Annotated in this window: 107 protein-coding genes, 1 tRNA gene and 8 pseudogenes (1 of these 116 running past the window's edge); 76 read left to right on the plus strand and 40 right to left on the minus strand. The window is 70.0% G+C overall.

All coding sequences use genetic code 11. From position 1 onward, the window contains the following. Positions 1 to 87: 87 nt before the first annotated feature. Positions 88 to 444 carry a helix-turn-helix domain-containing protein gene (locus AB0N14_RS19770; RefSeq protein WP_366026979.1) on the minus strand — a complete coding sequence of 119 codons (357 nt, stop codon included), beginning with the start codon at positions 442 to 444 and terminating at the stop codon, positions 88 to 90. Positions 445 to 568: 124 nt separating this feature from the next. On the opposite strand from AB0N14_RS19770, the pseudogene AB0N14_RS19775 reads away from it, so the two are divergent. Continuing rightward, positions 569 to 1,163, plus strand: a pseudogene (locus AB0N14_RS19775) (IS5 family transposase); the annotation flags it as partial. Between the two features lie 42 nt (positions 1,164 to 1,205). Here the strand turns inward: AB0N14_RS19775 and istB are convergent. Next, complete coding sequence (gene istB / locus AB0N14_RS19780; RefSeq protein ID WP_366026980.1) at positions 1,206 to 1,979, minus strand: IS21-like element helper ATPase IstB; 774 nt, start codon at positions 1,977 to 1,979, stop codon at positions 1,206 to 1,208. Further along, entirely contained in the window at positions 1,976 to 3,391 is a 1,416-nt protein-coding gene (gene istA, locus AB0N14_RS19785; RefSeq protein WP_366026981.1) for an IS21 family transposase, read from the minus strand. The genes istB and istA overlap by 4 nt, the downstream gene beginning before the upstream one ends. A gap of 152 nt (positions 3,392 to 3,543) precedes the next feature. Here istA and AB0N14_RS19790 point away from each other — a divergent pair. From AB0N14_RS19790 to AB0N14_RS19800, 3 pseudogenes are all read left to right on the plus strand, one after another. Further along, positions 3,544 to 3,753 (plus strand): annotated as a pseudogene (locus tag AB0N14_RS19790) (transposase); the annotation flags it as partial. Positions 3,754 to 3,832: 79 nt separating this feature from the next. Further along, positions 3,833 to 4,224: pseudogene (locus AB0N14_RS19795) on the plus strand (DUF6584 family protein); the annotation flags it as partial. Between the two features lie 185 nt (positions 4,225 to 4,409). Then, positions 4,410 to 5,160 (plus strand): annotated as a pseudogene (locus tag AB0N14_RS19800) (transposase); the annotation flags it as partial. Positions 5,161 to 5,205: 45 nt separating this feature from the next. Here the strand turns inward: AB0N14_RS19800 and AB0N14_RS19805 are convergent. Both AB0N14_RS19805 and AB0N14_RS19810 read right to left on the minus strand, forming a co-directional pair. Next, positions 5,206 to 5,958 (minus strand): FkbM family methyltransferase, encoded by a 753-nt coding sequence (locus AB0N14_RS19805; protein WP_366027118.1) that lies wholly within the window; start codon positions 5,956 to 5,958, stop codon positions 5,206 to 5,208. Between the two features lie 392 nt (positions 5,959 to 6,350). Beyond that, positions 6,351 to 7,736, minus strand: coding sequence for an oligosaccharide flippase family protein (locus AB0N14_RS19810; RefSeq protein WP_366026982.1), 1,386 nt, complete (start codon positions 7,734 to 7,736; stop codon positions 6,351 to 6,353). A gap of 330 nt (positions 7,737 to 8,066) precedes the next feature. Here AB0N14_RS19810 and AB0N14_RS19815 point away from each other — a divergent pair, with 330 nt between their 5' ends. Further along, complete coding sequence (locus AB0N14_RS19815) at positions 8,067 to 8,984, plus strand: glycosyltransferase (protein WP_366026983.1); 918 nt, start codon at positions 8,067 to 8,069, stop codon at positions 8,982 to 8,984. A 137-nt stretch (positions 8,985 to 9,121) separates the two neighbouring features. On the opposite strand, the gene AB0N14_RS19820 is transcribed toward AB0N14_RS19815, so the two are convergent. Beyond that, positions 9,122 to 9,787: a sugar transferase gene (locus AB0N14_RS19820; protein WP_366026984.1), complete on the minus strand. Its 666-nt coding sequence runs from the start codon at positions 9,785 to 9,787 to the stop codon at positions 9,122 to 9,124. A gap of 75 nt (positions 9,788 to 9,862) precedes the next feature. Between AB0N14_RS19820 and AB0N14_RS19825 the strand changes: the two genes are divergently transcribed. Together AB0N14_RS19825 and AB0N14_RS19830 are read left to right on the plus strand one after the other, a co-directional pair. Continuing rightward, the gene (locus tag AB0N14_RS19825) at positions 9,863 to 10,861 is read left to right on the plus strand and encodes a UDP-glucuronic acid decarboxylase family protein (RefSeq protein ID WP_366026985.1); all 999 of its coding nucleotides are present in this window, start codon (positions 9,863 to 9,865) and stop codon (positions 10,859 to 10,861) included. 585 nt (positions 10,862 to 11,446) lie between these two features. Beyond that, a complete protein-coding gene (locus AB0N14_RS19830; protein ID WP_366026986.1) occupies positions 11,447 to 12,388 on the plus strand; it encodes a hypothetical protein in 942 nt (313 codons plus the stop codon). A 254-nt stretch (positions 12,389 to 12,642) separates the two neighbouring features. Here AB0N14_RS19830 and AB0N14_RS19835 read toward each other — a convergent pair whose 3' ends face one another. Next, positions 12,643 to 14,418, minus strand: a complete 1,776-nt coding sequence (locus tag AB0N14_RS19835; protein WP_366026987.1) for a DUF4012 domain-containing protein — start codon at positions 14,416 to 14,418, stop codon at positions 12,643 to 12,645. Positions 14,419 to 14,666: 248 nt separating this feature from the next. Here AB0N14_RS19835 and AB0N14_RS19840 point away from each other — a divergent pair, with 248 nt between their 5' ends. The 5 genes from AB0N14_RS19840 (at position 14,667) to AB0N14_RS19860 (ending at position 19,523) form a co-directional block, all read left to right on the plus strand. Continuing rightward, positions 14,667 to 14,930: a hypothetical protein gene (locus AB0N14_RS19840; protein ID WP_366026988.1), complete on the plus strand. Its 264-nt coding sequence runs from the start codon at positions 14,667 to 14,669 to the stop codon at positions 14,928 to 14,930. A gap of 426 nt (positions 14,931 to 15,356) precedes the next feature. Continuing rightward, positions 15,357 to 17,204, plus strand: a complete 1,848-nt coding sequence (gene dnaK / locus AB0N14_RS19845; RefSeq protein WP_366026989.1) for a molecular chaperone DnaK — start codon at positions 15,357 to 15,359, stop codon at positions 17,202 to 17,204. After that, a complete protein-coding gene (grpE, locus tag AB0N14_RS19850) occupies positions 17,201 to 17,860 on the plus strand; it encodes a nucleotide exchange factor GrpE (RefSeq protein ID WP_366026990.1) in 660 nt (219 codons plus the stop codon). Before dnaK ends, grpE begins: the two co-directional genes overlap by 4 nt. A 39-nt stretch (positions 17,861 to 17,899) precedes the next feature. Next, entirely contained in the window at positions 17,900 to 19,066 is a 1,167-nt protein-coding gene (dnaJ, locus tag AB0N14_RS19855; RefSeq protein WP_366026991.1) for a molecular chaperone DnaJ, read from the plus strand. A 4-nt stretch (positions 19,067 to 19,070) separates the two neighbouring features. Further along, positions 19,071 to 19,523 (plus strand): helix-turn-helix domain-containing protein, encoded by a 453-nt coding sequence (locus tag AB0N14_RS19860; RefSeq protein ID WP_366026992.1) that lies wholly within the window; start codon positions 19,071 to 19,073, stop codon positions 19,521 to 19,523. A 67-nt stretch (positions 19,524 to 19,590) separates the two neighbouring features. On the opposite strand, the gene AB0N14_RS19865 is transcribed toward AB0N14_RS19860, so the two are convergent. Next, complete coding sequence (locus AB0N14_RS19865; RefSeq protein ID WP_366026993.1) at positions 19,591 to 20,691, minus strand: hypothetical protein; 1,101 nt, start codon at positions 20,689 to 20,691, stop codon at positions 19,591 to 19,593. Positions 20,692 to 20,938: 247 nt separating this feature from the next. Here AB0N14_RS19865 and AB0N14_RS19870 point away from each other — a divergent pair, with 247 nt between their 5' ends. The 3 genes from AB0N14_RS19870 to AB0N14_RS19880 all read left to right on the plus strand — a co-directional run bounded on the left by AB0N14_RS19870 (position 20,939) and on the right by AB0N14_RS19880 (position 24,108). After that, complete coding sequence (locus AB0N14_RS19870) at positions 20,939 to 21,205, plus strand: hypothetical protein (protein ID WP_366026994.1); 267 nt, start codon at positions 20,939 to 20,941, stop codon at positions 21,203 to 21,205. A 394-nt stretch (positions 21,206 to 21,599) separates the two neighbouring features. Then, a complete protein-coding gene (locus tag AB0N14_RS19875; RefSeq protein ID WP_366026995.1) occupies positions 21,600 to 22,706 on the plus strand; it encodes a substrate-binding domain-containing protein in 1,107 nt (368 codons plus the stop codon). A 364-nt stretch (positions 22,707 to 23,070) separates the two neighbouring features. Next, positions 23,071 to 24,108, plus strand: coding sequence for a helix-turn-helix transcriptional regulator (locus AB0N14_RS19880; protein ID WP_366026996.1), 1,038 nt, complete (start codon positions 23,071 to 23,073; stop codon positions 24,106 to 24,108). Between the two features lie 12 nt (positions 24,109 to 24,120). On the opposite strand, the gene AB0N14_RS19885 is transcribed toward AB0N14_RS19880, so the two are convergent. Continuing rightward, positions 24,121 to 25,104, minus strand: a complete 984-nt coding sequence (locus AB0N14_RS19885) for a helix-turn-helix transcriptional regulator (RefSeq protein ID WP_366026997.1) — start codon at positions 25,102 to 25,104, stop codon at positions 24,121 to 24,123. A 182-nt stretch (positions 25,105 to 25,286) separates the two neighbouring features. Between AB0N14_RS19885 and AB0N14_RS19890 the strand changes: the two genes are divergently transcribed. From AB0N14_RS19890 to AB0N14_RS19900, 3 genes are all read left to right on the plus strand, one after another. After that, positions 25,287 to 25,445: a hypothetical protein gene (locus AB0N14_RS19890; protein WP_200422237.1), complete on the plus strand. Its 159-nt coding sequence runs from the start codon at positions 25,287 to 25,289 to the stop codon at positions 25,443 to 25,445. Further along, a complete protein-coding gene (locus AB0N14_RS19895; protein WP_366026998.1) occupies positions 25,442 to 25,777 on the plus strand; it encodes a hypothetical protein in 336 nt (111 codons plus the stop codon). The genes AB0N14_RS19890 and AB0N14_RS19895 overlap by 4 nt, the downstream gene beginning before the upstream one ends. A gap of 71 nt (positions 25,778 to 25,848) precedes the next feature. Beyond that, complete coding sequence (locus AB0N14_RS19900; RefSeq protein WP_366027126.1) at positions 25,849 to 26,016, plus strand: hypothetical protein; 168 nt, start codon at positions 25,849 to 25,851, stop codon at positions 26,014 to 26,016. Here the strand turns inward: AB0N14_RS19900 and AB0N14_RS19905 are convergent. Next, positions 25,938 to 26,353: pseudogene (locus AB0N14_RS19905) on the minus strand (TIGR03618 family F420-dependent PPOX class oxidoreductase). The gene AB0N14_RS19900 and the pseudogene AB0N14_RS19905 overlap by 79 nt on opposite strands. 132 nt (positions 26,354 to 26,485) lie before the next feature. On the opposite strand from AB0N14_RS19905, the gene clpB reads away from it, so the two are divergent. Both clpB and AB0N14_RS19915 read left to right on the plus strand, forming a co-directional pair. Next, positions 26,486 to 29,083, plus strand: coding sequence for an ATP-dependent chaperone ClpB (gene clpB, locus AB0N14_RS19910; RefSeq protein ID WP_366026999.1), 2,598 nt, complete (start codon positions 26,486 to 26,488; stop codon positions 29,081 to 29,083). 148 nt (positions 29,084 to 29,231) lie between these two features. Further along, positions 29,232 to 29,756 (plus strand): YbjN domain-containing protein, encoded by a 525-nt coding sequence (locus AB0N14_RS19915; RefSeq protein ID WP_366027000.1) that lies wholly within the window; start codon positions 29,232 to 29,234, stop codon positions 29,754 to 29,756. Positions 29,757 to 29,781: 25 nt separating this feature from the next. On the opposite strand, the gene AB0N14_RS19920 is transcribed toward AB0N14_RS19915, so the two are convergent. The 4 genes and pseudogenes from AB0N14_RS19920 to AB0N14_RS19935 form a co-directional block, all read right to left on the minus strand. Beyond that, positions 29,782 to 30,867: a mannosyltransferase family protein gene (locus tag AB0N14_RS19920; RefSeq protein ID WP_366027119.1), complete on the minus strand. Its 1,086-nt coding sequence runs from the start codon at positions 30,865 to 30,867 to the stop codon at positions 29,782 to 29,784. 239 nt (positions 30,868 to 31,106) lie between these two features. Next, positions 31,107 to 31,256: pseudogene (locus AB0N14_RS19925) on the minus strand (short-chain dehydrogenase); the annotation flags it as partial. 224 nt (positions 31,257 to 31,480) lie between these two features. Next, a complete protein-coding gene (locus tag AB0N14_RS19930; protein WP_366027001.1) occupies positions 31,481 to 32,674 on the minus strand; it encodes a pyridoxal phosphate-dependent aminotransferase in 1,194 nt (397 codons plus the stop codon). A gap of 276 nt (positions 32,675 to 32,950) precedes the next feature. After that, the gene (locus tag AB0N14_RS19935) at positions 32,951 to 33,151 is read right to left on the minus strand and encodes a hypothetical protein (RefSeq protein WP_366027002.1); all 201 of its coding nucleotides are present in this window, start codon (positions 33,149 to 33,151) and stop codon (positions 32,951 to 32,953) included. A gap of 507 nt (positions 33,152 to 33,658) precedes the next feature. Between AB0N14_RS19935 and AB0N14_RS19940 the strand changes: the two genes are divergently transcribed. The 13 genes and pseudogenes from AB0N14_RS19940 to AB0N14_RS20000 all read left to right on the plus strand — a co-directional run bounded on the left by AB0N14_RS19940 (position 33,659) and on the right by AB0N14_RS20000 (position 47,456). Beyond that, on the plus strand, positions 33,659 to 34,216 hold the full coding sequence (locus AB0N14_RS19940; protein WP_366027003.1) for a DUF2617 family protein: 558 nt from the start codon (positions 33,659 to 33,661) through the stop codon (positions 34,214 to 34,216). A 196-nt stretch (positions 34,217 to 34,412) separates the two neighbouring features. Beyond that, positions 34,413 to 36,044 carry a polyamine aminopropyltransferase gene (locus tag AB0N14_RS19945; protein ID WP_366027004.1) on the plus strand — a complete coding sequence of 544 codons (1,632 nt, stop codon included), beginning with the start codon at positions 34,413 to 34,415 and terminating at the stop codon, positions 36,042 to 36,044. Positions 36,045 to 36,122: 78 nt separating this feature from the next. Continuing rightward, the gene (locus AB0N14_RS19950) at positions 36,123 to 36,950 is read left to right on the plus strand and encodes an SRPBCC family protein (RefSeq protein WP_366027005.1); all 828 of its coding nucleotides are present in this window, start codon (positions 36,123 to 36,125) and stop codon (positions 36,948 to 36,950) included. A gap of 58 nt (positions 36,951 to 37,008) precedes the next feature. Continuing rightward, complete coding sequence (locus AB0N14_RS19955) at positions 37,009 to 37,797, plus strand: aldose 1-epimerase (RefSeq protein WP_366027006.1); 789 nt, start codon at positions 37,009 to 37,011, stop codon at positions 37,795 to 37,797. A 34-nt stretch (positions 37,798 to 37,831) separates the two neighbouring features. After that, positions 37,832 to 38,380, plus strand: coding sequence for an orotate phosphoribosyltransferase (gene pyrE / locus AB0N14_RS19960; RefSeq protein WP_366027008.1), 549 nt, complete (start codon positions 37,832 to 37,834; stop codon positions 38,378 to 38,380). Positions 38,381 to 38,521: 141 nt separating this feature from the next. After that, positions 38,522 to 39,544: a class II fructose-bisphosphate aldolase gene (fbaA, locus tag AB0N14_RS19965; RefSeq protein ID WP_366027009.1), complete on the plus strand. Its 1,023-nt coding sequence runs from the start codon at positions 38,522 to 38,524 to the stop codon at positions 39,542 to 39,544. Positions 39,545 to 39,850: 306 nt separating this feature from the next. After that, complete coding sequence (locus tag AB0N14_RS19970) at positions 39,851 to 41,356, plus strand: MFS transporter (protein WP_366027010.1); 1,506 nt, start codon at positions 39,851 to 39,853, stop codon at positions 41,354 to 41,356. 55 nt (positions 41,357 to 41,411) lie between these two features. Further along, a complete protein-coding gene (locus tag AB0N14_RS19975) occupies positions 41,412 to 41,825 on the plus strand; it encodes a DUF3151 domain-containing protein (RefSeq protein ID WP_366027011.1) in 414 nt (137 codons plus the stop codon). Positions 41,826 to 41,980: 155 nt separating this feature from the next. Then, positions 41,981 to 42,853 carry a tryptophan 2,3-dioxygenase family protein gene (locus AB0N14_RS19980; protein WP_366027012.1) on the plus strand — a complete coding sequence of 291 codons (873 nt, stop codon included), beginning with the start codon at positions 41,981 to 41,983 and terminating at the stop codon, positions 42,851 to 42,853. Then, positions 42,846 to 44,087, plus strand: a complete 1,242-nt coding sequence (gene kynU, locus AB0N14_RS19985) for a kynureninase (protein WP_366027013.1) — start codon at positions 42,846 to 42,848, stop codon at positions 44,085 to 44,087. The genes AB0N14_RS19980 and kynU overlap by 8 nt, the downstream gene beginning before the upstream one ends. A gap of 229 nt (positions 44,088 to 44,316) precedes the next feature. Further along, positions 44,317 to 45,249 (plus strand): alpha/beta hydrolase, encoded by a 933-nt coding sequence (locus tag AB0N14_RS19990; RefSeq protein ID WP_366027014.1) that lies wholly within the window; start codon positions 44,317 to 44,319, stop codon positions 45,247 to 45,249. Positions 45,250 to 45,827: 578 nt separating this feature from the next. Beyond that, a pseudogene (locus AB0N14_RS19995) lies at positions 45,828 to 46,175 on the plus strand (response regulator transcription factor); the annotation flags it as partial. Positions 46,176 to 46,235: 60 nt separating this feature from the next. Next, the gene (locus AB0N14_RS20000) at positions 46,236 to 47,456 is read left to right on the plus strand and encodes a cytochrome P450 (protein ID WP_366027015.1); all 1,221 of its coding nucleotides are present in this window, start codon (positions 46,236 to 46,238) and stop codon (positions 47,454 to 47,456) included. Positions 47,457 to 47,530: 74 nt separating this feature from the next. Here the strand turns inward: AB0N14_RS20000 and AB0N14_RS20005 are convergent, their stop codons facing one another. Continuing rightward, complete coding sequence (locus AB0N14_RS20005; protein ID WP_366027016.1) at positions 47,531 to 48,412, minus strand: diacylglycerol kinase family protein; 882 nt, start codon at positions 48,410 to 48,412, stop codon at positions 47,531 to 47,533. Positions 48,413 to 48,607: 195 nt separating this feature from the next. Here AB0N14_RS20005 and AB0N14_RS20010 point away from each other — a divergent pair, with 195 nt between their 5' ends. Beyond that, positions 48,608 to 49,891 (plus strand): adenylosuccinate synthase, encoded by a 1,284-nt coding sequence (locus AB0N14_RS20010; protein ID WP_366027017.1) that lies wholly within the window; start codon positions 48,608 to 48,610, stop codon positions 49,889 to 49,891. A gap of 147 nt (positions 49,892 to 50,038) precedes the next feature. Continuing rightward, positions 50,039 to 51,856: a 5'-nucleotidase C-terminal domain-containing protein gene (locus AB0N14_RS20015; RefSeq protein ID WP_366027018.1), complete on the plus strand. Its 1,818-nt coding sequence runs from the start codon at positions 50,039 to 50,041 to the stop codon at positions 51,854 to 51,856. Here the strand turns inward: AB0N14_RS20015 and AB0N14_RS20020 are convergent. From AB0N14_RS20020 to AB0N14_RS20050, 7 genes and pseudogenes are all read right to left on the minus strand, one after another. Beyond that, positions 51,853 to 52,221: pseudogene (locus AB0N14_RS20020) on the minus strand (NAD-dependent epimerase/dehydratase family protein); the annotation flags it as partial. The gene AB0N14_RS20015 and the pseudogene AB0N14_RS20020 overlap by 4 nt on opposite strands. Continuing rightward, complete coding sequence (locus tag AB0N14_RS20025) at positions 52,176 to 52,568, minus strand: hypothetical protein (RefSeq protein ID WP_366027019.1); 393 nt, start codon at positions 52,566 to 52,568, stop codon at positions 52,176 to 52,178. The gene AB0N14_RS20025 and the pseudogene AB0N14_RS20020, both read right to left, overlap by 46 nt. Positions 52,569 to 52,682: 114 nt before the next feature. Continuing rightward, positions 52,683 to 52,991 (minus strand): peptidase inhibitor family I36 protein, encoded by a 309-nt coding sequence (locus AB0N14_RS20030; RefSeq protein WP_366027020.1) that lies wholly within the window; start codon positions 52,989 to 52,991, stop codon positions 52,683 to 52,685. Next, a complete protein-coding gene (locus AB0N14_RS20035) occupies positions 52,916 to 53,371 on the minus strand; it encodes a hypothetical protein (protein ID WP_366027021.1) in 456 nt (151 codons plus the stop codon). The genes AB0N14_RS20030 and AB0N14_RS20035 overlap by 76 nt, the downstream gene beginning before the upstream one ends. A gap of 77 nt (positions 53,372 to 53,448) precedes the next feature. Further along, positions 53,449 to 53,808, minus strand: a complete 360-nt coding sequence (locus AB0N14_RS20040) for a hypothetical protein (RefSeq protein ID WP_366027022.1) — start codon at positions 53,806 to 53,808, stop codon at positions 53,449 to 53,451. Between the two features lie 68 nt (positions 53,809 to 53,876). Further along, positions 53,877 to 54,080, minus strand: coding sequence for a DUF397 domain-containing protein (locus AB0N14_RS20045; RefSeq protein WP_366027023.1), 204 nt, complete (start codon positions 54,078 to 54,080; stop codon positions 53,877 to 53,879). Next, positions 54,077 to 54,913 carry a helix-turn-helix transcriptional regulator gene (locus AB0N14_RS20050; RefSeq protein ID WP_366027024.1) on the minus strand — a complete coding sequence of 279 codons (837 nt, stop codon included), beginning with the start codon at positions 54,911 to 54,913 and terminating at the stop codon, positions 54,077 to 54,079. Before AB0N14_RS20050 ends, AB0N14_RS20045 begins: the two co-directional genes overlap by 4 nt. A 125-nt stretch (positions 54,914 to 55,038) precedes the next feature. On the opposite strand from AB0N14_RS20050, the gene AB0N14_RS20055 reads away from it, so the two are divergent. From AB0N14_RS20055 to AB0N14_RS20070, 4 genes are all read left to right on the plus strand, one after another. Continuing rightward, a complete protein-coding gene (locus AB0N14_RS20055) occupies positions 55,039 to 55,434 on the plus strand; it encodes a hypothetical protein (RefSeq protein WP_366027025.1) in 396 nt (131 codons plus the stop codon). Positions 55,435 to 55,604: 170 nt separating this feature from the next. Further along, positions 55,605 to 56,414, plus strand: a complete 810-nt coding sequence (locus tag AB0N14_RS20060; protein ID WP_366027026.1) for a hypothetical protein — start codon at positions 55,605 to 55,607, stop codon at positions 56,412 to 56,414. A 113-nt stretch (positions 56,415 to 56,527) separates the two neighbouring features. Next, positions 56,528 to 56,791 (plus strand): hypothetical protein, encoded by a 264-nt coding sequence (locus AB0N14_RS20065; RefSeq protein ID WP_366027027.1) that lies wholly within the window; start codon positions 56,528 to 56,530, stop codon positions 56,789 to 56,791. Beyond that, positions 56,788 to 57,201, plus strand: coding sequence for a hypothetical protein (locus AB0N14_RS20070; RefSeq protein ID WP_366027028.1), 414 nt, complete (start codon positions 56,788 to 56,790; stop codon positions 57,199 to 57,201). The genes AB0N14_RS20065 and AB0N14_RS20070 overlap by 4 nt, the downstream gene beginning before the upstream one ends. A 46-nt stretch (positions 57,202 to 57,247) precedes the next feature. Here the strand turns inward: AB0N14_RS20070 and AB0N14_RS20075 are convergent, their stop codons facing one another. Continuing rightward, entirely contained in the window at positions 57,248 to 57,898 is a 651-nt protein-coding gene (locus tag AB0N14_RS20075) for a hypothetical protein (RefSeq protein WP_366027029.1), read from the minus strand. A 149-nt stretch (positions 57,899 to 58,047) separates the two neighbouring features. Beyond that, positions 58,048 to 58,455: a glycosyltransferase gene (locus AB0N14_RS20080; protein WP_366027030.1), complete on the minus strand. Its 408-nt coding sequence runs from the start codon at positions 58,453 to 58,455 to the stop codon at positions 58,048 to 58,050. 207 nt (positions 58,456 to 58,662) lie between these two features. Between AB0N14_RS20080 and AB0N14_RS20085 the strand changes: the two genes are divergently transcribed. From AB0N14_RS20085 to AB0N14_RS20095, 3 genes are all read left to right on the plus strand, one after another. After that, the gene (locus tag AB0N14_RS20085; protein WP_366027031.1) at positions 58,663 to 59,424 is read left to right on the plus strand and encodes a MerR family transcriptional regulator; all 762 of its coding nucleotides are present in this window, start codon (positions 58,663 to 58,665) and stop codon (positions 59,422 to 59,424) included. 136 nt (positions 59,425 to 59,560) lie between these two features. Further along, positions 59,561 to 59,923 (plus strand): hypothetical protein, encoded by a 363-nt coding sequence (locus tag AB0N14_RS20090; RefSeq protein WP_366027032.1) that lies wholly within the window; start codon positions 59,561 to 59,563, stop codon positions 59,921 to 59,923. A 105-nt stretch (positions 59,924 to 60,028) separates the two neighbouring features. After that, entirely contained in the window at positions 60,029 to 60,871 is an 843-nt protein-coding gene (locus tag AB0N14_RS20095; RefSeq protein WP_366027033.1) for an IS5 family transposase, read from the plus strand. A gap of 45 nt (positions 60,872 to 60,916) precedes the next feature. On the opposite strand, the gene AB0N14_RS20100 is transcribed toward AB0N14_RS20095, so the two are convergent. Together AB0N14_RS20100 and AB0N14_RS20105 are read right to left on the minus strand one after the other, a co-directional pair. Further along, positions 60,917 to 61,621: a GntR family transcriptional regulator gene (locus tag AB0N14_RS20100; protein WP_366027034.1), complete on the minus strand. Its 705-nt coding sequence runs from the start codon at positions 61,619 to 61,621 to the stop codon at positions 60,917 to 60,919. 105 nt (positions 61,622 to 61,726) lie between these two features. Further along, positions 61,727 to 63,082, minus strand: coding sequence for an aspartate aminotransferase family protein (locus AB0N14_RS20105; protein WP_366027035.1), 1,356 nt, complete (start codon positions 63,080 to 63,082; stop codon positions 61,727 to 61,729). A gap of 198 nt (positions 63,083 to 63,280) precedes the next feature. On the opposite strand from AB0N14_RS20105, the gene AB0N14_RS20110 reads away from it, so the two are divergent. Then, positions 63,281 to 65,215, plus strand: coding sequence for a protein kinase (locus tag AB0N14_RS20110; RefSeq protein ID WP_366027036.1), 1,935 nt, complete (start codon positions 63,281 to 63,283; stop codon positions 65,213 to 65,215). A gap of 20 nt (positions 65,216 to 65,235) precedes the next feature. Here the strand turns inward: AB0N14_RS20110 and AB0N14_RS20115 are convergent, their stop codons facing one another. After that, entirely contained in the window at positions 65,236 to 66,000 is a 765-nt protein-coding gene (locus AB0N14_RS20115) for an SLATT domain-containing protein (RefSeq protein WP_366027037.1), read from the minus strand. Positions 66,001 to 66,394: 394 nt separating this feature from the next. On the opposite strand from AB0N14_RS20115, the gene AB0N14_RS20120 reads away from it, so the two are divergent. The 3 genes from AB0N14_RS20120 (at position 66,395) to AB0N14_RS20130 (ending at position 68,124) form a co-directional block, all read left to right on the plus strand. Beyond that, positions 66,395 to 66,733, plus strand: coding sequence for a YbaB/EbfC family nucleoid-associated protein (locus AB0N14_RS20120; protein ID WP_103837908.1), 339 nt, complete (start codon positions 66,395 to 66,397; stop codon positions 66,731 to 66,733). Between the two features lie 139 nt (positions 66,734 to 66,872). Next, the gene (recR, locus tag AB0N14_RS20125) at positions 66,873 to 67,472 is read left to right on the plus strand and encodes a recombination mediator RecR (RefSeq protein WP_103837909.1); all 600 of its coding nucleotides are present in this window, start codon (positions 66,873 to 66,875) and stop codon (positions 67,470 to 67,472) included. Further along, the gene (locus tag AB0N14_RS20130) at positions 67,465 to 68,124 is read left to right on the plus strand and encodes a DUF5063 domain-containing protein (protein WP_366027038.1); all 660 of its coding nucleotides are present in this window, start codon (positions 67,465 to 67,467) and stop codon (positions 68,122 to 68,124) included. Before recR ends, AB0N14_RS20130 begins: the two co-directional genes overlap by 8 nt. 25 nt (positions 68,125 to 68,149) lie before the next feature. Here the strand turns inward: AB0N14_RS20130 and AB0N14_RS20135 are convergent, their stop codons facing one another. After that, complete coding sequence (locus AB0N14_RS20135) at positions 68,150 to 68,884, minus strand: sulfite exporter TauE/SafE family protein (RefSeq protein ID WP_366027039.1); 735 nt, start codon at positions 68,882 to 68,884, stop codon at positions 68,150 to 68,152. Positions 68,885 to 69,221: 337 nt separating this feature from the next. Between AB0N14_RS20135 and AB0N14_RS20140 the strand changes: the two genes are divergently transcribed. From AB0N14_RS20140 to AB0N14_RS20155, 4 genes are all read left to right on the plus strand, one after another. After that, positions 69,222 to 70,514, plus strand: coding sequence for an aspartate kinase (locus AB0N14_RS20140; protein WP_366027040.1), 1,293 nt, complete (start codon positions 69,222 to 69,224; stop codon positions 70,512 to 70,514). Next, a complete protein-coding gene (locus AB0N14_RS20145; RefSeq protein ID WP_366027041.1) occupies positions 70,511 to 71,590 on the plus strand; it encodes an aspartate-semialdehyde dehydrogenase in 1,080 nt (359 codons plus the stop codon). The genes AB0N14_RS20140 and AB0N14_RS20145 overlap by 4 nt, the downstream gene beginning before the upstream one ends. 392 nt (positions 71,591 to 71,982) lie before the next feature. Next, positions 71,983 to 72,651, plus strand: coding sequence for a SigE family RNA polymerase sigma factor (locus AB0N14_RS20150; RefSeq protein ID WP_366027042.1), 669 nt, complete (start codon positions 71,983 to 71,985; stop codon positions 72,649 to 72,651). Next, the gene (locus tag AB0N14_RS20155; RefSeq protein ID WP_366027043.1) at positions 72,648 to 74,009 is read left to right on the plus strand and encodes a hypothetical protein; all 1,362 of its coding nucleotides are present in this window, start codon (positions 72,648 to 72,650) and stop codon (positions 74,007 to 74,009) included. The genes AB0N14_RS20150 and AB0N14_RS20155 overlap by 4 nt, the downstream gene beginning before the upstream one ends. Before the next feature lie 59 nt (positions 74,010 to 74,068). Here the strand turns inward: AB0N14_RS20155 and AB0N14_RS20160 are convergent, their stop codons facing one another. The 3 genes from AB0N14_RS20160 to AB0N14_RS20170 all read right to left on the minus strand — a co-directional run bounded on the left by AB0N14_RS20160 (position 74,069) and on the right by AB0N14_RS20170 (position 78,944). Further along, on the minus strand, positions 74,069 to 74,971 hold the full coding sequence (locus AB0N14_RS20160) for an SURF1 family protein (protein WP_366027044.1): 903 nt from the start codon (positions 74,969 to 74,971) through the stop codon (positions 74,069 to 74,071). Positions 74,972 to 75,019: 48 nt separating this feature from the next. Then, positions 75,020 to 76,870 (minus strand): prolyl oligopeptidase family serine peptidase, encoded by a 1,851-nt coding sequence (locus tag AB0N14_RS20165; RefSeq protein ID WP_366027045.1) that lies wholly within the window; start codon positions 76,868 to 76,870, stop codon positions 75,020 to 75,022. Positions 76,871 to 77,000: 130 nt separating this feature from the next. Further along, positions 77,001 to 78,944 carry an NAD-binding protein gene (locus AB0N14_RS20170; protein WP_366027120.1) on the minus strand — a complete coding sequence of 648 codons (1,944 nt, stop codon included), beginning with the start codon at positions 78,942 to 78,944 and terminating at the stop codon, positions 77,001 to 77,003. A 255-nt stretch (positions 78,945 to 79,199) separates the two neighbouring features. Here AB0N14_RS20170 and AB0N14_RS20175 point away from each other — a divergent pair, with 255 nt between their 5' ends. Beyond that, positions 79,200 to 80,147, plus strand: coding sequence for an MIP/aquaporin family protein (locus AB0N14_RS20175; protein ID WP_366027046.1), 948 nt, complete (start codon positions 79,200 to 79,202; stop codon positions 80,145 to 80,147). A gap of 132 nt (positions 80,148 to 80,279) precedes the next feature. Here the strand turns inward: AB0N14_RS20175 and AB0N14_RS20180 are convergent, their stop codons facing one another. Beyond that, on the minus strand, positions 80,280 to 82,427 hold the full coding sequence (locus AB0N14_RS20180; protein ID WP_366027121.1) for a SpoIIE family protein phosphatase: 2,148 nt from the start codon (positions 82,425 to 82,427) through the stop codon (positions 80,280 to 80,282). Positions 82,428 to 82,833: 406 nt separating this feature from the next. Between AB0N14_RS20180 and AB0N14_RS20185 the strand changes: the two genes are divergently transcribed. Then, positions 82,834 to 83,421, plus strand: coding sequence for an RNA polymerase sigma factor (locus tag AB0N14_RS20185; RefSeq protein ID WP_366027047.1), 588 nt, complete (start codon positions 82,834 to 82,836; stop codon positions 83,419 to 83,421). After that, the gene (locus AB0N14_RS20190) at positions 83,411 to 84,319 is read left to right on the plus strand and encodes a zf-HC2 domain-containing protein (protein ID WP_366027048.1); all 909 of its coding nucleotides are present in this window, start codon (positions 83,411 to 83,413) and stop codon (positions 84,317 to 84,319) included. Before AB0N14_RS20185 ends, AB0N14_RS20190 begins: the two co-directional genes overlap by 11 nt. A 244-nt stretch (positions 84,320 to 84,563) precedes the next feature. Here the strand turns inward: AB0N14_RS20190 and AB0N14_RS20195 are convergent, their stop codons facing one another. Continuing rightward, the gene (locus tag AB0N14_RS20195) at positions 84,564 to 85,403 is read right to left on the minus strand and encodes an EamA family transporter (RefSeq protein WP_366027049.1); all 840 of its coding nucleotides are present in this window, start codon (positions 85,401 to 85,403) and stop codon (positions 84,564 to 84,566) included. A gap of 364 nt (positions 85,404 to 85,767) precedes the next feature. On the opposite strand from AB0N14_RS20195, the gene AB0N14_RS20200 reads away from it, so the two are divergent. From AB0N14_RS20200 to AB0N14_RS20225, 6 genes are all read left to right on the plus strand, one after another. Then, positions 85,768 to 86,061 (plus strand): hypothetical protein, encoded by a 294-nt coding sequence (locus AB0N14_RS20200; protein ID WP_366027050.1) that lies wholly within the window; start codon positions 85,768 to 85,770, stop codon positions 86,059 to 86,061. Between the two features lie 559 nt (positions 86,062 to 86,620). Beyond that, complete coding sequence (locus AB0N14_RS20205) at positions 86,621 to 87,316, plus strand: hypothetical protein (protein WP_366027051.1); 696 nt, start codon at positions 86,621 to 86,623, stop codon at positions 87,314 to 87,316. Beyond that, positions 87,286 to 88,719, plus strand: a complete 1,434-nt coding sequence (locus AB0N14_RS20210) for a hypothetical protein (RefSeq protein ID WP_366027053.1) — start codon at positions 87,286 to 87,288, stop codon at positions 88,717 to 88,719. Before AB0N14_RS20205 ends, AB0N14_RS20210 begins: the two co-directional genes overlap by 31 nt. Beyond that, positions 88,716 to 89,732, plus strand: coding sequence for a VCBS repeat-containing protein (locus AB0N14_RS20215; RefSeq protein ID WP_366027122.1), 1,017 nt, complete (start codon positions 88,716 to 88,718; stop codon positions 89,730 to 89,732). Before AB0N14_RS20210 ends, AB0N14_RS20215 begins: the two co-directional genes overlap by 4 nt. An 874-nt stretch (positions 89,733 to 90,606) precedes the next feature. Continuing rightward, a complete protein-coding gene (locus tag AB0N14_RS20220) occupies positions 90,607 to 91,566 on the plus strand; it encodes a hypothetical protein (RefSeq protein ID WP_366027054.1) in 960 nt (319 codons plus the stop codon). Between the two features lie 112 nt (positions 91,567 to 91,678). Further along, entirely contained in the window at positions 91,679 to 92,380 is a 702-nt protein-coding gene (locus AB0N14_RS20225) for a class F sortase (RefSeq protein ID WP_366027055.1), read from the plus strand. Between the two features lie 585 nt (positions 92,381 to 92,965). On the opposite strand, the gene AB0N14_RS20230 is transcribed toward AB0N14_RS20225, so the two are convergent. Continuing rightward, entirely contained in the window at positions 92,966 to 93,898 is a 933-nt protein-coding gene (locus AB0N14_RS20230; RefSeq protein ID WP_366027056.1) for a hypothetical protein, read from the minus strand. A 770-nt stretch (positions 93,899 to 94,668) separates the two neighbouring features. On the opposite strand from AB0N14_RS20230, the gene AB0N14_RS20235 reads away from it, so the two are divergent. Next, positions 94,669 to 95,478, plus strand: coding sequence for an IS5 family transposase (locus AB0N14_RS20235; RefSeq protein ID WP_366027057.1), 810 nt, complete (start codon positions 94,669 to 94,671; stop codon positions 95,476 to 95,478). Here the strand turns inward: AB0N14_RS20235 and AB0N14_RS20240 are convergent. Further along, positions 95,417 to 95,926: a hypothetical protein gene (locus tag AB0N14_RS20240; RefSeq protein WP_366027123.1), complete on the minus strand. Its 510-nt coding sequence runs from the start codon at positions 95,924 to 95,926 to the stop codon at positions 95,417 to 95,419. The genes AB0N14_RS20235 and AB0N14_RS20240 overlap by 62 nt on opposite strands. A 273-nt stretch (positions 95,927 to 96,199) precedes the next feature. Between AB0N14_RS20240 and AB0N14_RS20245 the strand changes: the two genes are divergently transcribed. The 3 genes from AB0N14_RS20245 (at position 96,200) to AB0N14_RS20255 (ending at position 99,493) form a co-directional block, all read left to right on the plus strand. Further along, positions 96,200 to 96,952: a site-specific integrase gene (locus AB0N14_RS20245; RefSeq protein ID WP_366027058.1), complete on the plus strand. Its 753-nt coding sequence runs from the start codon at positions 96,200 to 96,202 to the stop codon at positions 96,950 to 96,952. A 550-nt stretch (positions 96,953 to 97,502) separates the two neighbouring features. Next, positions 97,503 to 98,807 carry an ATP-binding protein gene (locus AB0N14_RS20250; RefSeq protein ID WP_366027059.1) on the plus strand — a complete coding sequence of 435 codons (1,305 nt, stop codon included), beginning with the start codon at positions 97,503 to 97,505 and terminating at the stop codon, positions 98,805 to 98,807. 32 nt (positions 98,808 to 98,839) lie between these two features. Beyond that, a complete protein-coding gene (locus tag AB0N14_RS20255) occupies positions 98,840 to 99,493 on the plus strand; it encodes an RloB family protein (RefSeq protein ID WP_366027060.1) in 654 nt (217 codons plus the stop codon). Here the strand turns inward: AB0N14_RS20255 and AB0N14_RS20260 are convergent, their stop codons facing one another. Further along, complete coding sequence (locus AB0N14_RS20260) at positions 99,494 to 100,741, minus strand: XRE family transcriptional regulator (protein WP_366027061.1); 1,248 nt, start codon at positions 100,739 to 100,741, stop codon at positions 99,494 to 99,496. Positions 100,742 to 100,899: 158 nt separating this feature from the next. Further along, entirely contained in the window at positions 100,900 to 101,235 is a 336-nt protein-coding gene (locus AB0N14_RS20265; protein WP_260845392.1) for a winged helix-turn-helix domain-containing protein, read from the minus strand. Between the two features lie 415 nt (positions 101,236 to 101,650). Between AB0N14_RS20265 and AB0N14_RS20270 the strand changes: the two genes are divergently transcribed. From AB0N14_RS20270 to AB0N14_RS20330, 13 genes are all read left to right on the plus strand, one after another. Further along, on the plus strand, positions 101,651 to 101,824 hold the full coding sequence (locus tag AB0N14_RS20270) for a hypothetical protein (protein ID WP_366027062.1): 174 nt from the start codon (positions 101,651 to 101,653) through the stop codon (positions 101,822 to 101,824). Positions 101,825 to 101,983: 159 nt separating this feature from the next. After that, on the plus strand, positions 101,984 to 102,277 hold the full coding sequence (locus AB0N14_RS20275) for a hypothetical protein (protein ID WP_366027063.1): 294 nt from the start codon (positions 101,984 to 101,986) through the stop codon (positions 102,275 to 102,277). Continuing rightward, on the plus strand, positions 102,274 to 103,275 hold the full coding sequence (locus tag AB0N14_RS20280; protein WP_366027064.1) for a DUF2637 domain-containing protein: 1,002 nt from the start codon (positions 102,274 to 102,276) through the stop codon (positions 103,273 to 103,275). The genes AB0N14_RS20275 and AB0N14_RS20280 overlap by 4 nt, the downstream gene beginning before the upstream one ends. Next, positions 103,275 to 103,655, plus strand: coding sequence for an RRQRL motif-containing zinc-binding protein (locus AB0N14_RS20285; RefSeq protein ID WP_366027065.1), 381 nt, complete (start codon positions 103,275 to 103,277; stop codon positions 103,653 to 103,655). The genes AB0N14_RS20280 and AB0N14_RS20285 overlap by 1 nt, the downstream gene beginning before the upstream one ends. 90 nt (positions 103,656 to 103,745) lie before the next feature. Then, positions 103,746 to 105,971, plus strand: a complete 2,226-nt coding sequence (locus AB0N14_RS20290; protein ID WP_366027066.1) for a cell division protein FtsK — start codon at positions 103,746 to 103,748, stop codon at positions 105,969 to 105,971. A gap of 141 nt (positions 105,972 to 106,112) precedes the next feature. Beyond that, positions 106,113 to 106,370: a hypothetical protein gene (locus tag AB0N14_RS20295; protein ID WP_366027067.1), complete on the plus strand. Its 258-nt coding sequence runs from the start codon at positions 106,113 to 106,115 to the stop codon at positions 106,368 to 106,370. Between the two features lie 14 nt (positions 106,371 to 106,384). Further along, complete coding sequence (locus tag AB0N14_RS20300) at positions 106,385 to 106,576, plus strand: hypothetical protein (RefSeq protein ID WP_366027068.1); 192 nt, start codon at positions 106,385 to 106,387, stop codon at positions 106,574 to 106,576. A 15-nt stretch (positions 106,577 to 106,591) separates the two neighbouring features. Next, positions 106,592 to 107,056: a hypothetical protein gene (locus tag AB0N14_RS20305; protein ID WP_366027069.1), complete on the plus strand. Its 465-nt coding sequence runs from the start codon at positions 106,592 to 106,594 to the stop codon at positions 107,054 to 107,056. Positions 107,057 to 107,216: 160 nt separating this feature from the next. Then, positions 107,217 to 108,107, plus strand: coding sequence for a bifunctional DNA primase/polymerase (locus AB0N14_RS20310; protein WP_366027070.1), 891 nt, complete (start codon positions 107,217 to 107,219; stop codon positions 108,105 to 108,107). Further along, positions 108,104 to 108,460, plus strand: a complete 357-nt coding sequence (locus tag AB0N14_RS20315) for a hypothetical protein (protein ID WP_366027071.1) — start codon at positions 108,104 to 108,106, stop codon at positions 108,458 to 108,460. Before AB0N14_RS20310 ends, AB0N14_RS20315 begins: the two co-directional genes overlap by 4 nt. Next, positions 108,457 to 109,623, plus strand: coding sequence for a DUF3631 domain-containing protein (locus AB0N14_RS20320; RefSeq protein ID WP_366027072.1), 1,167 nt, complete (start codon positions 108,457 to 108,459; stop codon positions 109,621 to 109,623). The genes AB0N14_RS20315 and AB0N14_RS20320 overlap by 4 nt, the downstream gene beginning before the upstream one ends. Before the next feature lie 226 nt (positions 109,624 to 109,849). Continuing rightward, positions 109,850 to 110,059 (plus strand): helix-turn-helix domain-containing protein, encoded by a 210-nt coding sequence (locus tag AB0N14_RS20325; RefSeq protein WP_366027073.1) that lies wholly within the window; start codon positions 109,850 to 109,852, stop codon positions 110,057 to 110,059. Between the two features lie 73 nt (positions 110,060 to 110,132). Further along, positions 110,133 to 111,335 (plus strand): site-specific integrase, encoded by a 1,203-nt coding sequence (locus tag AB0N14_RS20330; protein ID WP_366027074.1) that lies wholly within the window; start codon positions 110,133 to 110,135, stop codon positions 111,333 to 111,335. Between the two features lie 83 nt (positions 111,336 to 111,418). On the opposite strand, the gene AB0N14_RS20335 is transcribed toward AB0N14_RS20330, so the two are convergent. From AB0N14_RS20335 to AB0N14_RS20345, 3 genes are all read right to left on the minus strand, one after another. After that, positions 111,419 to 111,492: transfer RNA gene (locus AB0N14_RS20335), tRNA-Pro, on the minus strand. A gap of 32 nt (positions 111,493 to 111,524) precedes the next feature. After that, on the minus strand, positions 111,525 to 112,301 hold the full coding sequence (locus AB0N14_RS20340; protein WP_366027075.1) for a Pr6Pr family membrane protein: 777 nt from the start codon (positions 112,299 to 112,301) through the stop codon (positions 111,525 to 111,527). Between the two features lie 67 nt (positions 112,302 to 112,368). After that, positions 112,369 to 113,009 carry the 3' portion of a metallophosphoesterase gene (locus AB0N14_RS20345; protein ID WP_366027076.1) on the minus strand. 301 nt of this gene lie beyond the right edge of the window, so 641 of the gene's 942 nt are visible here — the last part of the coding sequence; its start codon lies beyond the right edge, outside the window; the stop codon is at positions 112,369 to 112,371.

Raw genomic sequence — 113,009 nt, forward strand, 5'->3', positions numbered from 1 at the left:
GCCTGGATGGAACCAGAAGCCACGGGCCCGGCATTCTCGAACGGCTCGCCTCTGTGCCCGATCTGGCGAACCGTCCTTACCCACGGATTAGGAGATGTGGAACTTCCGCCCGATCAGCGTGCGTACTCGGGCGGCGGTCCACACCTGGTCGTCCGCCCAGCCGTGCGCGGCAGGCCCCTCGTCCAGCCACATCGCGAGCTTGGCCTGCAGGTGAGGGCCGAGCCGGCAGTCGTAGCCGGAGGGGCCTCTGGAACGCAGCGCCTCGCGTCCGCCCGTCCTCCAGGCACGGCGCCACTGGTAGACCGACTTCTCACTCACCCGTAACTCCCGGGCGATGCACGGGACTTCCGCGCACTCCTCGAAGAGGTCAACGGCCCGCATCCGTACCTCTTCCCGACGCCTGCGCTGCTCGGCGGTCAGCCCGCCCCCATCCGGATACCGCATGCCTCCGGCGTACCAGCCCGGACGGACCGCGTCACCGGTCCCGACACAGATCCAGACCCCGAAACGCCGAAATCAGTAAGACGTCGTCTCATTTCGAGTTCTGGGTAATCTGCACCGTGTTGTGATGGACGAGCGCATGGTGCCGGACGGGTTGTGGGAGCTGTTCCAGCGGGTGGTCCCACCCGCTCCATCACGGCCGCAGGGCGGTGGCCGGCGCCGGTACGGGGATCGCGAGGTGCTGGCCGCAATTATCTTCGTGGCCACGACGGGCTGCACCTGGCGGCAGCTGCCGCCGGTCTTCGGTCCCTCGGGGCCGACCGCGCACCGGCGCTTCACCGAGTGGACCGCCGCCCGGGTCTGGGCGAAGCTACACCGCCTCATCCTCGACGAGCTGGGCTCGCGCGGAGAGCTGGACTGGTCGCGCTGCGCCATCGACTCGGTGAACATGCGGGCCTTGAAAGGGGGACCTGACAGGTCCGAATCCTGTCGACCGGGGCAAGAAGGGTTCGAAAATCCACTTGATCACCGAGCGGACCGGTTTACCCCTCTCGGTCGGGATCTCTGGAGCGAACCTGCACGACAGTCAGGCATTCGAGCCGCTCGTGCGCGGCATCCCGCCGATCCGCTCTCGCCGCGGCCCGCGCAGACGACGGCCCGCGAAGCTGCACGCGGACAAGGGTTACGACTACGACCACCTGTGTCGGCGTACGATCTGTAGTGCAGAGGTATGTACGGGCTGATGTACAGAGTTTGAGATCGTGTCAGCTGACGGCGGTGATGCCGCCTTCGATGGCGGTGAGGCGGTTCTTCAGTCGGTAGCTGGCGCCGTTGATGGCGAGGATTTCGCAGTGGTGGAGGAGGCGGTCGATGATGGCGGTGGCCAGGACGTCGTCACGGAAGACCTGGCCCCACTCGCTGAAACTCTTGTTCGAGGTCAGCAAGGTGGAGCCTTTTTCGTAGCGCTTGGAGAGCATCTGGAAGACGAGGTTCGCCTCGTTGCGTTCCAGGGGCAGGTAGCCGACCTCGTCCACCACGAGCACGTTCGGCCGCAGGTAGGTGCGGAGTTTGCTGGCCAGGCGGCCGATGGAGTCGGCGGCTTTGAGTTGGCGGACCATGTCGTCGAGGGTCGTGAAGTAGATCGTGTAGCCGGCCCGGCAGGCGGCGACCGCCAGGGCGACCGTGAGGTGTGTTTTTCCTACTCCGGGCGGGCCCAGCAGGGCAACGTTGGCCTTGGCCTCGACGAACGCGAGGGTGGCCAGGTCCTTGACTTTCCTGGGGTCGAGGTCGGGCTGGTAGGAGAAGTCGTACTCCTCGATCGTCTTGTAGTGCGGCAGCCGGGACAGTCGCAGGGCATGGCGGAAGCGGCGCTCTTCACGGACGGCGAGTTCTTCTTCCAGGACCAGATCGAGGAAGTCCAGGTAGGCCATCTGGCCGGCGTCGGCCCGGTGGACGTGCTCGGCCAGCGACTGGGTCAGGTGGGGCAGGCCGAGTTTGGTGGCGGTGGCGCGGATCCGGGCGGTGACCAGCTCGCTCAACGCATGTCCTTGGGGTCGGTGGAGGCGGCGGTGAAGGGGCGGGTGCCGGTGATCTGGTCGTAGAGCGCCAGCGGCCGGGTGCCGACGTGGACGTGCGCGGCCCGGGCCCGGGTCAGCAGGGAGACAAGCCCGCCGGGCTCGGTGCCGGTGCGGGCCGGCCTGGTCGCGGGGGTGCCGGGATCGGTGGTGGTGGCGCGGGTGTGTCCGTCGGGCAGGCCCTGCCAGTGGGACTGGTCGACGATGCGGGCGCCGCGTCCGACCGCGCGGGGGTGGACGGCCAACAGCGTGATGCCCTGGGCGTCGGGCACGGTGGAGTGCAGTGCGACGGTGGCGGCCGAGGCCCTGACCTCGACCAGCTGGCGGTGGCGAACCTTGACTGCGGGCACCGAATAGAGGTTGGCGTCGAAGGCGACCAGGCAGTCCTTGGCCACGTGCCGCAGAAACCTGTCGGCGACGATGTAGGGGCGGGCGGGCACCGGCCGCAGCGCGGCGTGGTCCCGCCTGGCCCGCACGCCGATCACTTCGCCGTGGGTGCGGTGGGTGCGGGCCCGGCGCTGGGGGACCCAGGCCATGAACGCCCCGTCCAGGTCGTCCAGGCCGGAGAAGGCCCGGCCGGCCAGCACGTGATCACGGACGATGGTCACCTGGCGTTCGACCCGGCCCTTGCCGGTGGGCCGGTAGGTGGCCAGCACGTCGATGTCGAAGTCGTAGTGCCCGGCGAACGCGACGGCCTCCGGATGCAGGGGGACCGCTTCACCAGGGGCGACATGGCGGCGGACCACGGTCTTGGTCCGGTCGTAGACGATCACGCCGGGCACCCCGCCGTAATGCGCGAACGCCCGGCGGTGGCATTCCCAGAACGCCGCCAGGTTCTGGCTGGTGGTGAAGCAGCAGAACGGATCCCGGGAGTAGGACAGGACCATATGGAAGGAGTAGACCTTCGGGATCCCGACATGGGCCAGGATGCCGCCCTCGTCACCCCAGTCGACCTGGGCCTGGGCGCCGGGCACCACCTCGAAGCGGCGGTGCAGCTTCGCCAGCTCCCGCGGGGTGTATCCCAGTTCCTCCGCGATCCTGGGGCGGGCTTGCTGCACGTACATCTTGACGCGCTGGTAGTGGTGCGGGAAGTCGTACTGCTCGACGAGACGCTCATGGATCACCGCGGCCTTCAGCAGCACCTCGGCTCGCAGCCAGGCGTCGATCACATGCGCCCACGGCTTGATCACCTGGTTGCCCAGATCCGACCGCGGCGCCGGAGCCGGAGGCTCAGGAGGCCCGTCGCTCTCCAGGTACTTCTTGACCGTGCGCCAGTTCAGGCCGGTCTCCCGGGCGATCTCCGAGATGCTCGCGCCCGCCTCATGCAGAGCCCGGAAACGCCGCAGTTCCAGCCACCGCTCCGGTTCCAGCAACATGCCCCGAGCCTCCCGCATCGCCGCACAACGTCAGCGACAGACTCCTCTCACCGCACCGGCCCCCAGCCCGACACGCCAGACCACCTCTGCACATCAACCCGTACGCACCTCTGCACCAGAGCCCGTACGCCGACAACCTGCGCCGATGGCTGCGCAAGCGAGCCATCCGGCACCGCATCGCCCGCAAGGGCGTCGAGTCCTCCACCCGGCTGGGTCGGCACCGCTGGACGATCGAGCGCACGATGTCCTGGCTGGCCGGCTGCCGCCGTTCGCACCGCCGCTACGAACGCAAGGCCGAGCACTTCCTGGCCTTCACCGCCATCGCCTGCAGCCTCATCTGCTACCGCAGACTCACCAAATGAGACGACGTCTAAGAGCGAGCGAGTGCTGAGCGACGAAACCAGGTCGACGTGGGTCAGTGCGGTACCCGATCACTCGTTCATGCCGCTGAAAGAGACCTTTGCCCGAGTCGATGCAGACCTGTCCGCCGGCCGGGTTCCCGTCGCGCGCCATCGCCTGCGCGGTCTCATCTCGCCCTTCCCGCACGACCTGACGCTCCACCGTCGTCTGGCCGAGGTGTACCGGCTCTACGGCGACGCCGCCGAGGCTGGACGCTGGATGTACCTCGAAGAGGACCCCGGAACGCCGACGAGACCGCTGCCTTCGAGGCGCGGTACGGGTCTCCCGGGTGGCGGATGAAGGCCCTCGCTTGGCAGGGCCCCGAGGCGAAGGCCGCCACCGCTTTCGTGGAAGGGCAACTGGTCGCGGTGCGAACCGCCCGCGCCGAGGAGTTGGGGCACCCCGTCGACTGGGACGACCCCGCCTCCTACCGGGACCAGAGGCCATTCACCCAGATCGCGAAGAACACAAGGGCCGCCACCAGGCAGCCGACGCCGCCAGCAGCCCTCTTCGACTGACTCAGGTCACCGGGGCTCGTGAGGAGAGCCGCTCAAGGTTCGGTGAGACCGTCCGGAACTGCCGTGAACGGGACACCGGTGACGACTAAAAAGATCTCGCGGTGTCTCGAGTGATCACGGCTTCGGAGCTGTCCTGGATAGCCCCCTTCACCGGGCTGAGCCCTCGCCTGTTCGGCAAGCTGGTGACCGAACTGCGGCGCGAGAGTGTTGATGCGGTCCGGAGGGGCCGGCCGTGGAGCCTCTCATTGGAGGATCGGGTTCTGCTGGTCGCAGCGTACTGGCACACACGAACTTGACGATGTGCCAGCCAACCCCGATCTTCCGGGTGCCCAAGTCGGCAGCGGACCGCACTATCGACCACCTCGGGCCGATGCTCGCGCTCCAACCCCGCAAGCGGTTCGCCAAAGACACCGTGCTCATAGTGGACGGCACCCTGGTCCCTACCCGGGACCAGGCGGTGGCGGAGCAGTCCAAGAACTACCGATACTCGACCAACCACCAGGTCGTCATCGATGCCGACACCCTGGTCGTCGTGGTCGGCCAGCCCTTGCCCGGCAACCGCAACGACTGCAAGGCATGGGAGGAATCCGACGTCAAAGCAGCCGTCGGCAGAACACTGACGATCGCCGACGGCGGCTATCTCGGCACCGGGCTCGTCATGCTCCACCGCCGACGCAAGGGCGAAGACCTTCCGGACTGGAAGGGAAGCACACAACAAGTCCCACAAGCAGGTCCGCGCCCGCGTTGAGCACGTCTTCGCGCACATGAAGACCTGGAAGATCCTTCGCGACTGCCGCATCAAAGGTGACGGTAGTCCACCACGCCATGCTGGGCATCGCCCGGATGCACAACGGCCAACGACTCCCGTTGCAGCTCGGAGATCATTGCGGGACAGCTCTAGGTCAGCTTTTCCGCGTCGATACGGGAGAAGACGAGATCACACTCGTCGGTGACGGGCTTCCGCCAGCGAATGGGCACCGTGGGACGGGCCAGGGCCGACGGATAGCTGTGGGGGTTGTAGTCGTTGTGGATGCGGTAGATGTGGAAGCCGTGCCGCACAAGTGGAGAGATGACGTCCTCCACCGAGTCGCCCTGCCTGGCCAGCCGTTCCGGGCTTACCTCGATGACCAGTTCTGCGTCGGCCGAGAGACGGTCGAGCGCGGGGGTGAGCCCGCGGATGACTGCTGCCTCGGCTCCTTCTACATCGATCTTGATGAGGCGCGATCGACGTAGCTCGCCCTCGGTAAGGATCTCCGGCAGGGTCTGCGCGGTCATCTCGAAGGCCAACTCCGTGGTCGTGCCCGGGCGAACTGCGGTCGTCGCTCCGAGGTTCGTGGGATCCGCCACGTAGAAGGCCAGGCGTTCGGCGCCGTCGGACACGGCGGTGTTCGCACTGCGGACGTTGTCGCAGTTGTTGGCCTTCAGGTTTCCTTTCAGGACCTCGTGGAAACGAGGAGATGCCTCGATGGAAACGACCTGGCCGCGGGGGCCGACCTGGTGAGAGGCGAGCACGCTGAAGTAGCCGATGTTGGCGCCGACGTCCACAAAAGTGTCTCCGGGCCTCAGCCGTCCCTGCATCCAGTGCGTCAGGTGCGGTTCCCAGACGCCGAACAGGTAGAGGTAGCGCTGAATCAGATCGTGGGTGTCCACGGTGAATACCGCGCCGAACCTGGTCCGGGTGGTGCCGGTGATCGGACGGAGCCTGAAGTCTCTGTTGAGCAGCCTCACCATCGTTGTGCTCAGCCACTGCGGGGTAAGGCGGTGTTGTCTGGCCGCACTATGTCCGTACCGCACGTACGAGTGCAAGAGGCGGCGTCCTTGAGGCGGAATAGGGGGAATCACGCGCGCGGGCTCCTGGAATAGGAATGGTAGGGGGCCTGGAGGGGAGGGAGGTCGGAAGGTTTGCATAAGAGATGGCATCGTCGGTTCAACTATTTTTGTGGCCTGTCGTGACGCTTTCCACCGTGAAACACCCGTAGGTCGCTGCCGGGTAAGCTTGGAGCAAGGGTTGGTGCTTCAATGGCCTTCCAGGCGGCAATGCCTCAGGCTCTGCGGAAGACCCTTCGGAAACACGGAACATTCACGCAGACCGCGTGCGCAACCACGGATGCGATCACCGGGCCGATCGGGCCGAACGTCCAAGCCAGGGGAACCGAAAGCCCAATACTGATCACCGCCATGAGCACACACCGCGCTGCCAGGAACCGCAGGTCCACCGGATGGGTCAACCACATCCCCACCGGGCTGACAACGGATTGCACCAGGAGCAGTGCGGCAAACGCCGTCATGAGACCGGTACTCGCGGTCGCATGTGCATGGGTCATCCAGCTCGTGACCGAAGGGCCGGCGGTCACCAGGCCCACGCCGAGTAGCAGAGCACCTGCGCCGAACCAGAGGGAGATCCTCGCCAGTTCCGTTCGTGGTACCCGCGCGCTGTCGCGCCGCTGCCGTACGAACAGGTTCCACAACGGCACCACTGCGGCGTTGACAAGAGTCGAGGCGGGTGCGTACAGCTGGGCCCCAGCGGAGTAGACGGCGACGGCCGTCGGGTTGGTGGCATGGCTGAGGACGAGTCGGTCCGTGCCGTAGGTGACGGCCGCGGCCACGTTGATCACTGTCATAGGGCCGGCCAGATGGACGATGCGTGTGACGGGCCGCCCTTGCCGGAGGCTGGTCACGACAATGCGCAACATTGGCATTCTCAGCGTTCGCCCGGCGATGAGCAGGCCGGCAAGGCCTGCGGCGCACTGCCCGAACAGCGCTGCCGAGACGAAGCAGAAGACAGGGGCACCGAGAGCGGCCAGGGGCAGGAAGAGGCACAGCGCCAGGACGTTGCCGCCCGCCTGCAGGAGCACGGTCACGTGTGCGCGGCGGATGGCGAGGAGGGCAACACTGCCGAGAGAGAGCGGCATGCTGCAGCCGATGAACACGGCTGCTATGGCAACGCACGCCTCGGCACCAGGGGTCGAGGCGGTGCCCAGCAAAACTGTGTGCGCGCCGGTGCCGACCAGCGCCAGACCACCGCTGGTGATAAGCATGCCCGCGCAGGTCAGAACCCGCGCACCCGAGGCGATGGTGCATTCGATGCGCTCGCAGTCGCCCCGTCTTCCCCTACCACCTTCGACCGCATCGACGAGCGCTGCTCCGACGCCCAGGTCACCGATGGGAAGAAGCGTGGGCAAGGTCACGATGAGGGCGAAGAGCGCGAAGTCGGAAACCCCTAGTGCACCCACGACGATATGGCCCGAGTAGAGGGCGGCGAAGCCCGAGACGGGCAATGCAACGGCCTTGGCGAGCACAGAGGGAAGGGACGCCCGCAGCAGCAGAGACGCCTCGAGATCGTCCTCCTTGCCGTGAGGTGCCGATGTGTCGGGAGGTACCGACTGCCGAGCCAATGACACCAATGAGGTTCCCTTTCCTTCACTCACCGCAGTTCACAATGCCGCCCCAATGGCGGATTCAGGCCGACGCCTCCTCAGCTGGGATCGATATTATCCGCGGCAGTGGACCAAGTGCGGTAGCGGCGCAGAACAAGCACCGTTTGAACGGGCCTATTGGCCACGGTCGTGATATTTCCATAGAAGGTTATTTTGGGTCAAGCTCGAAAAGTTGAGCGCGGCGGCGTGTCGAATGCCGTTCCCGGCGTAATGGTCAGATCATTTCTGTATGCGAACACAGAGAAGTGGCAATCGATGCCGGATTGTCGCCGTCGAACCGAATTCGCGAGTGCTGTTGCGGATGTGCTCTGGAGCTGTTCTATGCACAGTGTCCTGATCGCGGTACCGACTGTGGGGACGCGCCCATTGTCGTCGCTGCTGGCCGAGCTGTCCCGACAGGCAGCCGAGGTGCGTCCTCGATATGCGGCCGAAGTCGTACTCCTGGACAACTCGGCCGACGGCATCGTACGCCTGGACAACTCGTCCGACGGCTTTGTCCCTGGAAGAGAGGCCGCCGCTACCCATGGCGCCCATTACCGACGAGTGTCCCGTCGCGGATACTCCCAGGTTCGCAACGCTGCCTTGGACATGGCCTATGAGTATGACGTCCTCATCTTCATCGACGACGACGAAGTTCCTCTCGCCGGTTGGATGCAGGCCCATCTTCAAGGGGCCGAACGTTACGGTGCCGACGTGGTCTATGGACCCATCCGTGCCGTTGTTCCGCCGGGCTCTCCACGCTGGCTCGCCGACGGCGCCACGCTGCGCCCCGCAAAGATCCCGCCCGACGGACCCATGCGTCGGGCGGTACCCGTGACGGCCAATACTCTGCTGCGTATGGCCACGGTGAAGAAAATGGGGCTCCGCTTCGAGGAGGACTTCGATCTCTTCGGTGGAGAGGACATCGTGTTCTTCTCCAGAATGGCCGCTGCCGGGGCGAGTATCGTGGCGATCGGTGCGGCCCGCGTCATCGAGTTTCAGGACCCGGACCGACTCACGCTGAGGGGTCTGATGAGGCGAGAGTACCGTTTTGGGGTCGCTACCGTCTCGGTAGAGAGGGCACTTGGGAGAAAGTGGGGGTATCTCATCGTACGACGGTCGGCGAAGATGGCGCGGGGTATCGCTCGTATCATCAGCGGCGTAACAGCGTTCAGTCCTTCGACAGTGGCCCTGGGAGTCAAGGACGTGGCATTCGCGTGGGGATGGTGCACCACGTTGCTGTACTCCTCCCTCCCCTAGTCGGTCCCACGACCGCGATTATGGGTACAACGCCTGCATGATGGGCGGCGCGCCCTTTGCCGGAAGTGCGGCATCCTTGCCCGCATAGGCTTGGTTTATGGGATTCAACACCTGAGTTCAATAGAAATCGCAGCAGCTCAGTGCGCGCCCCTGCCCGTCAGCACCGCTGACACCGTGCGGGCGAGGATCGCCAGGTCCAGGCGCAGAGAACAATGCCGCACGTAATGGAGGTCCAAGCGGACCATGTCCTCCCAGGTCAGATCGGAGCGCCCACTTACCTGCCACAGACCGGTGAGGCCCGGCAATACTGACAGCCGGTTGCGGGCCGGGCCGGTGTAGTCGGAGTCGGCGAGCGGCAGCGGGCGTGGCCCGACCAAGGACATGTCGCCTCGGAACACGTTGACGAGCTGGGGAAGTTCATCGAGCGACATACGACGGAGCAGGCGGCCAACCGGAGTGACCCGCGGATCGTCGCGGAGCTTGAAGAGGTGGCCGTTCGCTTCGTTGCGGGCCGTGAGCGCGGCTCGTTCCGCATCTGCTCCGGCACGCATGGTCCGGAACTTCAGCATCTCGAAAGGGCGCCCGTCGCGTCCCGCCCGTACTTGGCGAAAGAGTACACCTCCGGGCGAAGTGGCGGCCACCATAAGGCAGATAACCAACGTCAGTGGGGCTGTCAGCAGCATCAGAATCAGGCTGCCGACCACGTCGACGACTCGCTTGGTCAGCATCGCAGGCGCATCCGTTCGCGGGAAAGTGACAACACTCGATAGCGAAAGGTTCTTTTTGTGCCAGGACTCTCTCATGATGCTGAATGTGGATCTGCGCGCCACGCGCGGCCGAAGAAACAAGGTGCTCCAAGAGGTCGAAAGGTGGTTGGTATGCGTGTCCTTGTAACAGGTGGTGCAGGGTTCATCGGCTCCCATTTGTGCGGGCGGCTGCTGGAGATCGGTTGCGACCACGTACTCTGCGTCGACAATTTCCTTACCGGAAGTCCGGAGAACGTCGCGCATCTGACAGGGCATCCGAGGTTCCAGCTGGTCTCCGCAGACGTGGTGCACGGCATCGCGGTTGAGAGCACCGTCGACGCGGTGTTGCACTTCGCCTCACCAGCATCTCCGGCCGACTATCTGCGGCACCCGCTGGCAACGTTGCGCGTCGGAGCCGAAGGGACTCGCCACGCCCTCGACCTGGCGGTGGCACAAGGTGCCCGTTTCGTACTGGCGTCCACCTCCGAGACGTACGGCGACCCAAAGGTCCATCCGCAGACGGAGTCGTACTGGGGCAACGTAAATCCGGTGGGGCCACGGAGCTGTTACGACGAGGCTAAGCGGTACGCGGAGGCTCTGACCATGGCGTACCGGCGTTCGCGGGGTGCGGACGCTGGAATCGTGCGGATCTTCAACACCTTCGGCCCACGAATGCGCCCGGGTGATGGCCGAGTCATTCCCACCCTGATCCGACAGGCGCTGGAGGGCGCTCCTATGACAGTTACCGGAGATGGCTCACAGACCCGGTCGCTGTGCTATGTCGATGACTTGGTCGACGGCGTGCTGCGGATGCTCGGTGCGTCCATTGGCGGTCCGGTTAACCTCGGCAATCCCCATGAGGTGACCATGCTGGAACTCGCTCACTGGATCCGACGGCTCACCGGATCGCGCTCCGAGATTGTCCTGGTTCCGCTGCCCGCGGACGACCCCAAACGGCGTCGTCCCGACATCGCGCTGGCGCGGGTCGAGTTGGGCTGGCAGCCGCAGACTCCGGTAGAGGACGGCCTGCTGCGGACGATCGAGTGGTTCACCAACCGGACTAACGGGCCGAGCATGTTGGCTGAAGTGCCCGCCCCTGCCTCTCGTGCGTCAGAGCTGGCGGTTCAGTAGGCGATAGCCAACGCCAAACACTGTACTGGGCACCTGGGGCGTAGACAGACGGCCGGACCTGGCTGATCCTCTTGGGACTGGCAGTGCACGCAGGTGCACCGGCTGGTGGAGAGGCCCGGTGGGGAACGCGAGCTGGCTGTGACCGGAAAGCCGCGTTCATCAGAGAGCCGACCGATGCTGTGGCGTCTGCCTCGGTACTCCAACACATCTCCGACTGCCTGGACACGGTTGATCGACTGACGGCAGACCGGCTCCGGGCGGGTCGTTCCTCACCTTCCCGGATCCGCTCTGGTATCCGCGTCGCTGGAAAGTTTCGCTTGGTGTCGATCGAGGCGCCTAACGGGAACGTCGTGAGGATCCTGGAGCAATTCGAGGGCGTCCCACTGCAGGAGCTCATGCCGGCCTGTCGGCGGACGCAGAGATGGACTCAAGGGTTCGGCTACGCGAGGACGAAAGAGAAGCATGACAACGGCTGCAGATTCCCGAATCACAGTGGCGATGGCGTTCGTACGTATGGCGCGGGCCGAGAGTATGCAGTGCAGGGGGCGGGTGGGAGAGGAACCGGCGCTGTCGTATTACCGCTGTATGGTGTCGGCGTACGGCTCGGTGCGACGCTGGAACCCCGAGGCTGAGCTCGCGTTGGTGACGGCGGAGTCGTTGCCCGAGCCGTATGCGGGGCAGTTGACGCGGATCGGCGTCGAGACGGTGATCGCACCGTTCGCGCACCGCCCACCGCAAGGCTTCGGCAATGGCTGGGCCAGTTCGCTGTATCACCTGGACGCCATGGAGGCCCTCCGGACGCGAGGCGGTACGCAGGTGTTCATCGAGCCGGACCTGCTCTGTGTGCGGCCGCTGGACGCGATGCTCGCCACGGTCGGCGACCGGGTGGGGGCGCACTTCGAGCGGGCCGTCATGCGACCGGACGGCCAGGGCTGGGACCGTTACCGGCGCCTCTGCCGGGAGATGTACGCCGAACTAGGCGAGCCCACGGCCGAGCACCAGCCGTACCTGGGTGCGTGCTACGTCGTACCAGATCGCTGGAGTCCTGTGCTCCTGCAGCGGATCGACCGTGCGTGGAGATTGTCCATGGACCGGTTCCGCCGGGGTGAGGCGGGATTCTCCACGGACGAGCAGTTCATGAACTATGCGCTGCAGGGGGTGCCGGTGGTGGAGATGAGCGGCCACACCCGGGTGGTCTCCACGGTCCCCTGGCAGCGCTGTCCGGAGCGACAGGAGATCCTTCCGGAGCTGACTCTCTGGAATCTCATGTTCGAGAAGGACCGGGGATTCCAGCGGATGTACCGGTACGCGACGGACCCTGCGTCGTGGTTCTGGACTGCGCCCCCAGAGGAGTTCCGCGAGCGCGCCGCGGCGATCATGTCAGTCAGGCGGCCACACATCGGGAGTGCCCTTGCCGCGGCTGCGGCACCGTTCCTCCGCGACATCATGGACGAACGTCTCCGGTCGCGGCTCCGAGCGGGCTGCGGGAGGCTGCTGCAACTCAAAGCGATGGTCGGACCGCAGTGAGGCACCTCCCACCGTGGTCCTTTCACTCCGCCCGCCCGCCCGCCCGGACCGTGGCCGGAGCGCTCATGCCCATCGCGGTCAACGGCCGTCGGAGGCTTCGGCGCGGGGGCCGAAACCCGCGGTGAGACGTCTGGTCCCGGCCCTCTGGCTCTGCTGCTCGTTGGAAGGAGCTGAGCGGACCCTGCGGTCGGATGGTACGCGCGGTGACGGCCCTTCGGCGGCGGACAACCGCTCGGGTGCGGCGGTTGCCCGGCTCAGTAGCTGCACGGCCCCGCAGGCTTCACCACGGCCCGCAGCGGCGTCACCAGGGCCTGGCGCAGAATCGTCGGCGCGCGGTCGGCCTCGGGCTCTCGCAGGTGCAGTACCAGGGTGCGGCTGGACTGCCTGGGCAGTTCCAGGTCGAGGGTGTACACCGGGTGGCCGCGTTCGACGCCGGGGATCAGTTCGACCGGGTGGCCGTCCAGAGTCGCCCGTGTCAGGTGCGCTCCCTTGCCGGCGTAGTAGGACACCATCAGCCGGTTGTCTCCGGGGCGGGTGCGGTAGGGCGGAGCGTCCACCCGTTGGGTGACGTAATAAGGGAGGCCCGAGGCCGGCGCCCTGTTGGTGAGCGTCACCGTCACGGTGACCGATCGGCCGGTGTTCGTACAGGCGCCCGGTGCCCAGACCAGGCTCCGGTCGAGGTAGTAGTCCAGCTTGGTGCCGGCCGCGTTGTTGACGACGAGCCCTGCGAAGGGGCCGGGCCCCTCGGGGAGTGCGCCTCCGAACGGCCGTGACTCCAGCTGGCGCTGTTCGTCCGGGTGCGCGCTCCACACCTGCAGACGGCCTTCCCGCTGCACGTCGTGAACGGCACGGAGAAGGGCGGGGAGCAGATGCGGGTCGTCCGCCGCCTTCATCAGCTGTTCTGCGGCGGCGCGGGCGGCCTCGACGAAGAACGCCTTACGACTGGTGACGTCGTCGTACTTCGCGTAGCTGGTCCGCTCGGTGAGGTCCACCGCGTTGTCGGCGGTGATCGCAGTGCCGTCGGACATGCGGGCGGGCCCGGTGGCGCGGAGGAGAAGGCCCAGCGTCGCGGGGTCGATGGCGAACGCGCCGTCCAGGCGCCGGCCGGTGTGCTTGTGCCAGACCGCGGTCCAGATGCGGGCAGCGTACGGGAAGTGCGGGCTCAGGTTGGAGTTCTCCCAGACACTGGCCGGTTCGTTGTTCCCGTACTGGTCCGAGAACTCGGCTCCGAGGTTCACGTCGGCGGGGATGCCGTCCAGCTCACGGTCGTTGCCGAAGTGCTCGAAGGACAGGAGGCCCCGGTCTGCCTTCAGCACGGCGAAGGCTCCCGGGAGGCCGCCGGTGCCGCGTGCCTCGGCCGTGTTCTGGAAGGAGAGGAAGTAGTGCCGCGGTCCGTGCGCCCCGAGCATCGACGGCACCACCCGAGCCGCGACGGCGACATCGCGCATCTGCGGGACGAGACGGTCGAGCTGCTGCGCCAGCTGCTCGCGGGCCCGGTCTGCCGCCGGCAGCCAGGTGGAGTGGGGAAGGCGGCGGGCGTCGTCCCGCACCTTGGCCGCGACGTGCGCGGCTTGCTCGACCGCGGGCGCCTGGCTCTCCAGTTCCGTGAGAGCACGCGGGATGCCGCCCGCGTGAGCGCCCGCCGTGAGCCGGGGGACGGCCCGCACCAGCGGCGGAAGCACGTCCCCGGCCAGGTTGTCCGCGGCCTGCGCGGTGCCGCGCACGTTCTGGAGGGGGCCGCCGAGGAAGGGCAGCTGGGCGGCGGTGTACCAGGCCGGTCCCGTCGTGAGGTGGTGTGCGCGCGAGGCGTGTGCGGCTGCGGAACGCAGCAGCCGTTCCTGCGGAGATTCCGCCGAGGGACCTGCGGCGATGGCCGCGGTGGAGTGGGGCCCTGCCTCGGCGGTCGCGACCGATGCACGGAGTGCGTTCAGATCGTGTTGGACGGCGAGCAGCTCCGAGCGGGCGAGCCAGCCGGTGACACCGATCCAGGCGACCGCCGCCGTGGGAACAGCGGCGGCGATCAGCAGCACGTTCCTGATGAGAGGACCATGGACGCGCCGGCGTACCCGACGGGCGTCCCGGGTACGCCCGGGACGCCCGCGAAGTGCCATACGTACCTTGGGCTTGGGCACCGTCATGAGCTACGGCGACGGCGCGCCACCAGCATGGTTCCTGCGCCTGCTGCGACCAGCCCGGCTGCCACACCGCCCAGGGCCAGCTTCCTGTGGTCGTTACCGGTGTTCGCGAGGCGCTCCGACTTGCTCCCGTGGTGGCCTCGGTGCTCGTGGCGCTCCTGACCCCCCTTGCCATCGTCGTCCTGGTAGTCGTGGTCCCGGTACCCGTGGTCGTCGTGATCATGGTGCCCGCGGTGGTCGTGATGCGGCTTGTGCGGCTTCGGCGGGTACGGCGGGTACGGCGTCTTCGTCGGATGGGGCGGGTACGGCGTCCTGGTGGGATGCGGCGGGTGCGGGTGGTCCTGGGCGTGGGCGACCCCGAAGCCTGCCAGCGGTGCTGCGACGAGCGCAGCAACCGTGGCGGCTGAGGCCAGAACAGTTCGCCATCTCGGCGATGCGGCCATTTTCTCCACTCTTCTCGTCTCCTCGACTTGAGTCGGGTCAGGCGCGGTGTGGGCAGTGCTCGTGATCTAGATAAAGCAACGAATGGGAAATAAAGGGTGCAAATCGCCCCGTAGTGGGATACAAGTCACCGGATGGTGTAGTGCCAGTCCTATGCGGCACCCGTGTGACTCCGGCGGCGATCGGCCGGGGCGGCGGCGTGCGGCAATAGCTCCGCGCGGCGGCGTAGGCGGTGAAGCCGCACGTCAACGCCTTGATCGGCGGTGGGTCGGCAGGCCGTTGAGCTGGAGCGAAGAAGAGACTTGAGTCTGGTCGACTCAGCTCTGTTGACTCCGGCTGACCCGTCGTGCATCCTTGAGCCTGTTCCACTCAAGTCAGCTGGAGGATTCACCATGGCACGTGCGGTCGGCATCGACCTGGGCACGACTAACTCCGTTGTCAGCGTTCTGGAGGGCGGCGAGCCCACCGTCATCACCAACGCCGAGGGTGCCAGGACCACGCCGTCCGTCGTCGCCTTCGCCAAGAACGGCGAGGTGCTGGTCGGCGAGGTCGCCAAGCGCCAGGCGGTCACGAACGTGGACCGGACCATCCGCTCGGTGAAGCGCCACATGGGCACCGACTGGAAGATCTCGCTGGACGGCAAGGACTTCAACCCGCAGCAGATCTCCGCGTTCATCCTGCAGAAGCTGAAGCGGGACGCCGAGGCGTACCTGGGCGAGAAGGTGACCGACGCGGTCATCACCGTCCCGGCGTACTTCAACGACTCCGAGCGGCAGGCCACCAAGGAGGCCGGTGAGATCGCCGGTCTGAACGTGCTCCGTATCGTCAACGAGCCGACCGCCGCCGCCCTGGCCTACGGCCTCGACAAGGACGACCAGACGATCCTCGTCTTCGACCTCGGTGGCGGCACCTTCGACGTGTCCCTCCTGGAGATCGGCGACGGCGTCGTCGAGGTGAAGGCCACCAACGGTGACAACCACCTCGGTGGTGACGACTGGGACCAGCGCATCGTCGACTACCTGGTCAAGCAGTTCCAGTCCGGTCACGGCGTGGACCTGTCCAAGGACAAGATGGCTCTGCAGCGTCTGCGTGAGGCTGCCGAGAAGGCGAAGATCGAGCTGTCCTCCTCCACCGAGACCTCGATCAACCTGCCCTACATCACCGCCTCGGCCGAGGGCCCGCTGCACCTCGACGAGAAGCTGACCCGCGCCCAGTTCCAGCAGCTGACCGCGGACCTGCTGGAGCGGTGCAAGACGCCGTTCCACAACGTGATCAAGGACGCCGGCATCTCCATCAACGAGATCGACCACGTCGTCCTCGTCGGTGGCTCCACCCGTATGCCCGCCGTCGCCGAGCTCGTCAAGGAGCTGACCGGCGGCAAGGAGGCCAACAAGGGTGTGAACCCGGACGAGGTCGTCGCCATCGGCGCCTCGCTCCAGGCCGGTGTCCTCAAGGGCGAGGTCAAGGACGTCCTGCTCCTCGACGTCACCCCGCTGTCCCTCGGTATCGAGACCAAGGGCGGCATCATGACCAAGCTGATCGAGCGCAACACCACGATCCCGACCAAGCGGTCCGAGATCTTCACCACGGCCGAGGACAACCAGCCGTCCGTGCAGATCCAGGTCTACCAGGGCGAGCGCGAGATCGCGGCGTACAACAAGAAGCTCGGCATGTTCGAGCTGACCGGTCTGCCGCCGGCGCCGCGCGGCGTCCCGCAGATCGAGGTGTCCTTCGACATCGACGCCAACGGCATCATGCACGTCACGGCGAAGGACCTCGGCACCGGCAAGGAGCAGAAGATGACCGTCACCGGCGGTTCCTCGCTCCCGAAGGAAGAGGTCGACCGCATGCGCGAGGAGGCCGAGCGCTACGCGGAGGAGGACCACAAGCGCCGCGAGGCCGCCGAGGCCCGCAACCAGGGCGAGCAGCTCGTCTACCAGACCGAGAAGTTCCTCAAGGACAACGAGGACAAGGTCCCGGGCGAGATCAAGACCGAGGTCGAGGCCGCCGTCGCCGAGCTGAAGGAGAAGCTCAAGGGCGAGGACACGGCCGAGATCCGCTCCGCCACCGAGAAGGTCGCGGCCGTCTCGCAGAAGCTCGGCCAGGCCATGTACGCCGACGCCCAGGCCGCGCAGGCCGCCGCCGGCGGTGCCTCGGCCGGTGCCGGTGAGGCCAAGGCCGAGGACGACGTGGTGGACGCCGAGATCGTCGACGACGAGCGGAAGGACGGTGCCGCGTGACGGAGGAGACCCCGGGCTTCGAGGAGAAGCCCGACGTCCCCTCCGGCGCCACCCCTGATGACGCCGAGCCGCAGGCCGCCTCCCCCTCTTCGGAGGAGGCGGCGGCCCCGGCGGGGGACGCAAGCGACAACAACGCCGGTCTGGTGGCCCAGCTGGACCAGGCGCGCAAGGCGCTCGGCGAGCGCACGGCGGACCTTCAGCGCCTCCAGGCCGAGTTCCAGAACTACCGCCGCCGCGTCGAGCGCGACCGGATCGCGGTCAAGGAGATCGCCATCGCGAACCTCCTGACCGAGCTCCTACCCGTGCTCGACGACATCGGCCGCGCGCGGGAACACGGCGAACTGGTGGGCGGTTTCAAGTCCGTCGCCGAGTCGCTGGAGACCGTCGCGGCGAAGATGGGTCTGCAGCAGTTCGGCAAGGAGGGCGAGCCCTTCGACCCGACCATCCACGAGGCCCTGATGCACAGCTACGCGCCGGACGTCACCGAGACGACGTGCGTGGCGATTCTGCAACCCGGGTATCGCTTCGGCGAGCGCACCATCCGCCCCGCGCGGGTGGCCGTCGCCGAGCCGCAGCCGGGAGCGCAGACGGTCAAGGCCGAGGAGACCGGCGAGGCGGGGGACGACAAGGAGAACGGTGGCCCGGACGAGGGCTGACGTACACCACGAACGCGTAGGGAAGGAGGGACGTCGGGGATGAGCACCAAGGACTTCATCGAGAAGGACTACTACAAGGTCCTCGGCGTCCCCAAGGACGCCACCGAGGCCGAGATCAAGAAGGCGTACCGGAAGCTCGCCCGCGAGTTCCACCCGGACGCCAACAAGGGCAACGCCAAGGCGGAGGAACGTTTCAAGGAGATCTCCGAGGCGAACGACGTCCTCGGCGACCCCAAGAAGCGCAAGGAGTACGACGAGGCCCGCGCCCTGTTCGGCACCGGCGGCTTCCGTCCCGGCCCCGGGGCGGGCGGCTCGTTCAACTTCGACCTGGGCGACCTCTTCGGCGGCCAGGGTGGCGCCGGGGGCGGCTTCGGCGGCGGTCTCGGTGACGTCTTCGGGGGCCTGTTCAACCGTGGCGGCGGCGCGGGCACGCGCACGCAGCCCAGGCGCGGCCAGGACATCGAGTCCGAGGTCACGCTGAGCTTCATGGAGGCGGTGGACGGGGCGACCGTGCCGCTGCGCATGTCCTCGCAGTCACCGTGCAAGGCCTGTTCGGGCACCGGCGACAAGAACGGCACGCCGCGCGTGTGCCCGACCTGTGTCGGCACCGGGCAGGTGGCGCGCGGCTCGGGCGGCGGCTTCTCGCTGACCGACCCGTGCCCGGACTGCAAGGGCCGCGGGCTGATCGCGGAGCACCCGTGCGAGGTCTGCAAGGGCAGCGGCCGGGCCAAGTCGTCCCGGACGATGCAGGTGCGCATCCCGGCGGGCGTGTCCGACGGGCAGCGCATCCGGCTGCGCGGCAAGGGCGCGCCCGGCGAGCGGGGCGGCCCGGCCGGCGACCTGTACGTGGTCGTGCACGTCAATCCGCATCCCGTCTTCGGCCGCAAGGGCGACAACCTCACGGTCACCGTTCCGGTGACGTTCGCGGAGGCGGCGCTCGGCGCCGACGTCCGGGTGCCCACCCTCGGCGGGCCCCCGGTGACGCTGAAGCTGCCCCCCGGCACGCCGAACGGGCGTACGATGCGCGCCCGTGGAAAGGGCGCGGTCCGCAAGGACGGCACCTGCGGCGACCTGTTGGTCACCGTGGAGGTGAGTGTCCCGAAGGACGTGTCGGGGAAGGCTCGTGACGCGCTGGAGGCGTATCGCGAGGCAACCGCGAACGAGGACCCGCGGGCGGAGCTGTTCCAGGCCGCGAAGGGAGCATGACCAGATGGACGGCCGTCGACGCAACCCGTATGAGCTGACCGAGGACACCCCGGTCTACGTCATCTCGGTGGCGGCCCAGCTCTCCGGACTGCACCCGCAGACGCTGCGCCAGTACGACCGCCTGGGGCTCGTGTCCCCGGACCGCACCGCGGGGCGGGGCCGGCGCTACTCGGCCCGTGACATCGAGCTGCTCCGCCAGGTGCAGCAGTTGTCGCAGGACGAGGGCATCAACCTGGCCGGCATCAAGCGCATCATCGAACTGGAGAACCAGGTCGCCGCGCTCCAGTCCCGCGTCGCGGAGCTTCAGGACGCCCTCGACGGCGCCGCGGCGGCGATGCGCCAACGGGAGGCGGCCGTCCACGCGTCCTACCGCCGTGACCTGGTGCCGTATCAGGAGGTCCAGCAGACCAGCGCGCTGGTGGTGTGGCGGCCGAAGCGGCAGCAGGCGTCCGACTGAGGCGTGTTCGCGTGGGAAAGGGGCCCGGAGGATCCTCCGGGCCCCTTTCCCACGCTCGGGATGCTGCTCAGGGTGCCAGGACCGCCCAGTCCCCGCCGGCCGCCGACTCGGAGCCGTCGGCGGACAGGGCGGTCACCCAGTAGAAGTGCGTGGTGCCCTTGGCGGCACCGGTGTCCACGTAGGAGGTCGCCGTTGTGGTGGCCGCCAGCTTCTCGTACGCCTCGGCGTCAGGGTTCCAGCGGTAGACCTGGTAGCCGGTGGCGTCGGCCACGCTGTTCCAGCTCAGGTCGACGTTCCCGGTCGCGTCGGGGGTCGCCGTCAGCGAGACCGGCGAGTCCTCGGGCGTCGGCACGCTCGGCGTCATGTCGAGCTCGGTCGTGCTCACGATCTGGCCCGAACCACTCCACTCGTACGGGGAGTTCCAGGACTTGTCGTAGGCGTCGACGAGGAAGCAGCGCTCCACGCCGTCCGGGAGGGTGGTGTACGTGTACGAGGTGACGTCGGGCGCCAGCCACACCTCCTGGTGCGCGGAGCAGACGCTGTCCTCCCCGTCGCGCAGGACCTCGCCCGCGTAGACGAGGTACCGGAACAGGTCGGGCGCCGGGTTCGCGTCCCAGTGCAGCTCGAAGCCGTACTCGGTCGGGGTGGCGGTGAGCCCGGTGACGGCGGGCGGCGGTGTCTCGTCCCGGCGTCGGCCGCTGACGGCGGCGGACCGGGCGGACTCGTTGCCCGCCGCGTCGACGGCGGTCACGCGGTAGTGGTAGGCGACGCCCGTCTCGCCCGAGGCGTCCCGGTACGGGGGCTGGTCTGTGCTGCCGACCCTGCTGTACGTGCCATCCGCGCTCGCCGCCCGGTACACCCGGTACGAGGCCGCTTCGGCGAATCCACTCCAGCCGAGGCCCGGTCGGCCCGTCTCGGAGGAGTCGGTGACGGCGAGGCCCTGGGCCACGGAAGGCGCCGTCCGGTCGATCGTGGTGACGGCCTGGTCGGCGGTGCCCGTCGACTCGTTGCCGGCCTTGTCGTAGGCGCGGACCTGGTAGTAGTAGGTCGCGCCGGTGACCGGGAAGGTCGAGTCGGTGGAGGACGTGGAGGTGGTCGTGGCGAGCGGGGTGCTGCCGAAGGAGGCGCCCTTGAGGCGGCGGTAGACGCGGTAGCCCGCGAGGTCCATCTCTTGGGTCTTCGCCCAGGTGACTTTCGCCTTGCCGGTGGCGGGGGTCGTAGGAGACGGAAGTACGGGTCGGGGTCAGGGGTTTGACCTTGTCGACCGTGGCGGAGGTGCGGGGCGTTTAGGAGAACGCGACGTTCGCCGTCCCGGTCCAGTTGACGTAGTCGACGCGCAGGGTGTGCTTGCCGGACGGGATGGGGTCCAGCGGACGGAGAAGTTGTCCCTGGGCAGGCTCGAAGCGGGGGCGCCCGTGCCCCAGTTCTCGTTGACCGTGCTGTCGCAGTCGGTCTTCCTCGGGGTGCCCGAGAAGCCGGTGTTCGCGAAGAACTGCCGCTTGAACACCGGTGAGGTGCAGGTGGTCGCCGCGGAGGCGGGTGTGGTGACGGTGAGCAGGCCGCCCGCGGTGGCGAGCACGACGGCGGTGGCCGCCGCGGCGGTCGTGCGTCGTCCGGCTTGGTTCATTCGGTCCTCTGATCGGACCGGGACGCGGCGAGGCGTTCGTGATCACGACCCGTGAGGCGAGGGAGAGGTTGTACAGGAACTTCGCTTCTCGCTGACTCTTCGGGGAGCGGGGGCGGCGAAACCTGCCTGTCGGCACGTGATGCGGATCACGTTTTCCCGGTATTTGACCAAGGAGACGTCGGTACCCAGTAGTTGACTGTACGTCAGGCGTCGATCGCTCCAGGTGACGGGGTCGGCTGACGTCGGGCCGAGGCGCCGAAACAGTCCCCACACCACGCTCTCTTGGTTTTCACTTGACTCGCACAGTGATCCTGTTGCCATCTCGTTAACCGGTAGTTCTTGACGCTGCCCACCGTCCCCGCGTTGGCTTTCAGCCACCTGGGTCTCAACGCTGCTCCCTCGCCCGGAAGGCACCTGATGTGAACGTTCGTACCCCCCGTAGGACCGCTGTGCGTCGTACCGCCATGGCCCTGGCCGCCTCGGCGTCGGCCGTCTCGCTCGCCGCCTGCGGCGTCATCGACGGAGTCGGCGGCAGCAGCAGCTCCGCCACCCCGAAGAAGGGCAACGACATCACGGTCGGTCTCCTTCTGCCCGAGAAGGAGAACCCGCGGTACGACAGGTTCGACTACCCCATCATCAAGAAGCAGGTCGCCTCCCTCACCGACAACAAGGGCAAGGTCCTGTACGCGAACGCCGACGCCGACGCGGCCACGCAGAGCAAGCAGCTCGACCAGATGATCGCCGACAAGGTGGACGTGGTGCTGGTGGACGCGGTCGACGCCAAGGCCATCGCGCCGGGCGTGCAGAAGGCCAAGGACGCGGGCATCCCGGTCATCGCCTACGACCGGCTCGCCCAGGGCCCCATCGACGCGTACATCTCCTTCGACAACGAGCTGGTCGGCCAGGTGCAGGGCCGCGCCCTCACGGACGCACTCGGCGCCAAGGGCTCGAGCAGCAAGATCGTCATGATGAACGGCTCGCCCACCGACCCGAACGCGGCGCAGTTCAAGGAGGGCGCGCTCAGCGAGCTCCAGGGCAAGGTCAACATCGTCAAGTCCTTCGACACCAAGGACTGGAAGCCGGAGAACGCCAAGGCGAACATGGCGGAGGCGATCCGGGCCGTCGGGCTGAGCAACATCGCCGCGGTCTACTCCGCGAACGACGGCATGGCCGGCGCCGTCATCGACGCGCTGAAGGAGGCGGGCGTCAGCAAGCTCCCGCCGGTGACCGGGCAGGACGCGGCGCTGGACGCGGTGCAGCGGATCGTCTCCGGTGAGCAGTACATGAGCGTGTACAAGTCGTACCCGGACGAGGCGAACAACGCCGCGGAGATGGCCGTGGCCAAGGTCCAGGGCCGCTCGATCGAGTTCGACGCACTGACCCGTGACCATGTCGACAGCCCGACGGAGAAGAACATCCCGTCGATGCTCGTGCCGGTCGTCGCCCTCACGAAGGAAAACATCAAGGACACGGTGATCCAGGACGGCATCTACACAGTCAAGGACATCTGCACCGCGAAGTACAAGGCGGACTGCTCCACGCTCGGCCTGCACTAGCGCGCCTTCGGGGTACCCGGCGGCCCGCGTGCCGGCCCGGACCCCGACCGTGCTCCCTGCGACCCGCGTCCCTCGAAGGGGCGCGGGTCGCGGCCTGTCCGGATCGAGGAGTTCCACCAACGGCCCCGTCAGCTTGGTGCAGCGGAAGTTCCGGAGGCGGGGCGAAACCAACATGTTCCGGGGCAAGAGCGGGCGTTGGGGCGGGGGAGCCGTGTTGCGGTGGCGGGCGGGTCCGCGCATAGTTGCGCTGCGAAGGCGTGCGGGGCGCGGCGCGGACGGCGCGCGTCCGGGTGCGTGAGGGAGTCGCCGGCGGGCCGCGTCGCGCGGGACGCGGGAGCCAGGAGTCGTAAGCCAGGGGTGGAAGATGGCCGGGCACGGGACGGACGCGCATCCGCACGGCGCTGACCGGCTCTGCGAGGCCGGGACCCGCGTGTACTCCCGGGCCGTGCGTCGCGGCCGGGTGCCCCGCTCCGACGCCGCGAAGGTGCCGTGCCTGCTGGAGTTGGCGCTGCTGCACCCGGACCCCGACGACATGGACTGGCTGGTGCCCACCGCCCCGCAGGAGGTCATGACCCGGCTGCTGCGCGGTGTGCACGAGGAGGTCTCCGCGAGTCGGGCGCGGGTCGGCACTGCGGTGGCCGCCGTCGAGTGGTACGCCGGGCTGGGCGGCCGTGAGCAGGGCTCCCAGGAGGGCGTGGCGATCCGAGTGCTGGACGGGCTGACGCGGATCCGCGCCGCCATGGACGAGGCGACGGAACAGTGCACGACCGAGCTGCTGACCGTGCAGCCGGGCGGTATCCGCCGCGAGGACGAACTGGCCGAGGGCCTGCCGCGGGCGCTGGAGATGCGCCGCCGGGGCGTGCGCATGCGCGACCTGTACACGCATGTCGCCCGGCACGGCCAGGGCCTGCACACCTACATGGAGCTGATGGGCGACGCGGCCGAGGCGCGCACCCTGGACGAGGTGCCCGAGCGGCTGATCGTCTTCGACCGCACCGTCGCCTTCATCCCCGCGAACGCGGACCGCACGATCGCGCTGGAGCTGCGCCATCCGGCCATCATCGAGTACCTGGTGACCGTCTTCGAACGCCTGTGGCGTCTGGCGATCCCGCTCACCTCGCCGCTGCCCGAGACGGGCATCGACGGCATCACCCACCGGGAGCGCTCCATCGCGGCGCTGCTCGCCGAGGGCCACCAGGACGCGGTGGTCGCCGAACGGCTGGGCATCAGCGTCCGCACCTGCCGCGCGCACATCGCCCGGCTGTCCGAGACCCTGGGCGCGGCGAGCCGCACGCAGCTCGGGGTGAGGATCGCCCAGGCGGGCCTGGACGGTCCGCCGCACGCGCCCGAGTTGCTGCCGGTCACCGCTCCGGGCGCTCCGAAATCCCCGACCGAGCTGTAGAACCCTCGCGCTTCAGTGGTCCTCCTCCAGGATGCCCGACCGGGCGATGAGGTAGCCGAGTTGGGCGCGGCTGCCGCTGCCCAGGGCCTGGGCCAGCTTGGCGATGTGGGCCCGGCAGGTGCGGACGTTCATCCCCAGCCGGCGGGCGATGGCCTCGTCGACGTGACCCTCCACCAGGAGCTTGGCGATGGAGTGCTGGACGCCGGTGATGCCGTCGCGGGCGGGTTCGTAGGGCACTTCCTCACGCAGGGGGGTGGCGCGGCGCCAGAGGTGCTCGAAGACCTTGATCAGATACTTGACGAGGCCGGGATGGCGGAGTTCCAGGGCCACTTGCTGGTCGTCGTGCGCCGGGACGAAGGCGACGGTCTCGTCGCAGATGATGAGCCGCCCTATGAGTTCCTCCAGCGTGCGGATCTCGACCTTGCCGCGTGACATGACCTCCACGTACGCCATGGTTCCCAGGCTGTGGCGCACGGTGTGCTGGTAGAGCGTGCGCATGCTCACGCCGCGTTCCATCAGTGGCCGGTCCCGCTCGAGGGCCTGCCTCAGGATGTGCTCGCTGCGCCCGCCGCCCGGCTGGACCGTCAGGACCTCGTGACGGCATTCGGCGGTGGCGAGATTGAGCGCCGCGTTGATCCGGTCGGAGCCCTCGAGCACGGTGATGGCATGGGTGGGGGCCGGGGCCAGGGCGCTGAGCGCCATGAACGGCTCGAAGGATTCGGTCAGTTCGATGGAGATCCGCCGGCGATCCAGGATCTCCCGCTCCAGCGGATGCAGCCGTTGGGCGAGCGCGACGGAGGGTGGAACCGGCCGCAACCAGTTCTCGTCGTCAGGATCCGGGTGCAACAACGCGAACTCGAGGAGGCAGGGAGCGTCCTTGATCTCCGACCGGGCGATACGGCCGGTGCTCAACGCGCTTGCGTAAAGCTGTGTCCCCTCCTCACAGAGATCGGTAATCGCGTGTGGATGTGTCCCTTTCGGATAGCTATTAGGCAAATCTCCACCCCCCAGGGTCCTGAACGTGCAGGAACATGATGCATCGACCCTGTGGCATTGACGTGCCTGAATGAGCCATCGTCTTGGTGGCACGGGGGAAGGAAACTCGTTGAGTGAGGACGAAGCCGACTATGTACAAGAGAATGCTTCGATCGGCGCTTGCCGTTGCCTTCTCTGCGGCCGTGGTCTTCGGTGCCGGGGCGGGGACGGCGCAGGCGGTCGGCGTCGCCAAGCTGGACACCGGCTGGGGTGCCAGCGAGCCGACGGGGATCGTCGCGACGCCGGCGGACACGGGTTGGGGGGCGAGCGCGCCTCTCGCCGCGCCGGAGACGACCTCATGACCACCCCGCCCGACGACCGGTCCTTCCGTCGGGAAATGGCCACCGCCTACCGTTCGGGCTGGCACTTCATCGACCTGGCCACCGCCATCCCCCACAGCGGTGACTCGTTGATGGTGACCGTGTTCGGGGAGCCCGTCGTCGTCACCCGTGACGAGGACGAGGACGTGCGGGCGTACCGGCTGCTGCGGCGGCCTCGGGGAGCGCCGCAGCCCGTGCGCTGCGCCATCCGGTACGGAATGATCTTTGTGAACCTGGACCAGCGTGACCACCGGCTGTCCGAGGCGGACAGCCCGGTAGTGAGGACCATCTCAGCCACCCCCCGCAGTGCCTGACGCGATTCCCCCGTCGTAACAAATCGCTCAGGTGCTTCCCCCCGCAGCGGCGTCACCGTGACCTGAACACGGTGACGCCGCTGCAGTTTTTGGCGGACATCTCCGGACATCACCCGGATCCGACGGTGGCCGAAATCAGTGGTGTCGGCGGGCTCGGCGGTCAGCCGCGTCCCAGTGCCCGGGAGAGCGCGATCTCGATCACCATCCGTGACGGGTTCGGCGCCGGCACCCTGCCGTAGCGCTCGGCATAGCGCCGCTCCGCCTCCGCGACCCGCCCGGGATCGGCCGAGACGTGCGCGCGCCCCTCCAGCGCGTGGCCCACCGTCGCCCGTCCACCTGGCAGACCGCGACCGGCGCCCCCTCCGGCCCCGCCGCCGTCACATGTCCCGCCTTCGCGCTCGCCTTGTTCGTGATCACCCGGGCCAGCCGTGCCTCGGGGTCGTACGTCACTCCGACCGGGACGACGTGCGGGCTGCCGTCCGGGCGCAGGGTCGTCAGTGTGCACAGGTGTCTTTCGCGCCAGAAGCTGAGGTACTCGGCATCGGGTGCGCCGGGGTCTTGGGAGTACGTGGCCATGAAACCGGAACCTAGCCGTTCCCTCTCCCGCGCGCCGCCTTGAGTGAAATAGACTCAACTTTGTGTACGTTGACGTAGTCACGTGGAAGGCAACAGCTGAGCGCGGCTGACCCGCAGGAGGAGAACGCGAACGTGGACGCCGAGCTGACCAACAGGAGCCGGGACGCGATCAACGCGGCCACCCAACGGGCCGTGTCGGAGGGCCACCCGGACCTCACCCCCGCCCACCTGCTCCTCGCGCTGCTCGAGGGGCAGGACAACGAGAACATCATCGACCTGCTCGTCGCCGTGGACGCCGACCAGGCCTCCGTGCGCTCCGGTGCCGAGCGCCTGCTCGCCGGGCTGCCCCGCGTGACCGGGTCGACCGTCGCGCCGCCCCAGCCCAACCGCGACATGCTCGCCGTGATCGCGGACGCGGACAAGCGGGCCAAGGACCTCGGCGACGAGTACCTGTCCACCGAGCACCTGCTCATCGGCATCGCCGCGAAGGGCGGCGCCGCCGGGGACGTCCTGTCCCGGCAGGGAGCGGACGCCAAGAAGCTGCTGGACGCGTTCCAGAAGACCAGGGGAGGACGCCGGGTGACGACCCCGGACCCGGAGGGCCAGTACAAGGCCCTCGAGAAGTTCGGCACCGACTTCACCGCCGCCGCGCGCGACGGCAAGCTGGACCCGGTCATCGGCCGGGACCAGGAGATCCGCCGCGTCGTGCAGGTGCTGTCCCGCCGTACGAAGAACAACCCGGTCCTCATCGGGGAGCCCGGCGTCGGCAAGACCGCCGTCGTCGAGGGGCTCGCCCAGCGGATCGTGAAGGGCGACGTGCCCGAGTCGCTCAGGAACAAGCGCCTCGTCGCGCTCGACCTGGGCGCCATGGTCGCGGGCGCGAAGTACCGCGGTGAGTTCGAGGAGCGGCTGAAGGCCGTGCTCTCCGAGATCAAGGACAGCGACGGCCAGATCATCACCTTCATCGACGAGCTGCACACCGTCGTGGGCGCGGGCGCCGGCGGCGACTCCTCGATGGACGCCGGCAACATGCTCAAGCCGATGCTGGCCCGCGGCGAGCTGCGCATGATCGGCGCGACCACGCTCGACGAGTACCGTGAGCGCATCGAGAAGGACGCCGCGCTGGAGCGCCGCTTCCAGCAGGTGTTCGTGGGCGAGCCGACCGTCGAGGACACCATCGCGATCCTGCGCGGCCTCAAGGGCCGCTACGAGGCCCACCACAAGGTACAGATCGCGGACAGCGCCCTGGTGGCCGCCGCCGCGCTGTCCGACCGCTACATCACCTCCCGCTTCCTGCCCGACAAGGCGATCGACCTGGTCGACGAGGCGGCCTCCCGGCTGCGCATGGAGATCGACTCGTCCCCGGTCGAGATCGACGAGCTGCAGCGTGCCGTGGACCGGCTGCGCATGGAGGAGCTGGCCCTCGACAAGGAGACCGACGCGGCCTCCCGCGAGCGCCTGGAGAAGCTGCGCCGCGACCTGGCCGACAAGGAGGAGGAGCTGCGGGGCCTGACCGCCCGCTGGGAGAAGGAGAAGCAGTCCCTCAACCGCGTCGGTGAGCTGAAGGAGAGGCTCGACGACCTGCGCGGCCAGGCCGAGCGCGCCCAGCGCGACGGCGACTTCGACACCGCGTCCAAGCTGCTGTACGGCGAGATCCCGGCCGTGGAGAAGGAGCTGGAGGCCGCCTCCGAGGCCGAGGAGGAGGCGTCCAAGGGCACGATGGTGAAGGACGAGGTCGGCTCCGACGACATCGCGGACGTCGTCGCCTCCTGGACCGGCATCCCCGCCGGGCGCCTCCTGGAGGGCGAGACGCAGAAGCTGCTGCGCATGGAGGAGGAGATCGGCAAGCGGCTCATCGGCCAGAGCGAGGCCGTGCGGGCCGTCTCCGACGCCGTCCGCCGTAGCCGCGCGGGCATCTCCGACCCCGACCGGCCGACCGGCTCGTTCCTCTTCCTGGGCCCTACGGGCGTCGGCAAGACGGAACTGGCCAAGGCGCTCGCGGACTTCCTCTTCGACGACGAGCGGGCCATGGTCCGCATCGACATGTCGGAGTACGGCGAGAAGCACAGCGTCGCCCGCCTGGTCGGCGCCCCGCCCGGGTACGTCGGCTACGAGGAGGGCGGCCAGCTGACGGAGGCGGTGCGCCGCCGCCCGTACAGCGTCATCCTGCTCGACGAGGTGGAGAAGGCGCACCCCGAGGTCTTCGACATCCTGCTCCAGGTGCTGGACGACGGCCGGCTGACCGACGGTCAGGGACGTACGGTCGACTTCCGCAACACCATCCTGGTGCTGACCTCGAACCTGGGCAGCCAGTTCCTGGTCGACCCGCTCACCACTGAGGCGGAGAAGAAGGAGCAGGTCCTCGAGGTGGTCAGGTCCTCCTTCAAGCCGGAGTTCCTCAACCGGCTCGACGACCTGGTGGTCTTCTCGGCGCTGACCAAGCCCGAGCTGGAGCGGATCGCACAGCTCCAGATCGAGCGCCTGGCCAAGCGGCTGCACGAGCGGCGCCTGAGCCTGGAGATCACCCCCGAGGCCCTGGCCTGGCTCGCCGAGGAGGGCCTGGACCCGGCCTACGGCGCCCGCCCGCTGCGCCGCCTGGTCCAGACGGCCATCGGCGACCGCCTCGCCAAGGAGATCCTGGCGGGCGAGGTCAAGGAGGGCGACACGGTCCGGGTGGACCGGTTCGGCGAGGGCCTGCTGGTGGGGCCGGCGACGGGCAAGACGCTGTAAGGGGCCGCACGGCTCCCGGGTACCCGGGAGTACGCCCGCCCGCGTGACCGGTTCGTGTCAGCCATCGGCTGACACGAACCGTCGGGGGTTGCCACCCCCCTCCCCGCATGAGGGAGGATGGCGGAATCCGTACGAAGGGAAGAACACGGTGAGCATCGACCCGTCCTCGATTCCGAATTTCGGGGGCCAGCCCGAGCCGCAGCCGCCGGCGGGCCCCGTGGTTCCGGATCAGGACCTCGTGAAGCAGCTCCTGGACCAGATGGAGCTCAAGCACCTCGTCGACGAAGAGGGTGACCTCGTCGCGCCGTGGGAGCAGTTCCGTACGTACTTCATGTTCCGCGGCGAGGGCGATCAGCAGGTCTTCTCGGTGCGGACGTTCTACGACCGGCCCCACAAGATCGACGAGAAGCCCCAGCTGCTGGAGTCCATCGACGACTGGAACCGGCGCACGCTGTGGCCCAAGGTCTACAGCCACACCCACGACGACGGCACCGTCCGCCTCATCGGCGAGGCGCAGATGCTGATCGGCACGGGCGTGAGCCTGGAGCACTTCGTCTCCTCGACCGTGAGCTGGGTGCGGGCCGCCATCGAGTTCGACCGGTGGCTCGTGGAGCAGCTCGGCCTCGCGGAAGAGGTCGACGACGCGGAGAAGCCCGAGGACGACGAGGAGTAGCCCCCTCCAGTGCCCTGTGGGGGCACTAGAGGGGATATCGAGCCAGCACCACCAGATAGGCCCCATAGACGAACGAGAGCCCGGCCAGCGCACCCACCACCACGGCGGCGTGCCACGGCCGGGCTCGCGCTGTTCGCACCAGCGCCCGCGCCACCACGATCAGCAGCGGGAACGCCGGCAGCAGAAAACGCGGCTTGGACTCGAAGAACCCGGAGCCGCCGAGCGCGATCAGCAGCAGCACGCCGCTGTGGACGACGAGCGGCAGCGGGGCCCGGTCCACGACCAGCAGGGCGAACAGCACGGTGCTCACGCCGACGATCATCAGCGCCATCGGGAACAGCAGCCGGGTGCCGTGCAGCAGCATGTGCTCGGTGAAGCTCAGGGCGCCCCGCCCGAAGTCGAAGCGCGAGCCCCACAGCCGTTGCACGGTGAAGTAGCCGCCGAGCGGGTCGCCCCGGCGGTGACCCACCCACACGACGTAGCCGCTCCAGCCGAGCGGTGCGAGCGCCGCCCCCGTCCACAGCCTGTGGGAAACTCCGCGCCCACGCTGCCGCCACACCTCCAGGCCGGCCGCCGCGAGGACCGCCGCGGCCACCGCGACGCCGTTCGGCCGGGCGAGGCCCGCGAGCGCCGCCAGGGTGCCCGCCCACACCCAGCGGCGGGTCAGGACGGCGTACAGCGACCAGGCGGCGAACGCGGTCATGACGGGTTCCGTGTAGGCCATCGACAGCACGACGGAGTGCGGCAGCAGACCCCACAGCAGGACCAGGACGACGGCCACCGCGGGGCCGTACAGCCGCAGCCCGATCCGGTGGATGCCGCATGCGGCGACCGCGGCAGCCGTCCACGACACCAGCAGGCCCGCCGCGCCGCCGCCGAGCGGGGTGATCGTGGTGACGGCGTGGACCGTGCCCGGGTACAGCGGGAAGAACGCCAGGTCGCTGTGGACGCCGGTGCGGGTGTGCTGGGTGAACCCGTAGCCGTGGGCGGCGATCCGCAGGTACCAGACGGAGTCCCAGGAGCGCCCGAGCAGGAGCAGTGGGTTCTTGCCCGCCGCCCGGGCGGCGACGGCGAGCACGAGCACGCCGGACAGCCGGGCGGCGAGGAACAGCCCGAGGGCGGTAAGGGCCGTGGCGGCCGGCCGCCGCCCGCCGCCGGCCGGACGGACAGGGTCGCGGTGGCCCGGGCGCTCGGCGGCCGAGGCCGGGACGGTACTGGCGTGGGTCACATCGGAACCATGCGTCGATCATGTCCGATTTGCGACCTTGCGCGTCCGCGCGCCGACGAATTCCCACGCCTGACACGCCGCCTGGTGGACGGGAGACGGGAGGGGACGGGGTCTCTGAGGGTGATGCCATCGGCGATGTTATCCGCGCTGAGTGCGGGGCCGGGCGGAGTGCCGCCGCGTGTGTCCCAGAACGGCGTGTCGACCTCGCCGGGGGCGATCAGGCTCACGCCGACACCCGATTCGGTGACGAGCATGCGGGTGTTCTCGGCGAGGACGTGCATAAGGGACATCCCGAGAAACTGGGCCGGAAAACCCTGCTTCTCCAGCCGCCGCACACCGGCGCCGGTGTCGTCGAGTGCGCCGCGGAACTGGCCTCGGGGCGCTGGTCCCCCTGATGGAAACTCCACGAGCACCTGGTTCGCGACGCCCGGGGGTGGACGTGAGGGGGCGGTGGGAGAGCAGGGGCAGATGAAGGAGGAGCCGATCTCGACGGTGGTCAGCGCGCGAATGCCTTGCGGAGACGTTCCGTCGCGTCCGCCAGCACCTCGACGCGTTTGCAGAACGCGAACCGGACGTAGGGCGCCCCCGCCTCCTTGTGGTCGTAGAAGACCGCGTTGGGGATGGCGACGACACCCGCCCGCTCGGGGAGGGCGCGGCAGAAGGCGAAGCCGTCCCTCTCGCCGAGGGGGCGGATGTCGGTGGTGACGAAGTATGTGCCCGCCGGGCGGAAGACCGTGAAGCCGGCGTCGGTGAGACCGGCGCTGAGCAGGCCCCGCTTGGCGCGCAGATCGTCGCGGAAGGCCGTGAAGTAGGCGTCGGGCAGGCGCAGGGCCTCGGCGACGGCGTACTGGAACGGCCCGGACGCCACGTACGTCAGGAACTGCTTGGCCGACCGCACCGCCGCCACCAGTCCCGGCGCCGCCGTCACCCAGCCGACCTTCCACCCCGTGAACGAGAACGTCTTCCCGGCCGACCCGATGGTCACCGTCCGCTCGCGCATCCCCGGGAACGTCGCCAGCGGTACGTGCTCCGCCTCGTCGAACACCAGGTGCTCGTACACCTCGTCGGTGATCACCAGCAGATCCCGCTCGACGGCCAGCTCGGCGATCGCCCGCAGCTCCTCGCGGGTGAGCACGGTCCCGGTCGGGTTGTGCGGGGTGTTGATCAGCAGCAGCCGGGTCCGGTCGGTGACGGCGTCGCGCAGCTCGTCCAGGTCCAGCCGGAAGCTGCCCCCCGACGGGCACAGGGTGACCGGTACGCGCCGGCCGCCCGCCATCGTGATGCCGGCGGCGTACGAGTCGTAGTACGGCTCCAGGGCGACCACCTCGTCGCCCGGTTCCAGCAGCGCCAGCAGCGCGGCCGCGATCGCCTCGGTCGCGCCGGCGGTGACCAGGACCTCCGTGTCGGGGTCGTACGCGAGCCCGTAGCGCCGCTCCTGGTGGGCGGCGATCGCGGCACGCAGCTCGGGGACGCCGGGCCCCGGCGGGTACTGGTTGCCGCGCCCGTCGCGCAGCGCCCGTACGGCGGCCTCGCGGACCTCCTCGGGGCCGTCGGTGTCCGGGAAGCCCTGGCCGAGGTTGATGGACCCGGTGCTCACGGCGAGAGCCGACATCTCGGCGAAGATCGTCGTCCCGAACTCGGCGAGGCGGCGGTTGAGGAAGGGGCGCGCGCTGGAGTTCATGGCCGCCATCCTGCGCCCAAGCTCTGGACTTCCTCAACTCTGCTTTGGCCGGTTACCACGGCGGGCATCCCCCGACCACTTGGAAGACAGAGGCGCCCACGGGGGGTCGCTTCGGGGGATTCGAAAGGGGGACGGCGCCATGGTCACCGGCATATTTCTGGCGATCGTCTGCGTCGTTGTGGTGGCGCTGCTCGTGTCGGCACAACGTCGTTCGAAGAAGGGGGCGGTGCGGTCGGGGGGCCGCTCCGGGGCGCGGACACGGACGGGCCGGGGGCACGACGGCAGCTACGGAGGCAGCGGGGACACCGGGGCCAGCTGGTGGGTGGCCGGGGCCGACGGCGGCTCGTCGAGCGGCCACCACTCCGGCGGCCACCACTCGGGCGGGCACCACTCGTGCGGCGGCGGCCACTCCAGCGGGGGCCACTCCTGCGGCGGCCACTCGTCGTGCGGATCGTCGTGCGGCGGGGGCGGATGCGGCGGAGGCAACTGACACGGGGCAGTCGAGCTCCGGACGCATCCGGGCCGCGCGCACCGGGTGACCGTCGGGATCCCTCCCGGCGGTCATCCGGTCCATGCGCCCGCACGTCACCATGGAACCGACGATCCCCTCTCCCGAGGGAGCGCGAGGGCGCATGTTGACGGCGCTGTGCCGTGGGACGTGCGCTCATTGCCGCGTCGTGGAGGGGCGCACGGCTCCCATTGCAACACTCCAGGCGCACGCGGTAGTTGAACAGTTGAGCTGGGGAGCCCCCGTGGGATGGAAACCCTACGAACTTGGGTAAAAACGCTTTGCCGGAACCACAGTTCATGATTCCCTCTCAACACACCAACGCAGCCCGCGGACGCCCTTCGGACACCTGTCCGGCAGGAGTCCCTCCCCACCGGGCCGACCGGAAGCATTACCCGACTGGCTGAGCCGGCCTTGTCCCCGGCGCCACGACCGGGGTGCTCCGGATCCCCACTTCTCACTTTGCGTGCTAGCGGAGCCGATCCATGCTCACGACCCTGAACACCTCCTACACCGACACGCGCGCGGCCGATCTGGCCTGGACCCTGGGCCGCGAGCCGCTGCCCGCGCTCGCCACCCTCGACCTCGAACTCTCCGGCGCGCGACTGCAGTTGCGACTCCTCGGCGCGTCCCACCAGGTGCTCCTGGAGGAGGAGCGTGGCCTCTGCTCGGAGACGGTGGCGTGCATCGCGGGCTCCAGCACCCCGCTGCCACTGGGCGTCGCCAAGCGGGTCGGCGACTGGGAGTACGAGTTCGCGGCCCGCGTCGAGGTGCTGTCCCCCGGCTCCTTCGCCGGCCGCGCCCAGGAGCTGCTGGCCCTGGTCTCCGACCACCCCAACGGCCTGGCCGGCGTCTTCCCCGGCAGCCCGCACGCGTTCACCGCGATGCTGGCCCAGCGCCACGAGGGCCAGGTCCACTGGCGCACCTGGCACGCCTACCCGCAGGACGGCCAGTTGGTGGCGACCCGGACCCGGGTCGGGGTGAGGCAGCGGGCGAAACGACGGGACGACACCAGGGAGAAGTCGGTCCTGTCGGGCAGGTGAGGACGATCGACGCCCATTCGGCCGTGGCTGTGCACCGTCATCCCGGCCGGCATGTGCGGACGAGCCCGTTCGGGCCCGACCGACGCTCCGGGGGCGGCAGCCCCCGCTCGGCCGCACCACCCCCCGGTGTCGAACGACCCGGCGCCACACGTGTGGGTGACAAGGCTGAGCGCAAGTGTGACGTAGCGTTCCGGACGTGATCGAACCGCACGCGCCCGCACCACCCGGCGCTGCCGCCTCCTGGGGCGGCGGCCGGAACCAGGCGCGGCTGCCCGTGGGCCCGGGCACCGGGCGGTTCCTGGTCCTCGCCGGGGTGTTCGTCTGCGCGGCCTGTGGGCTCGTGTACGAACTCGAACTCGTCGCGCTGGCCTCGTACTTGATCGGTGATTCGGTCACACAGGCCTCGGTCGTGCTGTCGGTGATGGTGTTCGCGATGGGCGTCGGCTCGCTCGCCGCCAAGCGGCTCCGCTGCCGCGCCGCGGCCGGGTTCGGCGCGGTGGAGGCGGCGCTCGCACTCGTCGGCGGCCTGAGCGCGATGGCCCTGTACGCGGCCTTCGCCTGGACCGGCGACTGGGGCGGCGTCTGGTCCGGCGGCCCGCGCTGCCTGCTGGTCGCGTTCTCCCTGGCGATCGGGCTGCTCACAGGCGTCGAGGTGCCGCTGCTGATGGAGTTGATCCAGCGCATCCGCCGCCAGGACGCGGGTGGCGCGGTCGCGGACCTGTTCGCGGCCGACTACGTGGGCGCGCTCGTCGGCGGTCTCGCTTTTCCCTTCGTGCTGCTGCCGCAGCTCGGCCAGCTGACGGGCGCCCTGGTCACCGGCGCGGTCAACGCGGTCGCGGGCGGCGCCCTGGTGCTCGGGCTGTTCCGGCGCGACCTGTCCCGGCGCGGGCGCCGGCTGCTGCTGGTCGCCAACCTCCTCGTCCTGGGCGTGCTCGCCGCGGCGGCCGTGCTCGTCGACGACTTCGAACGCGCCGCGCGCCAGGCGGTGTACGGCGGTCACGTGCGGGTCGCGCTGCGCACCGGCGGCCAGGAGGTGGTGCTGACCGGTGGCACCCCCGGCCGTCCACTCGACCTGTTCCTCGACGGCCGGCTCCGTGTCGACGGCCGCGACGAACTCATCTACCACCAGGCGCTGGTGCACCCCGCGATGAGCGGCGGCCCGCACGCGCGCGTGCTCGTCCTCGGCGGCGGCGACGGACTCGCGGCGCGCGAGGTGCTGCGGCACCCGGGGGTGCGGTGGGTCGACGTGATCGACCCGGACCCGGCGCTGTTCCGGCTCGCCCGCCAGGACGCTGCCCTGTCCGCGCTGAACGGCCACGCCTTCGCGGACCCGCGCGTCCGCGTCCATGCGGAGGACACGTTCCGCTGGCTGAGGCGGCCCCGGGGGGCGTACGACGTGGTGATCGCCGACCTTCCCGGCCCCGGCGGCACGGCGAGCACGAAGCTGTACTCGCAGGAGTTCTACGGCCTGACCCGGCGCGTGCTCGCGGCGGGCGGGCGTCTGGTGGTGCACGCGGGGCCGGTGACCGCCGGGCCGCGCGCGTTCTGGACGGTGGAGGCGACGGTACGGGCGGTGGGGCTCGGGACCACCCCGTACCGCGTCGACGGCCGCGCCCTGGACCGTACGGCCGGGGCGGCCGGGGCGCCGCACGACTGGGGGTTCGTGCTCGCCGCCCGCACCCGGCCCACGCTGACCCTGGACCCGCGCACGCCGTGCCTGCGCACGCTGACCCGGGCGGCCCTGCGGGCGGACGCGCGGGCGGCGGCGCGCACCCGGGTGCCGGGGCTGCTCCCGTCGACGCTGGTGCATCCGAGGTACCAGGAATGAGCCTCCCGGCCCCCACGGACGTGCGAATCCCGTCTTGCACGGGTGAGGTTCGGGCGCTGCTGGGTAGGCTCGTCAGACATGGAGCATGAGGTGTTCGTTCCGGTCCCCGCCGAGCGGCTGAGCGAGGCGCTGGCCGACCCGGCCCGGGTGGCCCGCGCGATTCCCGGGCTCCAGCAGGACGCGGGCACCGAGCCGGTCGCCGGCCGCCTGAGGGTGCGCGCCGGCGGCCACACGATCACATACCGCGGCACCCTGCGGATCGAGGGGCGGGACGACGGCTCGTACGCGGTGGAGGGTGAGGCCACCGAGGCCCGCGGCACGGGCACGGCGAAACTGTCCCTGTCCCTGCGTCTGACCCCGGCGGAGGACGGCACCACGGTCACGTTCACGGGAACGGCCACGGCCGACGGCCGGATCGCGGACCTGCCGGCGGAGACGGTGGCGTCGGCGGCGACGCGGCTGCTGGGACGGTTCGCGGAGAAGCTGGGGGAGGTGGCGGAGGAAGCCCCTCGGGAGGTGACCGAACCGCCGTCACAGGAGCCGGGTCCCGAGGAGGAACCCCCCTCGGCCGGCGACACCGAGGTCCCCGCGTCGTCCCTCGAGCCCCTAGCCGAGGAGGACGAACCCGGCCTCGCGTCCGATGCCTTCGACGAGGAGGACGAACCCGGCCTCGCGCCCGACACCTTCGACGAGGAACCGCCCGCCGAGGCGGCGCACGCCCGTCGCACGATGATCGGGCGCAGCGCCGAGGAGGTCGACCACGCGCCCCCGCGCGGCCGGTACGCGCCCGTCCCGCCGCCGGAAGCCGCGGCAGCCGCCGCCACCCTCCGCTGGGCGGCCCCGGCGGCGGCCCTGCTCGTGGCATCGGCGATCGTGGCGGGCCGGATGCTGCGACGGCGGCGCTGACGTACGCCGCACCGGCGTCACCACCCGCCCCCTTGATCCGCCCAGTAGGGTCGGGCTCGTGAGCAACGACGAGATCACGTTGGCCGCGGGAGACGCGGAAGTCGTGCTGGCGCCGGGGAACGGCGGGCGCGTGAGGAGTCTGCGTATCGGCGGGACCGAACTGCTGCGGCAGGGGGAACGGTTCGGCTGCTTCCCCATGGCCCCCTGGTGCGGTCGTGTCCGGGACGGCAGGTTCCGCAACGGCGGCACCGTCCAGCAGATGCCTCTCAACGCACCGCCGCACGCCATCCACGGCACGGTCCGCGACGGCGTCTGGCGCGTCGCCCGCGCCGAGCCCACCGAGGCCGTCCTCACCTACGACCTGGTCGCCCCCTGGCCCTACGCCGGCCGCGTCACGCAGCTGGCCGCGCTCACCGAGGACGCCCTCACGCTGACCATGTCCGTGGAGACGTACGACGACTCCTTCCCGGCCCAGATCGGCTGGCACCCCTGGTTCCACCGCAGCCTCGGCGGCGAGGACGTCCGCATCGACTTCGACCCCGCCTGGCAGGAGGAGCGCGGCGACGACCACCTGCCCACCGGCAACCGCGTCGACCCCAAGCCCGGCCCCTGGGACGACTGCTTCGGCATGCCCGGCGGCGTGGACGTCACCCTCACCTGGCCCGGGCAGCTGGAGCTGAAGGTCGCCAGCCGCGAGGAGTGGGTCGTGGTCTACGACGAGCAGCCCGAGGCGGTGTGCGTGGAACCGCAGACCGGCCCCCCGGACGGCCTCAACACCCTTCCGCGCCTGGTCACCCCCATCGAGCCGCTGGAGGCCACGACCACGTGGACCTGGCGACGGCTCTGAGAGCCCTGAACAGCGGGGCTCTAAGCTGGCTGCCATGAGTGACGTTCGCGGCGAGCTGCTGCAGCAGATCAAGGACAAGGCCGTGGTGCACGGCAAGGTGACCCTGTCGTCGGGCAAGGAAGCCGACTACTACATCGACCTCCGCCGCATCACGCTTGACGGCGTCGCCGCCCCGCTGGTGGGTCAGGTCATGCTCGACCTGACCGCCGACCTGGACTACGAGGCGGTCGGCGGCCTGACCCTGGGCGCCGACCCGGTGGCGACCGCGATGCTGCACGCCTCCGCCGCCCGGGGGAAGACGCTCGACGCGTTCGTCGTCCGCAAGGCGGGCAAGGCGCACGGCCTGCAGCGCCGTATCGAGGGCGCGGAGGTCGCGGGCCGCCGTGTGCTGGCCGTCGAGGACACCTCCACCACCGGCGGCTCGGTGCTGACCGCCGTGGAGGCGCTGCGGGAGGCCGGCGCCGAGGTCGTCGCGGTCGCGACGATGGTGGACCGGGCGACGGGCGCGGCCGAGGCGATCGCGGACAAGGCCGGGTTGCCCTACCTGTTCGCCTACTCGAAGGACGACCTGGGTCTGGACTGAAGACACGGGGTCATCCACAGGCTGGACGGGGTGTCCGAAGCATCCGGTCACGTCTGGAAAGATGGGGCCGACGATGACGTCACTCCCTAGGTCAGGGCCGTAAGCACGCAGAACGCAACCCGCACAACAAGGAGCGGACAGATGCCCATCGCAACCCCCGAGGTCTACAACGAGATGCTCGACCGGGCGAAGGCAGGCAAGTTCGCCTACCCGGCCATCAATGTGACCTCCTCCCAGACCCTGCACGCGGCCCTGCGCGGCTTCGCGGAGGCGGAGAGCGACGGCATCGTCCAGATCTCGACGGGTGGCGCCGAGTTCCTGGGCGGCCAGTACAGCAAGGACATGGTCACCGGTGCGGTGGCCCTGGCCGAGTTCGCCCACATCGTCGCCGAGAAGTACCCGGTCAACATCGCGCTGCACACGGACCACTGCCCGAAGGACAAGCTCGACGGGTACGTACGTCCGCTGCTCGCGATCTCCGAGGAGCGCGTGAAGGCCGGCCAGAACCCGCTGTTCCAGTCGCACATGTGGGACGGCTCCGCCGAGACCCTGGCCGACAACCTGGCGATCGCCCAGGAACTGCTCGCCCGCGCCGCCGCCGCGAAGATCATCCTCGAGGTGGAGATCACCCCGACGGGCGGCGAGGAGGACGGCGTCACCCACGAGATCAACGACAAGCTGTACACGACGGTCGACGACGCGATCCGCACCGCCGAGGCCCTCGGCCTGGGCGAGAAGGGCCGCTACCTGCTGGCCGCGTCCTTCGGCAACGTGCACGGCGTGTACAAGCCGGGCAATGTCGTGCTCCGCCCCGAGCTGCTGAAGGAGCTGAACGAGGGCGTGGCCGAGCGGTTCGGCAAGGAGTCGCCGTTCGACTTCGTCTTCCACGGCGGCTCCGGCTCCACGGAGCAGGAGATCGCGACGGCGCTGGAGAACGGCGTGGTCAAGATGAACATCGACACGGACACGCAGTACGCCTTCACGCGCCCGGTCGCCGACCACATGTTCAAGAACTACGACGGCGTCCTGAAGGTCGACGGCGAGGTCGGCTCCAAGAAGACCTACGACCCGCGTACCTGGGGCAAACTGGCGGAGACGTCGATGTCGAAGCGAGTGCTGGAGGCCTGCCAAAACCTCCGCTCGACGGGCACGAAGATCAAGTAACAGCGATTGGCGGCGTGCGCGTCGCTGCGCCCACCCGTGCCTCCCCCAGTGCCTTAACGGCCTGGGGGTACCCCCAGGGGCGGCACGGGCGCGGCGCGCGGCACCCCGCCACCGCCCGTGCCTTAACGGCCTGGGGGTACCCCCAGGGGCGGCACGGGCGCGGCGCGCGGCACCCCGCCACCGCCGGGTCGCGGATGCCCCTCCGGGCACCCGCGCCTCCGGGTTCTGCCCAGCCAACCCCTGGGCGCCCCGCCTCCGGGCGCCGCAAACCTGGCCCAAGCGCTCCCGACGCGGGATGATCCCAGCATGGCGGTCACCGCACAGCCGACCCCCGCTGTCAGGATCGGCACCCCGCAGGGGAAATGGATCCTGCTGACAACGGTGCTCGGCTCCAGCATGGCCCTGCTGGACTCCACCGTCGTCAACGTCGCCCTCCCCCGCATCGGCCACGCCCTCGACGCGAGCCTCGCCGCCCTCCAGTGGACCGTCAACGCGTACATGCTCACGCTCGCCGGTCTCATCCTCCTCGGCGGCGCCCTCGGAGACCGCTACGGCCGCCGCAGGATCTTCGTCATCGGCGTCCTGTGGTTCGCCACCGCCTCCCTCCTCTGCGGCCTCGCCCCCACCTCCGAGATCCTCATCGTCGCCCGCGCCCTCCAGGGGGTCGGCGGCGCCCTCCTGACCCCCGGGTCGCTCGCCCTCATCCAGGCCACCTTCCACCCCGACGACCGCGGCAGGGCGGTCGGCCTGTGGTCCGGCTTCGGCGGCATCGGCGCCGCCGTCGGCCCGTTCCTCGGCGGCTGGCTGGTGACCGGCCCGGGCTGGCGCTGGGTCTTCCTCCTGAACGTCCCCCTGGCCCTCCTCTGCGCCCCCATCGCCGTACGCCACGTCCCGGAGTCCTCCGCCGGCGGCACCCACAGCCGCCGCTTCGACGCCCTCGGCGCCACCCTCGGCGCCCTCTCCCTCGCCCTGGTGACGTACGCCCTCATCGAGGCCCACGGCGGCTCGCTCCCGGTGGCCCTCACCGCGGTCGCGGGCCTCGCCGCAGGCGTCGCCTTCATCCACGTCGAACGGCACCGCCCCGACCCGATGATGCCGCTCGACATCTTCGCCTCCCGCCAGTTCACGGCGGTCAACCTGGTGACCCTCTGCGTCTACGCGGCCTTCGGCGGCTTCTTCTTCCTCACCGCGCTCCAGCTCCAGGTCGTCTCCGGCTACTCGCCCCTGCGGGCCGGGGTCGCCCTGCTGCCCACCACCGTCCTGATGCTCCTGTTCTCCTCCCGCTCCGGCGCCCTCGCCGAACGCATCGGCCCCCGCATCCCGCTCACCGTCGGCCCCCTGCTCTGCGCGGCCGGCATGCTGCTGATGCTGCGCGTCGGCAAGGGCGCCGCGTACGCCGCCGACGTCCTGCCCGCCGTGCTGGTCATGGGCGCGGGCATGGTCACCCTGGTCGCCCCGCTGACCGCCACCGTCCTCGCCTCGGTGGACACCGACCGGGCCGGCCTGGCCAGCGGCATCAACAACGCGGCGGCCCGCGCGGCCGGTCTGATCGCCGTGGCCGCGCTGCCCCTGCTCACCGGGATGGGCCCGGAGGCGTACCGCGTGCCGGACGCGTTCGAGGCCGCCTTCCGCCGGGCGATGCCGCTGTGCGCGGGCGTCCTGGTGGCGGGCGCGGCGCTCGCCTTCGCGACCGTACGCCGCCCGGCCCCGGAGTGCCGCCACCCCGAGTGCCGAATGCACTGCTCCGTGACCGCCCCACCGCTCGAGCCGCCGCGCGGTTCGGCGGATTCCGGGGCCGGTCCGGCCTCCTGAGCAGGTACCGAGGGCGCGCGACCTGCGGGCACGGCCCATGGCGCACACTGATCCCATGACCCTTCACGAGAACCTTCTCGGGGGCCCGCCCCCGACGCACCTCCCCGACGACCCGGAGCCGCGCGAGCTCCTCGCCGGCGGTACGGCGCCCGCCGAGGTCGCCGCCCGGTACCCCGCCTCCTCGCTCGCCTGGGCGCAGCTCGCCGACGACGCGTTCGAGCGGGGCGCGGTCGTCGAGTCGTACGCCTACGCCCGTACGGGCTACCACCGCGGCCTGGACGCCCTGCGCCGCAACGGCTGGAAGGGCCACGGACCCGTCCCCTGGGAGCACGAGCCCAACCGCGGGTTCCTGCGCGCCCTGCACGCCCTCGCACGGGCCGCGCACGGCATCGGCGAGCAGGAGGAGTACGAGCGCTGCTCGCAGTTCCTGAAGGACTCCTCCCCGACGGCGGCCCAGACCCTGGGCTAGGGCTAGGCCCTACGCCCCACGTGGCAGGCCCGCCTGTGACCAGGCGGGCCTTGCGGTGTCCGGGGGCATTGCGCAGGATGCCTGTGGGGACCGGGGCCCCCGTGCCGGCATCGGCAGGGGCGGACCGCTACCCGGAGTACATACAGGAGACAGCGATGTCCCAAAAGGCTCACCAGACTCCTCACTCCCCCGAGGCTCCTGAGCCCGAGACCCCGCATCTCGCCCCCAAGATCGATTGGAGCCGGGGCACGACTCCGTACGAGGACTACGTCCGGGCGGACGTGCTCACCCACCTCCAGCACACCCTCTCCGACGACCCCGGAGAGATGGTCTTCCTGGTCACGACCCAGGTGATGGAGCTGTGGTTCACCGTCATCGTCCACGAGTGGGAGACCGCGGCGCGCGCCCTGCGCGAGGACCGGGTGCCGGTGGCGATCGACGCGCTGAAGAGGTCCGTACGGGAGCTCCAGGCGCTGAACGCGTCCTGGCGGCCCCTGGCGCAGCTGACGCCCGCCCAGTTCAACTCCTACCGCTCCGCCCTCGGCGAGGGCTCCGGCTTCCAGTCGGCGATGTACCGCCGCATGGAGTTCCTGCTCGGCGACAAGTCCGCGTCCATGCTGGTCCCGCACCGCGGCGCCCCCCGCGTCCACGCCGAACTGGAGAAGGCGCTGCACGAGCCGTGCCTGTACGACGAGGTGCTGCGGCTCCTCGCCCGGCGCGGGCACGCCGTCCCGGACGCGGTGCTGCGGCGCGACGTCTCGCAGCGCTACGAGCCGTCGGAGGAGGTCGAGTCCGTCTGGGCGGCCGTCTACTCGGGGGACCCGGACGACGAACTCGCCCGGCTGGGCGAGGTGCTCACCGATGTCGCGGAACTGGTGTGGCGCTGGCGCAACGACCATCTCCTCGCCACCCGGCGCGCGATGGGCGCCAAGCCCGGCACGGGCGGCTCCGCCGGGGTGGCCTGGCTGGAGAAGCGGGCCCAGAAGAACGTGTTCCCCGAGCTGTGGACGGCGCGGTCCCATGTCTGAACCGTCGGAACTCGCCGTCAAGGCGGAGAAGCTGGACGCGGCCGACGAACTCGCCGCCAAGCGCTCGGAGTTCGTCCTCGACGACGTTGTCTATCTGGACGGCAACTCGCTGGGCGCGCTGCCCGCCGCCGTACCGGGCCGGATGGAGGACGTCGTCCGCAGGCAGTGGGGATCGCTGCGGATCCGGTCCTGGGACGAGAGCGGCTGGTGGACGGCGCCGGAGCGGATCGGAGACCGGATCGCCCCGCTGGTCGGCGCCGCGCCCGGGCAGATCGTGGTGGGCGACTCGACCAGTGTCAACGTCTTCAAGGCGCTGGTGGCGGCGGTGCGGATGGCCCGGGAGACGGACGCCGGCCGGGACGAGATCGTGGTCGACGCGACGACGTTCCCGACGGACGGGTACATCGCGGGATCGGCGGCGCGGATGACGGGCTGCACGCTGCGCCCGGTGACCCCGGCGGAGGTCCCCGGCGCGCTGTCCGGCCGTACGGCGGCCGTGCTGCTGAACCACGTCGACTACCGCACCGGCCGGCTGCACGACCTGCCCGCACTGACGGCCGCCGTGCACGCGGCGGGGGCGGTGGCGGTGTGGGACCTGTGCCACAGCGCGGGCGCGCTGCCCGTGGGCCTGGACGAACACGGGGTCGCCCTGGCGGTCGGCTGCACCTACAAGTACCTGAACGGGGGCCCCGGCTCACCGGCGTACCTGTATGTGCGGCGGGAGCTGCAGGACCGCTTCGACTCACCGCTGCCGGGCTGGAACTCGCACGCGGAACCCTTCGGCATGCGGAGCGACTACGAAGCGGCCCCCGGTGCCGTGCGCGGTCGCGTCGGCACCCCGGACATCCTGTCGATGCTCGCCCTGGAGGCGGCGCTGGAGGTGTGGGACGGCGTCTCGATCGACGCGGTCCGCGCCAAGTCGCTGGCCCTCACGGACTTCTTCCTCGAGTGCGTGACGGCCTACGTCCCGCCCGGCGCGGTCGAGTCCCTGACCCCCGTCGCGCACGAGGAGCGGGGCAGCCAGATCGCGCTGCGCTGTTCTCCCAAGCTCTCGGCTTCGCTCGAGCAGGGAGGTGCCCCCGTCGCGGGGGACGTGATGAAACGGCTGATCGCCGCCGGGGTGGTCGGTGACTTCCGGCCGCCGGACGTGCTGCGGTTCGGGTTCACGCCGCTGTACGTGGGGTTCGGGGACGTGGAGCGGGCGGCCCGGGTGCTGGCGGAGGTGGTGGCCTGACGGGCGGTTCACGGGGGGCGGGGCGGCCCGCCCCCACCCGGCCGCGAACCCCGTGGCCGGGGACCTTCCCCCACCCCCCACCGGGACGGCTCGGCAGAACCATTTGCTCCTCACCCAGAGTGACAACCCCGTGCTGACGCACGTCACCCGCCTGATACCGTCCCCGCCAGCGGCCGGTACTCTCCGGCCGCCGCGCACGAATCCCGTTCTGCCGCTGAGAGGTTGGAGCATGCCGGACGACGCCGCCCACCGCGATGCCGCCGAAGAGGCGTCCGCCTTCTCGCACCCGCCGGTGGACCCCGACTCCACCGCCGTCTACGGCGACCACCCCGACCAGGTGATCGACTTCTACACCCCGCGGCAGACCGAGCCGGCCGGGGCGGCGGGCGCCCCGGGACTCGCCCCCCTGGTCGTGCTCCTGCACGGCGGCGCGTGGCGTGCGCCGTACGACCGCCGGCACATCTCGCCGTTCGCGGACTTCCTGGCCCGCCGGGGCTTCGCCGTGGCGAGCGTCGAGTACCGCCGGGGCGCCCTCATCCCGTCCCAGGCCGACGGCTCCGCGGACGCGGAGTCCGGTGCGGGCGGCGGTACGGGGCCGGTGGCGGGCCGCTGGCCGGACACGTTCGACGACGTGGCGGCCGCGTTCGACGCGCTTCCCGGGCTGGTGCGCGAGGCGCTGCCGCAGGCCGATCCGCGCCGCACGGTGATCTCCGGGCACTCCGCGGGCGGCCACCTGGCGCTGTGGGCCGCGGCCAGGCACGTCCTGCCGCCGGACTGCCCGTGGCGCACGGACCGCCCCGCGCCGCTGCGCGGTGTCGTGGCGCTCGCCCCGATCGCGGACTTCCACGTCGCCGACAAGCTGGAGGTGTGCGGCGGCGCTGCGGTCCAGCTCCTCGGCGGCAGGGACCGGTTCGAGGAGCGCAGACCGTACGCGGATCCGGCGTTGCTGCTGCCCACCGGTATCGCCACGACGCTGGTCCAGGGCCGGACGGACGTCGTGGTCCCGCAGGCGGTCGCCGAGGCGTACGCGGAAGCGGCGGCGAAGGCCGGCGAGGTGGTCGGCCTCACGCTCCTGGAGGGCGTCGGCCACTTCCCCCTGATCGACCCGGCGGCGGACGCGTGCGCGGTGGTGGCCGAGGAGATCGCACAGCTGGCGTGGTAGCCGGGGCACCGCTCCTGGGTGGACCCGGTCATACCCGTGATACCTGAGAGCTACCTCCCAAGTGAGCTCCGCGGCATGACGCCGACGACGGGTGACGCTCCGTAACTTCCTTTCCGTGACTGCCCGATGAGCGGGGCAGCGGAAGGGGAGGACGTCACGGGTTCTCGGGGGAGGCGCCCGGCCGCGGTCGCGCACGCGGACGGACGGGACGGGAACGGGGGAGGCGACGAACGGCGGCGTCTTCGCCGGCGGCGCCTCGGCCGCGTCCGACGCCCCCCGCTTCGCCGTCCTCGTCCCGGTCGCCGTCGTCGTCCCCCTGCCCGGCCGCCGGGCGGCCCCGGATCCCGGCCCCGCCGCCGGCGGCGCTCGCCCCGCTCTCGGCGGCCACGCTCACCGGGGCGTACGAGGCGAACCGCGCGGATGCCGCCGAGGCGTCCCGCATGGCGGCCCACGGCGACCGGAGCCTGGCGGCGGTGGAGCGGACCCTGGCCTCCCCCGCCCGCGATCTGCTGGCCTTCGACGGCCGGGGCACGGGCCGGGTGACCGAGGTCTTCGGCGACCTGGCCACGGCGCGGCACAAGGACGCCTCCGCCGATCAGCTCGCCGAGGCGGAAGGGGTGGTGGCGGCGGGCGACGCCCTTCTCGCGCCCGGCATCACCCGGCGCCTGCTCGCCGAGTTCTCCCGGATGCACAGCAAGCCCCGGGCCCCGCTGAAGGAGCGCGTCGGCGACCTCACCGAGCGGGAGACGGAGGTCCTCGCCCTCATCGCCCAGGGCCTGTCGAACGCGGAGATCGCCGCGCCCCTCGTGGTCGCCGAGCAGACCGTGAAGACCCATGTGGGCCGCATCCTGGTGAAGCTGGGCCTGCGCGACCGCACCCAGGCGGCGGTGTTCGCGTACGAGGCGAGGCTGGTGACCCCGGGGTGAGCCGCCCTTCGGTGTGAGACCCCCCTGGTCAGCGGGCGTCCGCTCGGTTAGCGTCCGGGCATGGCAGCTCCTTCCGATCTCGCGTTCGACCCCTGGGACCCGGCGTTCGTGGCCGACCCGTACCCCGCCTACGCGGAGCTGCGTGCGCGGGACCGGGTGCACTGGTTCGAGCCCACCGGGCAGTGGCTGGTGCCGCACCACGCGGACGTGTCGGCGTTGCTGCGGGACAGGCGGCTGGGCCGGACGTACCAGCACCGGTTCGCGCACGAGGAATTCGGCCGGACCGCGCCGCCGCCCGAGCACGAGCCGTTCCACACGCTCAACGACCACGGCATGCTCGACCTGGAGCCGCCGGACCACACCCGCATCCGGCGCCTGGTGTCGAAGGCGTTCACGCCGCGGACCGTGGAGCAGCTGAAGCCGTATGTGCGGGACCTCGCCGGCGAGCTGGTGGCGCGGCTGGTGGAGGCGGGCGGCGGCGATCTGCTGACGGACGTCGCCGAGCCGCTACCGGTCGCGGTGATCGCCGAGATGCTGGGCATCCCTGAGGCGGACCGCGGACAGCTGCGCCCCTGGTCGGCGGACATCTGCGGGATGTACGAGCTCAACCCGTCCGAGGAGACGGCACGCAAGGCGGTGCGGGCGTCGGTCGAGTTCTCGGAGTACCTCCGGCAGCTGATCGCCGAGCGCCGCAAGGAGCCGGGGGAGGACCTGATCTCGGGGCTGATCGCCGCGTACGACGAGGGCGACCGGCTCACCGAGCAGGAGATGATCTCGACCTGTGTGCTGCTGCTGAACGCCGGACACGAGGCCACGGTCAACGCGACCGTGAACGGCTGGTGGGCGCTGTTCCGCCACCCGGAGCAGCTGGCGGCCCTGCGCGCGGACCACACACTCGTGCCCTCGGCGGTGGAGGAGCTGATGCGCTACGACACCCCGCTGCAGCTCTTCGAGCGCTGGGTGCTGGACGAGATCGAGATCGACGGCACGGTGATCCCGCGGGGCGCCGAGATCGCCATGCTGTTCGGCTCCGCCAACCATGACCCGGCCGTCTTCGACGCCCCCGAGAGGCTCGACCTGACCCGCGAGGACAACCCGCACATCTCCTTCAGCGCGGGCATCCACTACTGCATCGGCGCGCCCTTGGCCCGTATCGAGCTGGCGGCGTCCATGACGGCGCTGCTGCAGAAGGCCCCGACGCTGCGCCTCGCGGCGGAGCCGGAGCGGAAGCCGAACTTCGTGATCCGCGGCCTGCAGGGTCTGAGGGTGGAGGTCGACTGACCGAGGGTCTGAGGGTGGAGGTCGACTGACCGAGGGTCTGAGGGTGGAGGTCGGCTGACCGCCCCCTCAGGCCGTCAGGGCTCACCCCGAAGCTCCCCCGCCCATGCCGGCAACGTGAGCCCCCACGCGCCCTGCCGCACCACCCACGTCCGCGTCCGCACCGGCCCCGACACCACCGCATCGGCGCGATACCGGAAATCGGCCCCCGACACCGTCACCCGGCGCCCCACCGCCAGCAGCGGCGACGCCTCCGCGCCCACCGAGACCGGCCGTACCTCCACCTCGGCCACCCCCGGATCCCCCGGCGTCACCGACACACCCTCCACCGGCTGGTCCAGGTCCACCAGCGTCTCGCCGTCGACCTCCACCCGCAGCCGGGACGGCCCGGGCGCCGCCGGCCGCGGCGACGGCACCCGCGTCGGACGCGCCGCGAGCGTCCGTACCAGCGACTGACACGTCCGCAGCCACGGACGGCCCGAGCCCGGCGGGGAGGCCGGCACCGGATCGGCCCCCGCCCCCTCACGCGCCGGAACCGGAGGAATCCGCAGATCCCCGAGCACCACCCCGTCACTGTCGTCCACCAGCAGGTCCAGCCGCCGCTCCACGCCCTCCAGGACGGCCCGGGCCGCCGCCACCGCCCCCGCCGGCACCCCCAGCGACCGCGCCAGCGACTGCGCGGCGCCCACCGGCACCAGCGACAGGGCCGTCGTGTCCAGCTCGCGGCGCCGGTGCAGGAGCGTCACCGCCCGCAGCAGTGCCCGGTCGTCGCCCACCACCACCGGCCGCCGCGACCCCCGGCGGTCCAGCGCCCGGGCGAATTCCTCCGGCCCCTCCGGGAGACACACCTTGGTGGCCGCACCCGCGCTGAGCACGTCTTTCGCGATCCGTACCGACTCACCGTCGCTGTGACGGGCGACCGGGTCGATGACCACAAGGAGCAGGTCGGAAGTCGCCACCTCTGTCCTGCCTCGCTTCCTCGGGTAGCATCTCTGTGCAAGAGCCCCTTGCGCTATTGCGTCAGGGGCTTCGTCTATTCCGGGGCATCCGGTCCGACGGTTTGCGGCCAACGACGGTCGCGGTGCATGCGGCGGTGGACCCTCCGCGTACGCCCCCGACCCTGGACATGCCCCGCCCGGAAGGGGTGTACGCGCGTGCCCGCACTTGTGCTGCTCGGTGCTCAGTGGGGTGACGAAGGCAAGGGAAAGGCCACCGACCTGCTCGGTGGCTCGGTGGACTATGTCGTGCGCTACCAGGGCGGCAACAACGCCGGCCATACGGTGGTCGTAGGTGACCAGAAGTATGCGCTCCACCTCCTCCCCTCCGGAATCCTGTCGCCCGGATGTACGCCCGTCATCGGCAACGGCGTCGTCGTCGACCCGTCGGTCCTGCTCTCCGAGCTGAGCGGTCTGAACGAGCGCGGTGTCGACACCTCCAAGCTGCTGATCAGCGGCAACGCCCACGTCATCACGCCGTACAACGTCACCGTCGACAAGGTGACGGAACGCTTCCTCGGAAAGCGCAAGATCGGCACGACCGGCCGCGGCATCGGCCCGACCTACGCCGACAAGATCAACCGCGTCGGCATCCGGGTCCAGGACCTGTACGACGAGTCGATCCTGACCCAGAAGGTCGAGGCGGCCCTCGACGTCAAGAACCAGATCCTCACCAAGCTGTACAACCGGCGCGCGATCGCCGTCGGCCAGGTGGTCGAGGAGCTGCTGGGCTACGCCGAGAAGCTCGAACCGTACGTCGCCGACACGGTCCTGATCCTCAACCAGGCCCTGGAGGAGAACAAGGTCGTCCTGTTCGAGGGCGGCCAGGGCACGCTCCTGGACATCGACCACGGCACGTATCCGTTCGTGACGTCGTCGAACCCGACCGCGGGCGGTGCCTGCACCGGTGCCGGTGTCGGCCCGACGAAGATCGGCCGCGTCATCGGCATCCTCAAGGCCTACACGACCCGTGTCGGCTCGGGTCCGTTCCCGACCGAGCTGTTCGACGAGGACGGCGAGGCGCTGCGCCGCATCGGCGGTGAGCGGGGCGTGACGACGGGCCGCGACCGCCGCTGCGGCTGGTTCGACGCGGTGATCGCCCGCTACGCGACCCGGGTCAACGGCCTGACCGACTTCTTCCTCACCAAGCTCGACGTGCTCACCGGCTGGGAGCAGATCCCGGTCTGCGTCGCGTACGAGATCGACGGCAAGCGGGTCGAGGAGCTCCCGTACTCCCAGACGGACTTCCACCACGCGAAGCCGGTCTACGAGATGCTGCCCGGCTGGCAGGAGGACATCACGAAGGCCAAGACCTTCGCGGACCTCCCGAAGAACGCCCAGAACTACGTCAAGGCGCTGGAGGAGATGTCCGGCGCCCCGATCTCTGCGATCGGCGTGGGCCCGGGCCGTGACGAGACCATCGAGATCAACTCGTTCCTGTAAGTCCCTTACGTCCCCGTCCAGTTGGGCCGGTCATGGACATCCTTGACCGGCCCATGGGCTGCTCCTGGTTCCGCGCGGAAGGAGGGACCGGAACTATCTACGCGGGTAGTGCCGTCCCTCTCCGCTCTCCATTCCCAGGAGCCTTGTATGCCCGTCAGTCCCATGAACCGACGCGAGTTCATGCAGAAGTCGGCCGTCACCTCGGCGGCGGTCGCCGTCGCGGGAGCGGTCGGCAGCGGTACGGCCGAGGCTGCCGACCAGGAGCCCGAGAAGACGCCGCGCACCTGGTCCTTCTCCGTCCTCGGCACCACCGACCTGCACAGCCACGTCTTCGACTGGGACTATTACAAGGACGCCGCCTACAGCGACAAGGCCGGCAACTCCGTCGGTGTCGCGCGTGTCGCCACGCTCATCAAGCAGCAGCGCGAGGCGAAGGGCGAGGACCGGGTGCTGCTCGTGGACGCCGGCGACATCATCCAGGGCACCTCGCTGGCCTACTACTTCGCCCGCGTCGACCCGATCACCGGCACCGACGGCACGAAGGGTCCCAAGCACCCCATGGCCGTCGCCATGAACCACATGCGCTACGACGCCGCCGCGCTCGGCAACCACGAGTTCAACTACGGCATCGACGTCCTGCGGAAGTTCGAGAGCCAGTGCCACTTCCCGCTGCTCGGCGCCAACGCCCTCGATGCCAAGACCCTGCGGCCCGCCTTCCGCCCGTACACCGTGAAGTGCGTCCGGGTCCCCGGCGCACCCGACATCAAGGTCGGCATCCTCGGGCTCACCAACCCCGGGATCGCGCTGTGGGACAAGGACAACGTCAGCGGGAAGATGGTGTTCCCGGGGCTCGTCGAGCAGGCGAAGAAGTACGTGCCGCGGCTGCGGGCGCTGGGCTGTGACGTGGTGTTCCTGACGGACCACTCGGGCCTGGACGGCTCGTCCTCGTACGGCGACGAACTCCCGTACGTGGAGAACGCGTCGAACCTGGTCGCCGAGCAGGTCCCGGGCATCGACGCGATCCTGGTCGGCCACACCCACGTCGAGGTCCCCTCCTACACAGTGAAGAACGAGGAGACCGGCGAGGAGGTCCTGCTCTCCGAGCCGTACTGCTGGGGCTACCGCCTGAGCGTCTTCGACTTCGAGCTCGAACTCCACCACGGCCGGTGGAAGGTGACGAGCAAGACGGCCCGGACCCTCAACCCCAACACGGTGGACGAGGACCCGGAGATCAAGCGGCTCCTGGAGGCCGACCACGAGCTGGTGGTGAAGTACGTCAACACCCCCGTCGGCACCTGCACGGCGGACCTGTTGGCGGCGGAGTCCTGCTGGAAGGACGTCCCCATCATGGACTTCATCCACCAGGTGCAGATGGCGACGGTCGCCTCCGGGCTGTCCTCCGCCGACGCCGCGCTCCCGCTGATCTCGGTCGCCGCGCCCTTCAGCCGGACCGCGGACATCCCCGCGGGGAACGTGACGATCAAGGACATCGCCGGGCTCTACATCTACGACAACACCCTCTACGGCAAGAAGCTGACCGGTGCCCAGCTCAAGGACTACCTGGAGTACGCGGCGAAGTACTACCACCAGGTCCCGTCCGGCACGAAGGTCGACACCGCGACCCTCACCAACGCCGACAACTTCTGGGACTACATGTACGACACCGCCGCCGGGGTCGACTACGAGATCGACATCGCGCAGCCCGAGGGCTCGCGCATCAAGAACCTCTCCTACAGGGGCGCGCCGGTCGCCGACGACCAGGTCTTCGTCGTCGCCGTCAACAACTACCGCGCCAACGGCGGCTCCGGCTACCCGCACATCGCCTCCGCCGGCATCGCCTACAGCTCCACCAACGAGATCCGCCAGCTGATGATCGACTACGTGACGTCCAAGGGCACCCTCGACCCGGCGGACTTCGCGGTCACCAACTGGCGGCTGACGCAGGACGGCACGCCGGTGTTCTAGGCCGTGCCGAGCAAGGTGCCGGTCCGCTCCGCGAGGAACTCCTCCCAGGTCCGGGTGCCCTTGTCGGCGCCCTCGAGGGTCAGGTCGGCCCCGGACCGGTAGGCACGGCCGGCCTTGCCGGGCATGCGGACCGGGAGCATCGGGCGGTGCTTGCCGCGTGCCGTGAGGTAGCTGCGCAGCAGGTCCGCGAGGTCGTACACCGCCGGTCCGGCCAGGTCGGGGACCAGGCCGGCCGGTTCGCCGAGCGTCAGCTCCACGAGCCGGGCGGCCACCTCGCGCGCGTCGACCGGCTGCAGCCGCATCCCGCCCGGCACCGGGATCACCGGCAGCTTGGCCGTCTTCTCGGCCATGAGCAGCGCCAGGTCGTCAGGTCCGGGGCGGTCAGCGCCATGGTCCTGGTGGCGAGGTGCTCGCGCAGGAGACGCGCCGCGCGCACCACGACGCGGACGGCGAGGCACCGCGGCGGCGGCAGCGGACCGGGTGCCTCGCGGGCCACCTGCAGCAGACGTTGCAGCTCGGCCAGCGTGGCGTCCCGGATCAGGACCCGATGGCCGGCCCAGTTCCGGTAGAGGTAGGAGCGGTTGCAGCGGGCCAGGCGGGCGATGTGCGTCACGCCGATGCGCCGGGGGCCGTACTGGGCCAGCGCGTCCAGGGTCGCGCGGTACACCGTGCCCGTCCCGGGCTGCCGGACGGAGGAGGTCGATCGGCTCACGTCCGGCAGCACGGCAAGGGCGGGGGTGGTACCTGGCTGGAAAAGCGCGACAGATCTGGAGAAAGTGATGCGGGTTTTCCGGCTATTGAGTGAAGGGGGCGGGCGTCCCTCCGCTCAGCACCCGGTCGTCCAGGTGTGTGAGGCGCCCTGGTCGTTCGCGGCGGCGTTGTAGCCGACCTCCTGGCCCGGGGCCAGGCAGATCGTCACGTGGCCCAGCAGTTCCCGGGCGGAGTAGACCTTGACGTGGTCCTTGACGCCCGGGCCGGAGATGCCGTGGTTCGCCCACGAGGAGTCGTGCCAGGCCATGTCCTGCTCCCACCAGTGGTCGTCACCGCTGTGCTCGATCTTCAGGCCCTGGAAGTTCGCTTCCGTCCACACGCAGAAGTTGCCGCTGCCGCAGGGCACGGCCTGCGCGGACGCCACTCGGCGATCTCGGCGCTGTGCCGGGAACGGACCTCGGCCAGGGAACGGTGGGTCTGCTCGGCCTCGGGCTGAAGGTTGTTCACGATCACCGACGTGCGGAACCACCGGCGCTGGTCGCCGTAGAGCCGCTGCTGGGCCGCCGCGAGGCAGCCGTCGGTATGGGCGCGGACCACGTAGCCCGTGGGCAGGCGGAGCGACAGTTCCGCCTCGCCCGAACCGAACAGGGTGTCGGAGAGGCGCCGTTGCTCGACGGACGAGGGCGTCGGCTGCCCCGGACGGGGCGGGCTCAGGCCCTGGCGGGCGAGACAGTCGTCGGTGAGCTTCTGGGTGGCGGCCTTGATGACGTCGTCGGGGGAGGGGCTGGGTGGTGCGTTCCTCATCGCTGTACAGGCGGTGAGGAGTAGTCCGGGGGCGAGAAGTGCGGCAACAGCCTTCGTGGGCGGACGCATCTGGAGCATCAGCCCGGCCGGCACCCCATCGTGCTGTCACTGACCCCGTCGAACTTCGTCGCCCACTCCCAGTTGTTGGAGTAGTCGTCGGGGTGGATCGCGCGGTACAGGCAGCCGCCGGGCTGGTAGCTGATCGCGTACACGGTCACGGAGGCATGCGAGTCGAAGGAGGACGCGTGCCGCTTCACCCGGGAGTCCGCCTCCCGGTACCCCGGCGGCGCGTAGTCCCAGGCGCCGCCGGACCCCATCTGGTTCGGGTCCGGCCAGAAGTACACATGCCCGGGAGGCACGGCGACAGCGTGCGCGGGCGGCGCGGCGGCCGGTCCGAGGGCCGCCAACAGGGCAGAGGCGATGAGGAGGTGACGCATGGCCCGGGCATGCCCTCGGGCCACCGCCCGTATGCGGCACGTGTGTCCGGTTCACCCCTTCCGGGGGATCAAGGGGTACGGGCGCCCTTGAGGAACGCGCCCCATGCGCCGGGGGAGGCCGTGAGGATGGGGCCGGTGGGGTTCTTGGAGTCGCGGATATGGATGGCGGCCATGTCCCCGTCGGGTGCCTCGTAGGCGACTTCGACGCAGTTGCCGCCGCCGCCGTCGCTGTAGCTGGACTTGAACCACCGAAGGGTGCCGCTGCCGGTCATCGTTCTTCTCCTGCCAACCTCTCGATGAAGTCCAGCGAGTCGTCGGGACTCAGGGCCTGTGCGCGGATCTTCGCATAGCGGTGCGCCAGTTGGGACACTTCCGGGGGATCGCTGATCAGAATGCCCTGGTCCTCGATCTCCATGTAGACGACGTGCTCGTGCTCCTTGGTCTCCACGAGCTTCATCGCGCCACGGTCGCCCGCGTGCGTGCCGCGCAGTCCGCGGTCCATCGGGAGCACCTGCACGCAGACATTGTCCCTCCGGGCGTCCCCGGCGAGCGAACGCAATTGCCCGCGCAGCACCTCCCAAGAGCCGAACGGCCGCTTCAGTACGCCCTCTTCAAGGATCAGCTCGACCATGGGGGCCGGGTCCCGCTCGAAGAGCGCCCGGCGGGCCAGGCGCGCCTCGACTAGTTCCTCCCGCTTCTGCTCGGCGACCGGAGGATAACTACCACCGATCAGCGCCCGCGCGTACTCCTCCGTCTGGAACAGGCCGTCCACGACCAGCGTCTCGTACGAGCAGATCGTGACCGCCCCGGCCTCCAACTCGGAGAAGCCCCGGAAGCGTGCCGGGTACTTCTCCAGCAGCATCCACCTGCGTGCCTTCTCGAAGACGCCCAACCCTCCGCCGAGCGCCTCCTCCAACTTGGCGAGCATCTTGTCGCTCGCAGGCTGCGCACACGTCTCCATCGCGCTGACCGCCGACCCGGTGTACCCGATCTTCTTCCCCAACTCCTCCTGCGACAGCTGCTGCTGCTCGCGCAGCGCCTTCGCCAGGGCGGCGACCAGGTGCGCCGTCCCGCTCGCCTCCACCTTGTTCACAGCCCGTGCCATTGCGGTCACCCCCGAACTCAACCGAACTCAACCGGTCGCAAGTCGCTCGTGCCGGTTTCCGACCGTTGCTACTGGTCGACACAGAGTTATGGAAGACGCTAGCCCCGCCTGCCGAAACTGGCCGCATGAATACGCAAAGCGACCTGGACTGGATCCCCTCCACGGGCATCCAACTCCGCAAGGCCGGCGTCCGGTTCGACGCCCTCCGGCTCGACGGCGACCGGGGCCGCGCCCTCGCCGACCGTCTCGCCCGGATGACCGGCGGAGCCCCAGGACCCGTCATCGAGGAGGACAACGGAAGACGTGCCGTCTACTTCCTCGTCCCGGTCGGCAGCACGTCCCACCGCTCCTGGCCCGACGGAGTCACACGCCTCACCGCCGGCCCGAACCGCATCTCGTACATCCCGATCCCGGCCCTTGACGGCCTGACCTGGCCCCTGAGCTGGCGCTACCGGCCGACGGGATCCGGCGACCTCGTCCACACGCTGCTCCTGCGAACCGCCCTTCACTCCCCGGAGTGAAATACGCGAACAGCCGCCCCGGAAAAGCCAGTTCCAGCTTGCATTCGTTGCTCTGCGTGCCCATAGAGTCGCGCCAACAGGCCAAGCAAGAAGAACGCCCCCGCGGTGCGCCAACACCCGGGGGCTCGACACCAGGAGCGGCAGCTCCACCAGGAAGGCTGGCGCTCCCAATGCGCATTCATCGTACGACGCCCACGCGCGCCTTTTCCGTCTTCTCCAACGCTCTTCTCCGCGACCGGAGCATCTCCTGGTGCGCGGTAGGCGTACTGACGTACCTATTGAGCCTGCCGAACGACGCCCGCGTCACCATCCGCACGCTTGCCGAGCAGCGGAAGGAGGGGCGGGCGCGGATCGCCGCCGCCCTGCATGAGCTGGAGGAATCCCGGTATCTGCGGCGGGTGGTGCACAAGAGTCGTGCGACGGGCCAACTCTTCACCGTCTACGAGGTGTTCGACACTCCGTACGAGGACGAGCCACCCTCGGGTGAATCGGAGGAATCCCAGAACCTGGCCTCCGGTGAGTCGGACATCATGGAATCGGACGCGCTCCCTTCGGGAGAAAAGACCAGGGAAGAAGAACCTCCCGCCCCGCCGCCGCCCCCGCCCGCCGCTCCGAGCGAGCGCACCGCGCTCGCCGCCAAGCTGCTCGGCTCGCTCGGCCGCACACACCCCCGGCTGACGCTCGGCGCCGCAGACGCGCTGCGGCTCGCGCCGCTGGTGGAGGAGTGGTGGGACGCGGGGGCGACCAGCGCCCAGGTGCGGGCGGCCCTGACGGACGGGCTGCCACCCCGCGTGTACTCGCCGCGCGCCCTCATCGAGAACCGACTGCGGCGCAAGCGCCCGATGCCGCCGACGCCCGGACCTGTCACGACCGTTGAGGTCGAGTTGCGCACACCCGGCGCGTCCGCCTACCGGGAGGCCGCCCGGCGAGGCGGCGCGCTGGCATGGGCGCTGCTGCGGGCCCGGGCCGCACCCGCGTAGGCGCACAGACTCCCGGCCGCACGCCCGTGCCGCCGGGTCCACCAACAGAAAGGGATGCGATGACCGCATTGCTTGAACGTACCGAGGCGGTATACCGACGGTATACTGCCGTCATGGCTGACACCACCGTCAAGGTCGACCCTGCTGTCCGTGACCGGCTCATGGTGCTCGCCCGCGAGCGCGGGATGACCATGCGCGACCTGATCGCCGAGTTGGCGGGGGCCACGCCCACGAAGGAAGAACTGCGGAAGCGGTACGAGGAGACCAAGGCGTACTGCGAGACGCACTTCGGTGTGACGCTCACGGACGAGGACCACGACAGGATGGAGAAGGTCTGGCAGGACCTTGAGGCCGGCCGGCCCGTGGACAGCCTGTGAGCGGGACGAGGGCGGGGTCGACGGGGGTCGTGTTCGACGAGTCGGCCCTGCTGGCGCTGGGGTCGGGGAACTCGCTCGCCTCGCAGTTCGTCGCGAACACCGAACACGGACCCACCCGGCACGTGTTCATACCGGCGCTCTGCTTGGCCGCCGCCGATGGGATGCGCAAGGGACTGGCCGAGCACATCGGGGCGCTGCCCGCCGTCGAGATCGTCGAGCTGGACTTCGCGGCGGCCTCCACCGTGGGCGCGCTGCTGCGCGACGGGGTGGAGTGGCGGCTGGGCCACGCGGTTCACCTGTCCCGCCCGACGCCGGACTGGCCGGACGGACGTCACGTCCTGACCGTCGAACCCGGTCTGTACGCGGACATGCCCCTTGTCCGGACCATCCGGCTGCCGCGTCAGCGGTGACCATCGGCCGGGTAGGGGGCGCCCACCGGGAGCCCTCTCCCCGGCCTCAGCTGAAGACGATCATCGACCCCTGCGCCAGGCTCCGCGTGGCCGCCGCGTGCAGGCCCAGCCACACATGGCGTTCGCGGGCGAACGGGCTCGGGTCGTACGGGGCCGGAAGCGCGGGTTCCTCCAGGGACGTGGGGGCCAGCGGCGGGTCCGGGGCGGCCGGGGGGTTCGCCGGGTCGATGCCGATGGACGGGGCCACGAACTCCAGCTCCCGCAGCAGCGCCTGCGCCGAGCCCAACGGGCCGCCGCCCGCCAGGAGTTCGTCGTTCGACAGGGGCTGCGGGAAGTCCACCGGGACGTAGGCGCCGGCGTGGTCGTAGTGCCACACCAGATGCGACTGCTGGGCCGTCGACTCGAACATCTCCAGGAGCTGCTCGTAGTCGCCGCCCAGCTCGTCCACCGGTGTCACGGCGAGGCCGCAAACCTGGAGCAGATAGGCACGGCGCAGGAAGTGCAGCGCGTCGTAGTCGAATCCCGCGACCGGGGCCACCTCGCCGGTCAGGCCCGGCATGTACTGGTACACCGGCACCGGCGGCAGTCCGGCCTCCCCCAGCACCGTGTCGTAGAGGGCGAGTTCCTCGGCGAACGGGTTGTCGGGGGTGTGGCACAACACGTCGACGAGCGGGACCAGCCACAGGTCACAGGCCAACAGTAAGCTCCTCGGGTTATCGGTGTGGTGCAGGAAGCGTAATGGGCGTACGGGCGGCCGGTCGCGCTCAGTCGTGCAAGCCGTGCAGGTCCCATACCCACACCCCGCCCACCCACTTACCGGTCCGCCCCACCAGCTTGTCCACGGTCTCACGCAACGGGTCCTGGGACTCCTGCGGTGGCAGCACCAGCACCCCCGCCTTCCAGTCCGCGAAGTCGGCGCGGGCCTGCGCCCGCCAGTTGTCCCCGACGGTCGGCCTCACGCCGGTGAAGCTGATGGCCGGAGGTGGCGAGGACACCCAGGCGCAGGGCGTGGCCCTTGGCGCGGTTGCGGTCGCCGATGACGAGCCGCACCCGCTCCTCGCCGGCGCCGGCGGTGGTGACGACGTCCCGGGTGCCGTCGGTGGACCCGTCGTCGACCACGACGACCTCCCACGACCCCAAGCGGCCCTCGTCGTCGCGCAGATACGCGGTGATCGCCTCGAGCGTGGGCCCCAGCCGCTCCTCCTCGTTGTAGGCGGGGACGACGACGGACAGGTCGGTGCAGATGGCCGGCATGTCCTCTAAGAGCGCCCGGCAGTAGGCGTTTTGTGGGGGACCTGCCGGTGATCGTCTGATGTGTGTGAGCGGCCGGTTCGCCGACAGGTTCGGTTACTGAGGCGTCACGGATCGGGGCATGTCTGTGCAGCTTGCGCTTTCCGTTGCGTCAACTCCTACGGTCGCTCCTGTGGCCGGACAGCCGGCCCGGCGAGGAAAGGTGCGGCCATGGCCTGGTCGATTGCGGATGTGGCCCGGATGTCCGGGGTGACGTCCCGGACCCTGCGTCACTACGACGAGATCGGATTGCTTGTTCCCGCGTACATCGGCAGCAACGGCCACCGCTACTACGAACAGGCCGGACTGCTGCGACTGCAGCAGATCCTGCTGATGCGGGAACTGGGCCTGGGGCTGCGCGAGATCGCGGCGGTCCTGGAGCGCCAGGTCGACCAGGTGGCCGCGCTGCGCGAGCACCAGCGCAGGCTGCTGGCCGAGCGGAACCGCCTCGACGTGCTCGCCCGCACGGTCGCCCGCACCATCGCCGAACTTGAGCAGGACGAGGAGACACCCGACATGGGAAAGATCAGCAGGCCGGAGAACCTGTTCACTGGCTTCGACACCGCCCGCTACGAGTCGCCCGCCCGCACGCAGTGGCCCGACCAGGCGCAGCAGTCGTCGCAGTTCGCGGCCACGCTCAGCGAGGCGGAGATGGAGCGGCTGCAGGGTGAGGCGACCGCGGCCATGGTCCGCATGGCCGAGTTCATGCAGGCCGCCACGCCGGTGACCGACCCCGCCGTGCAGGCCGAGGTCGACTCCCATTACCAAGGCATCGACCGGATGTGGACCCCGGACGCGGCCGCGTTCAAGGCCCTGGGGCAGAACTACGTCGACGACGCGCAGTGGCGCGCGACCTACGACCAGGTCGCCGCCGGGCTGGCCGAGTACCAGCGGGACGCCATGGTCGCCTACGCCGACGCCCGGCTGAGCTGACCTGTCACCGGTTGCTGGGGCTGCAGACCCGGCAACCTGGCGCACCTTCCACCCCGCTCCCCACGTTCACCCGCTCCCATCTCCTGGCGGCGCCTCCCGTACGGTGCGGCACCGCCCTGCCCCTGGAGTACCCGCTGTGATCCCCGCCCACTGGCCCCGCCACCACCGCCGTGAGGACAACGAACTCCTCGGCTACCTGCGCCCCGTTGAAGACGTCCTGGGCCAGTTTGTCCCGGTCACCCTCTTCGGCCACCCGCTGAGCGGACCGGGCGGCGAGGACCATGCCCGCCAGTGCCTGGACCGCGCAGGACTGGACTACCTGGCCCAGGACTGGCTGCTGTCTCTGCCCGGCCGCCCGGATCTCATCGCCGTTCAGATCGTCGAGGCCGCCCCGCAGCAGCTTCGGGTCAAGAACATCGACTACGGCTACCCGGACGCGGACATCGGCCACATCTTCGTCCTCGACGTCCCCACCACCGGACAGCTCCACCCGCGCTGATCCCGTGCCCTGCAGCCCCGGCTGCGACAGCGGATCCCATCGGACGGTCGACAGAGCAAGCCCAGTGGCGCCACTACGACCGTGGACACCTCTCCCGGAGATCGCGTGCCCGTCCTGCCGTCTAGCTTGCTCGAACCCCTGTGGGACCAGTTCGCGGCCCTGCTGCCCGAGCACTTCGACACCCACCCGCTGGGCTGTCACAACCCGCGCATCCCCGACCGGATCGTCTTCGAGCACGTGATTGCCGCCCTGGTGCACGGCTCCGGTTACGAACGGATCGCCAGCCCCGGCTGTTCGGATCGCACCATCCGGCGCCGCGTCAACTACTGGTCCCAGCTGGGCATTGCCCAGAAGATCCACGCGCTCGCCCTGGAAGCGCACGACCGCATGATCGGCCTGGAACTGGGCGAGCTGTCCGTGGACGGCTGCATTACCAAGGCCCCCTGCGGCGGGGAGGCCGCCGGGCGCTCGCCGGTGGACCGGGGCAAGCAGGGCCTGAAGCGCTCGGTGGCCACCGACGCGCGCGGCGTCCCGCTCGGCATCGTGGCGGCCGGTGCCAACCGCCACGACTCTCCGCTGCTGGCGCCCACCCTGCAAGCCGCAAAAGAGCAGGTCGGCGAGCTACCCGAGCAGGTCAACGTGAATCTGGACCGCGGCTACGACAGCGACAAGACCCGCGCCGCCCTGGCGGAGCTCGGCTTCACCGGCGAGATTGCCCGCAAGGGCCTTCCCGCCCCGATCCAGGCCGGCAAGCGCTGGGTGGTTGAACGCGGTCACGCATGGATGAACGGCTTTGGCAAGCTGCGGCGCTGCACCGAGAAGCGCAGCCGCGTCGTGGACTTCTACCTCTACCTGTCCGCCGCGATCGTCACCCTGCGTATGCTGATCCGCCGCGCAACCCCGCTCTACCGCTGGGACGGCCGCCCCACGACCAAGCGCCTCAAGTGACGTCTACTGCCGGGCGCTCTAAGACGTCCGCGGCCTGCGCCGTGCTCAACCAGTGGCCGGCCGCTCGAGCAGTTCGAGGGAGTGCGCGTTGTACGCGGCGACCACGGCGTGCGCGGCGGCCGGGTCGCGGCGGGCGAGGGCGTCGACGAGTTCCGTGTGCCCGGACCACAGCCGGCCCTTCAGATCGGTGACCCGGCGCAGGTGCTGCACCACGCACACCCAGGACTGCACGCGCAACCGGTGCAGGAAGTCGGCGAGGTAGGGGTTGGCGTACAGGGCGCTCAGCTCGCGCCAGAAGCGCAGGTCGTAGCCGATGAGGATGTTCAGGTCGCCGGCGGTGGCGGCGCGCTCGGCCTCCTCGCCGCGGCGGCGCACCGCGGCGAGGGCGGCGCTGCGGCGCGGATCGTCCGCGGCGGACCTGCGGTGGCGTGTGCCGGCGCCGTCCTCGATGAGGCGGTGGAAGATGCCGTCGGTGACCAGGCTGCGGGCCTCGATCATGCCGCGGTAGTCGTCCGGGGAGTAGGCGCGGACCTCGAAACCCCGGTGCTGGACGGCGTCCAGGAGACCCTGCGCCGACAGGTCGACCAGTGCCTCGCGGACAGGGGTCGCGGAGACGCCGTACTGCTCGGCGATCTCCTTCACCGTGAACTCCTGCCCCGGCTGCAACCGGCCGGCCAGCACCTCGTCGCGGAGCGCGTCCGCGATCTGCTGCCGCAGGGTGCTACGAGTGACGGCGCCGTTGCCGGGCATCGTTGTCTGGGTCCCCCCATCCGCGTACGGGTGCGTGTTCCTGCCGGAGACACGTCACCTTACGCGGTGGGGGTCCCGTGAGCCCCCTATGTGCGGTGGAGCCGGTCAGACCGTGTACTCGTCGGCCACGGACAGCGCCGCGTCCAGGGCCGCGAGGCCTTCCTTCGCCTCCGCCTCGGCGATCGTGCAGGGCGGGACGACATGGGTGCGGTTCATGTTGATGAACGGCCACAGACCGTGGGCCTTGGCGGCGGCGGCGAACGCGGCCATGGGGGCGTTCGCCTCGCCGGCCGCGTTGTACGGCACCAGCGGCTCCCTGGTCTCACGGTTCCGGACCAGCTCCAGGGCCCAGAACATGCCGACGCCGCGTACCTCGCCCACCGACGGGTGCCGCTCGGCCAGCGCGCGCAGCCCCGGCTCGATGACCTGCGCGCCGACCACGGCGGCGTTCGCGACGACGCCCTCCTCGGCCATCACGTCGAGCGTGGCGACCGCGGCGGCGCAGGCCAGCGGGTGACCGGAGTAGGTCAGACCGCCCGGGTAGGGCCGCCTGCCGAAGGTCTCGGCGATCCTCGGCGAGATGGCGACGCCGCCGAGCGGCACATAGCCGGAGTTCACACCCTTGGCGAAGGTCATCAGGTCGGGGACCACGTCGAACAGATCGGCCGCGAACCATGCGCCGGTACGCCCGAACCCGGCCATCACCTCGTCCAGGACGAAGACGATCCCGTGCTTGTCGCACAGTTCGCGCACGCCCGCGAGGTAGCCGCGGGGCGGGACCATGATCCCGGCGGTGCCCGGGATGGTCTCCAGGACGATCGCGGCGATCGTGCCGGGGCCCTCGAAGGCGATGGTCGTCTCCAGGTGCTCCAGCGCCCGCTCGCACTCCTGCTGCTCGGTCTCGGCGTAGAACCGCGAGCGGTACAGGAACGGCGCCCAGAAGTGCACCACGCCCGCCGCACCGCTGTCGGAGGCCCAGCGGCGCGGGTCGCCGGTGATGTTCACGGCCTGCTGGGTGCCGCCGTGGTAGGAGCGGTAGGCGGACAGCACCTTTGGCCGGCCGGTGTGCAGGCGCGCCATGCGTACGGCGTGTTCGACCGCGTCGGCGCCGCCGTTGGTGAAGAAGATCTTGTTCAGGTCGCCGGGGGTGCGCCGGGCGATCAGCCGGGCGGCCTCGGAACGGGCCTCGACGGCGAAGGCGGGCGCGAACGTGGCCAGGGTCGCGGCCTGCTCCTGGATCGCGGCGACGACCTTGGGGTGCTGGTAGCCGATGTTGGTGAAGACGAGCCCGCTGGTGAAGTCGAGGTAGCGGTTGCCGTCGTAGTCCCAGAAGTACGACCCCTCCGCACCGGCTACGGCGAGCGGGTCGATGAGCTCCTGCGCTGACCACGAGTGGAAGACGTGCGCACGGTCCGCGGCCTCGACGGCGGCGCCGGCCTGGGGGTCGGTCTGAGGGATCATGCGGCGAGGCTAGGAGCGGCGGAGGCGGGCGGGACATGGGCGGGATGTCTGCGGTCAGGGGTATTCCGCGACAGGTTGTCGGGTGCCGGGCGCCTCGACGCGGCCGTTACGGAACCGTGCACGCCGCTGCCGCCGACTCCCTCTGGGGCGGCACTATTCTCTGGCTGTCGCACGCACAGGGGGGTAGGTGAGGCGGCGATGGAACGGCTGGGGGCCGGGGATCCGCTGGGGGTCCCTCCGGGCTTCAAGCTCCGGGGGAGTGTGGGGGGCTATCGACTGCTGGCGCGGCTGGGGGCCGGCGGTATGGGCAGCGTGTATCTGGCCCGGTCCGACCGGGGCCGTACGGTCGCGGTGAAACTCGTGCGGCGGGAGCTGGCCGAGCAGGAGGAGTTCCGGGCCCGCTTCCGGCAGGAGGTGCAGGCCGCACGGCGGGTCGGCGGGTACTGGACCGCGCCCGTCCTGGACGCCGACACCGAGGCCGACATTCCCTGGGTCGCCACTGGGTACGTCGCCGGGCCGACCCTCCAGACCGTCGTCTCGCAGGACCACGGTGCCCTGCCGGAGCGGTCCGTGCGCGTGCTGGCCGCCGGGCTCGCCCACGCCCTGCAGGACATCCACGCCGCCGGGCTGATCCACCGGGACCTGAAACCGTCCAACGTCCTCGTGACCATCGACGGCCCCCGGGTCATCGACTTCGGCATCGCCCGCGCGCTGGAGACCCTGACGGGCGCCGGGTTCACGCGCACCGGGGCGCTCGTCGGGTCGCCCGGGTTCATGGCGCCCGAGCAGGTGCGGGGCGACCGCGTCACGCCCGCGTGCGACGTCTTCTGCCTGGGCTCCGTGCTCGCGTACGCCGCCACGGGCACCCTTCCCTTCGGGGGCGCGAACAGCGGGGTGCACGCCCTGATGTTCCGCATCGCACAGGAGGAGCCGGACCTGGAGGGCCTGCCGGAGGGGCTGTCGGACCTGGTACGGGACTGCCTGCACAAGGACCCGGCCGCGCGGCCGACCCCGGCGCAGATCCTGGAACGCACGGGCGCGGACGACACGCTCAGCGAGGGCCGCAGCCGCGACCCGTGGCTGCCGGGCGCCCTGGTCGCCCAGCTGGGGCGCCATGCGGTGCGGTTGCTGGACACGGAGGATCCGGAGGATCCGGCGGAACGGCAAGGTCCGGAAGGTTCGCAGGGGCCGCAGGAGCGGCAGAGGCCGCAGGGGCCAGAAGGTTCGGAGGGGCCGCAGGGGCCGGAAGGTCTGGAGGGGCCAGAAGGTTCGGAGGGGCCTCAGGGGCCGGAAGGTCTGGAGGGGCCGCAGGGGCCGCGGGGTCATGTGGAGGCGGGAGCGGGGGCTCCAGGGGCTGCGGATGCGCCCACGGCTCCGGCACCCCCGGCAGCTCCCACGATCCCGGGGCCGCCCCCCGCCTCCGGCGCCTCCTACGGCGCGGTACCGCCACCGCCCGGCGTCTTCGGGCCTGCGCCGCAGCACCCCCGGCCGCCCGCCCCCGGAGGCTGGGGCACGCCGCCGTACGGTCCGCCCGCGTACGGTGACCCGGCGCCTGCGAGGCGCAGCGGACGTTTCACCGCCGTGCTGATCGTGGTCGCCCTGGTCGTCGCGCTCGGTGCGGGCGGTTCGGTGTACGCGGTGCTGCGCGGGGACGGGACCGGCACCACCGGCGGCGGCACCCCGTCGCGGACCTCCGCCGCGCCCACGACCCCAGGCCCGAGCACGCCCGGGCAGCCGTCCCCGTCCGCCTCGGCGTCCGCGTCGTCCTCGGCCAGTACCGGCTCTCCGGGTGCCGTCCCCGACGCCTACCTCGGCACCTGGACCGCCACGATCGACAACGCGACCGGGCACAACACCCGGAGCCTGGTCATCCGGCAGGGCGGGGTGGGCGACACGGTGCTGTCGCTGACCGCCGACGGCGGCACGTACCACTGCGTCTTCCGGGCCGAGCTGGTCGAGAAGCCCACCGCGAACGGCCCGCTGAGGATCGGCCCGTCCACGGTCACCGGCGGCCGGCCGGCGTCGTCCTGCACCCCGGGCGGCGCGACAGAGCTGACGCTGCTCCCGGACGGCCGCCTCAAGCGCGTGAACACGACCACCGGCGAGGCCCTGACCTATACGAAGGCGGGGTAGGCACAGGCCTGGTCACCTGGTCACCGGGCCTCCGGCGGCCGCTGCCGGGGCATGTTGGGCCGTGCGCCCGGCGGCGGGAACCGCCCCGGCAGGGTGCCCTCGGGGCGGGGCGCCGCAGCCCCCGACGACTGCATCGCCAGGGGTGCCGAGCCGGTGCGGAACTCCGCCATCCAGTCCGCCGTCTCCGCCCGCACCAACTCCGTCACGTCCTCGGAGAACCGTCGCAGCACCGAAAGGCAGCGCTCCGCCGCCTCTGCCGCGGTCCCCTCCGTCGGCCCCAGCACCTCCCGCACGCTCTCCGACGCCCAGTCGAACTGCAGCGCCTGGAGCCGCCGCCCGATCGCCTGTGCCGTCGCCACATCCCGCATCCATCCGGACGTCACCCCGAAGTACCGGTCCCCGGCCACACACGCCACCCCCACCAGCAGCGACAGATACGCCCACGGCGCCACCCCGTCCGCCACCCCGGTCAGATCCAGCAGCGGCAGCGCGGCCCCGCACACGGCTCCGACCGCCGCGCCCGCGCGCAGCGCCTGCGCCCCCCGCCGTTTCCACGCGCGGTTCGCCAGGTACCAGGCCGCCGTCTCCAGCGCCCGCCGCTCCACCCACCGGTACAGCTCGTCGAGCCGCTGCGCGGGCTCCCCCCAGTCGCCGTGCGGGAACGGCCGGCCCATGAGGTCGCCGGGGGCACCGGGGTCGCCCGGGTCGCCCGGCCGCAGCCCCGCCGCTCCCTCGCCCCGCCCGTCCTGGAGCGGACCCTCGGGCTGCATCTCCGGCTGACTCACCCGGCACTCCCTACCTACGGCTATGACGTTCCGCGATGCACAAGCCCCTGCACGTTCCAGGGAACGCGCGCTGCTCACTTCGTGCACCCCGCAGTGTGCTCGTGACGCATGGTGCTGAAGCGCCGCACCCTTCCTACCGCCGGGCGGGTGGCGGGCAACCTGCTTTCGCGGCTTTTCCGCCCGGAAGGGGGCCTTGGTCGGGTATACGACGCTCAGCAAACTCACTCGAAAGAGTGCCGCCGTGGGCGGGAATCGAGTCCGGACGGGCTACCCCAGCGCGCACCCCGGTGACCACGTAGGCTCGTGCCGAGGCGGCAAACCCCGCCCTGACATCCGTACGCATACACGCGCATACGCACATCCGAAGCCGAACCGTACGAGGCAGGAGCTGATCGTGATTCCCGGTGGTGGGCAGCCGAACATGCAGCAGTTGCTCCAGCAGGCCCAGAAGATGCAGCAGGACCTCGCCAACGCGCAGGAGGAGCTGGCGAGGACCGAGGTCGACGGTCAGGCGGGCGGCGGCCTGGTGAAGGCGACGGTCACCGGCGCCGGCGAGCTGCGCGCCCTGGTCATCGACCCCAAGGCGGTGGACCCGGAGGACACCGAGACCCTCGCCGACCTGATCGTCGCGGCCGTCCAGGCGGCCAACGAGAACGCGCAGGCGCTCCAGCAGCAGAAGCTCGGTCCGCTGGCCCAGGGTCTCGGCGGCGGCATCCCCGGCCTGCCGTTCTGAGCCCACCGGGCGGTCCCGCCCGGGGAAGGGTGTCCACCGGACCGTCCCTTCTGCGAAAGGCAAGCGCCAACTACCGTACGTACGAAGAAACCGAGCCCGGCTACCGTACGTACCGAAGCTCTTCAGGAAAGGCAGTCCGTTGTACGAAGGCGTGGTCCAGGACCTCATCGACGAGCTGGGGCGGCTGCCCGGCGTCGGTCCCAAGAGCGCGCAGCGGATCGCCTTCCACATCCTGCAGGCCGAGCCGACGGACGTGCGCCGCCTCGCCCAGGCGCTGCTCGAGGTGAAGGCGAAGGTCCGCTTCTGCGCGACCTGCGGCAACGTCGCGCAGGAGGAGCTGTGCGGCATCTGCCGCGACGCTCGCCGTGACCCGTCCGTCATCTGCGTGGTGGAGGAGCCGAAGGACGTCGTCGCGATCGAGCGGACCCGCGAGTTCCGGGGCCGCTACCACGTGCTCGGCGGCGCGATCAGCCCCATCGAGGGCGTGGGCCCCGACGATCTGCGCATCCGCGAACTGCTCGCGCGACTGGCCGACGGCACGGTCACCGAGCTGATCCTGGCCACCGACCCGAACCTGGAGGGCGAGGCCACGGCCACGTACCTCGCCAGGATGATCAAACCCATGGGCCTGAAGGTCACCCGCCTGGCCAGCGGCCTCCCGGTGGGTGGCGACCTGGAATACGCGGACGAGGTCACCCTCGGCCGCGCCTTCGAGGGGAGACGACTCCTAGATGTCTGACGCCACGCTGCACGCGACGACGCAGGACCCGGACGACTTCGCGGTCCAGATCGCGGACCAGATCGAGAGCTTCCTGGTCGCCGTCACGGAGGTCGCGAAGGGCGACGAGCCGGACTCGGCCGTCCCGTTCCTCCTGCTGGAGGTCTCCCAGCTGCTCCTGGCCGGGGGCCGCCTCGGCGCGCACGAGGACATCGTCCCCGAGGAGCGCTACGAGCCGGACCCGGGCCCGGAGCCGGACGTGGACGAGCTGCGCGAACGGCTCGCCGCCATGCTGGAGCCGGTCGACGTCTACTCCGAGGTCTTCGACCCGTACGAGCCGCGCAAGGCCCCGGTCCCGGCCCGTATCTCCGACGACCTGGCGGACGTCATCACGGACCTGCGCCACGGCATGGTCCACTACCGGGCCGGCCGCACCACGGAGGCCCTGTGGTGGTGGCAGTTCTCGTACTTCTCCAACTGGGGCGCCACCGCCTCCGCCACGCTCCGCGCCCTGCAGTCCGTGGTCGCGCACGTCCGCCTGAACCAGCCCCTGGAGGAACTGGACGGCCTCGACACCGACCAGGACCTCGGCGACGAGATACTCGCGGAGGAGGCCGGCCGGGTCATGGCCAAGGAGATCGCGGACCCGCTGGGGCTGCGGTCGGTGAAGTAGGCCCGCTGGGCCACGGGCCGGGCGCTCACACCAGCCCGGCGACCCCCTTTCCGAGGGTGCTCAGACCTCCGGCCAGCGCGAGCAGCAGGACGAGGGCCCAGGCGCGTCGCTCGGGCACCCGTCCGGTGAGTGCCCTGCCGATCAGGGCTCCTGCCGCCAGGGCCAGGACGGCGAGGGCCCAGACGGGCGCGGTGAGCCGGGGCGGTCCGTTGGACGCCACGGACACCGCGTTCACGACGACGCCGTAGAACTGGGCGTTCGGCACGAACTCCCGCACGCTCCAGTCGGCGTTCAGGGCGTACAGGGAGACGGGCGGTCCACCGACCCCGGCGGCCGAGTTCATGAACCTGCCCAGGCCTCCGGCTGCGACGGCCCCCCGGCCGCCGCGCAGGGCGGGCACCCGCAGGCCCCGCATGACCAGCGTCACCGCCACGGTGACGAGCGCCCCCAAGGACGCCGGCAGCAGGGGTTCCGGCAGCTGCCGGGCCACCCACGTCCCGGAGGGCACGGTGATCACGGCGGCGACGCACAACGGCACCATCACCGGGGCCCGCACCCTGCGCCACCCCTCGGCGATCCCGACGACACTGATGGCCCCCGCGGCGCAGTTGGCGAGCACGACGCCCTCGGCGGGACCGAGCAGCAGCACGAGCGCGGGCACGGCGACGAGAGCGAACCCCATCCCGGTCAGCCACTGCACACACCCGCCGAGCAGCACGATCCCGGCCAGCAGCACGTCTCCCGCCCACCCATGCGTCACGGGTCGGCATCCTCGCGCCCAAGGTCGTCACGCGTCCATGACACTCATGCCTGAAAGGTGATTCACACCCCCGGGCTGTGACTCGCGGCACGTTTCGCGTACCGTCCCTGCGCCGGGGCAGATGCCGTGCTGAGCGGCCTCCGTGCCGACGGAAAGCGGTGGTGAAAAACCGTCGTACGGCCGTCGTACGTCCGAAGAAAACCGGGATGATCCCCGCGTGAGCGGGACATCTCACCATGCGGTATCCCGGAAGGGAAATTGGGTCGCTCGATAGACTGAGCCGACCGCACCTGCGTCTCGCAGGCGCGGAAAGAGACGGACTGAGCGAGGAGCGCACGTGGGCCTTGTCGTGCAGAAGTACGGAGGCTCCTCCGTAGCCGATGCCGAAGGCATCAAGCGCGTCGCCAAGCGGATCGTGGAAGCGAAGAAGAACGGCAACCAGGTGGTTGTCGTGGTTTCCGCGATGGGCGACACGACGGACGAGCTGATCGATCTCGCCGAGCAGGTTTCCCCGATCCCTGCCGGGCGCGAGCTCGACATGCTGCTGACCGCCGGAGAGCGGATCTCCATGGCACTGCTGGCCATGGCGATCAAAAACCTGGGTCACGAGGCCCAGTCGTTCACCGGCAGCCAGGCAGGTGTCATCACCGACTCGGTCCACAACAAAGCCCGGATCATCGACGTCACACCGGGCCGCATCCGCACCGCGCTGGACGAGGGCAACATTTGCATCGTCGCCGGCTTCCAGGGCGTCAGCCAGGACAAGAAGGACATCACCACGCTCGGCCGTGGCGGCTCGGACACCACGGCGGTGGCCCTCGCGGCCGCCCTCGACGCCGAGGTGTGCGAGATCTACACCGACGTCGACGGCGTGTTCACCGCCGACCCGCGCGTGGTGAAGAAGGCCCGGAAGATCGACTGGATCTCCTTCGAGGACATGCTGGAGCTGGCCTCGTCCGGGTCCAAGGTGCTGCTCCACCGCTGTGTGGAGTACGCCCGCCGCTACAACATCCCGATCCACGTCCGCTCCTCCTTCAGCGGGCTGCAGGGCACGTGGGTCAGCAGCGAGCCAGTCGTTCACAAGACAGAGCAGCAAGGGGAAACGAAGGTGGAGCAGGCCATCATCTCCGGTGTCGCGCACGACACCTCCGAGGCCAAGATCACGGTCGTCGGCGTGCCGGACAAGCCGGGCGAGGCCGCCTCGATCTTCCGCACCATCGCCGACGCCGAGATCAACATCGACATGGTCGTGCAGAACGTGTCGGCCGCTTCGACGGGCCTGACGGACATCTCCTTCACGCTGCCGAAGAGCGAGGGGCGCAAGGCGATCGACGCCCTGGAGAAGGCCAAGACCGCGATCGGCTTCGACTCGCTGCGCTACGACGACCAGATCGGCAAGATCTCCCTCGTCGGCGCCGGGATGAAGACCAACCCGGGCGTCACGGCAGACTTCTTCACCGCGCTGTCCGACGCGGGCGTGAACATCGAGCTGATCTCGACCTCCGAGATCCGTATCTCGGTCGTCACGCGCAAGGACGACGTGCCCGAGGCGGTCCGCGCGGTGCACACCGCGTTCGGTCTGGACTCCGAGAGCGACGAGGCGGTCGTCTACGGAGGCACCGGGCGATGACCGGGCTCCCCCGTGGGGGGACGAAGCCGACGCTCGCGGTCGTGGGTGCGACCGGGGCCGTCGGCTCGGTCATGCTCCAGATCCTGTCCCAGCACGCGGACATCTGGGGCGAGATCCGTCTGCTCGCCTCGCCGCGCTCGGCCGGCCGCAAGCTGGCCGTGCGCGGCGAGGAGGTCGAAGTCCTGGCGATCTCCGAAGAGGCGTTCGTCGGTGTCGACGTCGCGATGTTCGACGTACCGGACGAGGTCGCGGCGCACTGGGCGCCCATCGCCGCCGCGCTGGGCGCGATCGTGGTGGACAACTCGGGCGCGTTCCGCATGGACCCCGATGTCCCGCTGGTCGTGCCGGAGGTCAACCCGCACGCCGCCCGGGTGCGTCCGCGCGGCATCATCGCCAACCCCAACTGCACGACGCTGTCGATGATCGTGGCCCTCGGCGCCCTGCACGCCGAGTTCGGGCTGCGCGAGCTGGTCGTCTCCTCGTACCAGGCCGTGAGCGGCGCGGGCCGTGCGGGCATCGACACGCTGCGGCAGCAGCTGTCGCTGGTCGCGGGCACGGAGCTGGGGACCAAGCCCGGTGACGTACGGCGCGTGGTGGGCGACAACACCGGGCCCTTCCCGGAGCCCGTCGCGCTCAACGTCGTGCCGTGGGCCGGGTCGCCGCGCGAGGACGGGTGGTCCTCGGAGGAGATGAAGGTCCGCGACGAGTCCCGCAAGATCCTGGGGCTGCCCCAGCTGCGCGTGGCCGTCACCTGTGTCCGCGTGCCGGTGGTCACCACGCACTCGCTGACCGTCCACGCCTGCTTCGAGGGCGAGGTCACGGTGGACCGGGCGCGCGAGATCCTCGCCACAGCGCCCGGCGTCGTCCTGTTCGACAACCCGGAGGCGGGCGAATTCCCCACGCCCGCGGACGTGGTGGGCACCGACCCCACGTGGGTCGGCAGGGTGCGGCGGGCCCTGGACGACCCGACGGCGCTCGAACTCTTCGTCTGCGGCGACAACTTGCGCAAGGGCGCCGCACTGAACACCGCGCAGATCGCCGAGTTGGTGGCGGGGGAACTGGGCGCCACCGCGTAGAGCCCCGACAGGCGGCCGACATGGAGCCCCGACAGGCGGCCGACGGCCGGAAACCCCTGGCCGTTGGCTGAAACGTTTGTAGGATCTGTGTGGGTTGCACGGACCATCCCGTGGTCCGGACCTTGAATCGAAGTCTCTCGGCGTTCGAAGATTCACTCCCCGCCCTCCGCAACCGCGCGCAGGGCGGGGAGCGTCTTTGCGGTCGCCCTTCGGGGGGCTGGGCACCACCACACACGGGGCATAGGGGAAGAGCTGGTACGCATGAGGGCACTTGACGCACGGTCCGGTGCGCTGGGGGGCGCAGGAGGGGACGTGCAGACGGATGTGCTGTCCGACGCGAACGTGATGCCTGTCGCGTACAACCCTGGCGGGGGCAGACGTGTCCAACTGGCGTGGCAGAGGTACTCGAATTCACCGCGGTACAGGCGAGGGGCGCGGCCCTTCGTCCGCCCCGCCGCCCCCGGATGCCCGGCGCGCCCGGCGGCATGCCGGTGATCGCCCCCATGCCCGCAGCGCGGCCCACCCGCATACCGAACCAGCGCGAGGGTGCTGAGGAGACGACGGCCGCCGGCACCACGGTCGACCATCTCACCGAGACCTATCGCGCCCACTACCGCTCCCTGCTGGGTCTGGCGGCGCTCCTCCTCGACGACACCGCGTCCTGCGAGGACGTCGTCCAGGAGGCGTTCATCCGCGTGCACTCCGCGCGCAAGCGCGTGCGCGACCCGGAGAAGACGCTCGCGTACCTCCGCCAGACCGTCGTCAACCTGTCGCGCTCCACGCTGCGCCGCCGCATCCTCGGCCTGAAGCTGCTGACGAAGCCGATGCCGGACATGGCGAGCGCGGAGGAGGGCGCGTACGACCAGTTGGAGCGCGACTCGCTGATCAAGGCGATGAAGGGCCTGCAGCGCCGTCAGCGTGAGGTCCTGGTGCTGCGCTACTTCGCCGATATGACCGAGGCTCAGGTGGCTCAGACCCTGGGGATATCGCTGGGCTCGGTGAAGGCGTACGGCTCGCGCGGCATCGCGGCGCTCCGTGTCGCCATGGGGGCATCGGCATGAGCAAGTACGAGGAGCGGCGCACCACCCCCTGGGGGCGCGACTCCCACGAACCACACGAACCGTACGAGTGGCACGAGCCGACGGACCGGCCAGGGCCGCCCGAGGCCGACCACGAGCAGCACGCTGGGAACGGAACCGTGAACCACCGCCCCGACGACCACGTCCGTGCGGACACCGGACGGGACCGCGCCGCCGCGGACCACCCCCCCGAAGCCTTCGGCAGGGACACGGGCGGTGCCGGTGACGGCCTCGGCGCGGGGCGGGACCGGCTCCTGGCGGCGCTCGGGGGCGGCGGGGCCGGGGCGGGCTCCGGCGACGGTGGCGGGGATCTGCCCGCCGGCGGCGACGGGATGCCCGAGGGACTCGGTTCGGACGAACTGGCGCTGCGGCGGATGCTGCACCACGCCGTGCGCGAAGTCGAGCCGCGTGAGGGCAGCCTCGACCATCTGCGGCGTGCGGTACCCGCCCGGCGGGCCCGCAAGCGGCAGGCCGTGGTCGGCATGGCGGCCGCCGCCCTGTTCGTCGGCACCGCGATCCCGGCACTCGTCCACGTGTCGAACGCCACCGGCTCGAACGCCGACCCGTCCATCGCCGGGCAAGCCTCACGGGCCCAGGGCGGCGCCGACCAGGGCAAGGGCCCGGACGGCGGCTCCAGCGGCTCCGCCGGCTCGGCCGGGACGTCCAGGGAGACGGGCAAGGGGAGCCAGAAGGGCAAGGAGGACAAGGGCAAGGGGGCGACCGACGGGGCCACCGGCGGGACGAACCCGTCGGCCTCCGCGCAGACTGCACCCGCGTGCACCGCGGCCCAGCTCGACCGGCCGACCGCCACCGCGGACGCCCCGGACTCCACCGGCTCGGTCTACGGCACGTTCCGCGTCAGCAACACCTCCACCACGAGCTGTACCGTCTCGGGCAGCGGCACCCTCACCACGGCCGCCCAGGGCGCGGCGGACCCCGCCAAGATCACCGTGGTGAACCATGTCACCGGCGACCCGGCCACCGGCCTGCCCGACCCCACGCAGGAAGTCTCCTCCCTGGTGCTCAAGCCAGGAGCGGCTTACGAGGTCAAGTTCGCCTGGGTGCCCTCGGAGACCTGCCCGACCACGGGCAGCGGCACCGGGAGTGGCGGGGGCGCCTCACCCGACCCGAGCCCCTCGGACAGCACGAGCACGAGCGGCGGCGGCTCCAGCCCGGAGAGCAGCGGCACGGCACCGCAGCTCATGACGGAGGACGGCGTGGCCGACGGCAGCGTGACCGTCTCCCTCACCCCGGGCACCGGCGCCGCGAGCTCCTCGACCACCATCGCGAACGCCTGCGCCGGCACGATCTACCACACGGGGATGCTGGCGGGGTCCTGAGCCCGCGGCAGCAGCCGCGCGCCGGCCCGACCTGTCTCGGGGGCCGCTCGGCCCCTGCCTCAGGCCTTGGCGGCCGGCGTCGGGCTTTCGCCGGCGGCTTCTTCGCCTGCGGCCGACTCGCGGGCCGCCGACTCGCGGGCCGCCGACTCCTCGCCGGCCGCCGGTGAGGGCGCGGCCTCGCCGGTCGTGCCGGTGTCCGGCCCTTCCGGTACGAGGCCCAGCTGTGCGTCGCGGGCGTACTCCACCTCGCGGCGCAGCAGGCGGAACCACATGAAGACCGTGAAGCCCGCGAAGACGAACCACTCGCCGGTGTAACCCAGGTTCTGGAACGCCTTCAGGTCGAGTCCGCTCCCCTGGGGCGCCGTCGCCGGTACCGCCTTCATCCCGCTGTCGGCCTTGGTGAGGGTGATCCACGCCTCGTACAGGTCGTAGGGCACCAGGTTCACCAGGGTCGCCGTGCTGATGTCCGCGGTCTGCCCGGCCGGCAGTCCGCCTGCCGTGCTCACCCCGTTCGACCCGGGGCTCTCCGGGGCCTGCAGGGCACCCGTGACGGTGACCTCGCCGGCTGGCGGCGCCGGAGCCTTGGCAGGGTCGGCGTCACCAGGCAGCCAGCCCCGCACCACCGGCAGCGCCTTGCCGCCGTCGGTCCGCAGCATGGTCAGCACGTAGAACCCGCGCTTGCCGTCCAGCTCCCGATCCGGCACCAGCAACTGCTTGCCGTACCGCCCGCGGACCGTGGCCTGCTTGCCGGACGTCCTCTTGTCCACCGGCAGCAGCTCGGCCAGCGGCCGGGCCGCCTCCTTGCGGTCCGCGGTGACCTGCTCGTTCGCCGCCCGCTGCTCGTGCACCCGTGCCTCGAACCGGCCCAGCTGCCATGACCCCATGAAGACGCAGAAGGGGATGGCCAGCAGCACGAAGACGTTGATCCCCCACCAGCGGGGCGTCAGCAGAAACCGGTACACGTCCTCAACGGTACGGTGCCACCACCGCGGGCCCGCCCCTGGGGCCCGTTAGCCCACGGCACCACCCCCCAGATGCCGCGCCGCGAAGTCCAGCTCCAGCCGGACCTGCTTGATCCGCTCGTCGACCACCAGCGAGCCGTGCCCCGCGTCGTACCGGTAGACCTCGTGCACCGCATCTCGCGCGGCGAGCCGGTTCACATAGTTCTCGACCTGGCGGATCGGGCAGCGCGGGTCGTTCACCCCCGCCGAGATGTACACCGGTGCCTTCACCGCGTCGACGTAGGTGAGGGGCGAGGACGCCTCGAACCGCTCCGGCACCTCCTCGGGCGTGCCCCCGAGCAGCGTCCGGTCCATCGCCTTCAGCGCCTCCATCTCGTCGTGGTACGCCGTGACGTAGTCCGCGACCGGTACCGCCGCGATCCCGATCGTCCACAGCTCGGGCTGGGTGCCGAGCCCGAGCAGCGTCAGGTAGCCGCCCCACGAGCCGCCCGTCAGCACCAGCCGCTCCGGGTCCGCGAGCCCGGACGACACCGCCCACTCCCTGACCGCCGCGATGTCCTCCAGCTCGATCAGCCCGACCCGGTGCTTGAGCGCGTCCGTCCACTCGCGCCCGTACCCGGTCGAACCGCGGTAGTTGACCCGCACCACCGCGTACCCGTGGTCCACCCAGGCCGCCGGGCCCGCGGCGAACGAGTCGCTGTCGTGCCAGGTCGGGCCGCCATGGATGTCGAACACCGTCGGCAGCGGGCCGGAAGCCCCCGCCGGTCTCTGCACCAGCGCGTGGATGCGGCCGCCCGGCCCGTCCACCCACACGTCCTCCACCGGCACCGACCCCGGCGCCTTGATCCCGGGAGGATCCAGCACCACCCTGCCCGAGGTGGACCGGACGAGCGGGGGCTCGGCCGCGGACGACCACAGGTACTCCACGGTCCCGTCGGGCCGTGCCGTCGCCCCGGACACCGTGCCCGGCGGCGTCGGCACCCGCACCAGCTCCCGCGTGGCCAGGTCGTAGCGGAACAGCTCGCTGCGGGCCTCGAAACCGTGCACGATCAGCAGCGCGGAGCCGTCCGGATACCATTCCGCGGCCACGTCACCCGGCAGGTCCAGCCGCAGGTCCGTCTCCTCGCCGGAGGCGACGTCCCACACCAGCGGCTCCCACCGGCCGCGCCGCTGGTGCCCGATGAGCAGCCGGGTGTCCCCCTCGACCGGCGCGAAGCCCAGGACCTCCAGGCCCAGCTCGACCGTGCCGCCCTTGGTGTCGTCCAGCTCCGCCACCGTCGAACCGTCCGGCCGCAGCACGCGCAGCGCCGAGTGCATCGCGTCGCCGTGCTCGGTGTGCTCGATCGCGATCAGCGAGCCGTCATGGGAGAGGTCGCCCACCCCGGCCGACTCGCGGTGCCGGTAGATCTCCACCGGATCCCGGCCGGCCCGCACGAGATGGATCGTGGAACCGTCCTGGTCGGTCGAGCGGCCCACGACCGCCGTCCGCCCGTCCCGCCCGATCGCGAGCCCCGCCGGGTACGACGGCTCGAGTCCGGGAGCCGCCGGCTCGTCGGGCCCGGCACCCGCACCGGAGGCACCGGGCACGAACCGCTGGCGTCTCCAGATCCCGAACTCGTCGCCGTCCGTGTCGTCGAACCACCAGATCCACTCGCCGTCCGGCGAGAGCACGCCCTCCGTCGTGCCGGTCGCCCGGTCCGTCACCTGGCGCTGCTCGCCCGTGACGCGTTCCCAGGCGTACAACTCGTACGTCCCCGTCGCGTTGGAGACGAACAGCGAGCGGTGCGGCGCGTCCTCCGCCCAGTCCGGCAGTGACACCCGCGGCGCCCGGAAGCGCTTCTCCCAGTCCGGCATGTCCCCGCCGCGCTCGGGCGAGGTGGACCCGTTGCTCTCAGTCATGGCCCCATAGTGCCTGGCCCGGCCGACTTCCCGCGGGCGAGGTCCGCAGCCTGTGGACAACTCGCCCTCAGACGAGGTCCGCAGCCTGTGGACAACTCGGCTCCAACCCTCGGCACGCCCGCGCGCGGGATCAGGTCCCGGCCGGCTCCCGGCGCCTGCGCCCCAGCAGGTCCGCGAGACCGCGCCGCGTCGCCGCCAGGACCACTCGGTCCTCCGCGCGCAGGACGTAGGTGGGCGGCAGGTCCCAGACCAGGCCCGAGGCGCGGTCGGGTGTGCGCGTCTCCGGGTCCGGCGTCTGGCCGCGTTCCTCCGGCGCCGCGGTGTCCAGGGCGAGCACCCGCCACGCCCCGGCGCGGAACGCCTGGGCGACCGTCTTCCCCTCCAGCTGCGGATGCTCGGCCACGTCCACGGCGGCGAACAGCAGCACCCGCCGCTCCACCGGGATCGCTCCCAGGATCTGCCGGCCCAGCATGGCCCCGGCGAACGCGGGCGCGGCCAGGTGGGACACGCTGCGGCTGCGCGTCTGTGCGTGCGGGTGCGCGGCGCGCAGGGTGCGGTAGACGGCGGTCGCGAAGTCGTCGTCGTACAGGCGCAGGACGACCCGCAGGTCGGGCCGTACCGAGCGGGCGTACAGGACGGCCTCGAGGTTCGTCGTGTCGGAGCTGGTCAGGGCGAGCAGCGCGTGCGCACGATGGATCTTGGCGGCTTCCAGCACGCCTTCCTGGGTGACGTCCCCGAGCACGACCGGCACCCGCAGCCGCCGGGCCGTCGCGAGGCCGCGCGCCTCCGGGTCGCCCTCCACGCACACCACCGGGATCTTCAGCTCCCGCAGCCGGGTCATGACCCGGGTGCCGATCTTACCGACGCCGAGCAGCACCACGTGTCCGGACAGCCCGCGGGGCGGTCTGCGCAGCGCGGTTCCGCTGCGGAAGGTGCCGAGGGCTTCGAGCACGGCCGCCAGCAGCACGGGCAGGAGCAGCAATCCGACCAACGAGGACAGCAGTTGCAGGATCTGCCGCCCGATGGGCTCACCGATGGCCGGGTTGTCGATGGCGAACAGGTCCAGCAGCGTCAAGTAGGTGGCCCGCAGCGGCGGTTCGCCGGTGACCGCCATCGACGCGATCGCGAGCCCGATCACGCAGCCCACCAGCCCGGCGACCGACCAGCGCAGCCGCCGCGAGAACAGCGAGCCGAGCGGTACGACACTGCGCCCGGCGGGCAGCGCCGGACCGGTGTAGGAGACGGTCTCCAGGACGATGGTGCCGCGTCCGGTGGCCTCCGCCACCGCACTTTCGTCCGGCAGGAGCTCGGGACCCTGCTCGTCGTCGGAACCGTCGGCCCCGGCAGGGTCGTTGGCCGTCGCGGACAGCAACGCCAGCGTGCACAGCCCGGGGTCGGCGACCTGACCCGGCCGTGGCGGCGGGCGCTCGACGGCCCGCAGCATCAGCCCGTCGGTCTGCACCACCTTGGTGGTGCCGGCGACGGCGGTCGCGGCCAGGGCGGGCGCGGCGGTGTCGGCGTCGGACAGCACGGTCGTGGACGCGTCGAACGCCTCGGCGTCGCCGGTCCCGCCGGACGCCAGGGCCGCCGCCTGGTCGAGGAGTGCCTCTATGTGCTGCCCGAGCCGCCGGTTGTACAGGCGCAGGACGAGCCGCAGCCGCGGGTTGAGGCGGCGGGCGGTGAGCGCGGCGCGGATGTTGGTCTCGTCGTCGTCATAGACGAGCGCCAGCGCCGCCGCCCGGTCCACGCCGGCCTCCGCGAGCACGGCCTCGGACGCCTCGGGGGCCTCCACCATCCGTACCGAACCGGCGGGTTCGGCGCTGCGGCCGCCGCCGGATCCGGTGGTGCGCCCGTCCGTACTGTTGCCGTTGCCGTTGCCGTTGCCGTTGCCCGCCGCGCGCGTGACCGCGGCGGAGACCCGGTCGAGCAGCGTCGAGGCGCGGGCACGGCCCACCACCGGCTGCCGGGCGACCCGGACGGCGGGCGGGACGACGAGCGTCACCTGCTCGCCGTACACCCCGCGCAACTCGGCGGCCAGCCGGTGCGCGAGCCCGTCGTCCCCGCACACCACCATGTGCGGGACGCCGTCACCCGACCCGTTCTGCTGCGGAACCCCTGCCCCCACGAGGAGAAAGACTGCCGTATAGGGGGTGCTGGTTCCACACAGGCGCCTGAGACATCGGGCCTCGTCCGCACGGGTGACGGTTACGACGGTGAGGAGCGGGGCTGCTGTCCTTGAGCCATACTCGTGGTGTGCTCGACCGGCGTCCTCGACCGCGGCCGGGGAACGAGCCAGTCACCGGCCGGAACAGTCCCTGAGGGGGCCATCATGGCTGTGGAAATTGCGCCGCTGCTCACACCTTCCCGCCTCAGGCGCCGAGGGGGCCTGCTGGGCGAATGCTTCGCGGAGTTCCTGGGGACGTTCGTCCTCATCGCGTTCGGATGCGGTTCGGTCGCGACGGCGGTCGCCGCGCTGCCGGGTTCCGGCCGTACCGCGGGACCCACCACCTTCTTTCTCAGCGCCGGCGACTGGCTCCTGATCTCCTGGGGCTGGGCCCTCGCCGTGACGTTCGGCATCTACGTGGCGGGCGGCCTCAGCGGCGCCCACATCAATCCGGCGGTCACGCTGGCGTTCGCGGTGCGCCGCCGGTTCCCCTGGCCCAAAGTCCTCCCGTACTGGTTCGCGCAGTTGGCCGGCGGGTTCGTCGGGGCCGCGCTGGTGTACGCGGTCTACCACGACGCGATCAACACCTTCGATCACGCCATGACGGGGCCGAAGACCAACGGGCACACGCTCGCCAGCTTCTCGATCTTCAGTACGTTCCCCGCGCCGTTCTTCCACGGCGGCACATGGGGCCCGCTCGTGGACCAGATCGTCGGTACGGCCTTCCTGGTCATGTTCGTCGTGGCGGTCATCGACCTGCGCAACATGGGGGTACGGGCCAACCTCGGGCCCTTCGTGATCGGCCTCGCGGTCGCCGCCATCGGCATCTCGTACGGCGCGAACGCCGGGTACGCCATCAACCCCGCCCGGGACTTCGGCCCCCGCCTGTTCACCTGGGTGGCGGGCTGGCAGAGCCTCGCGCTGCCCGGCACGCTCCCCGGCTCCTTCCGCGACTACTGGTGGATCCCGATCGTCGGCCCTCTCGTCGGCGGGGTGGTCGGGGTCCTGGTCTACGACCTGTTCATCGGCGACGTCCTGCACATCCGGACACAGCGCGGCGAGCCGCCGGAACCCGGCCGGGCCCGTCCGACGGAGACCACGGACGAGGAGTGACCGGCGGCCGGCACTTGAACCGATGACCGGGCCGGCACCTGAACCGATGGCCGCGGCCGGCGCATCACCCGGACGCCGGGACGGCACCCGGACGTCGGCATCTCAGTCGGCGGAATCTCAGCCGGAGGTATCTCAGCCGGAGACCGGATGCCCAACGGGCGCGCGTAGCAGCAGGACGGCGATGTCGTCGGTGTGCCGGCCGGTGGGCCAGACGTGGCGGACCAGGCCGTCGATCAGGTCCTCCAGCGCATGGTCGCGGACGTCGGCCAGATACCGCGCCAGGGCTGCGATGGTCCGGCTGGTGTCGGTGCCGGGGACTTCGACGAGGCCGTCGGTGTAGAAGGCCAGCAGGGCGTCGGAGGGGAGTGGTACCCGGGTGACGGGGTAGTCGAAGTCGACGTCGACGCCGAGCAGCGGCCCGGGCTCCACCTCCAGCAGGCGGACCTCGTCGGAGCCGTGGCACAGCAGCGGCGGAATGTGGCCGGCGCTGGCGAGGGCGATCTCCCGGCGGGCCAGGTCGAGGTGGGCGTAGAGGCAGGAGACGAGCAGGTCGGAGTTCAGGTCGGTCAGGAGCCGGTTGGTGCAGGCCAGAACCTGGTCCGGGGGTGCGCCGGCGGTTGCGTGGGCGTGGATGGCGGTCCGCACCTGGCCCATGAGGGCGGCCGCTGCCATGCTGTGGCCCTCGACGTCGCCGATGACGGCGGCCGCGGTGGTGGCGTCGAGGCGCAGCAGGTCGTAGAAGTCGCCGCCGACCTCGACTCCGCGGGTCGCAGGCAGGTAGCGGGCGGCCACGTCCAGTCCGGCCACGGCGGGCAGGGCGCGCGGCAGGAGCACCTGCTGCAGGTCGTTCACGAGACCGTGCTGGGCGTCGTAGAGCCGGGCGCGGTCCAGGGCCTGTGCCATCAGCCCGGCCAGTGAGGTCAGGACGGCGCGCTCGTCGGCGGAGAAGGTGTGGGGCTGGACGTAGGACAGGACGCAGCAGCCCACCGGTCGTCCCGTGATCATCAGGGGGAGGAAGGCCCAAGCCTGTTTGCCGCTCACCAAGGGCGCCTCGGGGTAGCCGCGGGCCAGTTCGGAGGGGCTGGCGAAGAAGGCGGGGGCGCCGGTCGTGAGGACCTGTCCGGCGGGGGAGAACACGGTGTCCAGCGTGAGCCCGTCCAGGCGTTCGATGACCTCGGGCGGGTAGCCGTACGAGCCGAGGATCTTCAGGCGGCCCGCGTCGACGGCCGACAGCATCAGGCCCTGGGCGCGGAAGGCGGGCAGAATCTGGTCCGCGATCATCTCGAACAGGTCGCGCACGCTCACCGTCTCCGTGAGCGCGGCGGCAAGGTGGATGAGCTGGTACAGACGGCCGGTCGGAGTCAACGTGACCGGCCGGGGACGTGTACTCGGCTCGGGCTGCTCCCCGGCAGGGGTGATACGGACGCTGATGCCGCTGGTGTCCGGGTACAGCTCGAAGGCCAGCCACTGGTCCGGTGGGCGCTGGGCCGTGAACGACACCGCGGCGCGGCTGACCACGGCGGTGCGGTAGTGGTCCTCGATCACGGGGTCGTCCATCCACGGCAGCGACTGCCAGGGCCGGGTCCCCAGCAGCCGGCCGCCGTCGCGGCCCAGCAGGCGGGCGGCGGTCTTGGTGAGGAAGGTGATCCTGCCCTCGAGGTCGAGGGCCAGGGCGCCCTCGGGGAGGCGTTCGGCGTAGTCGACGGCGACGAGGCCGGCGTAGGCGGGGTGGTGCGGGGCGTCGAGGGGGACGAGGCGCGGCTGGTCGGGCAGCGTGGGCGGGCGTGACGCGTCGTCCAGGAGACGGGCCAGACGGCGGGCGCTGGAGGTGATGTGATGGCGTTCGCGGGAGGTGGGCCTCCGGGCGTGGTCGGCGGGCCACATCAGCACCAGTCCGCCCCAGCAGCGGCGCATCCCGGTCACGGCGTGCGCGGCCAGCGGGAATCTGTACGGCAGGACCGCGGCGACACGCGGATACCGGCGGGCCATGTCGCTCTGGTCCCCGACCCACACCAGCCGTTCCTCGCGGATCGCGTCGGCGAGGGGGACGGGAGCGGTGAGCGGCAGCCGCCGCCATGGGGCGGTGAAATCCAGAGGCATGCCGCACACGGCCACCAGCCGCAGCACCGGCTCCGCCTCCTCGATCAGGTAGATCCCGCCGATGGAGGCTCCGGTGCGGCGCACCGTCGTGGCCAGGACCGTGTCGAGGGCATCGTCCAGTCCGCCGGGGGCATCGCCCAGCGCCGGAGCCGCGCCCTTCGGCTCATCGTCGCCACCCATGGCCATATCCGGACAATACGTCCATTGGGAGTCGCTGACACCGCAAGCGTCGCCGCTCGGGCGGGCTGCCGGACCGTCCTCGCGGCTCCTCCCGGCGCGGCAGGTGCCCGGCGGCCGGAAGGTGAAGACCATGCCGGTCGCGCACCGCCGATTTCACCCAAAGTGATGGGCGATAGGATGGATTTGTGGGACTGGACCCCATCTGAGGCACGTGTCACCTGCGGGTGACGGTCCGGGACGTGTACAAAAGCCCCGCCGGAGTCGCCATGAACTCCAACCGAGCCGTCGGCACCGCCCCCCGGCTTCCGCTGCCGACGCGGACGCGGTCATGACCTTCCGTGGCGGGCGGACAGGCCCCTGGCGCGGCCGGGCAATCCCTCGGCGCGAGCGAGCCGTATATACCGGTATGCAGAGGTTCCGGTTCCCCGTGGGCCGTCTCCCGGACGAGGCTCTGCTGTCCGGGCTGGCCACCGGCGATCCGGAGCTCGCCGTCACCTTCGTACGGAGGTTCCAGCACAAGGTCTTCGGTGTCGCCGTCGCCGTCACCGGGGACCCGCAGCTCGCCGAGGACATCGCCCAGCAGACGTTTGAACGGGCGTGGCGCCATGCGCAGATCTACGACTCCCGCCGGGGTTCCGTGACGACCTGGCTGACCACCATCGCCCACAACCTCGCCATCGACGCCGTGCGGTCCCGGCGGCCGGAGCCGCTGGCACCCGACGACATCGAGGCGATCCTGGGCGTCGTCAGCGAGACACCCGAGCAGTACGCCCTGGCCGACGAGGCGTCCTCGCGGCTGCGGGCCGCGGTGGCGCAGCTCCCGCGCGAGCAGGGCCGTGCCCTGGTGATGGCGGGCATCTACGGAATGACGGCCCAGCAGATCGCCGACTGGGAGCACATCCCGCTGGGCACCGCCAAGACACGCATCAGGACGGCGATGGGCAAGTTGCGCACCACCCTCGCCCCTTCCCAGGGGAGCGACCATGCCCAGTGACGTGACCTGCGAGAAGCTGCGGGAGATCGGCCCCGAGCTGGCCCTCGGCGTGCTTCCCGGCCGGGAACGCGCCGGGGCGGTCGCCCATCTGGACCAGTGCGCGGACTGCCGGGAGTACGTCGCGCAGCTCACCCTCGTCGGCGACCGGCTGATCGGGCTGCTGCCGTGCGGTGAGCCGCCGGTCGGGTTCGAGACCCGGGTGGCGCAGGCGTTGACACGGAGCGCACAGGGGCAGGGTGCGCAGACGCGGGATGTACAGGCGGAGGACGCGCAGGCCCGAAGTGCGCAGGTCGAGGATGTGCTGGTCGGGGGTGCGCCGGTCGAGGGCGCGCAGGTGGAGGGTGTGCAGACGGACGGCGCGCAGGCGCATGGCACTCCGGCGCACGAAGGGCGTTCGCGCGCCCGTGAGGCCGGCATCCCGCGTCAGGGCCGGCGCGGCCGCCGGGTACGGCTGCGGGTCGCCTCCGCGGTGGCCGCGCTCGCCCTCGCCTTCGGGTTCGGCGGCTGGGCGGTCGGCACGGCGATCGAGGAGCTCGCGGCCGGACCCTCCAGCCCCGCCGGAGCGCCCACGGGCATGCTGAGGGCCGCACTGGTCTCGGCCCGGGCTTTCGGGAAGTCGGCGGGCGAGATCTACGCCCACCCCGGGCCCGCGGGCTGGCTCTACATGTCCGTCGATCTGGCCGACACCGGGACGCCGTACGACGGCAAGGTCTCCTGCCTGCTGGTGCGGCACGACGGCAGCACGGTCCGCGTCGGCGAGTTGACCCTGCACAAGGGCTACGGCTACTGGGCCGGCCCCGCCCCCGTGGATGCCTCGACACTGGCGGGCGCCCGGCTGACGGCGCCCGACGGGACGGTCCTGGCCACGGCTCAGTTCGGCGCATCCGGTCTGGCGTAGGGCGGGCGCCTCATGGGCGGGCGCCTCATGGGCGGGCGCCCTGCCCGGTCGTACGTCCTGCGCGCGCTGTCCGGTCGCGCGCCCTGCCCGGTCGTACGTCCTGCGCGCGCTGTCCGGTCGCGCGCCCTGCCCGGTCGTGTGCACGGCACTTCCCCCTCGCGGCCGTGGTGGCGCACGGCACGAGCGCCGGCGCCACCGTGCTCCTGGTCGTGCTCGTGGCGCTGCGCCGGGGCGTGAATCCGCCTCACCCCAGGGTGAGCAGAACGATGGCGACGGCCGATCCCACCAGGCCGATCACCTGCGTCCGGGTGGCCCGCTCGTGCAGGACCGCGAGCCCGAGGACCGTGGGAATCGCGGGATACAGGGAGGCCAGGACGACGGCGATGGCCATCATCTGCCGACGGGCCGCCCACAGATAGAGGATGAGGGCGAAGCTCGCACCCGCCCCGACGATGACCGCCTCACCCAGCCGCCGCACGGGCTGCCGGAACCGGGGAGCCTGCCGCCAGGCGCTCGGGAAGAGGAGCAGGACGGCGGCGAGACGCCCGGCGGCCACGGGCCACAGACCGCTCGCCGGGGCGGCCTGAGCGAGGCCGATGTACTGCAGGGCCACCCCCGAACTGGCGATCAGCCCGTCCATCGACGCCTCCCTCCCGTCCCCGCCGCGACCGGGGTGAGTGCCGCCGGAGACGAGCCACAGGGCAGGAAGGGTGAGGCAGATCCCCAGCCAGGCCGCCGCTGTGGGCTGGTCGCCCAGGAGGAACACACCGCTCAGCACGGACAGGGCGACCCCGGTGACGGCGCTCACCGGGACCACGATGCTCATGGCTCCCCGGCTCAGCCCGCGGTTGAGGAAGTGCATGGCGGTCCCGCTGCCCACCCCCGAGAGGGCGCCCCACACCACATCCGCGGGCCGAACCGTCTCGGCAGGCACCAGAGCCGCGGCCACCACCGCGAACAGCAGACCGCCGACCTGCCCGAGGAAGGTGACCACGGTGAAGTGAACCCGGCGGGACAGCAGTCCGCCGGCGAAGTCGACGGCGCCGTAGCAGACCGCCGAGGCCAGCGCGAGAAGAGCACCCATCCACCCAACAGTTCCCAGGCGCGAGCGCTCGATCGCCCTCACCGCCGGGGCTGTTGCTCCCGCGGTGAACACCCCTCGCCGCTCGTCCGTGGCCCCTGTCCACCCATCGCCCTCGTCGTGCTCACACGAGTGCCTCACGCCTTCACGGTCCTCGACGAGCCTGACCTCGTCGGCGACGCCACGTACACGGTGTCCTTCCGCGGCGACCTGACCCACCGCCCCGCCAACGACGTCACGCACACCGTGACCGTCGCCAAGGCGCCCACGTCGATCGCGCTCACCGCCCCGGCGGAGGCGACGCTCGACGGCTTCCACATGAACCGGTGCCTTCACCGCGCGGGGCAAGGAGCTGCCCGAGCGGGCGGTGCTGAAGGTCGTCAGGACCGACCGGCTCGGCACCGGCACGCTGTCGTCGGTGACCGTCGCCGCGGACGGCACGTTCACCATCGACGACGTTCCGCGCGCCCGGCGCGAGGTGACCTACACGGTCAGCTGGCCGGGCGACGACCTGCACGATCGGTCCGGTCAACGGCAGGGGCGGCGCGCGACGCGCCTGGCCGGCCACCGCAAGGCCTGTCGGCCGATCCGCGGTCAGCGAGGTGAGGTAACCGGTGCTGTGGTCATGGACGGCATCTTCAAGCGGGGTCGGGAGCGATAGTCACGCAGCTCGCCACGCAGACGAAACAGGTGAGGCACCCAGGAACGTTCCTAGGTGCCTCACCTGATGTTTCACTGTCGGGGTGGCGGGATTTGAACCCACGACCTCTTCGTCCCGAACTCTCGGCCGGATGGTCGTTGCGGTCCAGGACGCTGGTCGTGAGGTCATCGACGGACATTGATCGCCACCTACGGTTGCGGTGGTGGTTGCTGTACTTCGGTGCTGTACCGCAACTGCATCCCGCCCGTGGACAACTCGGCATGAGACCTACGAATCGCGTGGCCTGCGTCGATCGGTGGTTGCTTTACCCCAGCGCCGGCCCGTTGTGGCGGGGACCAGGATTTGCGCGTTATCGGACGAAGCCGCCCGCCCAGGAGCACCGTTGTCCACCTCCGTCATCCCCGCCAGCAGCCGCCGCCCGCTGATGGCTTAAGCTCGCGGCCTACTCCGTGACCGCGGCACGCGTCGCCGCGACCGGAGCCCGCTGGTTCTTCTTGCAGGACGATGGGGTGGGGCACATGACTCTTCGGCGGAGGCTCAGATCCGGGTCGGGGGGCTTGTGGTCGCCGCGGCGATAGCCGGTGCGGTTCCCGGGCACGCGCTGGCGGCGACGAGCGGCACGCCGACCGAGGTCACGACGCTGCCCGCGCCGCAGCTCGCAGCGTTCCGGGGGGACATGCCGCTGGTGGCGGGTGCGAGTGGCTTCCTGCACCAGGAGCAGGGGCTGCCGGGCTACACGTGGACCGACTACGTGTCCGGGACGGACACCTCGCAGCCGCAGCTGACCGCCGTGCCGCTGACCAACACGAACTTTTTTTCCGCCGGTGGCGACCACGTCGCCTACCAGAACGGCGCGACGCTGGGCGTCGGTGACCCGACAGTGGCCGGTAGCTGGGTCAGCTACGACCTCTCCTCCCTCGGCGGCACCTTGCTGCACACCGTCGTCGCCGTCGGCGCGAACGGGACCCGCGCCCTGGTGCGGGAGACCGGCGGTGCCCATCTGCTCCAGCTCAACGCGGACGGCACGTCCACCGAGGTCGCCATGACCGGCCTGCCGTCGAGCACCGACTACATCAACGACGCCGTCGGGTACCAGAGCGGTGGCGACTACGTGACGGTCCGCAGCACCCCGAAGCCCGGCGTCACCGGCACCACCGCGTTCTACCTGGTGCGACTGGACACGGGCGCGGCAACCGCGGTGACGGCCGTCCCCCGCGCAGCGCCGTGGCCCCGACCGTCCACGGCGACTACCTGACCTGGCCCTCGAACGGCGGCATCTCGCTGGTCACGGTCGCCGACGTCCTCGCGGGGAGTACGGTCACCCCGACGCAGGTCCTGGCACCGGCCGGTTCCGGCATGCTGCTCGACTACGACGTCGTCGGCCAGCAGGTCGTCATGATGACCCGGGTCTCGTCGGGCGCGCTTGTGCTCAACTCCGTCCCGATCGCGGGCGGCCCGGCCACCCAGCTCGACGCCACGGTGACCGAGCCTGCTCCCAGTGCCAGGGTTCCCGGCTATCTGCCCCAGGGCCCCGGGGGCGCTCTCGTCGTCGGCGGCACCAGCACCAGCCAGGCCGTGCAGCGGCTCACCGCGGCAACGGACGGAAGCGTGAACGTCACCGTCGTGCGGCAGTTGCCGCCCCCGGCCGAGACCACCGCGACGCTGTCGATGGCGCACGGTCAGGTGCGCCAGGTCCTCACCGTTCCGCAGCTCAACGCCGCCACGCGCTTCGCGATGGCCACCACACCGCTGACCGGCTCCGGCAGCACCATCGGCAAGACGACGACCGGCTACCTGAGCGACGGCGGCCAGCCGCTCCAGGCCGGTCCCTGCGCGGTGGACGCCTTCTGCGTGCGCGAGACGGATGGCAACTACTACGGGCCGGTGTACACGACCACCACGGCGACCTCCGCCCGGGTGTTCATCAGCGGCCTTGCCCCGGAGAACTTCTCCTCGCCCGACACCCGCGTCGTGGACGCGGACAGCGAGTTCGTGCTCATCGACTCGGCCGGCTCCCAATACCTCTGGGAGCCAGGTCAGAGCGCGATGATTCCTCTGGGGTCGGCGAACGGCGCGAGCCTGTGGATGGGCACGCTCTGGCGGGCCACCGCGCCCGGCCAGATCCAGGCCAGCACGCCCCACACGGGGCTGGGCAGCGCGCCCACCCTCCAGCGGACCATCAGCACCGGGGCGTCCTGCACGCCCAGCGAAGTGCAAGTGGCGCAACACTGGCTCTACTGGAGCTGCGGCAGCAGCGGCCCGGCCGGGGTCTACGACCTGGCCACCAACGTGAAGTTCAGCGTCGACGCCGGCCCGGTGCTGCTTGGTGACGGCTATCTGGTGCGTCACGACGCGGCAAGCGGTGAGCTGCGGCTGACCGACGTGCACGCCGACTCCGTCGGCGCGACCTCTGTGCTGGCCACCCTCTCGCAGACCGCCGGGGCGAGCGACGACCGGGGCATCGACTGGACCGTGGACCGCACCAGCGGTGACGTTGCCTACACAGGCTCGGACAACATCGTCCACGTGCTGACCACGGGCGTGCCCGCCTCCCCGTCGCGGCCAACGCGGGGGCCTGGAACAACTCCATCACGCCCGGCCAGGCGTGGAACTTCCGCTTCGAGGCCAGCCGTCCGCTGGCGAACTGGCAGTTGGTGATCCGCCGGGCGACCACCGGACAGGTCGTCTGCAGCTACACCGGTGGCCCGACCGCCGCTCAGGGCCGCACGAGCTGGAACGGCATCCTCCAGGCCAAGACGGCCGCCTTCAACGGCTCCTACGACTGGCAGCTGCTGGCCGTCCCCGCGGACGCGCCCGGCGCCGCTCCGACGCAGGTGGCCGCCGGCACGATGGGGGTCTTCTACGGCCGCATGCCCTTCCACTCCTACGGCGAGAATGGCCAGTCCACCCTGCTCGGCGTACTGAAGCAGTCCGCCTTCGGGTACCGCAGCGGCTACGGCATGGACTACGAGGGCAACGGCCATGGCGGCTACTCCAGCCCCGGCGCGTCGAGCTACTGGAACCTCGGTACCGGCTCCGGTCAGCTCAACGCGGTCGTGCCCTTCGGCGACATCAACGGCGACGGCTTCAACGACATTCTCGTCCGGACCAGCGGCGGCGAGTTGGAGTACTACCCGAACCAGGCGGCGGGCGGCGTCCTCAACAACACCTCGCCGAAGGCGCTCGGTGGGGGCTGGAACATTTACAACCGGCTGGTCTCGGTCGGCGACCTGAACCGCGACGGCCACGACGACCTGATCGCCCGCGATGCTTCGGGCGAGCTGTGGATGTACCCGGGCACGGGCAGGGGCGGCTTCGGTTCCCGGGTCGCGCTCGGCGGGGGCTGGAACACCTACACCCGGATCGTAGGCGTCGGCGACGTGAACGGCGACGGCAACGGCGACCTGCTGGCGGTCGACACCGCGGGCGGCCTCTGGCGCTACCTGGGCAACGGCAAGGGCGGCTTCAACTCCCGGGTGAAGACCGGCACGGGCTACCAGATCTACACCGCGATGGTCGGCGTCGGCGACGTGGACGGTCACGGGCTCAACTCGGTCGTCGCCCGTGACACCTCCGGCGTGCTGTGGCGGTACGACTTCACCGCCTCCGGCTCGCTGCTCTCGCGGGTCCGCATCGGCAGCGGGTGGAACATCTTCTCCGACCTCTACTGATCCTCCGCCGCTACGGGCCGTCCGGCCCCGCCACTGAAACCAGGCCGCCAACCCCCGATCCTCCCGCGCGGACGACCCGCGTGGGAGGAGCCGGTCCGGGACGGTTGTCAGCCTTGGTCGTCGATGAGTACCCTCCGACGGCCCCAGGGATAACCCCCGGGGCCGTTGGCGTTACTCGCGCTTTCAGGCACTCTTGATGCGAACTACAGGCTAGGCGGCCGAGGTCTGCTGGGCTGGTCAGCGTGACTGTGAGAGACATGGGCGGTTGGCGCCGGTCGGTGGAGTTGCTGCACTTCTCTGCTGTACTGCAACGGCTCCGGAGGCCCCTTGGGACCCGGGCAACGCGGCAGGTCACGGCCCTGCATGTGACGACTCAAACGCAGCCAGCCCTCGAATAGTCCACCGCCGACTGAGCACCGCTTTAGGAGTTCGTTCTCCACCCGGCCGGGCTACGGCTCGCCTCGTGCACCGGTGCCGCACGCGGCTGCTGGTTGCCGCCGCCGTCCGTGCTCGTTGATGTCAGCGGTGGATGTCAGCGAAACAGCTCCGGCAACGGGCAAGCCTCCTGCTGTCATTGATCAAGCGGGCTCACCGGTGGACCGACGGCGGGCGCGGTGTCCAGCCCGGCTCAAGGCGCCTGCCGGGCGTCCGGGGAACGGCGGGGCGGCCTGGCGGCCCGGCGGCCGGAGAGGTGAGCCGTCGCGCTGTTACACAGCGGTGACGGTTCCCGTATCGATCACGGTTATGTGATCAGTCACACTAACTGCATCGCACACCGCAAGGGCCGAAACCGGGGGGCCGGACGGAGAACCGCGGGGCGATCTCCATGCTTCACCACTCTTGTCATCCCTGTGTCATCCCTGGGGGGATCACCATGTCTGCCGTGCTCGCGCGCCACCGCCTCACCCTCCGTGCCGCCGTCGCCACCGCCGCTCTCGCCGGCGCCCTGCTCACGCCGGCCGTCGCCTTCGCCGCCGACGGCCAGTCCGGCACCGACAAGCACTGCACCGCGACGCAGACCATCCCCTCCGCCTTCGGCGGCTGGACGGTTGACCTGACCAACAGCCTCTCGGCGGGCCCCAAGGCCGTACTGAAGGACGACAAGGGCAAGACGGTGTCCACCGTGGACCGCGCCCACCCCGAGGACCTCGCCAACGGCCTCAAGATCAAGAACGCGGACACCACCTCCCCGCTCTTCCTCGACCGCTCCCAGGGCGACCCGGCGCCGTGGCGCCAGACGCCGTTCCCGGCCCTGCCGAAGGACTGCGTGGGGACGGGCACGGGCAGCGGTTCCGGCACGGGTACGGGGTCCGGGTCGGGCGCCGGTACCGGCACCGTCACCGTCATCGGCAAGTGCACCGTGATGCAGACCATCCCCTCCCGCTTCGGCGGCTGGACGGTCGACCTGACCAACAGCCTCCGTAAGGGACCCAAGGCCGTGCTGAGGGACGGCAAGGGCAAGGCGGTGTCCACCGTGGACCGCAACCGCCCCGAGGACCTCGCCAACGGCCTGAAGATCGAGAAGGCCTACAGCACCGCCCCGCTCTTCCTCGACAACAACCAGGGCGGCGACTCCCCCTGGCGCACGACGCCCTTCCCGAAGCTGCCCAAGGGCTGCCTGAACACGGGCACGGGCACGGGCACCGGTAAGGGCACCACCCAGACCACCAAGGCCACCCAGACCAAGGTCGTCCCCACCGGCGCCGTCGCCGCGGGCGCCGAGGGCACCGGCAGCTCGCAGAACACCGCGCTGCTGGCGGGCGGAGCGGTCCTGGCCGCGGGCGGTGTGGTAGGCCTCGGTTACGTGGTGCGCCGCCGCCGCGCGGGTGTCTGATCCCCCGTCACCACCGCAGCCGGCGGGCCACCGGTCTTCACCGTCGGCCCGCCTTCCGCGTCTACCCCAGGCGCCTCCCCCAGCGCAGCCCAGGAAGCCCCGAGGAACCCCGATGAACGCGCCCCCGGCCCAGGAAGCGCCGCCCCCGTCCCCGCCCTCCCGCAGCCGCCTGCGCTGGATCGCGGCAACCGCGGCGGCAGCACTGGCCGTCGGCGGCTGGATGACGGTCGTCGCCGTACACGCCGACACCCCGGCACCCGCCGCACACGGCCCGGCAGCGAACATCACCGCCTCCGCCCCACCGCCGTCGCCCGCATCCGCTCCCTCGCCCACGTCCTCACCGTCTCCGATGCCCGCATCCGTGCCCGTGCGGGTCCGCATCCCGGCCGCCGGCGTCGACACCTCCCCCGTCCTCCAACTCGGCCTCGCCGCCGACGGAACCGTCCAGGTGCCCTCCGTCGCCCAGGCCGACCGCATCGGCTGGTACCGGGAGGGCGTCACCCCCGGCCAGACGGGCCCGGCCGTACTCATCGGCCACTTCGACACCGTCAACGGGCCCGCCGTCCTGCGCAACGCGACGCGCGTGCGTCCCGGCGACACCATCACCGTCGACCGCGCCGACGGCTCCACCGCCGTCTTCGCCGTACGCACCCTGCAGCAGGTGGACAAGAAAGACTTCCCCACCCAGCGGGTGTACGGCGACACCTCCCGCCCCGAACTGCGCGTCATCACCTGCGGCGGCGACCTGCGCGCGGGCCACCGCCCGGACAACATCATCCTGTACGCCGACCTGGTACGAACCTCCGCGAGCTGAGCCTTGCGGGGGCTAGTGGGTTGCGCTGGTGATACGAACACCAAGGGCGGCGGAGTCTCAATGGGCGCGGCAAGTCCCGGCAACTGCGGACAGTAGCCGGTGTACTAAACACCGGCCTCGCTGACCAGCGATCCAGCAGAAGCCCCGGCTCTGACCAGCTCAGATGCCGTGGGCTTCTGTCGTTGTTGGTTGGCGTCGGCTGACCTCGTACGGCCCGGAGACGGCCCGGAGGCCGCGCCGGGCCGCCGTTTCCAGGAGCACCGCTTTAGGAGTTCGATCATCGGGGCGTCACGGGCCTCGCAGGCGCGGGATGCGAGGTCGCCGGGAGCCGCTCGGGACCGCTGCTGTCTGCCGTCGTTGATGTCAGGTGTGGATGTCAGAGTCGGACTTGCCGGGAGCTTCAACGATCGGGCGCGCCAACTCGTCGGTTACCTGCGGGACGACCCGTTGAGCGTCCTCATGTTCCAGGGCTTCGACACGTTGACGACCCGTTCGATCGTCGCCATGTGGGCTGCCAGAAGGCCGGCCGCTTCGCGGCCCGGCCCGGGAGGTGGCCCCCTTCGCCTCACGGGCCAGGGCAGTGGCTCACATCGGCACCGTCGTGGTCATCGTCGGGATGACCGCCTGACACAGCGACTGGGCCGCCGACCGGCCGATGCCCGCCGTGTGGTCGCAGTACACCCATACGCCCACGTTGAAGGTGTATTCGTGTCCGGCCTTTACCGGCCACTGAATCGACATCGGGGAGTCGGTGACGAATCCCGGACTGGCCGCGTGGTCGGACTCGTTGACGCTGACCCGCTTGCGGTAAAGCCGGTGGGAGGCGCCCTGCCGGAACTGGCCGTCCTCCAAGATGGTGCACTCCGTACCGCCCTCGGCGGTGGCGTTGCTGCCGATGCCGTAAGCAGCCACGGCGAAGCTGTCGCGCACCCGGCGCAGCGAGTCACCGATCAGCACGCCGTCGGTCGGAGGATGGAAGAGCAGACCGAACCCTGCATGGGCTTCCACGAAGGTGCTCGCGCCGCCTGGGATCGCTCCGGGGGAGCCGGACCGGCCGTCGAGGCCGGCCTGACCAGTCGGCCGGTCAAGGATGCGGTTGAACGGCGGGCTGCCATTGGTGCGGTGCCAGAACCAACTGAAGTGGAAGGGCGGCCCCCACACCCGGGTCTGGATCGTCCGGATGGAGAGGGTGGCCTCTTCGGCGCCGGCGAACGTGTCCTCCGGGTGCAGGACACCCACCGAGTCGAGGTCCAGCGGCAGCGGCCGTGTTTTCAGCTCCTGGAGTGCCTTGGCGGAGGTCGGATCGGACTCGACCAGCTTCGCCAGCGGGCCGTTGAGGGTCGCCACCAGCTTGGCGTGCTCGGCTTCTGCTGCGCGCATCCGGTCGGTCTGCTGGGCCGCGTGCGCGGCCATGCCCTGGATCGAGCGCTCCACGGCAGAGTGATGCTCGGGTTCCAACTCCTCCGTGAACGTGATCTGGACCGCCGGTTCCACGACTGTTTCGTATGTCGCCGTCATGATCTCCTCGCACTCGCTCTCGATGGGAAACCGAGACTGCCGTCCGGCAAGCCGGAGCGATCTGCGAGCCGCCGGTGCAAATGGCAGATACGGTCAGCAGGCTGTGGGCACAGGAAGTTGGGCCGCTCCAGCGGTTTCGATGTCCGGCCCCTGCCCCTCACGACTGCAAGCTCCGCGCGGAAGGGCAGATCTCTGCGTCACTTCCAGTACAACGCCGTTAGAGCCCCGGCGCATCTCGGTCCGGAGACGGTGCTTGGACGTCACAGCAGCAGGGCGGTCGGCTGGATCGCCCACCGGCGCTCGGCGAACACACAGCGTGCGTACGCTCACGGCTGGAGGATAGTCACCTGGGCGGTGGAGCGGCTTTGGGCCGGGAGCTGCTTTGGCGCGAGTGATCATGGCCCCGTAAGCTTCCGGCGCGTCGGGCAGTCTGTGGACCTGCCCGGTAAAGCACGACGTTGGGGCCATGATCTTCGAGGCTCGCGCCAAAGTGGCTCCGTAACTGGCCGTTCTCTATCCGTCCGTGTGGTCGGAGGGGTTCGAACAGGGGCCTGGTTCGGGTGAGTCGGCCGGTGCAGGTGCATGGAAGAAGGGCCTCTTGGTAGCTCGCGGTTGTCGAATCCAGCGAGAAGCAAGAGGCCCTGTTGTCGAAGTGTCGCGTGGTCGTGGTCGCCGAGTCCAGTTCGTCCACTCCTGGGTGTGACTGCCTCGCCCATCGGTTCGGGAACGCGGCCGACCGGCCGGAGCGCCGGCCCCGGTACGACTCGGACATGAGCGATGCCGAGTGGGGGGTCGTGCGGGATCTGCTGCCGGTTCCCGGATGGCTGGCGGGCCGGGGCGGCAGGCCGGAAGGCTACTGCCACCGGCAGATGATCGACGCGGTGCGTTACCTCGTCGACAACGGCATCAAGTGGAGGGCGATGCGCGCCGACTTCCCGCCCTGGCCAGGGGTGTATGCCTTCTTCGCCCGCTGGCGCGACACGGGCCTGGTGGCCGAGCTGCACGACCGGCTGCGCGAGGCCGTCCGCGGAACTGAGGGCCGCGGCCCGGAGCCGACCGCGGCGGTCGTGGACTCACAGTCCGTGAAGGCGGACGCCACCGTCACCCACGCCTCGCGGGGTTACGACGCGGGCAAGAAGATCAACGGGCGCAAGCGACACCTGCTCACGGATACCCTCGGACTCCTTCTGGCCGTACTGGTCACGCTGGCGTCCACGACCGACCGGGACGCCGCCCGCGTCCTGCTGCCGCCGGCGAAGGGCCGCTTCCGGCGGCTTTCCAGGGTCTGGGCCGACGGCGGTTACACCGGACACCTCACCGACTGGACCACCCAGCACCTCGGACTGGTCCTCGACATCGTCCGCCGCAGCGACGACGTCCAAGGTTTTCAGGTCCTGCCTCGCCGCTGGGTCATCGAAAGATCCTTCGCCTGGTTCCTGCGCAGCCGGCGCTTGGTCCGTGACTACGAACGACGCACCGACACCAGCGAGACCGTCATCCTGTGGTCGATGACCATGCTCATGAGCCGCCGCCTGGCCGTCCAGCACCGGCAGCCTCCTGCTCCGGTGCGGGCAGCATGAACCTGCCCGGCTTCTCCTCGACCAGCCATCCCCGCTCCACCAGCCGTTTCAGCCGAGCCCTCGCCCCCTCGACGCGCGAGACGGACGCGCTGTCCCAGCCCAGCACCACCGCTGCCCGCCGAGCACCGAGCCCATCGGCTCCCGCCTCCAGGGCGGCGGCCATCAACGCCTGGTAGTCCACCGACAACACCTCGGTTCCGGCCGCGTCCTGGCGGTGAGGCACTGCCCGGCGCGGCCCCACCGGTTTCCTCTGTGACACCCCGTCGGCCACCACCGCGGGCGCATCTTCCTCGGCCAGCGCCTCCAGATACTGCTCCAGGCCGATCACCCGGTGCCTGAGCATCTCTTCCGCCTCTGCCAGAGCCGCCCGCACCCGCTCCAGCTCAGCTTCGAGTTCCTCCACCCGCACCGCCGCGGCCTTCTGCCGCGCTTCCAACACCGCCCGCATCGACGGCATCCGCCACCCCCACGACATCTCGGTCAGCAACGGACCGAGGCTCCCGCGACAACTGCGGTCTCATGCCTGACCAGCAGAAACCGCACACCAGGTTCGGAAAGAGAATGACCTCTAAAGCCGTGGAGCCGACCGGCCTCAGCCATAGAGGGGTTCTCTACCTGCGCCCGCATGCACGCAGCGCGCCGCCGGGCGCGGCCAGCCGGGGCGCAGACAGGAGGCAGGCCGCGCCGCAGAGGCGGCGCGCGCCCGCGCTGTGCGCGGGCCTTGAAAAACGTCGCCCAGTTGGTCAAGGTCCAGCGTGCTCGCCGCAAGCGGCCGGACCCCTGGTCGGTCGAGGAGGCATGCACTTTCCTGGAGAACGCACAGACCTGGCGTGACTATCTGTACGCCGCGTACGTCCTGATTCTCGTCCTCGGCCTCCGTAAAGGTGAGGTTCTCGGCCTCACCTGGTCGGACGTGAACCTGGACACAGGGGAGCTGCACATTCGCCATCAGCTTCAAAGGGTCCGCCGGCGTCTCCTGCACACCGACACGGCCAAGACGGAAGCATCGGAGGCGGTGCTACCGCTGCCCGATATCTGCCTGACCGCCCTCCGGCTCCGGCGGAAGGAGCAGGAAGCGGCGAAGGTGGCGGCGCGGGATCTCTGGACGGAATCGGATCTCGTCTTCACCACCCGCTATGGCACTCCGGTCGAGCCGCGGAACTTCACCCGAGAGTTCAATCGCCGGTGCGACGGTGCCGGGGTCCGGCAGATCCGCGTGCATGACACCCGGCACACCTGCGCCTCGCTCCTGGCCGCCCTCGACGTCCACCCCCGGATCGCGATGCAGATCCTCCGCCACTCGGAGATCGCCGTGACCATGGAGGTCTACACCCACGTGCCCTCGGCGGAGACCCGCCGGGCGCTCCGGAAGCTCGGCAAGGCGCTGGGTGGCAGCAAGCAGAAGGACGGCAAGAAGAAGGGCAAGCGCAAGCAGGAAGAGCCGCCGGACAAGGACGGCCAGCAAGAGTCATAGAGGTTGCTGTACTCCGCTGCTGTACAGACGCTCAGAGGCCCATTCGCGATCACGCGAATGGGCCTCTGAGCAGCGTCGGGGTGGCGGGATTTGAACCCACGACCTCTTCGTCCCGAACGCGATCAAGGCCCGCGCGACCTTGCTGAAGACGTCCTGGCCTGCTCTTTCGCCTCCGCGGTTGTCCACTACTGTCCAGGACCGTCTAGGTGCGGCTGCCGTGTCTGGCCCCCCGTTTGGCCCCCTGCCTACCGCGCCTGTTGCTGGTTGGCCGTGCGGCTGGCCGGGTTGCTTAGGGGCTGTGGGCTGCACGTGGCTTCACGCCTTTACCTACAGTAACGGTGAAGTGGTCGGGTCGGCTCGGCTCGTCCTGGCCACGCATGCCTCCGGGCCCCCGCGATGCTCCCTACCCACGGAAGCTGCCACCCGATGGGATGCAAGACAACGATGCCGTCTTTACTAGGGGTCTACACCGCTCTAGCCTACGAACACGCCCCCTTAGGCAATTCACTTGTTCACAAGGCGGGGTTGCCGTCCACAGGGTGAGGTACTGATGTTGATCAACTTCAAGGTTGCTAACTTTCGATCATTGAAGGATCCACAAGAATTGGATCTTCGCTCCGTTTATCGCAAGGACTCCTCCCCGCTTAATGTGTCCGCGATCTATGGTGCGAATGGCTCCGGAAAGTCTAATGTCCTGTTGGCTCTGCGGTTCATGCACGACGCTGTGACAGATCAGGCAGGCTGGAATCGTCGGGGGCGGATTCATGTTGAACCGTTCTTGTTGGATGAGGAGGCGAGTAAGAATCCGACATCTTTCGCTGTCGAATTGATCATAGAGGAAATCCGGTACGCATACGGTTTTTCGGTCACTCATGAACGCGTGACCGAGGAGTGGCTCCATTCTTTCCCTAAGAAGAAAAAGCGAGTTCTTTTTGAGCGAGACAATGATGAGTACTACTTTGGTCCTAGCTTTGCTTCGGCTAGGGCTGAGGTAATCAAGGAAATTACATCGCCCACAGGTCTCTATATTTCTACTGCCGCGAAAGCTAACGATGATTCTTCGCGTGCAGTTTACTCTTGGTTTTCCGAGCATCTCTGGTTCGCTGATGATGAGGATTCGAACCGCAATATTCAGCGTGCGGAAACAATTAAATTGCTGCGCGACCCTGACAGTAAAGGAAGAGTTGAAAAGCTTCTCGAAGCGGCCGATATTGGTATCAGTGAAGCGCGCATCGAAGACTTTGAAATCGAGTACCGCGAAGACCCGGAGAAGGGTGAATTTGACGGATCATTTCGCGTGACCATCGAGGATGGCAAGACGATTATTCTTTACAGGGGTAAGCGTCCGGAGATGACACCCTATCTTCGAACTCTCCTCGAAGCTAATCACTCATTGACCTTCAGGCATCGCGGTAAGGATGAACAACTCTTTTCTCTGGACCAGGAATCAAGAGGAACTCAGACCTGGTTTGACATTTCGGGACTGATCGTTAAGGCGTTGGACGGGGGCCACGCTCTCATTGTTGATGAACTCGACACCAGCCTCCACCCGCTCCTCCTGGCCCAGATGATCAGGCTTTTCCAGCGAGAAGATTCCAATCCGCATGGTGCCCAGCTAATCTTCACCACGCATGACGCTTCCCTGATGGGGAGGAATCGGGGGGAAGAACTTCTCAGGCGGGATGAAATTTGGTTCACTCAGAAGGATCCGGAAATCGGTAGTACCGAACTCTATCCGCTTACTGATTTCAGGCCCCGCGACGGACTGAACTGGGAAAAGCGGTATCTGGGGGGCTCCGTAGGTGGTGTTCCCTATATCAGTGAGAACCTGTTTGACGAAGCGGCGGCACAGTAAAAGCTGAGAGTACTTGTCAGGGGGAGGGGTAAGTGCCTTCTAACTTTCGCTCGGAGAGTTCAAAATCACGCCGCAGGGTCGCTGCACCGACAAGGGATATAAAGAAGCGACTACTTCTGGTTTGTGGGGGTGCGAGAACCGAGAAAGACTATTTTGAAGCGTTGAAGGATAAGTACAGAAACTCTGCGGTCACCGTCAGAGTGCGCACCGACACTCGATCCCCGCTACACGTTGTGGAGAAGGCCATCGAGCTATTTGGGTCTAGTGATGACGATTTCGATGAGTGTTGGGCAGTTTTCGATGTTGACTCCTTCGGGCAAAAGAATGGTGCGAGTGTATCGAGTAATCTAACTCAAAGCATCACTACTGCCAACAAGGGTAACGTAAATTTGGCCATCTCTAATCCGTGCTTCGAGTACTGGTTGCTATTGCACTTCTGTGATTACGCAAAGCACCTTTCGGGTTACAAGTCGGTGCGTGACAAGATCAGGCCTTACGTTCCGAGCTACGATAAGTCGGGTATCAAGATATCGGACTACCTTGAGGGCATTTATGACGCCATATCCAGGGCGAAGAAGCGCGACGAGAAACAGCAGCCGCCGGGTGAGAATCCGAACACGGCCGTTTGGCGCATCGTCATGCAGATGGTGCCTCACGACGCCTCCCAGGCGAGGCATCGTAGCTAATCACTGAGGCAAGAACCCGGGCCTCTCGTGGCCAAGTGCTTGCAGCCGAGCGAGGTAATCCCGTGCGGCCGGTTCTGACGCGTACCGGCGCTTCATCTCGGCGGCAAGTTCGCGGCTGGTCATGATGAGCGACGGCACCGACTGACGGTCCCCTTCGAGGGCCCGCTCACCCATGATGAGTGCCTGCTCCAAGTCGCCCTCACGTGCTGCCGTGACTCCGAGCGTCACCCGCGCTTCCGCGTTGCGCATCGGCGAGCGCTCGGTGCCGTCGAAGTCCGTTCCTGCCCTCAGCACCTCTTCGGCGAGCGTGCGCGCAAGCTTGTCTTCGCCAACCAGGCGGTAGCAGTCCATCGCGTAGAAGTCGAACTTGGCAGGGTCCACCACGAAGTGGTTATCCAAGTTCTCGGGGTACGGCATCCCTTCGAGCAACCGCCGCCCCTTGTCCAAGGCCACCTCGACTTGCCGGCGGTCTCCGATCCGGGCCCACGCCTTGGCCTCCTGGGCTGCGAGCTGCACGGCCACGCCGTGGTGCTGCGCCGTCTCGGCTCCGGCCTGCGCCGCTGCGATGACGCCGCGGTAGTCGCCGGTCGTGAGCGCGAACCATGCCCGCATCTCGTGTGCCCACCCGGCGACCTCCGCATGGTCAGCCTCGGTCGCGAGTGAGAGCGCGGCCTGTCGCGTCGACTCGGCCGCGTGGCGGTCGCCCGTGTCGTACTCGACACAGCCGACCAGGAGCGCGAGCCAACCGGACAGTGCGAGAACCTCGCGGTGCTGCGCGAGCGTGAGGCTCTTCGTGTGAAGCTCGACGACACGGCGAAGCCACTGCCGCCCCTCGATGAGGAGCTGCTCGCTCGGCATGAACGGGTACTCCGAGGCGAGCCGATCCGCCGTGATCCGCAGGGCATCAAGCGTGGCGTTGTCGACGTCCGACCGGTTGAGACGGCTCACGATCTCCAGCGTCTCCATGCCGGACGCGGCCAAGATTTCCTTGTCCCCGTCCCGCCGTGAGGGTGCAGGGAAGAGCGCGTGCGTCACGGTGCCGAAGAGGGCCGCGATGATCGGTTGGTAGAAGTCGTTCGGCATCTGGCCTGACTCCCAGCGCTTCCACTGGCGAATCATGCTGTCTTCCGCGGGCAGCTCCGTGGGAGCGTGCGCTCGCAGTGCCCTGACTGCCTGACGCTGCGACCAGTCGCGCGCCATTCGTTCGGCAGCGATACGCCGCGCCCATGCAGGCCTGTCGTCGGTCATGCGCCCTCCTCTGAGTGCCTACTCCGAGTCTCGCGCGCGAGCAGGGGGGACAGGGAAGGGGACAGAGGGGTGTCACTGGACATGTCCCCACCTCCGTTTCGTCGTCCCCTGACTGTCACTTACCTGACAACTCCCGTTCCTTGCATGCTGGTTGCAGATCACGCACCACCCGGGGCGGAGCGTTCTTCGAGCGCTGCGACCCGTTCAGCCAACGCCTGAATCTGGGAGCGGATTTCCTTGATGTCGTCGCGTACGTCGCCGGTGGGGGCCGACCCGTCCCCGACGAAGTTACCGAGGTTCCCGGCCGAGACGATGAGCCCTTCGGCTCGGAGTGCGGCCAACCCGTTCTGGATGGTCTGGCTCGCGAACCCGAATCGGTCCATCAGCTCTCGCTGCGACGGGAGCTTGTCCCCCGGCTTCATCTTCTTGATGTCGTCGCGTAGTGCGTCCGCGACCTGCACCGCTTTCGGCTTCGGCCCTCCTGTGACAGTCATGCTCTGAGCTTACCCACCACAGCGAACTAGAGCGCATCACTGCACGAGGGTTGTGCACCACAGCAGACTAGTGCAAGCTAGTCAGTAGCCGGTCACCCCGAACCTCGGGATGACAAGCGCTTGAGCTGCACGAATGGCTCGGGATTGCCCGTATGGCTGCCGCTTGCGGCAGTCGGAAGGCGGCATCTGCCGCGCGCCGCGGGCCCCGCGCTGATCGCGCCTTGAGAACTCAACAGTGGACCGAGGATCTACCGCCTGTCCTCAGCGACAAGAAGGCGGCCCGCGCGGAGCACGACCCGCGCACTCTTCGACCTCTCCGCAGCGCTGCGGCGCTGCGGCCGGTTGCCTCCTCCGCTCGTCTCGTACGAGCGGAGCTGAGGGGAGCCGGAACCCCCTTCACTTCCCAGGAGAAGCCATGCGCCGGATCACCAACCCTCGTCACCCGAACGTCGACCAGGTCGACACCGAGATTCAGTACAAGGGCGAGCCGCACCGGATCACGGATGTCGGCGGTAGCTACTTCACGCTCGTCCGCCTCCGTGACGGACACGCCGAGAACGTCAAGATCCGCGAAGTCAACGGCCGCTAGTACCACCGCCCCGGCATCCCGCCACGAGGGCGCCGGATCGAATCCGGCCCGGGGCACTTTTCCCTGCCGCGCTTGCAGCAGGGGACTCCGAAACAGTCGCCGTCTCACCACACGCCTGCGGCTGCTTCGGCTTCCAGTCCCTCCGACTCAGGAGCCCCCATGCGCACGTACATCGGCGGTCATCAGGCCGTCTCCGTCAACGACTTCATCGAACTGGCCCTTGGAACTCCGCCTGAGCTGTGGCTCGGGGAAGAGGGCGAGACCGAAGAGGAACGCGCGGCCCGGCTGGACGCCGCGCGCGACATCCTCGCCGACAACCCGGAGCTCCCGGACGACGTGGCCCGAATCGCCGCCGAGGTGATCGAGGCGCACGCCCCGGAGCTGTTCAACGTCGTCCCACTGGTCCGCCCGGCCGGGCGCCGTCGGCCCTCCCGGAGGGGAGCGGCGGCATGACTACCGCCGAGACGACACAGACCGCCGTACGTCCGGCGGTGCCGCCACTGACGAAGCCGGAGATGGGCCTTGCCGGAGTCGGCGCTCTCGCGGCGGCCGGAGTCGGCGCGCTCGGCCTGATCTCCTCCTTCGACGCGGTTTCCGCTGCTGCGGCCCGCTGGGGCTTCGGCGAGCCGTGGATGCTGCCGGTCGGCATCGACGTGGCCATTCCTGTGTTCACCGTGGCCAACCTGCTGTTGATCCGCATGGATATGGCGCTCGCATGGGTGCGGTTCGTGCCCTGGGCGCTCACGCTGATCACGTGCGGGCTGAACATCGCAGCCGGACATTCCCTGTCGGCGAAGGTGGCACACGGCACGATGCCGCTGCTGTGGGTGGTGTTCTCCGAGATCGGCGCGCACATCTACGCCGTGCGGATCGGCGCCGCCACCGGTCGCCGCATGGAGAAGATCCGGTTCTCTCGCTGGCTGCTCGCCTTCCCTTCCACCTTCGCGCTGTGGCGCCGCATGACGTTGTGGGAGGTCACCTCCTACTCCGAGGCGCTGGCACGGGAGAAGGAACGGCAGTTGACCCGCGCCGACCTGCGCGAGCGCTACGGCCGCAAGTGGCGCTCGAAGACCCCGCGGCGCGAGCGCGTGATGCTGCGCATGGGGGAACTGGCCCCCGCCACGGAGCAGGAGACGCCCGAACTGCCCCCGGCGGAGAATGCGCCGGCACACTCCGCAGACCCCAAGCCGCGTCCGCGCCGCCGGACCCCCGCCAAGGGCAAGACCAAGGCTCAGCGCACCTTCGAGGACGCGCTGACCGAGGCGCGCACGGTCACCGCGGAGTGGACCGAGGCCGAGCTGACCGCGGACCGCCTCCGCACCACGCTGCACGTGTCGCAGGCCAACGCCCGCAAGCTGCGCGACACCCTCAAGGGCGAGCGCGCCGACGGCCGCCCGCTGCACTCCGTGGACGCCCTGGAGGGCGAGGAGTCCGAGGCTGAGGCCGCCTGATGCCCCCGGCATTCGGCAAGTGCTACGACCCCTCCGGCAGCCAGTACGGCATCCCCACCTACCCGTGGCGCTACGCCCCCGAAGGGCTCGTCACGCGCCGCCAACTACGCGCCCGCGGCTTACGTCCGGGTGGTCAGCCGATCGCGGCTCAGGTGCTGCGCCCGCGCTACCGGCGCGGCCCGCTGGTCGCCTACCTCTACCGCGTCGACAGCGCCAAGCCTGTTCGGCCGATGACGCCTGGCAAGCGGGCCGCGCTCGCCAAGGCGATGCGCGCCCGCCGCACCTGCCCGAAGTGCCGCACCGACGCGGGATACGTCATTCCGACCTCACTCGGCATGTGCGTGCCTTGCGCGTACCCCGAGGAACAGCGCGCTGCCTGACATCCCCACCACGATCCGGCGGGGCCCGTCCGCTCACCTCCTACAGCGACGGCCGGACCCCGCCTTTCCTCCCATTGGAAGGGACCCTCAGTGAAGCACCCCGACGACGAGAACGAACTCTTCAACCGACTCGAAGCTGAGATGAGCGCCGACTCCGGGGGCGAGGTAGTCGACCTCGACAAGGCACGGTCGGCCCGTACTGAGTCGGCCGACCCGACTACCCGACCCGACTCCGACCCGTCGGCCGACTCCAGCGCAGCGCGGTTGGGTGCCGAGTCGGGCGACCCGACCGCGCGTGTCATGGTCGACCAGCCGGGCCCGACCGCTACCGGTCCGGGATACCTCGGTCGGCTGGCCGGAGCGCACCGCCGTGCAGTCGTTCCCGAGTGGCTGCGGTCGGTGGCGGAGTTGCGGACCGCCACGGCGTGGGTGGCCCGCCACTACGCGCACGCCACCGGGTATCACGCGCTGCGTGCCCCGGTCTACGCCGCTCGCCTCGCCCTCCAAGCCCCTTCCGGCGCCGCGAAGTTCGTGGGCGGCACCATGCGGTGGGTGGCCGACCGTGAGGGCGAGCCGGTCCGACTCGCCGCGGTCCGCCGTGAGGACGCTGCGGAGTACCTGAAGCTGTCGCGGCAGCGCGACGGGCGGGTCCGACTGCGCACCCTCGTGGCGGTGCTCGCGATGTTCGTCGGGCTCGGCGCGGCGCTCGCGATGTACGTGCTCGCCCCCGAGTGGCTTCAGGCGGTGTCGGTGAGCGCGGTCGTGATGGCGCTCGGGTTCGCCGGTCGCCGCGCGGATGACCCGGTCATCCACAGGGCTGTGGAACTGCCCAAAGCGACCAAGCTCACCAGTGACATCGTGCTGCGTGCGCTCGGGGCGCTCGGCATCCCCGCCATCAACCAGGCACAGGCCAAGGGGCGAGACGGGTTCGAGTTCACCGCCCCGATCACCCGCGACGGCCCCGGTTGGCGCGCGGAGGGAAACCTCCCGTACGGCGTCACGGTGACCGACGTCATCGAGCGGCGCGACCGGCTCGCTTCCGGCCTGCGCCGCCCGCTCGGGTGTGTGTGGCCCGAAGCGGTGCCGGATGAGCACACCGGTCACCTCGTGCTCTGGGTCGGTGATCAGGACATGTCCCGCGCCAAGCAGCCCAAGTGGCCGCTGCTCAAGGCGGGGTCAGTGGACCTGTTCAAGCCGGTCGCCTATGGCACCGACCAGCGCGGACGCTGGGTCGAAGCGACCCTGATGTACATCGCGGGCGTCATCGGCGCCATCCCGCGCATGGGCAAGACGTTCCTGCTGCGTCTGCTGCTGCTCATCGCCGCACTGGACCCGCGGGCAGAGCTTCACACCTACGACATGAAAGGCACGGGCGACCTGGACCCGGTCGGCGACGCCGTCTCCCACCGCCACGCCGCGGGTGACGACGACGAGTCCATCGAGTACTGCCTGAACGACTTCCGGGCGCTGCGCGAGGAACTGCGGCGCCGCACCAAGGTGATCCGCTCCCTGCCGCGGGATGTCTGCCCAGAGTCGAAGGTGACCAGCGCCCTTGCCGACAAGCGCTCCCTGGGACTGCACCCGATCGTGATCGGGGTGGATGAGTGCCAGGTGCTTTTCGAGCACCCTGAGCACGCCAAGGAATTCGAGGAGATCGCCACCGACCTGGTCAAGCGCGGTCCGGCAACCGGCATCGTGCTGCTGCTCGCCACGCAGCGCCCGGACGCCAAGGCACTCCCGACCGGTATCAGCGCGAACGCTTCGGCCCGCTGGTGCCTGAAGGTCATGGGTCAGCTCGAAAACGACATGGTGCTTGGCACTTCCGCCTACAAGCGCGGGGTGCGGGCAACCATGTTCGCCTGGGGCGACAAGGGCATTCACTACTTCGTCGGTGAAGGCTCGGACGCCCGGATCGTGCGCGCCATCTACGTCGACGGACGCGACGCCGACGCCATCGGCGCCCGCGCCCGCCGCCTGCGCGAGGAAGCGGGCACGCTGTCCGGCCACGCGCTCGGGGAGGCGCCCGAGCCGGTCACCAGCGCGTATGACCTGCTGCGCGACATCCTCGCCGTTGTGCCGGCCGATGAGCCCAAGGTGTGGTCCGAGACCGTCGTCGCCCGGCTCGCAGAGCTGCGCGAGGAGGTCTACGACGGCTGGGACCCCGAGGGACTGGCCGCGGCCCTGAAGCCGCACGGCGTCTCCACCATCCAGGTGGGCCGCCGCGTCAAGGGCAAGGTCGTCAACCGGCGCGGCATCGACCGCTCCCACATCGTCGCTGCGATTGCGGAGCGTGACGGAAAGCGGGACGCGGGCTGACGGTCCGGGGCCGCTAGCGCTAGCGGCACACACCGCTAACGTTAGCGGCCCCGCTAGCGCCCCACACCCGCTCTGATCAGGCCGCTAGCGGATAGCGGCCCACCTGCGGAAACCCCTGTAACCCGCCTGGAAGGGCCCGTCATGACCCCTGTCCTGCTCGCTATCACCCTGATTCTCGGCGTAACCCTGTGTTACGCCGCTGTCTGCGCTGCCTCGCCGTTCGGCAACTGCCGCAAGTGCAACGGCTGGGGCTTCGCCATGAAGACGGACCGCAAGGGCCGCATGAAGCGCGGCAAGGACTGCCGCCGCTGCAAGGCCACCGGCAAGCGCATACGCATCGGCCGCTGGCTCTATAACCGCTGGGCCCGCATCTACCGCGCCGGCACCGACACCCCCTGACCGGAAGGCTCCCGATGATCCTCAACCTCTCCGCCGTACTGCTGTTCGGCGCCGCGTCTGCGCTCGCCGTCAAGACGAAGTCCGCCGGAGGCGGCTCGGCCATCGTCCTGTTCCTCTTCGGGTTCTTCGCCGCCGGGACCGGCGCGTACGAGCCCATCCACAACCTCGTACAGGCGGGCGCCGACGCCCTCAGCAACCTCGGCTGACAGGAGACCGCAGCCATGAACGAGTCCGCCAACCCCCTTGGCCCCGGCCGTCGTGAGGCGACCGTGGAAGTCCACCGGCCTACTCTCCTCGCCCCGGTGCCGTCGGCGCCGGTCGTACCGGCGCAGCCGGGCACGATTCCGGCGGTGACGAGCATCGTCCTGCCGGACGGACGCATCGTCACCGGCTACACCCTCGAACCCGCCAAGCCCGAACCCGTCACGACCAAGCCGCCCGTCTCGCGCGCGGCGGTGAACATCGCCCTCGGGGGCATCGGGTTCGGTGCCGTCTGTGGCGGACTGTTCCTGCTCACCGCGTTCATCACCGCGCTGACCGCGCTCATCACTCAGCTCATTACCCTCGCCGCCGTCATCTTCGGCGGGTGGGTCGCTGTGCAGGTACTCAGCGCGAGCGGCCACCGCAGCGGGACCACGGTCAACATCCGCAAGGCCGTCTTCAAGCGCAACCACTTCCACAGCTAGCTACGCCCGAGGCGGGCGCCGTCTCACCACAAGCCTGCGCCCGCCCCGGTTCTCCAGTCCCTCCAAGAGAGCAGGAGACATCCAGCATGACCCAACGAGCGTCATTCGGCGAGGGCCGTCCGGCCCACGCCACCCCATCGAGCGTGCCAGGGGTGACGGCATGAACCGTCACCTCCTGTACGCCGCGCTGGACGCCGCGGAGCGGGGATGGGCCGTCCTCCCGCTTCGCCCTGGCGACAAGCGTCCGGCCCTGCATGGTGAGGACGTCTGCCCCGGTATCGGGGACTGCGCGGGCGGTCACCGCAAGTGGGAAGAGCGCGCCACCATCGACCCGGACCGCATCCGCCGCGCGTGGGGCGACCTGCCGTTCAACGTCGGCATTGCGACCGGCCCGTCCGGGCTGGTCGTCGTCGATCTCGACATGCCCAAGCGGAAGAGCAGCACGGACACGCCTAACGGCGTGACGACCTTCACGGCGCTCTGCGAGCGCGCCGGACAGGCCGTCCCCACCACTCGCACGGTGCGGACTGCGAGCGGCGGGGTCCACCTGTACTTCACCGCCCCGCCCGGCGTGCGGCTCGGCAACACGGCCGGACGGCTCGGCAAGCGCATCGACACCCGTGCGTGGGGCGGTTACGTCGTCGCGCCCGGCAGCCTCACGCCCACCGGTGCCTACGCGGTCGTCAACGACGTGCCCCCCGCGCCACTGCCGGATTGGCTGTGCGCCCGCCTGACGGCCCGCCAGGCTTCGCGGGCACTGATGGCTGCACCCTCGGCAGTTCGAGCGTCCCGCTACGCCGCAGCAGGCCTGAACTCGGAAACCGCGTCCGTGCGGCAGGCTCCGGAGGGCGAGCGCAACGCCACCTTGCTTCGGGCGGCGCGAGCCCTGGGGCGGTTCATCGCGTGGGGCGACCTCCCCAGGGAGCAGGTTGAGGAGGCTCTTCAGTGGGCGGGGGAGCAGGCCGGTCTGTCGCCGCGGTCGTGTGAGGCGACCATTCGCAGCGGTCTGAACTGGTCGATTGCCCGCAACGGTCAGCGGAGGGCGGCATGAGCACCCCTCCCCGCCCCTCCCTGAAGAGCCTCCCCGTCACCTCGACCGGTCCGCACGCCGCCGCACAAGCCGCGCCCGGTTCGGCCGTAGGCGAGCCGAAAGGCGCCGCCCGCAAGGGCGTCCCTTCTGCTCTTCGCCCTGACCCGCGCCAGGAAGGCGCACGGTATCCGGTCGCGTGGCTGCACATCTCCGCACCGCGCGGCGCCATACCCACGGCCACCTCGAAGTGCCTGTGCGGCAGGGACCGCAGCGCCGTCGGCCACACGAAGGTGCTTGACCTGATCGAAGACCACACCGCCCACCGCGACGCATGCCCGCTCCGCACCAACCAGGAAGGGAGGCAGGCGGCATGAGCACCAATCCGCCGGCATCCGCCATGGACGGCTCCGTACTGCTCGATGAGGTGGAAGCCTTCCACCGACGCTTCAACATCTTCCCGCTCGATGCCGCGTACGTCGCCGTAACGCTGTGGGACGCGCACGCGCACCTGCTCGACTGCTTCGACTCCACACCGCGGCTCGCGTTCCTGTCGCCGGAGCCGGGTTCGGGCAAGTCCCGCGCGCTGGAGATCGTGGAAACCCTCGTGCCGCAACCGATGGTCGCGGTCAACGCCTCCGCCTCCGCGCTCTTCCGTGCGGTGTCCGGGATGGAGGGACGGCCCACGATCCTGTTCGATGAGATCGATACCGTCTTCGGCCCCAAGGCCGGAGAGAACGAACAGCTCCGCGGCTTCCTGAACGCAGGCCACCGCCGCTCCGGCGTTATGTGGCGCTGCGTGGGTGACGGCTCCAATCAGCAGGTACAGGAGTTCCCGTCGTTCTGCGGGGTTGCGGTAGCCGGTCTCGGCTCGCTGCCGGACACGATCCTGACCCGCTCGGTCATCGTCCGCATGCGCCGCCGCGCGCCGAACGAGCGTGTGGAGCCGTTCCGTCAGCGCATCCACGAGAAGGAGGGGCACGCGCTGCGCGACCGGCTCGCCACATGGGCGCAGTCAGTCCGCCACCTGGTCGACGGGGTGTTCCCGGAGCTCCCGGAGGGCATCAGCGACCGGCCCGCGGACGTGTGGGAGCCCCTGCTCGCCGTGGCCGACGCTGCGGGCGGCGCGTGGCCGGAGCGGGCCCGCGCTGCCTGCATCGAGTTGGTCAACGCGGCAAAGACCAGCGATAAGGGCAGCATCGGCATCCGTCTTCTCACGGACCTGCGCGACTACGTGTTCAACGGCATCGACCGCTTGCCCACCGTCGCCATCCTCGACAGGCTTCACAGCCTCGAAGAGGCGCCGTGGGCGGACATGAGTGGCAAGCCGCTCGATGCGCGCGGGCTGTCGCGGATGCTGCGGGAGTACATGACCGCGGACAACACCCCGATCGCGGCCCGCAACATCAAGGCGGGCGGCAGCGTAATGAAGGGCTACTACGCGGCGGATCTTCACGACGCGTGGCAGCGGTATTGCCCGCCCCCGGCGGAAAGTGCGCTACTTCCGCTACCTCCGCTACCGGGCAGGTCAGAGCCCTAAAACCGGTAGCGGATGGCGCTTCCGCATCCGCTACCACGCCACCCCATCCGCTACCCGCCCCGCGGCCACGATCCCGGGGCGGGTAGCGGCTCCGTCCGCTACCCGCACGCCAATCCGCTACCTCGATCCTGCCCCTGACCAGGGCGGTAGCGGAGGTAGCGGAGGTAGCGGACCTGACAGGAAGGGGGCCATCGCCCCCGGAACCCTGCCGAGGAGGCACCGCCGCATGGCCACCGCTGCTGAACCTGCCGAACAGCTCCTCTACCGCCCCGAAGAGGCGGCCAAGGCTCTCAGGATCGGACGCTCGATGGTCTACGAGGAGATACGCCTCGGACGACTTCAGACCGTCCGCATCGGCCGTCGTCGACTCGTGCCGCCGGAGTACATCGCTCAGTACGTCGAACTCCTCAAGCGCGAGGCAGAAGCCACCGCCTGAACTCCCATCACCCCAGTTCCACAGGGCCGCGCCCTTCAGGGCGCGGCCCTGTCCTATGGAGGCACAACAGAAGATGAGCGAGACCCCGAAGAGCACCCGGGCTGGCCACGGTGCGGACACCATCTATTGGGACCCCGCCAAGAAGAGCTACGTGGGAGCCGTCTCCCTGGGCTACGCCCCGAACGGCAAGCGCCGTCGGCCGAAGGTGTACGGCAAGACGAAGACCGAAGTCCGCCAGAAAATCCGGGATCTGAAGAAGGAGATGCAAACCGGCGTCAAGGCGCCGGCCAACTACACCGTGGCCGACGCGGTGAACGACTGGTTGGAGCGCGGGCTGAAGGGGCGCGACGAGAAGGGCACCATCGGCAAGAACCGCTCGATGGCGAACAAGCACCTGATCCCGTTCATCGGCAAGGCCAAGTTGAAGGAACTCAGCGCGGACGACGTAGACGACTGGTTGGACGGCAGGGCCGAATTTCTCGCGACGCGAAGCCTGCGTGACCTGCTCGCCATTCTCCGCCGCTCCATCGCGCACGCTCAGCGCAGGGACAAGGCCGCGCGGAACGTCGCCCTACTCGTCACCGCACCGGAGGGGCGCCCCGGCCGACCGAGCAAGGCACTGAACCTGGAGCAGGCGAAAGCCGTGCTCACCGCCGCGCGTCCGTCACGGCTGTACGCCTACCTCGTGCTCTCGCTCCTCAGCGGTGTGCGTACGGAAGAGGCACGGCCGCTCACCTGGGATCACGTCTTCCTGGAGACGACGGACGGCATTCCGCCTCACGTCGCGGTGTGGCGTTCAGTGCGCAAGCACGGTGAGACCAAGACCAGAAAGAGCCGCCGGACCATCGCTCTGCCGAAGCAGGTGGTCGACGTCCTCGAAGAGCACATGCGATGGCAGAAGCAGGAACGGGCATCGAGAGGAATGGAGTGGAGCCCGACCGGCCGTGTCTTCACGACTCGGAGCGGCGAGCCGCTTGACGCGGCCAACGTCCGGCGAGACTTCAAGGCCATCGTGAAGAAGGCCGGACTGAAGCCTGAGTGGACGCCGCGGGAGCTCCGGCACAGCTTCGTGTCCCTGCTCTCGGATCACGGCATCCCCCTGGAGCGGATCGCGCTCTTGGTCGGTCACAGCAGTCAGGCGACCACAGAGGCGGTCTACCGCAAGCAGCTCCGGCCCGTGATCACGCAGGGTGCCGAAGCGATGGACGACATCTTTGCCGAAGATCAGGGGGTGGAGGACACGGAGGCCGAGGAAGAGGGCGACGCGGTGGCCTGATCAAATTCGTTTGGCCCCCCGTTTGGCCCCCCGAGCACGACAGAGGGCCAATCGCGATCATGCGATTGGCCCTCTGACCAGCGTCGGGGTGGCGGGATTTGAACCCACGACCTCTTCGTCCCGAACGAAGCGCGCTGCCAAGCTGCGCTACACCCCGGTGTCGCTGCTCTCGCGGCGACGACGTTTACTTTAGCCCACTGGTGGCCGGAGACGAAATCCGGTTTTCCGGCGGCGGCGCGTCGGGTCCGGGCGGACGCGGTCGGCGAGGATCAGGAGGAGGGCCAGGCCGAAGAAGGCCAGGCCGAGCAGGAGTGCGTTGGCGAGGGTGCTCCTGTAGCCGAGGTGGGCGACGTCCAGGAACGGGTACAGGTAGCGCGCATCCGCGGTGGGTGGGAGCAGTGCGCCGCGGGCCAGGGTGAAGATCAGGTACGCCAGTGGGTAGAGGAGCCAGCGCGTGGCGTGCTGCAGGCCCAGGGGAGCCGGGCGGGTCAGGAGCAGCCAGTCCAGAAGGGCCGCGATCGGGGTGACCGTGTGCAGCACCTGGTTGGCGAGTGCGGACCAGATCGTGGGCCTGTCCGTCATCGAGAAGGGGCCCGGCTCGTTCACCAGGAGCACGTGGTAGACCAGGCTCGCGATCAGCGCGTAGAACAGCGTGCCGCCGGTGATCAGCGCCGGCAGCGGGTAGCGGGCCGTTCGGGCCCGCCAGGCCGACAGGGCGAAGGTCAGGGCCAGCAGCACATTGGCCTGGATGGTGAAGTAGCTCAGGACCCGGGCGGGGCTGCCGAGGGCCACGTCCATGGCCACCGCTGCCGCGGCCGTCAGCGACACCAGCAGACGGTAGCGGGCCGCTATGGGGCGGCGTACGGGGGCGACCACGGCCGCGGCGGGGACGATGGACGGTGCCAGCGTCGGCTTGCCCGGCACCGGGGGGAGGTCCGGGATCTCCTTGGGTATCGGCGCGATCATGCCCTCACGCTAAGCGGGTGGGGCAGAAGGGGCGATACGGGATGCTCCGGGCGGGGTATGGCTGGGGTTACGCCTCGGGCGATGCCTCCCTCTCCACCAGCGTCAGCAGCGTCGCCTCCGGCGGGCAGGCGAACCGTACCGGCGTGTAGCGGTTCGTACCGCAGCCCGCCGACACGTGCAGGTACGACGTCCGGCCCTCCGCCGTGTGCCGTGACAGGCCCTTCACCCGGTCCGCGTCCAGGTCGCAGTTGGTGACCAGGGCGCCGTAGAAGGGGACGCACAGCTGGCCGCCGTGGGTGTGGCCGGCCAGGATCAGCGGATAGCCGTCCGCCGTGAACGCGTCCAGGCTGCGCAGATACGGCGCGTGGACCACGCCCATCGAGAAGTCGGCCGAGGAGGACGGGCCGCCCGCCACGCGCGCGTACCGGTCGCGCTTGATGTGCGGGTCGTCCAGGCCCGTCAGCTCGATCTCCAGCCCCTCGATCTTCAGGGTGCCCCGGGTGTTCGTCAGGTTCAGCCAGCCCGCCGCGTCGAAGCTGTCGCGCAGCTCCTCCCAGGGGTTGTGGATGGCGCCGACCACCGGCGGGTTGCCGTTCAGACCGTGGTGACCCCTCACCTTCTCCACCAGGTAGCGGGCCGGGTTGCGGAGCCTGGGGCCGTAGTAGTCGTTCGAACCGAAGACGTACGCCCCCGGGAACTCCATCAGCG

The sequence above is a fragment of the Streptomyces sp. NPDC051104 genome, assembly GCF_040682835.1.
In the GTDB taxonomy this organism is placed as follows: Bacteria; Actinomycetota; Actinomycetes; order Streptomycetales; family Streptomycetaceae; genus Streptomyces; species Streptomyces cynarae.

Coding starts and splice junctions, on each gene's coding strand:
- AB0N14_RS19770 (WP_366026979.1), bottom strand. CDS start 444: ATGCGGTATCCGGATGGGGGCGGGCTGACCGCCGAGCAGCGCAGGCGT.
- istA (WP_366026981.1), bottom strand. CDS start 3,391: ATGTTGCTGGAACCGGAGCGGTGGCTGGAACTGCGGCGTTTCCGGGCT.
- AB0N14_RS19815 (WP_366026983.1), top strand. CDS start 8,067: ATGCACAGTGTCCTGATCGCGGTACCGACTGTGGGGACGCGCCCATTG.
- AB0N14_RS19820 (WP_366026984.1), bottom strand. CDS start 9,787: ATGAGAGAGTCCTGGCACAAAAAGAACCTTTCGCTATCGAGTGTTGTC.
- AB0N14_RS19825 (WP_366026985.1), top strand. CDS start 9,863: ATGCGTGTCCTTGTAACAGGTGGTGCAGGGTTCATCGGCTCCCATTTG.
- AB0N14_RS19830 (WP_366026986.1), top strand. CDS start 11,447: ATGGTGTCGGCGTACGGCTCGGTGCGACGCTGGAACCCCGAGGCTGAG.
- dnaK (WP_366026989.1), top strand. CDS start 15,357: ATGGCACGTGCGGTCGGCATCGACCTGGGCACGACTAACTCCGTTGTC.
- dnaJ (WP_366026991.1), top strand. CDS start 17,900: ATGAGCACCAAGGACTTCATCGAGAAGGACTACTACAAGGTCCTCGGC.
- AB0N14_RS19860 (WP_366026992.1), top strand. CDS start 19,071: ATGGACGGCCGTCGACGCAACCCGTATGAGCTGACCGAGGACACCCCG.
- AB0N14_RS19865 (WP_366026993.1), bottom strand. CDS start 20,691: ATGGACCTCGCGGGCTACCGCGTCTACCGCCGCCTCAAGGGCGCCTCC.
- AB0N14_RS19880 (WP_366026996.1), top strand. CDS start 23,071: ATGGCCGGGCACGGGACGGACGCGCATCCGCACGGCGCTGACCGGCTC.
- AB0N14_RS19895 (WP_366026998.1), top strand. CDS start 25,442: ATGACCACCCCGCCCGACGACCGGTCCTTCCGTCGGGAAATGGCCACC.
- AB0N14_RS19930 (WP_366027001.1), bottom strand. CDS start 32,674: ATGGCGGCCATGAACTCCAGCGCGCGCCCCTTCCTCAACCGCCGCCTC.
- AB0N14_RS19940 (WP_366027003.1), top strand. CDS start 33,659: ATGCTCACGACCCTGAACACCTCCTACACCGACACGCGCGCGGCCGAT.
- AB0N14_RS19950 (WP_366027005.1), top strand. CDS start 36,123: ATGGAGCATGAGGTGTTCGTTCCGGTCCCCGCCGAGCGGCTGAGCGAG.
- pyrE (WP_366027008.1), top strand. CDS start 37,832: ATGAGTGACGTTCGCGGCGAGCTGCTGCAGCAGATCAAGGACAAGGCC.
- fbaA (WP_366027009.1), top strand. CDS start 38,522: ATGCCCATCGCAACCCCCGAGGTCTACAACGAGATGCTCGACCGGGCG.
- AB0N14_RS19970 (WP_366027010.1), top strand. CDS start 39,851: ATGGCGGTCACCGCACAGCCGACCCCCGCTGTCAGGATCGGCACCCCG.
- AB0N14_RS19975 (WP_366027011.1), top strand. CDS start 41,412: ATGACCCTTCACGAGAACCTTCTCGGGGGCCCGCCCCCGACGCACCTC.
- AB0N14_RS19980 (WP_366027012.1), top strand. CDS start 41,981: ATGTCCCAAAAGGCTCACCAGACTCCTCACTCCCCCGAGGCTCCTGAG.
- kynU (WP_366027013.1), top strand. CDS start 42,846: ATGTCTGAACCGTCGGAACTCGCCGTCAAGGCGGAGAAGCTGGACGCG.
- AB0N14_RS19990 (WP_366027014.1), top strand. CDS start 44,317: ATGCCGGACGACGCCGCCCACCGCGATGCCGCCGAAGAGGCGTCCGCC.
- AB0N14_RS20000 (WP_366027015.1), top strand. CDS start 46,236: ATGGCAGCTCCTTCCGATCTCGCGTTCGACCCCTGGGACCCGGCGTTC.
- AB0N14_RS20015 (WP_366027018.1), top strand. CDS start 50,039: ATGCCCGTCAGTCCCATGAACCGACGCGAGTTCATGCAGAAGTCGGCC.
- AB0N14_RS20035 (WP_366027021.1), bottom strand. CDS start 53,371: ATGAGGAACGCACCACCCAGCCCCTCCCCCGACGACGTCATCAAGGCC.
- AB0N14_RS20040 (WP_366027022.1), bottom strand. CDS start 53,808: ATGCGTCACCTCCTCATCGCCTCTGCCCTGTTGGCGGCCCTCGGACCG.
- AB0N14_RS20045 (WP_366027023.1), bottom strand. CDS start 54,080: ATGACCGGCAGCGGCACCCTTCGGTGGTTCAAGTCCAGCTACAGCGAC.
- AB0N14_RS20050 (WP_366027024.1), bottom strand. CDS start 54,913: ATGGCACGGGCTGTGAACAAGGTGGAGGCGAGCGGGACGGCGCACCTG.
- AB0N14_RS20055 (WP_366027025.1), top strand. CDS start 55,039: ATGAATACGCAAAGCGACCTGGACTGGATCCCCTCCACGGGCATCCAA.
- AB0N14_RS20060 (WP_366027026.1), top strand. CDS start 55,605: ATGCGCATTCATCGTACGACGCCCACGCGCGCCTTTTCCGTCTTCTCC.
- AB0N14_RS20065 (WP_366027027.1), top strand. CDS start 56,528: ATGGCTGACACCACCGTCAAGGTCGACCCTGCTGTCCGTGACCGGCTC.
- AB0N14_RS20080 (WP_366027030.1), bottom strand. CDS start 58,455: ATGCCGGCCATCTGCACCGACCTGTCCGTCGTCGTCCCCGCCTACAAC.
- AB0N14_RS20085 (WP_366027031.1), top strand. CDS start 58,663: ATGGCCTGGTCGATTGCGGATGTGGCCCGGATGTCCGGGGTGACGTCC.
- AB0N14_RS20100 (WP_366027034.1), bottom strand. CDS start 61,621: ATGCCCGGCAACGGCGCCGTCACTCGTAGCACCCTGCGGCAGCAGATC.
- AB0N14_RS20105 (WP_366027035.1), bottom strand. CDS start 63,082: ATGATCCCTCAGACCGACCCCCAGGCCGGCGCCGCCGTCGAGGCCGCG.
- AB0N14_RS20110 (WP_366027036.1), top strand. CDS start 63,281: ATGGAACGGCTGGGGGCCGGGGATCCGCTGGGGGTCCCTCCGGGCTTC.
- AB0N14_RS20130 (WP_366027038.1), top strand. CDS start 67,465: ATGTCTGACGCCACGCTGCACGCGACGACGCAGGACCCGGACGACTTC.
- AB0N14_RS20145 (WP_366027041.1), top strand. CDS start 70,511: ATGACCGGGCTCCCCCGTGGGGGGACGAAGCCGACGCTCGCGGTCGTG.
- AB0N14_RS20155 (WP_366027043.1), top strand. CDS start 72,648: ATGAGCAAGTACGAGGAGCGGCGCACCACCCCCTGGGGGCGCGACTCC.
- AB0N14_RS20165 (WP_366027045.1), bottom strand. CDS start 76,870: ATGACTGAGAGCAACGGGTCCACCTCGCCCGAGCGCGGCGGGGACATG.
- AB0N14_RS20170 (WP_366027120.1), bottom strand. CDS start 78,944: ATGGTGGTGTGCGGGGACGACGGGCTCGCGCACCGGCTGGCCGCCGAG.
- AB0N14_RS20175 (WP_366027046.1), top strand. CDS start 79,200: ATGGCTGTGGAAATTGCGCCGCTGCTCACACCTTCCCGCCTCAGGCGC.
- AB0N14_RS20180 (WP_366027121.1), bottom strand. CDS start 82,427: ATGGGTGGCGACGATGAGCCGAAGGGCGCGGCTCCGGCGCTGGGCGAT.
- AB0N14_RS20185 (WP_366027047.1), top strand. CDS start 82,834: ATGCAGAGGTTCCGGTTCCCCGTGGGCCGTCTCCCGGACGAGGCTCTG.
- AB0N14_RS20190 (WP_366027048.1), top strand. CDS start 83,411: ATGCCCAGTGACGTGACCTGCGAGAAGCTGCGGGAGATCGGCCCCGAG.
- AB0N14_RS20195 (WP_366027049.1), bottom strand. CDS start 85,403: ATGGGTGCTCTTCTCGCGCTGGCCTCGGCGGTCTGCTACGGCGCCGTC.
- AB0N14_RS20220 (WP_366027054.1), top strand. CDS start 90,607: ATGTCTGCCGTGCTCGCGCGCCACCGCCTCACCCTCCGTGCCGCCGTC.
- AB0N14_RS20225 (WP_366027055.1), top strand. CDS start 91,679: ATGAACGCGCCCCCGGCCCAGGAAGCGCCGCCCCCGTCCCCGCCCTCC.
- AB0N14_RS20230 (WP_366027056.1), bottom strand. CDS start 93,898: ATGACGGCGACATACGAAACAGTCGTGGAACCGGCGGTCCAGATCACG.
- AB0N14_RS20235 (WP_366027057.1), top strand. CDS start 94,669: ATGAGCGATGCCGAGTGGGGGGTCGTGCGGGATCTGCTGCCGGTTCCC.
- AB0N14_RS20240 (WP_366027123.1), bottom strand. CDS start 95,926: ATGCGGGCGGTGTTGGAAGCGCGGCAGAAGGCCGCGGCGGTGCGGGTG.
- AB0N14_RS20250 (WP_366027059.1), top strand. CDS start 97,503: ATGTTGATCAACTTCAAGGTTGCTAACTTTCGATCATTGAAGGATCCA.
- AB0N14_RS20260 (WP_366027061.1), bottom strand. CDS start 100,741: ATGACCGACGACAGGCCTGCATGGGCGCGGCGTATCGCTGCCGAACGA.
- AB0N14_RS20265 (WP_260845392.1), bottom strand. CDS start 101,235: ATGACTGTCACAGGAGGGCCGAAGCCGAAAGCGGTGCAGGTCGCGGAC.
- AB0N14_RS20270 (WP_366027062.1), top strand. CDS start 101,651: ATGCGCCGGATCACCAACCCTCGTCACCCGAACGTCGACCAGGTCGAC.
- AB0N14_RS20275 (WP_366027063.1), top strand. CDS start 101,984: ATGCGCACGTACATCGGCGGTCATCAGGCCGTCTCCGTCAACGACTTC.
- AB0N14_RS20280 (WP_366027064.1), top strand. CDS start 102,274: ATGACTACCGCCGAGACGACACAGACCGCCGTACGTCCGGCGGTGCCG.
- AB0N14_RS20285 (WP_366027065.1), top strand. CDS start 103,275: ATGCCCCCGGCATTCGGCAAGTGCTACGACCCCTCCGGCAGCCAGTAC.
- AB0N14_RS20295 (WP_366027067.1), top strand. CDS start 106,113: ATGACCCCTGTCCTGCTCGCTATCACCCTGATTCTCGGCGTAACCCTG.
- AB0N14_RS20300 (WP_366027068.1), top strand. CDS start 106,385: ATGATCCTCAACCTCTCCGCCGTACTGCTGTTCGGCGCCGCGTCTGCG.
- AB0N14_RS20305 (WP_366027069.1), top strand. CDS start 106,592: ATGAACGAGTCCGCCAACCCCCTTGGCCCCGGCCGTCGTGAGGCGACC.
- AB0N14_RS20310 (WP_366027070.1), top strand. CDS start 107,217: ATGAACCGTCACCTCCTGTACGCCGCGCTGGACGCCGCGGAGCGGGGA.
- AB0N14_RS20315 (WP_366027071.1), top strand. CDS start 108,104: ATGAGCACCCCTCCCCGCCCCTCCCTGAAGAGCCTCCCCGTCACCTCG.
- AB0N14_RS20320 (WP_366027072.1), top strand. CDS start 108,457: ATGAGCACCAATCCGCCGGCATCCGCCATGGACGGCTCCGTACTGCTC.
- AB0N14_RS20325 (WP_366027073.1), top strand. CDS start 109,850: ATGGCCACCGCTGCTGAACCTGCCGAACAGCTCCTCTACCGCCCCGAA.
- AB0N14_RS20330 (WP_366027074.1), top strand. CDS start 110,133: ATGAGCGAGACCCCGAAGAGCACCCGGGCTGGCCACGGTGCGGACACC.
- AB0N14_RS20340 (WP_366027075.1), bottom strand. CDS start 112,301: ATGATCGCGCCGATACCCAAGGAGATCCCGGACCTCCCCCCGGTGCCG.